Source organism: Kitasatospora sp. NPDC053057, from assembly GCF_044546945.1.
Lineage (GTDB): Bacteria > Actinomycetota > Actinomycetes > Streptomycetales > Streptomycetaceae > Kitasatospora.
Genome location: NZ_JBITZP010000005.1, coordinates 112,235 through 206,889 on the forward strand (window position 1 = coordinate 112,235; position 94,655 = coordinate 206,889).

The 94,655-nt window shown below is 73.1% G+C and carries 80 protein-coding genes; 51 read left to right on the forward strand and 29 right to left on the reverse strand.

Annotated features, from left to right (window positions below; translation table 11 throughout):
• Positions 1-42 precede the first annotated feature (42 nt).
• The 13 genes from ACIG5E_RS08355 to ACIG5E_RS08415 all read left to right on the forward strand — a co-directional run bounded on the left by ACIG5E_RS08355 (position 43) and on the right by ACIG5E_RS08415 (position 17,393).
• On the forward strand, positions 43-1,878 hold the full coding sequence (locus tag ACIG5E_RS08355) for an ABC transporter family substrate-binding protein (protein WP_396532403.1): 1,836 nt from the start codon (positions 43-45) through the stop codon (positions 1,876-1,878).
• 245 nt (positions 1,879-2,123) lie between these two features.
• Positions 2,124-4,028 carry a translational GTPase TypA gene (gene typA, locus ACIG5E_RS08360; protein WP_396532404.1) on the forward strand — a complete coding sequence of 635 codons (1,905 nt, stop codon included), beginning with the start codon at positions 2,124-2,126 and terminating at the stop codon, positions 4,026-4,028.
• A 432-nt stretch (positions 4,029-4,460) separates the two neighbouring features.
• Positions 4,461-6,107, forward strand: coding sequence for an ABC transporter substrate-binding protein (locus ACIG5E_RS08365; protein ID WP_396532405.1), 1,647 nt, complete (start codon positions 4,461-4,463; stop codon positions 6,105-6,107).
• A 141-nt stretch (positions 6,108-6,248) separates the two neighbouring features.
• Complete coding sequence (locus tag ACIG5E_RS08370) at positions 6,249-7,175, forward strand: ABC transporter permease (protein WP_396532406.1); 927 nt, start codon at positions 6,249-6,251, stop codon at positions 7,173-7,175.
• A complete protein-coding gene (locus tag ACIG5E_RS08375) occupies positions 7,168-8,103 on the forward strand; it encodes an ABC transporter permease (RefSeq protein WP_396532408.1) in 936 nt (311 codons plus the stop codon). The genes ACIG5E_RS08370 and ACIG5E_RS08375 overlap by 8 nt, the downstream gene beginning before the upstream one ends.
• A 19-nt stretch (positions 8,104-8,122) precedes the next feature.
• Positions 8,123-9,172 carry an ABC transporter ATP-binding protein gene (locus ACIG5E_RS08380; RefSeq protein WP_396532409.1) on the forward strand — a complete coding sequence of 350 codons (1,050 nt, stop codon included), beginning with the start codon at positions 8,123-8,125 and terminating at the stop codon, positions 9,170-9,172.
• Entirely contained in the window at positions 9,165-10,181 is a 1,017-nt protein-coding gene (locus ACIG5E_RS08385; protein WP_396532411.1) for an ABC transporter ATP-binding protein, read from the forward strand. Before ACIG5E_RS08380 ends, ACIG5E_RS08385 begins: the two co-directional genes overlap by 8 nt.
• 203 nt (positions 10,182-10,384) lie before the next feature.
• Positions 10,385-12,007, forward strand: a complete 1,623-nt coding sequence (locus ACIG5E_RS08390; RefSeq protein ID WP_396532412.1) for an ABC transporter substrate-binding protein — start codon at positions 10,385-10,387, stop codon at positions 12,005-12,007.
• A gap of 98 nt (positions 12,008-12,105) precedes the next feature.
• Positions 12,106-13,032: an ABC transporter permease gene (locus tag ACIG5E_RS08395; RefSeq protein ID WP_396532413.1), complete on the forward strand. Its 927-nt coding sequence runs from the start codon at positions 12,106-12,108 to the stop codon at positions 13,030-13,032.
• A gap of 76 nt (positions 13,033-13,108) precedes the next feature.
• Positions 13,109-14,023 carry an ABC transporter permease gene (locus ACIG5E_RS08400; RefSeq protein WP_396532525.1) on the forward strand — a complete coding sequence of 305 codons (915 nt, stop codon included), beginning with the start codon at positions 13,109-13,111 and terminating at the stop codon, positions 14,021-14,023.
• Between the two features lie 16 nt (positions 14,024-14,039).
• The gene (locus tag ACIG5E_RS08405) at positions 14,040-15,092 is read left to right on the forward strand and encodes an ABC transporter ATP-binding protein (protein ID WP_396532414.1); all 1,053 of its coding nucleotides are present in this window, start codon (positions 14,040-14,042) and stop codon (positions 15,090-15,092) included.
• Positions 15,082-16,185, forward strand: a complete 1,104-nt coding sequence (locus ACIG5E_RS08410) for an ABC transporter ATP-binding protein (RefSeq protein ID WP_396532415.1) — start codon at positions 15,082-15,084, stop codon at positions 16,183-16,185. The genes ACIG5E_RS08405 and ACIG5E_RS08410 overlap by 11 nt, the downstream gene beginning before the upstream one ends.
• A 158-nt stretch (positions 16,186-16,343) precedes the next feature.
• Positions 16,344-17,393, forward strand: a complete 1,050-nt coding sequence (locus ACIG5E_RS08415) for an ABC transporter ATP-binding protein (protein ID WP_396532417.1) — start codon at positions 16,344-16,346, stop codon at positions 17,391-17,393.
• Positions 17,394-17,408: 15 nt separating this feature from the next.
• Here the strand turns inward: ACIG5E_RS08415 and ACIG5E_RS08420 are convergent, their stop codons facing one another.
• The 5 genes from ACIG5E_RS08420 to ACIG5E_RS08440 all read right to left on the reverse strand — a co-directional run bounded on the left by ACIG5E_RS08420 (position 17,409) and on the right by ACIG5E_RS08440 (position 23,526).
• A complete protein-coding gene (locus tag ACIG5E_RS08420) occupies positions 17,409-19,133 on the reverse strand; it encodes an ABC transporter family substrate-binding protein (protein ID WP_396532418.1) in 1,725 nt (574 codons plus the stop codon).
• A 173-nt stretch (positions 19,134-19,306) separates the two neighbouring features.
• Positions 19,307-21,694: a peptidoglycan binding domain-containing protein gene (locus ACIG5E_RS08425; protein ID WP_396532419.1), complete on the reverse strand. Its 2,388-nt coding sequence runs from the start codon at positions 21,692-21,694 to the stop codon at positions 19,307-19,309.
• A 239-nt stretch (positions 21,695-21,933) separates the two neighbouring features.
• On the reverse strand, positions 21,934-22,392 hold the full coding sequence (locus ACIG5E_RS08430; RefSeq protein WP_396532420.1) for a DUF6113 family protein: 459 nt from the start codon (positions 22,390-22,392) through the stop codon (positions 21,934-21,936).
• Positions 22,389-23,300 carry an N-acetyl-1-D-myo-inositol-2-amino-2-deoxy-alpha-D-glucopyranoside deacetylase gene (gene mshB / locus ACIG5E_RS08435; RefSeq protein WP_396532421.1) on the reverse strand — a complete coding sequence of 304 codons (912 nt, stop codon included), beginning with the start codon at positions 23,298-23,300 and terminating at the stop codon, positions 22,389-22,391. Before mshB ends, ACIG5E_RS08430 begins: the two co-directional genes overlap by 4 nt.
• A 31-nt stretch (positions 23,301-23,331) precedes the next feature.
• Positions 23,332-23,526, reverse strand: a complete 195-nt coding sequence (locus tag ACIG5E_RS08440) for a DUF2304 domain-containing protein (RefSeq protein ID WP_396532422.1) — start codon at positions 23,524-23,526, stop codon at positions 23,332-23,334.
• A 313-nt stretch (positions 23,527-23,839) separates the two neighbouring features.
• Here ACIG5E_RS08440 and ACIG5E_RS08445 point away from each other — a divergent pair, with 313 nt between their 5' ends.
• From ACIG5E_RS08445 to ACIG5E_RS08465, 5 genes are all read left to right on the forward strand, one after another.
• Positions 23,840-25,993: a prolyl oligopeptidase family serine peptidase gene (locus tag ACIG5E_RS08445; RefSeq protein WP_396532423.1), complete on the forward strand. Its 2,154-nt coding sequence runs from the start codon at positions 23,840-23,842 to the stop codon at positions 25,991-25,993.
• Between the two features lie 180 nt (positions 25,994-26,173).
• Positions 26,174-27,136 (forward strand): ABC transporter ATP-binding protein, encoded by a 963-nt coding sequence (locus tag ACIG5E_RS08450; RefSeq protein ID WP_396532424.1) that lies wholly within the window; start codon positions 26,174-26,176, stop codon positions 27,134-27,136.
• Positions 27,133-27,855, forward strand: coding sequence for an ABC transporter permease (locus ACIG5E_RS08455; RefSeq protein ID WP_396532425.1), 723 nt, complete (start codon positions 27,133-27,135; stop codon positions 27,853-27,855). Before ACIG5E_RS08450 ends, ACIG5E_RS08455 begins: the two co-directional genes overlap by 4 nt.
• A gap of 8 nt (positions 27,856-27,863) precedes the next feature.
• Complete coding sequence (locus ACIG5E_RS08460) at positions 27,864-29,120, forward strand: sensor histidine kinase (protein WP_396532426.1); 1,257 nt, start codon at positions 27,864-27,866, stop codon at positions 29,118-29,120.
• 81 nt (positions 29,121-29,201) lie between these two features.
• Positions 29,202-29,831: a response regulator transcription factor gene (locus tag ACIG5E_RS08465; protein ID WP_396532427.1), complete on the forward strand. Its 630-nt coding sequence runs from the start codon at positions 29,202-29,204 to the stop codon at positions 29,829-29,831.
• Positions 29,832-29,843: 12 nt separating this feature from the next.
• Here ACIG5E_RS08465 and ACIG5E_RS08470 read toward each other — a convergent pair whose 3' ends face one another.
• Complete coding sequence (locus tag ACIG5E_RS08470; protein WP_396532428.1) at positions 29,844-30,752, reverse strand: transglutaminase family protein; 909 nt, start codon at positions 30,750-30,752, stop codon at positions 29,844-29,846.
• 31 nt (positions 30,753-30,783) lie between these two features.
• Complete coding sequence (locus tag ACIG5E_RS08475; RefSeq protein ID WP_396532429.1) at positions 30,784-31,794, reverse strand: GNAT family N-acetyltransferase; 1,011 nt, start codon at positions 31,792-31,794, stop codon at positions 30,784-30,786.
• 133 nt (positions 31,795-31,927) lie between these two features.
• Between ACIG5E_RS08475 and fdxA the strand changes: the two genes are divergently transcribed.
• The gene (gene fdxA / locus ACIG5E_RS08480) at positions 31,928-32,254 is read left to right on the forward strand and encodes a ferredoxin (RefSeq protein ID WP_030287402.1); all 327 of its coding nucleotides are present in this window, start codon (positions 31,928-31,930) and stop codon (positions 32,252-32,254) included.
• Between the two features lie 20 nt (positions 32,255-32,274).
• Entirely contained in the window at positions 32,275-33,438 is a 1,164-nt protein-coding gene (gene dapC / locus ACIG5E_RS08485; RefSeq protein WP_396532430.1) for a succinyldiaminopimelate transaminase, read from the forward strand.
• Between the two features lie 57 nt (positions 33,439-33,495).
• On the opposite strand, the gene ACIG5E_RS08490 is transcribed toward dapC, so the two are convergent.
• On the reverse strand, positions 33,496-34,308 hold the full coding sequence (locus tag ACIG5E_RS08490) for a hypothetical protein (RefSeq protein WP_396532431.1): 813 nt from the start codon (positions 34,306-34,308) through the stop codon (positions 33,496-33,498).
• Between the two features lie 309 nt (positions 34,309-34,617).
• A complete protein-coding gene (locus tag ACIG5E_RS08495) occupies positions 34,618-35,685 on the reverse strand; it encodes a hypothetical protein (RefSeq protein ID WP_396532432.1) in 1,068 nt (355 codons plus the stop codon).
• A 145-nt stretch (positions 35,686-35,830) separates the two neighbouring features.
• Between ACIG5E_RS08495 and dapE the strand changes: the two genes are divergently transcribed.
• Positions 35,831-36,907 (forward strand): succinyl-diaminopimelate desuccinylase, encoded by a 1,077-nt coding sequence (gene dapE / locus ACIG5E_RS08500; RefSeq protein ID WP_396532433.1) that lies wholly within the window; start codon positions 35,831-35,833, stop codon positions 36,905-36,907.
• A 112-nt stretch (positions 36,908-37,019) separates the two neighbouring features.
• Positions 37,020-37,829, forward strand: a complete 810-nt coding sequence (locus ACIG5E_RS08505) for a TIGR00730 family Rossman fold protein (protein ID WP_396532434.1) — start codon at positions 37,020-37,022, stop codon at positions 37,827-37,829.
• A gap of 28 nt (positions 37,830-37,857) precedes the next feature.
• Here the strand turns inward: ACIG5E_RS08505 and folP are convergent, their stop codons facing one another.
• Positions 37,858-38,670 (reverse strand): dihydropteroate synthase, encoded by an 813-nt coding sequence (gene folP, locus ACIG5E_RS08510; protein ID WP_396532526.1) that lies wholly within the window; start codon positions 38,668-38,670, stop codon positions 37,858-37,860.
• Positions 38,671-38,852: 182 nt separating this feature from the next.
• On the opposite strand from folP, the gene ACIG5E_RS08515 reads away from it, so the two are divergent.
• Together ACIG5E_RS08515 and ACIG5E_RS08520 are read left to right on the forward strand one after the other, a co-directional pair.
• Positions 38,853-39,281, forward strand: coding sequence for a DivIVA domain-containing protein (locus ACIG5E_RS08515; protein ID WP_396532435.1), 429 nt, complete (start codon positions 38,853-38,855; stop codon positions 39,279-39,281).
• Positions 39,278-39,874 carry a DNA-3-methyladenine glycosylase I gene (locus ACIG5E_RS08520; RefSeq protein WP_396532436.1) on the forward strand — a complete coding sequence of 199 codons (597 nt, stop codon included), beginning with the start codon at positions 39,278-39,280 and terminating at the stop codon, positions 39,872-39,874. The genes ACIG5E_RS08515 and ACIG5E_RS08520 overlap by 4 nt, the downstream gene beginning before the upstream one ends.
• Positions 39,875-39,901: 27 nt before the next feature.
• Here the strand turns inward: ACIG5E_RS08520 and ACIG5E_RS08525 are convergent, their stop codons facing one another.
• Positions 39,902-40,702, reverse strand: a complete 801-nt coding sequence (locus ACIG5E_RS08525; RefSeq protein ID WP_396532437.1) for an enoyl-CoA hydratase-related protein — start codon at positions 40,700-40,702, stop codon at positions 39,902-39,904.
• Between the two features lie 295 nt (positions 40,703-40,997).
• Here ACIG5E_RS08525 and ACIG5E_RS08530 point away from each other — a divergent pair, with 295 nt between their 5' ends.
• Positions 40,998-41,165 carry a DUF3117 domain-containing protein gene (locus ACIG5E_RS08530; protein WP_070043274.1) on the forward strand — a complete coding sequence of 56 codons (168 nt, stop codon included), beginning with the start codon at positions 40,998-41,000 and terminating at the stop codon, positions 41,163-41,165.
• A gap of 105 nt (positions 41,166-41,270) precedes the next feature.
• Here the strand turns inward: ACIG5E_RS08530 and ACIG5E_RS08535 are convergent, their stop codons facing one another.
• Positions 41,271-41,903, reverse strand: a complete 633-nt coding sequence (locus ACIG5E_RS08535) for an O-methyltransferase (RefSeq protein WP_207809516.1) — start codon at positions 41,901-41,903, stop codon at positions 41,271-41,273.
• Between the two features lie 288 nt (positions 41,904-42,191).
• Between ACIG5E_RS08535 and sigE the strand changes: the two genes are divergently transcribed.
• The 4 genes from sigE to ACIG5E_RS08555 all read left to right on the forward strand — a co-directional run bounded on the left by sigE (position 42,192) and on the right by ACIG5E_RS08555 (position 45,382).
• On the forward strand, positions 42,192-42,923 hold the full coding sequence (gene sigE, locus ACIG5E_RS08540; RefSeq protein WP_396532527.1) for an RNA polymerase sigma factor SigE: 732 nt from the start codon (positions 42,192-42,194) through the stop codon (positions 42,921-42,923).
• Positions 42,920-43,933, forward strand: coding sequence for a zf-HC2 domain-containing protein (locus ACIG5E_RS08545; protein WP_396532438.1), 1,014 nt, complete (start codon positions 42,920-42,922; stop codon positions 43,931-43,933). Before sigE ends, ACIG5E_RS08545 begins: the two co-directional genes overlap by 4 nt.
• Positions 43,934-44,056: 123 nt before the next feature.
• Positions 44,057-44,494 carry a sec-independent translocase gene (locus ACIG5E_RS08550; RefSeq protein ID WP_396532439.1) on the forward strand — a complete coding sequence of 146 codons (438 nt, stop codon included), beginning with the start codon at positions 44,057-44,059 and terminating at the stop codon, positions 44,492-44,494.
• Positions 44,495-44,707: 213 nt separating this feature from the next.
• A complete protein-coding gene (locus ACIG5E_RS08555; protein WP_396532440.1) occupies positions 44,708-45,382 on the forward strand; it encodes a hypothetical protein in 675 nt (224 codons plus the stop codon).
• Between the two features lie 89 nt (positions 45,383-45,471).
• Here ACIG5E_RS08555 and ACIG5E_RS08560 read toward each other — a convergent pair whose 3' ends face one another.
• The 4 genes from ACIG5E_RS08560 to ACIG5E_RS08575 all read right to left on the reverse strand — a co-directional run bounded on the left by ACIG5E_RS08560 (position 45,472) and on the right by ACIG5E_RS08575 (position 49,270).
• Positions 45,472-46,632, reverse strand: a complete 1,161-nt coding sequence (locus ACIG5E_RS08560) for an Mrp/NBP35 family ATP-binding protein (protein WP_396532441.1) — start codon at positions 46,630-46,632, stop codon at positions 45,472-45,474.
• A gap of 56 nt (positions 46,633-46,688) precedes the next feature.
• Complete coding sequence (locus ACIG5E_RS08565) at positions 46,689-47,237, reverse strand: DUF1003 domain-containing protein (RefSeq protein WP_396532528.1); 549 nt, start codon at positions 47,235-47,237, stop codon at positions 46,689-46,691.
• Between the two features lie 76 nt (positions 47,238-47,313).
• Positions 47,314-48,600 (reverse strand): magnesium transporter MgtE N-terminal domain-containing protein, encoded by a 1,287-nt coding sequence (locus tag ACIG5E_RS08570; RefSeq protein WP_396532442.1) that lies wholly within the window; start codon positions 48,598-48,600, stop codon positions 47,314-47,316.
• Between the two features lie 130 nt (positions 48,601-48,730).
• Entirely contained in the window at positions 48,731-49,270 is a 540-nt protein-coding gene (locus tag ACIG5E_RS08575) for a hypothetical protein (protein ID WP_396532443.1), read from the reverse strand.
• Between the two features lie 175 nt (positions 49,271-49,445).
• Here ACIG5E_RS08575 and ACIG5E_RS08580 point away from each other — a divergent pair, with 175 nt between their 5' ends.
• Complete coding sequence (locus ACIG5E_RS08580; protein ID WP_396532444.1) at positions 49,446-50,375, forward strand: DMT family transporter; 930 nt, start codon at positions 49,446-49,448, stop codon at positions 50,373-50,375.
• Between the two features lie 3 nt (positions 50,376-50,378).
• On the opposite strand, the gene corA is transcribed toward ACIG5E_RS08580, so the two are convergent.
• Positions 50,379-51,500 carry a magnesium/cobalt transporter CorA gene (gene corA, locus ACIG5E_RS08585; protein ID WP_396532445.1) on the reverse strand — a complete coding sequence of 374 codons (1,122 nt, stop codon included), beginning with the start codon at positions 51,498-51,500 and terminating at the stop codon, positions 50,379-50,381.
• Positions 51,501-51,903: 403 nt separating this feature from the next.
• Here corA and ACIG5E_RS08590 point away from each other — a divergent pair, with 403 nt between their 5' ends.
• Complete coding sequence (locus ACIG5E_RS08590) at positions 51,904-52,545, forward strand: suppressor of fused domain protein (protein ID WP_396532446.1); 642 nt, start codon at positions 51,904-51,906, stop codon at positions 52,543-52,545.
• A gap of 110 nt (positions 52,546-52,655) precedes the next feature.
• Here the strand turns inward: ACIG5E_RS08590 and ACIG5E_RS08595 are convergent, their stop codons facing one another.
• The 5 genes from ACIG5E_RS08595 to ACIG5E_RS08615 all read right to left on the reverse strand — a co-directional run bounded on the left by ACIG5E_RS08595 (position 52,656) and on the right by ACIG5E_RS08615 (position 58,146).
• Positions 52,656-53,516 carry a PHP domain-containing protein gene (locus ACIG5E_RS08595; RefSeq protein WP_396532447.1) on the reverse strand — a complete coding sequence of 287 codons (861 nt, stop codon included), beginning with the start codon at positions 53,514-53,516 and terminating at the stop codon, positions 52,656-52,658.
• Between the two features lie 59 nt (positions 53,517-53,575).
• Positions 53,576-54,214: a DUF6758 family protein gene (locus ACIG5E_RS08600; RefSeq protein WP_396532448.1), complete on the reverse strand. Its 639-nt coding sequence runs from the start codon at positions 54,212-54,214 to the stop codon at positions 53,576-53,578.
• Between the two features lie 321 nt (positions 54,215-54,535).
• The gene (locus ACIG5E_RS08605) at positions 54,536-54,694 is read right to left on the reverse strand and encodes a hypothetical protein (RefSeq protein WP_188305309.1); all 159 of its coding nucleotides are present in this window, start codon (positions 54,692-54,694) and stop codon (positions 54,536-54,538) included.
• 381 nt (positions 54,695-55,075) lie between these two features.
• Positions 55,076-55,951: an alpha/beta fold hydrolase gene (locus ACIG5E_RS08610; protein WP_396532449.1), complete on the reverse strand. Its 876-nt coding sequence runs from the start codon at positions 55,949-55,951 to the stop codon at positions 55,076-55,078.
• 215 nt (positions 55,952-56,166) lie between these two features.
• Positions 56,167-58,146: a DEAD/DEAH box helicase gene (locus tag ACIG5E_RS08615; RefSeq protein WP_396532450.1), complete on the reverse strand. Its 1,980-nt coding sequence runs from the start codon at positions 58,144-58,146 to the stop codon at positions 56,167-56,169.
• 696 nt (positions 58,147-58,842) lie between these two features.
• Between ACIG5E_RS08615 and ACIG5E_RS08620 the strand changes: the two genes are divergently transcribed.
• The gene (locus ACIG5E_RS08620) at positions 58,843-59,568 is read left to right on the forward strand and encodes a ferritin-like fold-containing protein (protein WP_396243541.1); all 726 of its coding nucleotides are present in this window, start codon (positions 58,843-58,845) and stop codon (positions 59,566-59,568) included.
• A gap of 29 nt (positions 59,569-59,597) precedes the next feature.
• On the opposite strand, the gene ACIG5E_RS08625 is transcribed toward ACIG5E_RS08620, so the two are convergent.
• The 3 genes from ACIG5E_RS08625 to ACIG5E_RS08635 all read right to left on the reverse strand — a co-directional run bounded on the left by ACIG5E_RS08625 (position 59,598) and on the right by ACIG5E_RS08635 (position 61,084).
• Entirely contained in the window at positions 59,598-59,924 is a 327-nt protein-coding gene (locus tag ACIG5E_RS08625; protein ID WP_396532451.1) for a hypothetical protein, read from the reverse strand.
• A 138-nt stretch (positions 59,925-60,062) separates the two neighbouring features.
• Positions 60,063-60,290: a DUF3107 domain-containing protein gene (locus tag ACIG5E_RS08630; RefSeq protein WP_270144341.1), complete on the reverse strand. Its 228-nt coding sequence runs from the start codon at positions 60,288-60,290 to the stop codon at positions 60,063-60,065.
• A 134-nt stretch (positions 60,291-60,424) separates the two neighbouring features.
• Positions 60,425-61,084, reverse strand: a complete 660-nt coding sequence (locus tag ACIG5E_RS08635) for a TetR/AcrR family transcriptional regulator (protein WP_396532452.1) — start codon at positions 61,082-61,084, stop codon at positions 60,425-60,427.
• A gap of 223 nt (positions 61,085-61,307) precedes the next feature.
• On the opposite strand from ACIG5E_RS08635, the gene ACIG5E_RS08640 reads away from it, so the two are divergent.
• From ACIG5E_RS08640 to moeZ, 5 genes are all read left to right on the forward strand, one after another.
• Complete coding sequence (locus ACIG5E_RS08640) at positions 61,308-62,033, forward strand: alpha/beta fold hydrolase (RefSeq protein ID WP_396532454.1); 726 nt, start codon at positions 61,308-61,310, stop codon at positions 62,031-62,033.
• Between the two features lie 235 nt (positions 62,034-62,268).
• The gene (locus tag ACIG5E_RS08645) at positions 62,269-64,086 is read left to right on the forward strand and encodes a DUF3492 domain-containing protein (RefSeq protein WP_396532455.1); all 1,818 of its coding nucleotides are present in this window, start codon (positions 62,269-62,271) and stop codon (positions 64,084-64,086) included.
• Entirely contained in the window at positions 64,086-65,174 is a 1,089-nt protein-coding gene (locus ACIG5E_RS08650; RefSeq protein WP_396532456.1) for a hypothetical protein, read from the forward strand. Before ACIG5E_RS08645 ends, ACIG5E_RS08650 begins: the two co-directional genes overlap by 1 nt.
• A gap of 77 nt (positions 65,175-65,251) precedes the next feature.
• Positions 65,252-66,241, forward strand: a complete 990-nt coding sequence (locus tag ACIG5E_RS08655; RefSeq protein WP_380412130.1) for an NAD-dependent epimerase/dehydratase family protein — start codon at positions 65,252-65,254, stop codon at positions 66,239-66,241.
• Positions 66,242-66,486: 245 nt separating this feature from the next.
• Positions 66,487-67,665, forward strand: a complete 1,179-nt coding sequence (gene moeZ, locus ACIG5E_RS08660; protein ID WP_396532457.1) for an adenylyltransferase/sulfurtransferase MoeZ — start codon at positions 66,487-66,489, stop codon at positions 67,663-67,665.
• A 60-nt stretch (positions 67,666-67,725) separates the two neighbouring features.
• Here the strand turns inward: moeZ and ACIG5E_RS08665 are convergent, their stop codons facing one another.
• Positions 67,726-70,443 (reverse strand): flippase-like domain-containing protein, encoded by a 2,718-nt coding sequence (locus tag ACIG5E_RS08665; protein WP_396532459.1) that lies wholly within the window; start codon positions 70,441-70,443, stop codon positions 67,726-67,728.
• Between the two features lie 134 nt (positions 70,444-70,577).
• Between ACIG5E_RS08665 and ACIG5E_RS08670 the strand changes: the two genes are divergently transcribed.
• The 4 genes from ACIG5E_RS08670 (at position 70,578) to ACIG5E_RS08685 (ending at position 79,131) form a co-directional block, all read left to right on the forward strand.
• Positions 70,578-70,955: an MGMT family protein gene (locus ACIG5E_RS08670; protein ID WP_396532460.1), complete on the forward strand. Its 378-nt coding sequence runs from the start codon at positions 70,578-70,580 to the stop codon at positions 70,953-70,955.
• Positions 70,956-71,114: 159 nt separating this feature from the next.
• A complete protein-coding gene (locus ACIG5E_RS08675; RefSeq protein WP_396532461.1) occupies positions 71,115-74,483 on the forward strand; it encodes an ATP-dependent helicase in 3,369 nt (1,122 codons plus the stop codon).
• 57 nt (positions 74,484-74,540) lie between these two features.
• Positions 74,541-77,753, forward strand: coding sequence for a UvrD-helicase domain-containing protein (locus tag ACIG5E_RS08680; RefSeq protein ID WP_396532462.1), 3,213 nt, complete (start codon positions 74,541-74,543; stop codon positions 77,751-77,753).
• A 193-nt stretch (positions 77,754-77,946) separates the two neighbouring features.
• On the forward strand, positions 77,947-79,131 hold the full coding sequence (locus ACIG5E_RS08685; protein ID WP_396532463.1) for a PP2C family protein-serine/threonine phosphatase: 1,185 nt from the start codon (positions 77,947-77,949) through the stop codon (positions 79,129-79,131).
• 16 nt (positions 79,132-79,147) lie between these two features.
• On the opposite strand, the gene ACIG5E_RS08690 is transcribed toward ACIG5E_RS08685, so the two are convergent.
• Positions 79,148-80,119, reverse strand: coding sequence for an endonuclease/exonuclease/phosphatase family protein (locus tag ACIG5E_RS08690; protein ID WP_396532464.1), 972 nt, complete (start codon positions 80,117-80,119; stop codon positions 79,148-79,150).
• 67 nt (positions 80,120-80,186) lie between these two features.
• On the opposite strand from ACIG5E_RS08690, the gene ACIG5E_RS08695 reads away from it, so the two are divergent.
• The 6 genes from ACIG5E_RS08695 to ACIG5E_RS08720 all read left to right on the forward strand — a co-directional run bounded on the left by ACIG5E_RS08695 (position 80,187) and on the right by ACIG5E_RS08720 (position 88,289).
• Complete coding sequence (locus ACIG5E_RS08695) at positions 80,187-80,819, forward strand: PadR family transcriptional regulator (protein WP_396532465.1); 633 nt, start codon at positions 80,187-80,189, stop codon at positions 80,817-80,819.
• 116 nt (positions 80,820-80,935) lie between these two features.
• Positions 80,936-81,700, forward strand: coding sequence for an ABC transporter ATP-binding protein (locus ACIG5E_RS08700; protein WP_396532466.1), 765 nt, complete (start codon positions 80,936-80,938; stop codon positions 81,698-81,700).
• Complete coding sequence (locus ACIG5E_RS08705; RefSeq protein ID WP_396532467.1) at positions 81,697-84,552, forward strand: FtsX-like permease family protein; 2,856 nt, start codon at positions 81,697-81,699, stop codon at positions 84,550-84,552. Before ACIG5E_RS08700 ends, ACIG5E_RS08705 begins: the two co-directional genes overlap by 4 nt.
• Positions 84,553-84,755: 203 nt before the next feature.
• On the forward strand, positions 84,756-86,159 hold the full coding sequence (locus ACIG5E_RS08710; protein WP_396532468.1) for a dipeptidase: 1,404 nt from the start codon (positions 84,756-84,758) through the stop codon (positions 86,157-86,159).
• Between the two features lie 97 nt (positions 86,160-86,256).
• Positions 86,257-87,198 carry an NAD(+) diphosphatase gene (nudC, locus tag ACIG5E_RS08715; RefSeq protein WP_396532469.1) on the forward strand — a complete coding sequence of 314 codons (942 nt, stop codon included), beginning with the start codon at positions 86,257-86,259 and terminating at the stop codon, positions 87,196-87,198.
• A 251-nt stretch (positions 87,199-87,449) separates the two neighbouring features.
• Positions 87,450-88,289: a GntR family transcriptional regulator gene (locus tag ACIG5E_RS08720; RefSeq protein WP_396532471.1), complete on the forward strand. Its 840-nt coding sequence runs from the start codon at positions 87,450-87,452 to the stop codon at positions 88,287-88,289.
• A 37-nt stretch (positions 88,290-88,326) separates the two neighbouring features.
• On the opposite strand, the gene ACIG5E_RS08725 is transcribed toward ACIG5E_RS08720, so the two are convergent.
• Positions 88,327-88,584 carry a mycoredoxin gene (locus ACIG5E_RS08725; RefSeq protein WP_363610921.1) on the reverse strand — a complete coding sequence of 86 codons (258 nt, stop codon included), beginning with the start codon at positions 88,582-88,584 and terminating at the stop codon, positions 88,327-88,329.
• Positions 88,585-88,848: 264 nt separating this feature from the next.
• Between ACIG5E_RS08725 and ACIG5E_RS08730 the strand changes: the two genes are divergently transcribed.
• From ACIG5E_RS08730 to ACIG5E_RS08745, 4 genes are all read left to right on the forward strand, one after another.
• The gene (locus ACIG5E_RS08730) at positions 88,849-91,017 is read left to right on the forward strand and encodes an ATP-dependent DNA helicase UvrD2 (protein ID WP_396532529.1); all 2,169 of its coding nucleotides are present in this window, start codon (positions 88,849-88,851) and stop codon (positions 91,015-91,017) included.
• A gap of 305 nt (positions 91,018-91,322) precedes the next feature.
• Positions 91,323-91,781: a hypothetical protein gene (locus ACIG5E_RS08735; protein ID WP_396532472.1), complete on the forward strand. Its 459-nt coding sequence runs from the start codon at positions 91,323-91,325 to the stop codon at positions 91,779-91,781.
• Positions 91,782-91,948: 167 nt separating this feature from the next.
• Positions 91,949-92,314, forward strand: coding sequence for a WhiB family transcriptional regulator (locus ACIG5E_RS08740; protein ID WP_396532474.1), 366 nt, complete (start codon positions 91,949-91,951; stop codon positions 92,312-92,314).
• 152 nt (positions 92,315-92,466) lie between these two features.
• Positions 92,467-92,712 carry a hypothetical protein gene (locus tag ACIG5E_RS08745; RefSeq protein WP_094742988.1) on the forward strand — a complete coding sequence of 82 codons (246 nt, stop codon included), beginning with the start codon at positions 92,467-92,469 and terminating at the stop codon, positions 92,710-92,712.
• A 100-nt stretch (positions 92,713-92,812) separates the two neighbouring features.
• Here the strand turns inward: ACIG5E_RS08745 and ACIG5E_RS08750 are convergent, their stop codons facing one another.
• Positions 92,813-94,327: an ABC1 kinase family protein gene (locus ACIG5E_RS08750; RefSeq protein ID WP_396532475.1), complete on the reverse strand. Its 1,515-nt coding sequence runs from the start codon at positions 94,325-94,327 to the stop codon at positions 92,813-92,815.
• Between the last annotated feature and the right edge of the window lie 328 nt (positions 94,328-94,655).

Below are 94,655 nucleotides of genomic sequence, written 5' to 3' on the forward strand. Positions count from 1 at the left end.
TCGGCGCGGCCCGAGCCGGGCGGGCGGCGTTCCATGGCCGCCATGCGCGTTCGCCAGCTCACCGCCGCAGCCGCCGCGCTGCTGCTCGCCGCCGGTCTCGGCGGCTGCTCCGACGGCCCGGAGCCGGTCCGCGGCCCTGAGCCGGCACCGGCCCCGGCCCCGGCCGACCCCACCGCCACCACCGGGGACGTCCGGCCCGTCGACCGCACCGGCGTCGAGAACGGCGGCATGCTGCGCTGGGCGGTGGACGGCGTGCCGGCCACGCTGAACGTCTACCAGAGCGGCGCGAACGCCGACTCGGCGCTGCTCGCCCACGCGCTGTACCCCTCGCTGTTCCGGCCCGATGAGCACGGGCGTCTCGTCCCCGACCCGGACTACCTGGTCGGTGCCGAGTCCACCCCGCCCGGGCAGCAGCCGCAGGTGGTCACCTACCGGCTCAACCCGTACGCCGTCTGGAGCGACGGCACCCCGCTGTCGGCCGCCGACCTCACCGCCCAGCGGGCCGCACTGTCCGGGCTGGACCCGGCCTACCGGGGCGGACACCCAGCCGGGTACGACACCATCGAGTCGATCACCCAGGGTGCCGACCCGCACGAGGTCAAGGTGACCTTCCGGCGGCCGTACGCCGAGTGGCGCGCGCTGTTCGGGCCGCTCTACCCGGCCGCCGAGACCGCCACGGCGGAAGCCTTCAACCGGGCGCTCACCGGCGGCGGCCACCTGAGCGCCGGGCCGTACACCGTCTCCCGGTACGACGCGAAGGGCGGACGGGTCACCGTGGTGAGCAACCCGCGCTGGTGGGGCGACCTGCCGAAGTCCGACCGGATCGACTTCCTGGCGACCCCGCCCGAGCAGCGGTTGGACGCGCTGGCCCAGGACCGGGTGGACGTCGCCCCGCTCACCGCGGCGGTGGACCGGGCGGTGCCGGCCGCCCCCACGGCAAGCCCCTCGGCGGGCCCCACCCCGGCCGCGGTCCCGCCCGCTCCATCCGCCTCCCCGGCGGCCCCGCCCGCCGCCGCGCCCGAGGCGGCCGTGCTGGCACTTCGGCGGGCCGAGTCGTTGCCCGGGATCACCGTGCACCGGGCGGCCGCCGCCTCGCTCACCCAGCTCACCCTCAATGCCGCCCGCGGTCCGCTCACCGATCCGGCGGTCCGGCGGGCGGTGGGCCGGGCGGTCGACCGGCGGCGGATCGCCGAGGCCGCGCTCGGACCGCTCGGGCTGCCCGGCGCCCCGCTCGGCAGCCACCTGCTCGCCGCCGATCAGGAGGGCTACCGGGACGACAGCGCCGCGGCCGGACCGGCCGACGCCGCGCAGTTGCTGGACGGGGCCGGCTGGAAGCGGCCGAACGGCGGCACCCGGACCAAGGGCGGCAAGGAACTCGCCCTCACCCTGCTCGTCCCGGCCGGCTCGGCGACCGCCAAGCGCACCGCCGACGCGCTCGCCGCCGACCTCGCCGAGTCCGGCATCGCGGTGAAGCAGCGGACCGCGCCCGCCGAGACCTTCGTCCAGGACCACCTGGCCGTCGGGGACTACGACCTCGCGCTGTTCTCCTGGCCGGCCGGCCCCAGCCCGGCCGCCGAGCAGCGCGCCGCGTACGCCAAGCCCCGGCCGGACGCCGACGGCGCGCTCGCCTCCGGCGGCAACTACGGCCGCAGCGGCACCGAGGAGATCGACCGGCTGTTCGACCGGGCGGCCGCCGAACTCGACCCGGCGGCCCGGCTGGACCTGCTGCAGGAGGCGGACGTACGGATCTGGCAGCTCGGGCACTCGGTGCCGCTGTACCAGCGGCCGGAACTGGTCGCGGTGCGGACCGGGCTGGCCGGGGCCGGGGTGTGGGGCTTCGGGTGGCCGCGCTTCCAGGACCTGGGCTGGACGCGCTAGCTCAGCGGGCGGGCGCAGGCCCCGGCAGGTGTGACCCAGCTGTGATCTTGGTCCCGCCCGACCTGCTCGTTTCTGCCCCCTTGGGCGCTTCCCCGTACCATAGGGAAAAGCCGAGGCATGTCCAGATGCCCGGCGGGTGGACCGGTAGTAGCAGGCGGAACGGGTGACGGCGGCCGAGGGGCCGCAAGTGCGCGTCTCGCGGCCGGGCCCGCCGTAACCCACGATTCCGGGAGAATCCGCTAGGCATGCCCACGCGCAACGACATCCGTAACGTCGCCATCGTCGCCCACGTCGACCACGGCAAGACCACGCTGGTCGACGCCATGCTGAAGCAGGCTGGCGCCTTCGCCGCCCACCAGCAGCTCGACGACCGCATGATGGACTCGAACGACCTGGAGCGCGAGAAGGGCATCACCATTCTCGCGAAGAACACCGCCGTCAAGTACCACCCGAAGGATGGTGGCGCGCCGATCACCATCAACATCATCGACACCCCGGGCCACGCCGACTTCGGTGGCGAGGTCGAGCGCGGTCTGTCGATGGTGGACGCGGTCGTCCTGCTGGTCGACGCCTCCGAGGGCCCGCTGCCGCAGACCCGCTTCGTGCTCCGCAAGGCGCTCTCGGCCCGCCTGCCCGTCATCCTGTGCATCAACAAGACCGACCGTCCGGACTCCCGGATCGACGAGGTCATCAACGAGACCTACGACCTGTTCCTCGACCTGGACGCGGACGAGGACCAGATCGAGTTCCCGATCGTCTACGCCTGCGCCCGTGACGGCGTCGCCTCGCTGACCAAGCCGGAGAACGGCACCGTCCCGGCCGACAGCACCAGCCTGGAGCCGTTCTTCTCCACCCTGCTGGAGCACGTCCCGGCCCCCAGCTACGAGGAGGACGCGCCGCTCCAGGCCCACGTCACCAACCTGGACGCCGACAACTTCCTCGGCCGCATCGCGCTGCTGCGCGTCGAGCAGGGCGAGCTGCGCAAGGGCCAGACCGTGGCCTGGATCAAGCGCGACGGTTCGATCCAGAACGTCCGCATCTCCGAGCTGCTGATGACCGAGGCGCTCACCCGCAAGCCGGCCGAGGTCGCCGGCCCCGGTGACATCTGTGCCGTCGCCGGCATCTCCGACATCATGATCGGCGAGACCCTGGCCGACCCGGAGAACCCGATCGCCCTGCCGCTGATCACGGTGGACGAGCCGGCCATCTCGATGACCATCGGCACCAACACCTCCCCGCTGGTCGGCCGCGGCGGCAGCGGCAAGGGCGCGGACGCCAAGTCCGGCGCCAAGGTGGACCGCAAGGTCACCGCCCGCCAGGTGAAGGACCGCCTGGACCGCGAGCTGATCGGTAACGTCTCGCTGCGCGTCCTGGACACCGAGCGCCCGGACGCCTGGGAGGTGCAGGGCCGCGGTGAGCTGGCGCTGGCCATCCTGATCGAGACCATGCGCCGCGAGGGCTTCGAGCTGACCGTCGGCAAGCCGCAGGTGGTCACCAAGGAGGTCAACGGCAAGACCCACGAGCCGGTCGAGCGCCTCACCGTGGACGTGCCGGAGGAGCACATGGGTGCCGTCACCCAGCTCATGGGCATCCGCAAGGGCCGGATGGACAACATGTCCAACCATGGCTCGGGCTGGGTCCGGATGGAGTTCGTCGTGCCGTCCCGCGGCCTGATCGGCTTCCGCACCGAGTTCCTCACCAACACCCGCGGCACCGGCATCGCCCACTCGATCCACGAGGGCCACGAGCCGTGGTTCGGCACCCTGACCACCCGCAACAACGGTTCGCTGGTCGCCGACCGGGCCGGTGTGGTCACCGCCTTCGCGATGACCAACCTGCAGGAGCGCGGCGTGCTCTTCTGCGAGCCGGGCACCGAGGTGTACGAGGGCATGATCGTCGGCGAGAACTCGCGCTCCGACGACATGGACGTGAACATCACCAAGGAGAAGAAGCTCACCAACATGCGGTCCTCGACCGCCGATGTGGCCGAGTCGATCGTCCCGCCGCGCAAGCTCTCGCTGGAGCAGTCGCTGGAGTTCTGCCGCGAGGACGAGTGCATCGAGGTGACTCCGGAGACGGTTCGCATCCGTAAGGTCGTGCTGGACCAGAAGGACCGCGGACGCACCGCCTCGCGCGCCAAGAAGGCGTGATCCGGACGGCTTGATCGGCCTTTGGCCGGAATGCTTCGCCCCCCTTTCCGATGGAGAGGGGGGCGAACTTTTTCAACTACTCCAAGTTGTCGCGGCCGCTATTAACGGAATAGCGCTCATCACACCCAGGTGTCCGCTGAGCGAACGTGACAGTTCGTCATCCGTGACGACTGTCCGTTTGGTGCCTGTCTGGCTATGTCTCAAATGTCCGGTTTTCGAAACTTACCGACTGTTCATGTGACCTAATTGAGATCGTCACTGGTCACTTTCGTGTCCGTGCGTGACGGATAGTGGAGCCAGTCAGGCTCGGGTCAAGGGTGAACGCGCAGGGGTGCGCGCCGAAACCACGAGCGCGGACGGCATTGCGGGCTCGGTGATCACCGTTCCGCGGTGCCTTCCTCGTCGCAAACGTCGAATTCAGGAGGCACACCGATGCGTGGTGTGAGCCAGGCCAAGTGGGTTGTCGCAGCTGTTGCTGTCGCGCTCGCCGCGACTGCTTGTAGCAGCAGCGGCAGCAGCGACTCCTCCGGCGGGAGCTCGAACAGCGCCGCGGTCGACCCCTCGGGCACGTTCAGCTTCCAGAGCGCGGAGCCGCAGCGTCCGCTGCAGCCGGCCAACGCCATGGAGAACCAGGGCGGCCGCATCGTCAAGCAGCTCTTCACGGGCCTCGTCGACTACGACCCCGCGACCGGTGCGCTGCGCAACCAGGTGGCCGACAAGATCGAGACCACCGACGCCAAGAACTACACCGTCACGCTGAAGTCCGGCTGGACCTTCCACGACGGCACCCCGGTCACCTCCAAGTCCTTCGTGGACTCCTGGAACTGGTCCGCGAACCCGGCCAACAACCAGATCAACTCCGACTGGTTCTCGGACATCGCCGGCTACGACGCCGTCCACCCGGACAAGGGCGACCCGACCGCCAAGGAGATGACCGGCCTCAAGGTCGTCGACGACACCCACTTCACCATCGAACTGACGCAGCCCGTCTCGTACTTCACGTACAAGCTCGGCTACTCGGCCTTCTTCCCGCTCCCCACCGGGTTCTTCGCGGACCCGAAGGGCTACGGCGAGAAGCCGGTCGGCAACGGCCCCTACCAGTTCGTCTCGTGGGAGCACAACAAGGCCGTCACCCTGAAGGCCTACGACAAGTACCAGGGCAGCAACAAGGCGAAGAACGGCGGAATCGTCTTCCGCAGCTACACCTCGCCCGAGGCCGCTTACAAGGACCTGATGTCCGACACCCTGGACGTCCTGGACCAGGTCGACTCGACCGACCTGCCGAAGTACAAGGACGACCTGGGCAACCGCGCGATCGACCAGGCCCAGGGCGCCATCCAGAACATCTCGTTCGCGATGTACCAGCCCGAGTGGCAGAGTGCGGACAAGGCCAAGGTCCGCCAGGGCCTGTCGATGGCGATCGACCGCGACACCATCACCAAGACCGTGCTGAACAACAGCCGTCAGCCCGCTGACTCGTTCGTGGCGCCGGGCGTCATGGGCTACAAGGCCGGCACCTGCGGCGACGCGTGCAAGTACGACCCGGCCAAGGCCAAGCAGCTCATCCAGGAGGGTGGCGGCGTTCCGGGCAACAAGATCACCATCCTCTACAACTCCGACGGTGGCCACAAGGAGTGGGTGGACGCGGTCTGCAACTCGATCCGCCAGGCGACCGGCGTCGAGTGCCTCGGTGACCCGAAGCCGGACTTCAAGACCTCGCGTGACATCGTCACCAAGAAGCAGGTCCCGAGCATGATGCGTACCGGCTGGGTGCAGGACTACCCGCTGAACGCCAACTTCCTGCGCGACGTCTACGGCACCGGTGCCTCCGCGAACGACGCCGGCTACTCGAGCCCCGAGTTCGACAAGCTGGCGCACGAGGCCGACGCCGCCACCACGGTCGAGAAGACCGCGGAGCTGTACCAGCAGGCCGAGGCCGTTCTGGCCAAGGACATGCCGCAGATCCCGCTCTGGTACTACAAGACCAACTCGGGCTACTCCAACAACGTCCAGAACGTGAAGTTCAACTCCTTCGGCGACCCGGTCTACACCGACGTCGAGGTCAAGAAGAAGAAGTAATCGGTCGGCACCGCCTGACCCGGTGACAACGGCCGGTGCCCGTCCCATCCCCACAAGGGCGGGGACTGGCACCGGCCGTTGGCACGCCGACTTATCTCTTGCCGGGTTGACGGGCCCGGCAGAGCCATACATGGAGGCACGATGGGGCGCTTTGTCGCGAGGCGACTGCTCCAGATGATCCCGGTGTTCCTCGGAACGACCGCACTCATCTTTTTCATGGTGCACTTGCTGCCCGGTGACCCGCTGGCAGCGCTGTGGGGCGACAAGGCGCCGGACCCGGTGCAGCTCGCCGCGCTGAAGCACCAGCAGCACTTTGACGAGCCGCTGATCCAGCAGTACCTCGACTACATGGGGGGCCTGTTCACCGGCGACTTCGGCAAGGCCCTGGACGGACGTCCGGTGCTCGACAAGATCACCGAGGCGCTGCCGGTCACGGTCCAGCTGGCACTGTTCGCGTTCAGCATCGAGATCGTGCTGGGCATCGGCATCGGCCTGTTCGCCGGCCTGCGTCGCGGCAAGGTGTTCGACAAGGGCGCCCTGATCTTCACCCTGCTGCTGATCTCGATCCCGGTCCCGGTGCTGGGCTTCCTGTTCCAGACGATCTTCGGCATCAACCTCAAGTGGGTTAAGCCGACCGTCCAGGACAGCACCGACATCACCCAGCTGGTGCTGCCGGCCATCGTGCTCGGCTCGCTGTCGCTGGCCTACGTCGCGCGCCTCACCCGTACCTCCATCGCCGAGAACATCAAGGCCGACTACGTGCGCACCGCGGTGGCCAAGGGCCTGCCGCGCCGCAAGGTCATCGGCACCCACCTGCTTCGCAACTCGCTGATCCCGGTGGTCACCTTCCTCGGCACCGACCTCGGCGCCCTGATGGGCGGCGCGATCGTCACCGAGGGCATCTTCAACGTCCAGGGTGTCGGTCACGCGCTCTACCAAGCGATCAACATGAAGGAGGGCGCGACCGTCTCCGGTTTCGTGGCCTTCCTCGTGATCGTCTACCTGGCCGCCGGCCTGATCGTCGACCTGCTTTACGCGGTCCTGGACCCGAGGATCCGTTATGCCTGACCTGACCAAGACGGCCGAGGAGACCCCGGCCCAGCCCGCCGTCGTGGCGGCCGCCAAGCCCGAGAAGGCCCGCAGCCTCGGCTCCGACGCCTGGCACGACCTGCGCCGCAAGCCGATCTTCGTGATCTCCGCGCTGCTCATCCTGCTGCTGATCGTCATCGCGATCGCGCCGGGCCTGTTCACCTCGGTGGACCCGCGGGCCGGCGACCTGCGCGACCACTTCCACACGCCGCCGAACTACAGCCACTTCTTCGAGGGGGACTGGTTCGGCTACGACGGTCAGGGCCGCAGCATCTACGCCCGCGTCCTCTACGGCGCCCGCGCCTCGGTCGTGGTCGGCATCTGCGTCACCCTCGGTACGACCATCCTCGGTGGCATCTTCGGCATGCTCGCCGGCTACTTCGGCGGCTGGGTCGACACGATCATCTCCCGCCTCACCGACATCTTCTTCGGCATCCCGCTGCTGCTCGGCTCGCTGGTGATCCTCAACGCCTTCGCCACGCGCACGATCTGGAGCGTGGTCTTCGCGCTGGTCACCCTGGGCTGGACCCAGATGACCCGTGTCATGCGCGGTTCGGTGATCACGGTCAAGCAGGCCGACTTCGTCACCGCCGCCAGGGCGCTCGGTGCCAGCACCAGCCGGATCATGTTCAAGCACATCCTGCCGAACGCGATCGCCCCGGTGATCGTGGTCGCCACCATCTCCCTCGGCGGCTACATCGCCCTGGAGGCGACGCTGAGCTTCCTGGGCATCGGTCTGCAGGACCCGACCATCTCCTGGGGCATCGACATCGAGTCGGCCCAGAAGCTGATCCGTACGGCGCCGTTCGCGCTGTTCTTCCCGGCAGGCATGCTGAGCATCACCGTGCTGGCCTTCATCATGCTCGGCGACGCGGTGCGCGACGCCCTCGACCCGAAGCTCCGCTGAGAGAAGAGGTGACGACCCGATGACCACCGTGATCGAGAACAGCCAGAAGAGCGACCGTCTCGAAGTCGGAACCCCGCTCCTGGAGGTCAAGGACCTCCACGTGGAGTTCCACACCCGGGACGGGATCGCCAAGGCCGTGAACGGCGTCAACTACTCCGTCGCGGCCGGCGAGACCCTCGCCGTGCTCGGCGAGTCCGGCTCCGGCAAGTCCGTGACGGCGCAGACCATCATGGGCATCCTGGACATGCCCCCGGGCAAGGTGACCCAGGGCCAGATCCTGTACCGCGGCCAGGACATGCTCAAGATGAGCAACGAGGAGCGGCGCAAGATCCGCGGCCGGAAGATCGCGATGATCTTCCAGGACGCGCTCTCGGCGCTCAACCCCGTTCTCAGCGTGGGCTACCAGCTCGGCGAGATGTTCCGGGTGCACCAGGGTGCCTCCAAGGCCGAGGCCAAGGCCAAGGCCATCGAGCTGATGGACCGGGTGCGCATCCCGGCCGCCAAGGAGCGGGTGAACGACTACCCGCACCAGTTCTCCGGCGGCATGCGCCAGCGCATCATGATCGCCATGGCGCTGTCGCTGCAGCCCGACCTGATCATCGCCGACGAGCCCACCACCGCGCTGGACGTGACCGTCCAGGCCCAGGTGATGGACCTGCTGGCGGAGCTCCAGGCCGAGTACAACATGGGCCTGATCCTGATCACCCACGACCTCGGCGTGGTCGCCGACGTCGCGGACAAGATCGCCGTGATGTACGCGGGCCGGATCGTCGAGACCGCCCCGGTGCACGAGCTGTACGCGAACCCCGCGCACCCGTACACCAAGGGCCTGCTCCGCTCGATCCCGCGCCTGGACCAGAAGGGCCAGGAGCTGTACGCGATCAAGGGCCTGCCCCCGAACCTGCTGAAGGTTCCGGCCGGCTGCGCGTTCAACCCCCGCTGCGACGTCGCCACGGACCTCTGCCGTACGGAGATCCCGGCACTGCACCACGTGACCGACGAGGACGGCACGGAGCTCACCGGCCGCCGCAGCGCGTGCCACCTCTGGAAGGAGACCCTCCGTGGCTGAGAACATCCTGGAGGTCAAGGACCTGGTCAAGCACTACCCGCTGACCCAGGGCGTCCTGTTCAAGAAGCACGTCGGCGCGGTCAAGGCCGTCGACGGCATCAGCTTCGACCTGAAGAAGGGCGAGACGCTCGGCATCGTCGGCGAGTCCGGCTGTGGCAAGTCCACGCTGGCCAAGGTGCTGATGAACCTGGAGCGGGCCACCTCCGGCCAGGTGCTGTTCAAGGGCGAGGACATCTCCCAGCTGTCGGGTGCGGCCCTCAAGGCCGTCCGCCGCAACATCCAGATGGTGTTCCAGGACCCGTACACCTCGCTGAACCCGCGCATGACGGTCGGCGACATCATCGGGGAGCCCTTCGAGATCCACCCCGAGGTGGCGCCCAAGGGCGACCGCCGCAAGGCCGTCCAGGACCTGCTGGACGTCGTGGGTCTGAACCCGGAGTACATCAACCGGTACCCGCACCAGTTCTCCGGCGGTCAGCGCCAGCGCATCGGCATCGCCCGCGGTCTCGCGCTCAAGCCCGAGATCATCATCTGCGACGAGCCGGTCTCGGCGCTGGACGTGTCCGTCCAGGCGCAGGTGATCAACCTGCTGGAGCAGCTGCAGGGCGAGTTCGGCCTGTCGTACATGTTCATCGCGCACGACCTCTCCATCGTCCGGCACATCTCCGACCGCGTCGGCGTGATGTACCTGGGCAAGATGGTTGAGATCGGCTCCGACGAGCAGATCTACGAGAACGCCACCCACCCGTACACCCAGGCGCTGCTGTCCGCCGTGCCGGTGCCGGACCCGACGGCGCGCGAGTCCCGCGAGCGGATCATCCTCAGCGGGGACATCCCCTCGCCGGCCAACCCGCCGTCCGGCTGCCGCTTCCGCACCCGCTGCTGGAAGGCGGAGGACCGCTGCGCGGAGGAGATCCCGCTGCTGGCGATCCCGACCACGCTGGAGGGCCCGGCCGCGCACGAGTCGGCCTGCCACTTCGCCGAGGTCCGGGAGTCGGCTGCGGCCTGACGTCCCCGTACGCACCCGGAAGGGCCCGTGGCATTCCGCCCCGGGCCCTTCCGGCGTTCTGGCGTTCTGGCGTTCTGGCGTCCGGCGCCGCGTCAACTCGGCGGCGGGTTACGGCACCCGTCCGGGTGCACCCGACTCGCGCCGTCGCCGGGGCACGCTTCTCATGGGGTGTGATGCGACACACACCCTGAGGAGGGACCTCCATGCCCGTAGCCGCCCGTGCTCGCCTGGTCCTCGCCGCTGCGACGTCCGTGGTCCTGGTGGCCACCGGGTGCAGCAGCGGCGGAGGAGGCGGCAGTAGCTCGTCGGACGCCAGCAAGACCTTCAGCTACCAGAGCAGTGAGCCGCAGAACCCGCTGCAGCCCGCCAACGCGAACGAGGTCGGCGGCGGTCGCATCATCCAGAACCTCTTCAAGGGGCTGGTGGACTACGACCCTGGCACCGCCAAGATCCGGATGCAGGTCGCGGACAAGATCGACACCAGCGACTCGCAGACCTTCAACATCACGCTGAAGAACGGCTGGAAGTTCCACGACGGCACCCCGGTGCACGCCAAGAACTTCGTGGACGCCTGGAACTGGGGCGCCAACCCGGCCAACGGCCAGATCAACAGCTCCTGGTTCTCCGACATCGAGGGCTACCAGGACGTCCACCCGACCACTGGGAAGCCCACCACGGACAAGATGTCCGGGCTGACCGTCACCGACGACCTGCACTTCACCGTCAAGCTGAGCCACAAGGTCTCGTACTTCGAGTACAAGCTCGGCTACATCGCCTTCTCGCCGCTGCCGGACGGCTTCTTCAAGGACCCGGCCGGGTACGGGCAGAAGCCGGTGGGCAACGGCCCGTACCAGTTCGTCAGCTGGTCGCACAACACCGAGGTGGTCACCAAGTCCTTCCCGGACTACCAGGGCGTGGACAAGCCGAAGAACGGCGGCATCGTCTTCAAGATGTACACCACCTCCGAGGCCGCCTACGCGGACCTGCAGTCCAGCAACCTGGACGTGATGGACCAGGTGCCGCCGTCCGCGCTCGCGACGTACAAGAACGACCTCGGCGACCGGGCGATCGACGCCCCGCAGGGCGCGATCCAGAACATCGGCTTCACGCTCTACCAGGGCGACTGGTCCTCGCCGGACAAGGCCAAGGTGCGCCAGGGCCTGTCGATGGCGATCGACCGCGACATCATCACCAAGACCGTGCTGCAGGGCTCCCGCAAGCCGGCCACCGCCTGGGTCGCCGAGGGCGTCGAGGGCTACAAGGACGGCGCCTGCGGCGACTTCTGCAAGTTCGACCCGGGCAAGGCCAAGCAGCTGATCCAGGACGGCGGCGGCGTCCCCGGTAACAAGCTGCTGATCACCTACAACGCGGACGGCGGCCACAAGGAGTGGGTCGACGCGGTCTGCAACTCGATCCGGCAGAACACCGGCGTCGACTGCCTGGGCGACCCGAAGCCCGACTTCAAGACCGCCCGCGCGGCGATCACCACGCACCAGCTCAACGGCGCCTTCCGCACCGGCTGGGTGCAGGACTACCCGCTGAACGCCAACTTTCTGTCCGACGTGTACCGCACCGGCGCGGCCTCCAACGACTTCGGCTACAGCAACCCGCAGTTCGACGACGCGGCCACCAAGGCCGACGAGGCCGCCAGCGTCGCCGACACGGTGACCGGCTACCAGCAGGCCGAGGCGGTGCTGCCGAGCGGCATGCCGGCCATCCCGCTCTGGTACTACCGCACCAACTCGGGCTACTCGACCAAGGTGCAGAACGTGAAGTTCGACTCCTTCGGCAACCCGGCCTGGACCCAGGTCGAGGTCAAGGGCTGATCCGCCCCCACGCCGACCCCGCCCTCCCCGCACGGAGGGCGGGGCCCGGTCCGCTCGGCCGACCGGCCCGGTCGGTCACGCCCTGGAAGGAGGCTCGGATGGGCAGTTACGTGCTGCGGCGGGTGCTGCAGATGATCCCGGTGTTCTTCGGTACCACGCTGCTGATCTTCGTGATGGTCTACACGCTGCCGGGCGACCCGGTGACGGCGCTGTTCGGCGAGAAGGCGGCCGACCCGGCGGTGGTGGCCAGCATCAAGCACAAGTACTTCCTGGACCAGCCGCTCTGGAAGCAGTACCTGCACTACATGGGGAACCTGTTCCAGGGCGACTTCGGCACCAGCTTCACCGGCCGGCCGGTCTCGGACATCATGGCCGGCGCCTTCCCGGTCACCATCCGGCTCGCACTGCTGGCCTTCGTGTTCGAGATGATCCTCGGCCTCGCCCTCGGCATGCTCTCCGGACTGCGGCGCGGCAGCCTCCAGGACACCCTGGTGCTCGTACTGACCCTGATGGTGATCTCGATCCCGGTCTTCGTGCTGGCGTACATCGCGCAGACCGTCTTCGCCACCAATCTCGGCTGGGTCACCCCGACCGTGCAGGACAGCTACGACCTCTCCCAACTCGTCCTTCCCGCAGTGGTGCTGGGATCGCTCTCGCTCGCGTACGTGGCCCGGCTGACCCGCACCTCGATCGGCGAGAACCTGCGGGCCGACTACATGCGCACGGCCGTCGCCAAGGGTCTGCCCCGGCGCACCGTCGTCCTGCGGCACCTGCTGCGCAACTCGCTGATCCCGGTGGTCACCTTCCTCGGCACCGACCTCGGCGCGCTGATGGGCGGCGCGATCGTCACCGAGGGCATCTTCAACGTGCAGGGCATCGGCAACGTCCTGTACCGGGCGATCAACACGAAGGAAGGCCCGACCGTGGTCGGCATCGTGACCGTCCTGGTGATCGTCTACCTGGTCGCCAGCCTGCTCGTCGACCTGCTCTACGCGGTCCTGGACCCGAGGATCCGCTATGCCTGACATCCACGACGAGGACTCGTACGAACCGCACCCCAAGCCCGGCGTCTCGCGCCTGGACTACGCCGGCGAGCAGGGCATGGCGGTCGAGCAGGAGACGTTGGTCGAACGCGACGTGGAGAAGCGGGAGGAGGCCCGCAGCCTCTGGGGCGACGCCTGGCGGGACCTGCGCCGGCGGCCGATCTTCCTGCTCTCGGCGGTGCTGATCCTGCTGCTGGTGGTGATGGCGATCTTCCCGTACGCCTTCACCGACGCCGACCCGCGCAAGGCCGACCTGGTGAACGACTACCTGCGCCGGCCGAGCTGGGGCGACGTGTTCGGGGCCGGCTGGTTCGGCTACGACGCCCAGGGCCGCTCCATCTTCGCCCGGGTCGTCTACGGCGCCCGCGCGTCGATCACCGTCGGCATCTTCGTGACCGCCGCGGTCACCGTGCTCGGCGGGATGACCGGCATGGTCGCCGGGTACTTCGGCGGCGGCGTGGACGCGGTGATCTCCCGGATCATCGACATCTTCTTCGGCATCCCGCTGCTGCTCGGCGCCCTGGTGCTGCTGAACGCCTTCAGCACCCGCACGGTGTGGAGCGTGGTCATCGCGCTGGGCGTGCTCGGCTGGACCCAGATCGCCCGGGTCATGCGCGGCGCGGTGCTGACCGTCAAGCAGGCTGACTACGTGATGGCCGGACGGGCGCTCGGCGCCGGGACGGGGCGGCTGATGTTCCGGCACATCCTGCCGAACGCGGTCGCCCCGGTGATCGTCGTCGCCACCATCGCCCTCGGCGGCTACATCGCCACCGAGGCGACGCTGAGCTTCCTTGGCATCGGCCTGCAGGACCCGACCATCTCCTGGGGCATCGACATCTCCTCCGCCCAGAAGGTGATCCGGACGGCGCCGTACGTGCTGTTCTTCCCGGCCGCGGCGCTCTCCGTCACCGTGCTGGCCTTCATCATGCTGGGCGACGCGGTGCGCGACGCCCTCGACCCGAAGCTTCGCTGAGCGAGGGGAGCGCATCGTGAGTACCGCTGTGGACAGCACCAAGCGCGAGGTGGAGGCGCCGTACCAGGGGCCGCTGCTCGACGTACGGGACCTGCACGTCGAGTTCGTCACCCGGGACGGCGTCGCCCGGGCCGTCAACGGGGTCAACTACAGCGTCCGGGCGGGCGAGACCCTGGCGGTGCTGGGCGAGTCCGGCTCCGGCAAGTCGGTGACCGCGCAGGCGATCATGGGCATCCTGGACATGCCGCCGGCCCGGATCCCGCGCGGGGAGATCCGCTTCCGCGGCCGGGACATGCTGAAGATGGGCAAGGACGAGCGGCGGAAGATCCGAGGCCGGAAGATCGCGATGATCTTCCAGGACGCCCTGTCCGCCCTCAACCCAGTGCTCAGCGTCGGCTTCCAGCTCGGCGAGATGTTCCGCGCCCACCAGGGCACCTCCCGGGCGGAGGCCAAGCAGCGGGCCGTGGACCTGATGGACCGGGTGCGCATCCCCGCTGCCAAGGAGCGGGTGAACGACTTCCCGCACCAGTTCTCCGGCGGCATGCGCCAGCGCATCATGATCGCCATGGCGCTGGCCCTGGAGCCGGACCTGATCATCGCCGACGAGCCCACCACCGCGCTGGACGTGACCGTCCAGGCCCAGGTGATGGACCTGCTGGCGGAGCTCCAGGCCGAGTTCAACATGGGGCTCATCCTGATCACCCACGACCTGGGCGTGGTCGCCGACGTCGCGGACAAGATCGCGGTGATGTACGCGGGCCGGATCGTCGAGACCGCGCCGGTGCACGAGCTGTACGCGCGCCCGGCCCACCCGTACACCCGCGGTCTGCTGGACTCCATCCCGCGGCTGGACCAGAAGGGCCAGGAGCTCTACGCCATCAAGGGCCTGCCGCCCAACCTGCTGCGGATCCCCAAGGGCTGCGCGTTCAACCCGCGCTGCCCCCGGGCGCAGGACATCTGCCGGGCCGAGGTGCCGGAGCTGTTCCCGGTCGCCGAGGACGACGGCACGCCGCTGGAGGGGCGCGGCAGCGCCTGCTTCTTCTGGAAGGAGACCCTCCATGACCGCTGACGGGGCCAGCGCGACGGGCGCGGCGGTACCGGAGGAGGTCGCCTTCGACCAGGAGGTGCCGCGCGGTGAGCCGATCCTGGAGGTCCGGGACCTGGTCAAGCACTTCCCGCTGACCCAGGGCATCCTGTTCAAGAAGCAGGTCGGCGCGGTCAAGGCGGTGGACGGGGTCAGCTTCGACCTGATGCAGGGCGAGACGCTCGGCATCGTCGGCGAGTCCGGCTGCGGCAAATCCACGCTGGCCAAGGTGCTGATGAACCTGGAACCGGCCACCGGAGGGTCCGTCCGGTACAAGGGGGAGGAGATCTCCCGGCTGTCCGGGGCCGCGCTGAAGGCCGTCCGGCGCAATATCCAGATGGTGTTCCAGGACCCGTACACCTCGCTGAATCCGCGCATGACGGTCGGCGACATCATCGGGGAGCCGTTCGAGATCCACCCCGAGGTGGCGCCCAGGGGCGACCGCCGCAAGGCTGTCCAGGACCTGCTGGACGTGGTCGGGCTCAACCCGGAGTACATCAACCGGTACCCGCACCAGTTCTCCGGCGGTCAGCGCCAACGCATCGGCATCGCACGGGGGTTGGCGCTCAAGCCGGAGATCATCATCTGCGACGAGCCGGTCTCGGCGCTGGACGTGTCGGTGCAGGCGCAGGTGATCAACCTGCTGGAGCAACTGCAGGGCGAGTTCAACCTGTCGTACATGTTCATCGCCCACGACCTCTCCATCGTCCGGCACATCTCCGACCGGGTGGGGGTGATGTACCTGGGGAAGGTGGTCGAGATCGGCAGCGACACGAAGATCTACGACCACGCGACCCACCCGTACACCCAGGCGCTGCTGTCCGCCGTGCCGGTGCCGGACCCGACGGCGCGCGAGTCCCGGGACCGGATCGTGCTCACCGGGGACGTGCCCTCGCCGGCCAACCCGCCCTCGGGGTGCCGCTTCCGCACCCGGTGCTGGAAGGCGCAGGAGCGGTGCGTGGTGGAGGTGCCGCTGCTGGCCTCGCCGCGCTGGCTGAGCGGGGAGGCGTTCCACGATTCGGCGTGCCACTTCGCGGCCGAGCGGGAGAACGGGCAGGGCGTCAGCAGTCGGTCGTAGCGGCCGGTGCCGCATCCAGGGCGCGTCCTCGCAGCGAGGGCGCGCCCTTCGCCGTGATGGAACCGAGATCTCCCGCAGGCTCCCCAAGTGCACGTCGTTGCTTGATAGTTGCACTGCGCCTATCGATGCTCGCCGCTGCGCTGAGGAGGGCTGTCCGGATGGACACGGTGGAGGTGACCGGCGGCGGTCGGGAGAACCTGGTGCCCGGGACCCCGCTGCTGGAAGTCGACGACCTGCACATCGAGTTCCACACCCAGGACGGCGTCGCCAAGGCCGTCAACGGGGTGAGCTACTCGGTGGCCGCGGGGGAGACGCTGGCGGTGCTGGGCGAGTCCGGCTCCGGCAAGTCGGTGACCGCGCAGGCGGTCATGGGCATCCTGGACATGCCGCCCGGGAAGATCACCGCCGGGCGGATCCTGTTCCGGGGCGAGGACCTGCTGACCATGAGCTCCAAGCTCCGGCGGACGGTCCGGGGCCGGAAGATCGCGATGATCTTCCAGGACGCGCTGTCCGCCCTCAACCCGGTGCTCAGCGTGGGCTACCAGCTCGGCGAGATGTTCCGGGTGCACCAGGGGCTCTCCCGCACCGAGGCCCGGGCGAAGGCCGTCGAGCTGATGGACCGGGTGCGCATCCCGGCGGCCAAGCAGCGCGTCGGCGACTTCCCGCACCAGTTCTCCGGCGGCATGCGCCAGCGCATCATGATCGCCATGGCGCTGGCCCTGGAGCCGGACCTGATCATCGCCGACGAGCCCACCACGGCGCTGGACGTGACCGTCCAGGCCCAGGTGATGGACCTGCTGGCGGAGCTCCAGGCCGAGTTCAACATGGGCCTGATCCTGATCACCCACGACCTGGGCGTGGTCGCCGACGTCGCCGACAAGATCGCGGTGATGTACGCGGGCCGGATCGTCGAGACCGCGCCGGTGCACGAGCTGTACGCGCGCCCGGCCCACCCGTACACCCGCGGTCTGCTGGACTCCATCCCGCGGCTGGACCAGAAGGGCCAGAACCTCCACGCCATCAAGGGCCTGCCGCCCAGCCTGCTGCGCATCCCCCAGGGCTGCGCCTTCAACCCCCGCTGCGACCGGGTGCAGGACGTCTGCCTGACCGACCTCCCGCCGCTGGTGCCGGTGGCGGACGAGGACGGGGCCGAGCTGCCGGGCCGCCGCAGCGCCTGCCACTACTGGCGGGAGACCCTGCACGGCTAGCGCCCGTCGCCGGACCTACTTGGTGAAGCCGACGTTCTCCCAGACGATGTCGGACAGGCCCTGGGCGCCGATGTTGGCGAGGTCGGCGCGCGCGCCGTACAGCTGGGGGCGCTGGTAGAGCGGCAGCACGCCGGCCACCTTCCAGAGTTCGCCGTCGGCCTGGTTGATCGCCTCGGAGGCGGTGTTGGCGTCGGTCGCGGCGCCCGCCCGGTCGAGTGCGGCGTCCACGGCCGCGCTGCCCGCGCCGGCGCGGTTGGTGGTGCTGTTCTGGGCGTAGGTGGCGCGGCTGCCGCTGGCCGGGAAGGGGGTGCCGAGCAGGGCGTAGACGGCGATGTCGAAGTCGTTGCGGTTGACGTACTTGTCGAAGAACTCGTTGGGGGCGGCGGTCACCGGGGTGACCTTGATGCCGACGTCCTTGAGCATCTTGGTCACGGACGCCGTCTCGCCCTGGGCCACGGTGACCCCGGCCGGGACGACCATCCGCAGGTTCAGCTCGTGATCGTCCTTCTTCCGCACGTCGCCGTCGAGCTTCCAGCCGGCCGAGTCCAGCTTGCGGGCGGCCTCGGCCGGGTCGAAGCGGGACAGGCCGAGGGAGTTGTCGCGGTAGCCGTTCTGGTTGGCGACCAGCAGGTGGTTGTTGAGCGGGACGGCGGGCCAGTCCAGGCCGTTGAGGTCGGCGCGGATCAGGGTGTCCCGGTTGATCGCCTGGAACACGGCCTGGCGGACGGTCGCGTCGGCGAGCAGTGGGCTGCGGGCGTTCAGGGTGAGCTGCCGGAAGTCCGGTCCACCGGCCCGGCGGACGGCCGCGCCCTTGGTGTTCTTGATGACCTGGTAGCCGGCCAGGTCCGGTCCGTTGTTGAAGAGGTCGATCTGGCCCTTGGCGAAGGCGGCGCCCATCGCGTCGGGCAGCATCGCGTGGAAGACGATCCGGTCCAGCATCGGCTTGTCGCCCCACCAGGTCGGGTCGGCGACCAGGGTGACGGTCTGCGCGGCCGGGTCCAGCCGCTCGACCTTGAACGGGCCGGCGGTGAGCGGGATCGCGTCCAGGTAGGCGGAGTTGAACAGTTCCGGGGTGGAGACCTTGCTCGCGGGCAGCAGCGGGGCGTTGGCGGCGCCGTTGAACATCGACTGCCACTCGGAGAACGGCCGGTCGAAGGTCATCACGGCCTGGAAGTCGTCCTTGCCCCGCTCGACCGAGGTGACCTGCTCGAAACCGGAGGTGCTGGAGGGCCGGTAGGCCGGGTCCTTGCCGTTCAGGGCGCGCCAGTTGGCCTCGATGTCGCGCCAGGTGATCGGGGTGCCGTCGGACCAGTGGGCCTTCGGGTTGAGCGTCCAGGTGACCACCTGGTGGCCGTCCCTGACCTCGGCGTGGGCCTCCTGGAGGTAGGCCGGGTTGACGGTCTGGGTGCCGGCCGCGTCCGAGCGGAAGAAGGTCGGCAGCAGCGGCTTGCTGACCGCGACGGTCGAGGACTCGGTGCCGTCGGTGTGGATCGGCGACCACTGGTGGGAGAACTGGGCGATCGCCAGGTTCAGGGTGCCGCCCTGGCGCAGCTGGCCGCGGTCGTGGGCGTTGATGTCGACCGAGGTCAGCTTGGGCACCCCGGCGGCGGCGCTCGGCAGCGCGTCCGCGGCGGCGCCGTCCTGCCCGGAGGAGCAGGAGCAGAGCGCGAGGGAGAGCGTCAGGACGGTGAGACCGGCGAGCAGCGCCGTCCGGTGGTGCTGGAGGCGGCGGCGGCCCATCGGCGTGGCTCCCGGGGTGACTGTGACGGATGGTGTGGCGTCACATCTTGCTGACCGAGAGGGGGAGTTGTCGAGGGGCGGGACCGTCGCATCCGTTCGATGCGGGGGTCCCGCCCCTCGTTCGTGCCCGGTTCGTCAGACGACGCGGTCGGGAGGCGCGGTCAGGAGAGCGGTCAGGCGACGGTGAACTTGTAGGTGCGATCCTTGTCACCGGTCTTGTCGAACAGCGAGGTGACGGCGTCCGCGACGTCCTGCGGGGTGATCGCGGCGGTCTGGCCGTTCTTCTTGACCTTCACCTTGTCGAACAGGCCGTTCAGCTGGGAGCTCAGCACGTCGAGGTCCCACTTGGGCGCGATCTTGCCGGAGACGTCCGGGGCCAGCGTGAGCGCCTTGGCGGCGGTCTTCGGGCCGAAGTCCCAGGACTTGGCGCCGGCCACGATGTGGATCTTCCCGCTGGTCACCTGCTTGCCGAGGCTGTCCGCGGCGGCCTGCAGGGCCTGGGTGGAGACCTTGGGCTGGGCGGCCGTGACGGCGAGCGCGATCGGCTGGTCGGGCTTGCCGGCGGCGCGGTCGCGGTAGGCCTGCTCGACGACGTCCAGGGCGGCGTTGGAGTCCACGGCCTGGCCGGCCTTGCCGGGGACGACGACCGGGTCGCCGTTGTCGGCGAACTTGACGTAGCCCTCCTGGAGGCCCTGGCCCGAGCCGGCCGCCAGCGAGTCCAGCGCCGCCTTGAGCTTGGCGCGGTCGACACGGACCTCCGGGGCGACGGCCTTGGTGCCGCCCTGGATCGACTTGATCACGTCGACCGGGTTGTAGTCGTGCGCGGCGAGGCCGTCCACGGTGGCCGTGGTGTCGAAGGTCAGCCCGGCGACCGTCGGGTCGAGGTCGACCGTCTGGTCGCCGATCTTCAGCTTCAGCGGCTGCTGCCCGGCCTTGCCGACCGACGCGTCCAGCGCGTGGATCGCCTGGTCACGGCTGTTGCCGCCGATGTCCGTGCCGAGCACCACGGTGCCCTTGGGGACGTCGGACTGGTTGAGCATCAGGCCGGTGCCGTACGCGGCGGCGCCGAGGAAGAGCACACCGCCGAAGGCGTAGACGCCGAGCTTGACGAGCTTCTTCGCGCCGCCGCGCTTGGCCTTGGCGGGGGCGGCCGGCTCGGCCTTGGCCTTCGCGGGGGCCGGACCGGGCCCGGGGGCGGATCCGGGGACGGGCTGGGCGGCGGGACCACCGGGGATGCCCGGAGTGCCCGGGGCACCCGGCACGCCGGGAGCGGCCTGGGAACCGGATCCCGGGGCCGGCATCGGCAGCGGGGTGACCTCGGTGACCTCGGGGTCGCGGCCGGCCTGCCGGGGGCCGCCGGCGGCGGGCCGCGGGGCGGGCTGGGGCGCGCCCGGGAAGAGCCCGCCGGGGGCCGCCGGAGTGGCGAAGGGGTCCTGGCCGGGGGCGGCCGGGCGCTGGGTGGCGAACGGGTCGGCACCGGTCGGGGCCGAGGCGAACAGGCCCGGCTGCGGACGGTCGTCGGCGCCGCGCTGGGCGCCGTTCCGGGGCAGGCCGGGTATGGCGGCCGGCGGCGGGGTGTTCTCGCGGATCGGCGCGAAGCCGTCCACCGAGGTGTCCTCCGGGCTCGGCCCGGTCAGCCGGTCGGCCTGCGGCAGGCCGCCCTGCTGCGGGCCGTTCGGGCGGGCACCGTTCGCCCGGGGCGCGCCCTGCTGCGGCGCCTGCCGCTGCGGACGGTTGCCGCGCGGGCCGCGGGCACCGGCGTCGGGGCCGGCCGAGGCGAACGGGTCGGCGGCCGGTGCGAACGGGTCGGAGACCGGTGCGAACGGGTCGAAGACCTCGTACACCCCGGGCTCCTCGCCCGGGGTCCCGGCGCCGTACGGCGAGGCGGGGGCGCCCGGGTTGGGCGCCTTGCCCTGAGCGGGCACCGGACGGCCGTTCGGACGGGCCGCGCCGGCGGCGGGGGCCGGGCGGGCGCCGTTCGGGGCTGTCTGCGGACGGGCCTCGGCGGCGCTGCCGGGCGCGGCCGGGTCCTCCGGTGCGCTCGGGGCGCCGGCCGGCACCGCGGCCGGGGCGGGCTCCGCGGCCGGGGCCTTCTTCTGCCGCGGCCGGAACCAGGCGCCGGTGGACTCGGACTCCGAGGTGGCCGGCGGGATCTGCCACTCCGGGGGCAGGTCCGGCGGGGTGGCCGAGCGGCCGCTCTCCATCACGCCGAGGACGGGCGAGGCGGGCGCGGAGCGGTGCCGGGGGCCGCCGGGCTCGGCGGCGGGCGGCTGCTCGGCCGGGCCCTCGTCGTTCCTGGCGGTCTCGTTCTTGACGGTGCTGCGGACGACGACCGGCGGGATCGGGCGCGAGCCGGGGATGTTGATCCGGACCCGGGTGGTCAGGGTGGTCTCGGTCTTCGGACCGTCGTCCTCGCCGCCCGACCCGGCGTCGGTGCCGGCCGCGGCCCGGTCGCCACCGGGGAGGCCCGGGGTGCCGTAGGGCGGCGTGCCCGACGGGTAGGCGTCCGGACCCGTGCGCCGGGGCGTCGGGTTGGCGTTGTCAGATTCGCGGCTGCTCAATGCTGCTCTGCTCCGGGTTCGCGGGCGGGCCGTGCGGCGCGACCGCGGTTCGTGGTCGCCGGGCCTGGGGCAAACGGCGGTCGGGTGCGACGTACTGCGGGACCACCATACTGGGAAGAACTGAGCGGTGAACGGCTTCGGACAGATCCTGATACGTCCGGTTCCTCCGGTATGAGAGTACGGCGGAGTGGTCCTGACTGCGCGTTGTGTGCGCTACCGTACGCGGCTGCCCACCGGGGTCAGCGAGGGGGGTTGGGTACCCCGGGGAACCAGCTGGTGCGGGTGGGCAGGGTGGCGCAGATCACGCCCAGGATCGAGCCGACGAACAGCCAGGCCAGCGAGGTGGCGTTGGACCACAGTACGTTGTCGCCCTCGGGCCGGGGCACCATCATCAGCAGCATCGCCAGGAACCAGCCGGCCGCGGGCATCGCGGCGCCCAGCCGTGTGCCGGTGACCCGCAGGCCCGCGTAGAAGGTCGCGGCGGTGGCGGCGAGCGCCAGCAGAACTCCCACGGGCGGCCACAGGGCCTGCACAAAGGATCCGCAGACGGACACCACGATGCCCAGCAGGAAGAACAGGACATACGCCGCGATCCGGGCGACGCGCGGGGGTTGGGGCTCGGCCAGCCGCTGCTCGCGGGTGCCGAGGGCGGCCACCGCGATCGAACGGCGCTTCGGCTTGGCGGCGGGCGCGGTCATCGGGCGTTCCCCTCGCTGGGAGTCGGGTCGGTGGTGCCGAGGCCCGCGAACAGGTCCCGTTCCGGCTGCTCCGGTCCGGCCTGGCCGTGCACCAGTTGGTAGTACTCGGTGGCGAACAGCGGCTGGCCGAGGTGGTTGGAGAGCGCGAAGGAGGAGCCGTCCACGGTGATCTGGGTGGCGTGCGCGGCCATCGCGGCGGCCTTGCGCCCGGCGTGCGCGGTGCCGTCCAGCACGGTGGTGACCACCTCGTCGGCCACCACCCCGGGCACGTCGGCGGGTTGGGCGGTGCCCGGGAAGGCCGCCTCGGCGGCGGTCGCGGCGAGCCCGGCATCGAGCACCGAGCGCGGCATCCGGTTCCAGTACACCTTGGCGATCCGCCAGGGGGCGCCCAGCTCCGGGCGGTGCGCCGGATCGGCGGCCAGCTCGTACGCGCGCATCGCGACCCGGTGCGCCTGGATGTGGTCCGGGTGCCCGTAGCCGCCGTTGTCGTCGTACGTGACCAGCACCTGCGGCCGCACCTCGCGGACCACCGCGACCAGGTGGTCCGCCGCCTCGTCCACGTCGGCCCGCCAGAAGCAGCCGGGGACGTCGTTGTCGGGCACGCCCATCATCCCGGAGTCGCGGTAGCGCCCCGGCCCGCCGAGGAAGCGGAAGTCGGTGACCCCGAGGGCGCGCATGGCCTCGGTCAGCTCGCCGATCCGGTGCGCGCCGAGGGTGTCGTCCCGATCGGCCGTCAGGTGGGCCAGCTCCGGCGGGATCACCTCGCCGCCCTCGCCGAGGGTGCAGGTCACCAGCGTCACCCGGGCGCCCTCCGCGGCGTACCGGGCCATGGTGGCGCCGTTGCCGATCGACTCGTCGTCGGGATGGGCGTGCACCAGGAGGAGGCGGCGGCCGGTAGTCGGGGTCATGGGAAGAAGCCTAACCACCGGCCCGCAGGGGTCAGAGCTTCAGGCCGTTGATCATCCCGGCGAGGTTGGTGGTGACCTGGCTGATCGACGGGGCGATCGAGCTGGAGGCCAGGTAGAAGCCGAGCAGCGCGCAGACGATGGCGTGCGCCGGCTTCAGGTCGGAGCGGCGGACCAGCACCACCACGATCGTCAGCGTCAGCACGACTGCGGAGATGTTCATGGCCATGTCGGCTCATACCCCTTCTCGGGCGCCGACCCCTGGGGAGGGCGGCGATGGGACCGTACGGGAATCGGGGCCGGGTGACCGGGGGCCCGGGACGGGGCCCGACGATCACTCGCCCGACCAGTCATACCCGATGAGTAAGGGGAGTGTTACATTCAGTGAGTCCGCGCGCGCCGGGGCACCGGGGCGCCAGAGGGGCGCATGGGCCGGTCGGAGGGGGTTTAGGTCCCTTTAGGGCGTACCTGGGGGCGATGCTCCGAACGAGTGATCGTCAGTCACCAGGCAGTCGGAGTCAGCCGTCATAGGGTCTGGTGCCATGACCCTCCACACCCCTGCGGACACCTTCCCCCGGCAGTACGCGCGGACCCTGCGCTACACCGTCGGCGCCCCCCGCTCCTTCTCCGTCGCACCGGACGGCTCGCGGGTCGTCTTCCTCCGCTCACGCTCCGGCAGCGACCGGGCCAACCTGCTCTGGACCCTCGACACCGCGACCGGCGAGGAGCGGATCGCCGCCGACCCGGCCGTCCTGCTCGGCGGCGGCGAGGAGGACCTCTCGCCCGCCGAGAAGGCCCGCCGCGAGCGCAGCCGGGAGGGCTCGGCCGGCATCGTCGGCTACGCCCTGGACGCGGAGGGCGGGCTGGCCGCCTTCGCGCTGTCCGGCCGGCTGTTCACCGCCGACCTGATCGCCGGCGTCACCCACGAACTGCCCGCCCAGGGCCCGCTGCTGGACCCGCGGCTCTCCCCGGACGGCGCCCACGTCGCCTACGCCAACACCACCGGCGAACTGCGGCTCACCCGCACCGACGGCACCGGCGACCGGGCGCTCGCCGAGCCGGACGCCCCCAACGTCACCTGGGGGCAGGCCGAGTTCATCGCCCAGGAGGAGATCGACCGCGACCGCGGCTTCTGGTGGTCCCCGGACGGCGAGCGGCTGCTGGTCGAGCGCGCCGACGACAGCCCGGTGCGCCGCTGGTGGATCGCCGACCCGGCCAACCCGGACCGCGAGCCCGCCGAGGTTGCCTACCCGGCGGCCGGCACCGCCAACGCCGAGGTCGGCCTCTGGGTGCTCGACCTGCACGGCGGGCGCACCGAGGTGTCCTGGGACCACGAGGCCTTCCCGTACCTGGCCCGGGTGCACTGGTCCAAGGGCGGCGTGCCGCTGCTGCTGGTCCAGTCCCGCGACCAGCGCGCCCAGCAGGTGCTCGGCCTGGACGTGACCAACGGCGGCACCGAGGTGCTGTTCGAGGAGCGCGACGAGGCCTGGCTGGAGGCCTTCCCGGGCGTGCCGGCCTGGACCCCGGACGGCAAGCTGGTGCGGATCTCCGACGAGGGAGGAGTGCGGGCGCTGGTGGTCGGCGACCAGGCCGTCACCGGAGCCGACCTGCACGTCCGCTCGGTCGTCGCGGTCACCGAGCGGGAGGTGTTCTTCAGCGCCTCCGGCGGCGCCGGGGAGACCGACCCCGAGCCCGGCTGGATCGCCGTCGGCCGGATCAGCCACGACGGCAAGCAGCTGGCCTGGGAGTGCGCCAACGGCCGCCCGTTCACCTCCGTCACCAGCGTGGTGCACGCCGGCGGCATCACCGTCCGGGCCACCGCCGAGCCCGACCTGCCCGGCACCCTGGTGCAGGTCGCCCGCGACCTGCCGGAGGGCGTGGTGGTCGACGACGTCGCCACCATCGCGTCGTACGCCGAGACCCCGGTCATCACCGCCCGGCCGGTCTTTCGCTTCGCCGGCGAGCGCCGCATCCCCGCCGCCGTCTTCCTGCCCACCGGCTACGACCGCGAGCGCGACGGCCTGCTGCCCGTCCTGATGGACCCGTACGGTGGCCCGCACGGCCAGCGCGTCGTCCAGGCGCACAACCCGCACCTCAACTCGCAGTGGTTCGCCGACCAGGGCTTCGCGGTGGTCGTCGCCGACGGTCGCGGCACCCCCGGGCGCGGGCCGGCCTGGGAGAAGTCCATCGCCTTCGACTTCGCCGGGGCCACCCTGGACGACCAGGTGGAGGCGCTGCGGGCGCTCGCCGGGGAGTTCCCGCTGGACCTCGACCGGGTCGCCATCCGCGGCTGGTCGTACGGCGGCTACCTCTCCGCGCTCGCCGTGCTGCGCCGCCCCGACGTGTTCCACGCGGCGGTGGCCGGGGCGCCGGTGACCGACTGGGAGCTGTACGACACCCACTACACCGAGCGCTACCTGGGCCACCCGGCCGAGCGGCCCGAGGTGTACGAGACCAACTCGCTGACCGGGTACGCGGCCGGGCTGGAGCGCCCGCTGATGATCATCCACGGCCTCGCGGACGACAACGTGGTGGCCGCCCACACCCTGCGGCTCTCCTCGGCCCTGCTGGCCGCCGGGCGCCCGCACACCGTGCTCCCGCTGTCCGGCGTCACCCACATGACCCCGCAGGAGGAGGTCGCGGAGAACCTGCTGCTGCTCCAGGTCGACTTCGTGAAGCGCTCGCTGGGGGTGTAGATCCCTCCTGACCAGCCTCTTTCGCGGCCGGTACCCCTGATGGGGTACCGGCCGCCGGCATGACATCCGTCATACCGAAGGCACGACGGCCGGCACTGCCGCCGGCCCCCGCCCCCGCGGGACTCTGAGGTGGTGCGGACAGGACCGCACGCGACACCAACAGGCGAGAGGAGCCGGGCGATGGTTACCGAGGTGGCCGCCTTCCGCAGCGTTGGCAAGAGCTACGGGCGGGTGCGCGCCGTGGACGGGCTGGACCTGGTGCTGCGGCCGGGCGAGACCGTCGCCCTGCTCGGCCCGAACGGCGCCGGGAAGTCCACCAGCCTGGACCTGCTGCTCGGCCTGCGCGAGCCCGACCAGGGCAGCGTCACGCTGTTCGGCGGCACCCCACGGGCGGCGATCGCGGACGGGAGGGTCGGCGCGATGCTGCAGAGCGGCGGGCTGATGACCGACGTCAAGGTCCGCGAGCTGGTCGAACTCGCCTGCAAGGTGCACCCGCGCGGTCGGTCGGTCACGGGGGTGCTGACCGACGCCGGGATCACCGAGATCGCCGAACGCCGGGTGGACAAGCTGTCCGGCGGCCAGGAGCAGCGGGTGCGCTTCGCCCTGGCGATCGCCGGTGACAGCGACCTGATCGTGCTGGACGAGCCCACCACCGGCATGGACGTCAGCGTCCGGCAGGCGTTCTGGGCGAGCATGCGCGCGCAGGCCGACGCCGGTCGCACGGTCCTGTTCGCCACCCACTACCTGGAGGAGGCCGACTCGATCGCCGACCGCGTCCTGGTGCTGCACCGGGGCCGGCTGATCGCCGACGGCAGCTCCGCGGAGATCAAGGCGCGGGCCGGGGCCCGCCGGATCGCCTTCGAACTCCACGACGTCGACTTCGCCGTGGACGCCGCCCGCTTCGACGAGGCCGTGCTGCGCGCCCTGCCGGGCGTGCAGTCGCTGGACGTCACCGCCCGCGTCCCGGGGGTGCGGACGGTGCGGATCCGGACCACGGACGCCGACGCGGGCGTGGCCGGGATCTACCGGGCGGGCCTGTACCCGCGCGGCCTGGAGGTCACCGGGGTCGGCCTGGAGCAGGCCTTCCTGACCATCACGGGCGAGCTGGACAACCAGGACCTGGCAGAGGAGAGCGCGCGATGACCACCCTGATCAAGCTGGAGATCCTGCGGACCCTGCGCAACCGGCGCTACCTGTTCTTCACCGTCGTCTACCCGGCGCTGATGTACGTCTTCTTCATCAACGCCTACGGCTCCGGCAACCAGGCCGGCGGCCTGCCCGTGAAGACCTACTTCATGGTCTCGATGGCCACCTTCGGCGCGGTCGGCGCGGTGCTCTCCGGCAGCGCCCAGCGGATCTCGCTGGAACGCAAGAGCGGCTGGACGCGCCAGCTGCGGCTGACCGCGCTGCCGGGCCGGGCGTACACCGTCGGCAAGATCGCGGCGACCGCGGTGACCACGCTGCCGGCGATCCTGGTGGTCTTCGTGGTCGGTGCCACCCAGGGCGTCTCGCTGAGCGTCGCGCAGTGGATCGGGCTGGCGGCCGCGCTCTGGCTGGGCAGCTTCGTCTTCGCCGCGCTCGGGGTGGCGCTGGGCTACGCGGCGGCGCCGGACGCGGTGCAGCCGATCGTGATGATCACCTACATGGCGATGGCGCTGCTCGGCGGCACCTGGTTCCCGGTGAGCGGCTCGCTGGAGAAGTTCGCCCGGTTCAACCCGGTGTTCCTGTACAACAAGCTGGCCACCTTCACCCAGCCCGGGCACTCGCTGGACCTGGTCGCGGTCGCCGGGCTGGCCGCCTTCTTCGCGGTCTTCGTGGTCGCGGCGGCCGCGCTGTACCGGCGTGACACCCGCCAGGCATGATGATCCACATGAGTGACGCGCGCCAGACCCACCGTACCGACGAGCAGCCGGAGGCGGGTGTGGCGCGCGTGTCGTTCATGAACGTGCCGGGCGCCCCGGTGGAGACCAGGCGGCAGATGCTGGTCAAGGTCGCCTGGATGCTGCTGTGGATGCTCTACCTGGCCTACCCGGCGGGCAACCTGCTGAACGGGCACCACAGCCTGGTCGGCCAGGCGTTCGGCTGGTGCTGCCTGGTGGGGTTCGTCGCCGTGTACGTCCTGCTGGTGATCTTCCGCTCGCAGGCGGGGATGAAGCCGCGGGCCTGCCAGGTGATCGTCGTGACGATGATCGTGCTCGCGGTCGCCGCCTCCTGCGTCCTCGGCGAAGCCTTCCTGACGCTGTTCATCTACGCCTCGGTGTGCCTCGCGATCATCACGCCGCCGAACTACGCGCTGCGCGCGCTGGTCGGCATGGCTGCGCTCACCGCCGCGATCGGTCTGATGATCCACGCCGGGAGCGACAACATCACCACCTTCGCCCTCAGCGCCCTCCTCTCCGGCGTCGCGATGACCGGCCTCCAGCGGCTGGTCGCCACCATGAAGGAACTGCGCGAGGCCCGGGCCGCCGTGGCCCACCTGGCCGCCTCCGAGGAGCGGCTGCGACTTGCCCGCGACCTGCACGACCTGCTCGGGCACTCGCTCTCGCTGATCACCCTGAAGAGCGAGCTGGCCGGGCGGTTCATGGACGCAGGCAAGGACGAGGCGGCGCGGGCGCAGGTCGCCGACATCGAGCAGGTCGCCCGGCAGTCGCTGACCGACGTGCGGGAGGCCGTGACCGGCTTCCGTCGTCCCACCCTGCCGGTCGAGCTCGCCGCCGCCCGGACCGCCCTGTCCGCCGCGCAGGTCCGGCTGGAGGCCGCGCCGGAGCTGGTGGACGCCTGGCCGTCGCTGGCCAACGAGGAGGCCGGCGCGCTGGCCTGGGCGCTGCGCGAGGCCGTCACCAACATCGTCCGGCACGGCGAGGGAGCCACCGTCTGCACGGTGACGGCGGACGAGAGCTGGGAGGCCAGCGGCGAGCGCTACGCCGTCCTGGAGATCACCGACAACGGGCGCGGACCGGGCAAGTCCCAGCCGGGCAACGGGCTCTCCGGGCTCGATGAGCGCCTCGCGCTGGTCGGCGGACGGCTGGAGACCGGCCCCGGCGAGCGCGGCAAGGGCTTCCGCCTGCGGGCCTCGGTGCCGCTGCGGACGGTGTCGGCACCGTCCGAGCCGTCCAAGGCCTCCTAGGTCTCCACCCGAATTGCTCGCGAGGGCCGGTCGGCATCCCCTGTCGGAGGGTCAGGCACGCTCCCCTCTAAGGTCGTGACCATGGGTAACACAGAGAACAGCCCCTCGATCCGCGTGCTGCTCGCCGAGGACCAGGGGATGGTCCGGGAGGCGCTGGCGGCGCTGCTCGGGCTGGAGGGGGACATCGACGTCGTCGCGCAGGTGGGTCGCGGGGACGAGGTGGTGGCGGCGGTGCTGGCGAACGAGGTGCAGGTCGCCGTGCTGGACATCGAGATGCCGGGCATGACGGGCATCGAGGCGGCCGCCGAGCTGCGCCGGCAGGCGCCCGGGACGCGGGTGGTCATCGCGACGACCTTCGGGCGTCCCGGCTACCTGCGCCGGGCGATGGAGTCCGGGGCGGACGCCTTCCTGGTGAAGGACGCGCCCGCCTCCGAGCTGGCCGAGGCGATCCGCCGGGTGCTGCGCGGGGAGCGGGTGATCGATCCGGCGCTGGCGGCGGCCGCGCTGGCCGAGGGCGCCAATCCGCTGACCGCGCGCGAGCGGGACGTGCTGGGCGCGGCCGCGGACGGCGCGGTGAACGCGGACATCGCCAAGCGGCTGCACCTGTCGGAGGGGACGGTCCGCAACTACCTCTCGATGGCGATCCAGAAGACCGAGGCGCGCAACCGCACCGAGGCGGTCCGGATCGCCCGCGAGAAGGGCTGGCTGTAGCCCCGCGGACGATCAGTTGAGCCGGTGGCGGGCCGCCCGGGCCTCCTGGCGGACCTTCGCGGCGGTGTCCGGGTCGAAGGCGTCCAGGATCTGGGCGTAGGAGTCCATCTCCGCCGAGCCGCCGAGGAAGTCGCCCATCCGCACCAGGAGTTCGGCCCGTTCCAGCCGGAGCTGGGCCGGGTGGCGGGGGAGCAGCAGGGCGAGTTCGGTGGCCCACAGCTGAGTGCGGGCGTGCTCGGGCCGGTCGGAGGCCCAGACCCGGATGTTGCCGAGCACCCGCAGCACGATGTCCAGCGGCTGGGCCGGGGTGAGCAGGGCGGGGGTGAAGTCGTGCCCGGCGGCGGCGACCAGGTGTTCGACGTCGGCCGGGTCGAGCAGCCGTCCGCCGTGGAAGGGATCGGCGAGGACGTACTCCTCGCCGCCGGCCGGGCCGCCGACCGCGACGATGAAGTGACCAGGCAGCGCGATGCCGTGGACGGTGAGCCCGGCGCGCCGCCCGACCTCCATCCACACCAGCGAGAGCATGATCGGCAGTCCGCGCCGCCGGCGCAGCACGTCGGGCAGCAGCGAGGACTCCAGCCGCCGGTAGTCGGACTGGCGTCCGTGGAACCGCTCCCGCCCGCCCAGCACGGCGGCGAGCAGGGCGGCGGTCTCCTCCGGCCCGGACGGCGAGCGTTCGGCGACGGCGAGCCGGACGGCCGCCGCGTGCCGGTCGAAGGCGGCCGCGCAGGCGGCCAGCAGGGTGTCCGCCCCGGGCGGTTCGCCCGGATCACCCGGGTCGAGTACGGGCTCGTGCTCGGCGGCGGCGAGTAGGCAGAGCAGCACCGGGTCGGGCTGCTCGGCGCGGGCGGCGGTCCGGAAGCGGTCTCTGCTCTGCTCGGTCACGGTGACGGCGGCGGCCTTCGTACGACGGACGGACAAGCGGACATACCAGGGCGGAACGGTCGGGCGGCTACTCCTGGGGAAGGAGCGCGTAGTGGTAAGTGTGACTGGTCGTGAAGCCGAGTCCGTCATAGAGCGCGATCGCACCGTCGTTCTCCGCCTCGACCTGCAGGTAGACGCCGCTCGCCCCCTCCTCCGCCGCGCGGGCGGCGAGCACCGCCATGACCGTCGTCGCCAGTCCGGCCCGCCGGGCGTACGGCTGCACCTCGATCGCGCCGAAGCAGGCCCACGGCCCGTCGATGACGCAGCGCCCGATCGCCAGCGGGGGCTGCCCGGGGGCGCCGGGCACGGTGGCGAACCAGACCGAGGGGCCGCCGTGCAGCACCTGCCGGGCCGCCGCCTCCACCGCCGGGTCCGCGCTCACCCGGCGGTACAGCGACATCCAGTCGGCGTCCGCCGTGCGGGAGAGCCGTACCCGCTCGTGCCCGGAGCCCAGCCGGGCGACCGCGGCCAGCGGCGCGGTGCGCACCAGGGTGGGCGCGTACCCGGCGCCCAGCCGGTCGAGTTCGACGCGCAGGTCCTCGGGCGATCCGGGGGTGATCACCTCGACGTACGCGGGCAGTCCGCGCGCCGCGTACCAGGCCCGCAGGGCGGCCAGCGCCCGCGGCAGCGGCAGTCCCGGGTCGCCGAGCGCCTGGGCGGAGTTGGCCCGCCGGGTGAAGCCGGACGCGGCGCGCAGCGTCCACTCGCCGAGCGCCTCCTGTTCGACGGCCGGCCAGCCGCGCCCGGCGATCCGCTGCAGCTCGACCGGAGTGGCGGCGGGCAGCGGCGCCCGCCGGGCCGGGAACGGCGGCACGACCTTGCCCGCGACCAGCAGCTTCTCCGGGAAGGCGACCGGCCCGCCCGAGCGCGGCTCGACCACCAGCCCTTGATCGTTCCATGATGTGAGAACGCCGATCACATCGCGGAACACGGGGCGGTCGTCCACGAACTCCGAGAGGCGTCGCACGGACACGCGAAGTCCCACGTCAGAGCGATCTATCCGGACTTCTGGACGGCTCTCCAGCGGGTCTCGGGTCATGATCCGGCCACCTCCTGTGCATTTGCGGTCTCCGACCCGCGATACTAGAGGCGGGCATCGACGACGCCGCGCTCACCGCGCACGCGAGCAGAACAGAACGGGCCGCCAGGCCCTTCCGAGGAGGAACGACAGCGTGACCTACGTCATCGCGCAGCCTTGTGTCGACGTGAAGGACAAGGCGTGCATCGAAGAGTGCCCGGTTGACTGCATCTACGAGGGCCAGCGTTCCCTCTACATCCACCCGGATGAGTGTGTCGACTGTGGCGCTTGCGAGCCGGTCTGCCCGGTCGAGGCGATCTTCTACGAGGACGACACTCCGGAGGAGTGGAAGGACTACTACAAGGCGAACGTCGAGTTCTTCGACGACCTGGGTTCGCCCGGTGGTGCCTCGAAGCTCGGCCTGATCGAGCGGGACCACCCGTTCATCGCGGCCCTGCCGCCGCAGAACGCCGACCACTGACGATCGGTGGCTACTGAGCTGTGAGCACGAACAGCACGCGCGCGCCGTTCCCGGGCCACCCGGGGGCGGCGCGCCGCGTTTCCGACCGGCTGCCAGTCTTCCCCTGGGACAAGCTGGAGCCCTACAAGGCCACCGCCCTCGCCCACCCCGGTGGCCTCTGCGACTTCTCCGTCGGCACCCCCGTCGACCCGGTCCCCGAGGTGATCCAGAAGGCGCTGGCCGCCCACACGGACACCCCCGGCTACCCGACCGTCTGGGGCCCGCTGGAGCTGCGCGAGGCGATCGCCGGCTGGCTGCACCGCCGCTGCGGCGCCGAGATCGGCCCGCGGGCCGTCCTGCCGACCGTCGGCTCCAAGGAGCTGGTGGCCTCGCTGCCGACCCAGCTCGGCCTCGGCCCGGGCGACCAGGTCGCCTACCCGCGGCTGGCCTACCCGACCTACGAGGTGGGCGCACGGCTGTGCGGCGCCGAGCCGGTCGAGTACGACTCGGTGGACGAGCTGGACGGCTCCCGGGTGCGCCTGCTCTGGGTGAACTCGCCGTCCAACCCGACCGGCCGGGTGCTCGGCAAGGACGAGCTGCGCCGCGCCGTCGAGTGGGCCCGGGAGCACCGGGTGCTGCTGGTCAGCGACGAGTGCTACTTCGAGCTGGGCTGGGAGGCCGAGCCGGTCTCCGTCCTGCACCCGGACGTCTGCGGTGCCCCCGACGACGGAACGCGGCACGAGGGCCTGCTGGCCGTCCACTCGCTCTCCAAGCGCTCCAACCTGGCCGGCTACCGCGCCTCCTTCGTGGCGGGCGACCCGGTGGTGGTCGGGGAGCTGCTGGGGCTGCGCAAGCACGGCGGCATGATCGTGCCGGCGCCCGTCCAGGCGGCGACGATCGCGGCGCTGACGGACGACGCCCACGTGGCCGAGCAGCGGGAGCGGTACGCGGCCCGGCGCTCGGCGCTGCGGGCGGCGCTGGAGGCGTACGGCTTCCGGGTCGAGCACTCCGAGGCGAGCCTGTACCTGTGGGCGACCCAGGACCGCCCGTGCTGGGAGACCGTGGCCGAACTGGCCGCGCTGGGCATCCTGGTGGCGCCCGGTGACTTCTACGGGCCGTCCGGCGACCGCTTCGTCCGGGTCGCGTTCACCGCGACCGACGAGCGGGTCGCCGCGGCCGTGGAGCGGTTGACCGCGGCGCGCTGACGACACGTCGAAGGGGCCGGCGCTTCGAGCGCCGGCCCCTTCGACGTTCCCGGAGGGTTACAGCGGCAGGCCGCTGACGCTGCCGCCGCCCACGCCGTTCAGCAGGCCGCCGACCGGGCCGAGCGCGCCGGTCAGGCCGGACAGGCCGGAGAGCGGGCTGTTCGGGCCGAGGTCGGCGCCGCCGAGCCGGTTGGCCGAGCCGTGCTCCGCGAGGCCCAGGACGTCGGTGGCGGGCACTCCGCCGGGCAGCGCGTGCTCCACCGGGCCGAGCGGCAGGGCGCGCTCCACCGCGCTGGTCGGCAGCGCGTCGGTGACGGCGTTGGTGCCGGGGACGGCGCTGGAGAGCCGGTCGGCGCCGGGCAGGGCCTGGGTGAGCGCGCCGGTCTGGGGGAGCGCGCCGACCGGGCCGGTGCCGGCGGTGGCGCTGCGGGTGCCCATGCCCTTGCCGGTGACGGCCTCGCCGAGCTTGCCGGCCAGGGTCGAGGCGACCTTCGGGGTGACGCCGGAGAGCTGGCCGGTGGTGGCGGCGGTCTGGTCGACCGGCGCGGTCAGCGAGCTGGCCTTCTCGTTCGCCTCGGGGAGCTGGTGGGCGACGATGTTGCCCGCGGCGTCGGCGGAGGCCGGCACGCCCGCGGCGACGGTGGCCGCACCGGTGGTGCCGGCCGCCTGGCCGAGCTGGTGGGTGGTGTGCTGCAGGGTGGAACCGGTGTCGGTGTTGGTCAGCTGGCCCAGCGGCGCCGCGAGGTCGCTCTTGGGAAGCAGGGCGTCCCCGCCCAGGGCGGACGCGGAGCCGGCCGCGACCAGCGGGGTCGCTCCGGCGGCCACGACGAGCGCGGCCTGGGCGATCCGGCGCGTGAGGGGGTGAGACATGAGGCTCCTCGAAGGGGTCTGGGTCCGTCCCGTCCGCCGGGTGGACGATCCGAGCGTGGACGGGACCTGGCGGACGACGTTGTTACCGCTTGAGAAGCCAGAAGGTTTCGGCCTGGGCCGGAAAGTGCCTGACCGATCATCGGATCGTACGACCGCAGCAAGGACGCTCGCCGGACCCTCCGGAGCACCGTCGGACCGGCCCCGGCCAAGGGAAGTGACGGTTCGGCACCGGGGTTCGCCGGAACGGGCGGTCGGTCCACCGGAGTTGACCGGAATCACCCGTCCGGCGGCAACCCGAACGACTGTGCGTCAGCCCTTTGCGGACGGCGCCAGGGTGACCTGGACGAGCTTGGTCGACGTCCCCGAGGTCTGGGTCTGCCAGCCGTCCTCGGACTCCGTCTTGCGCCAGATCTTCCCGTCGTAGGCGACCGTCGCGATGCCCAGCTGCTGCGCCTGGGCGACCGCCCAGTGGGCGACCTCCCAGCCGCTGGTCCGCTCGGCGCTCGCCCCGGCGTCGGCCCCGGCGTCCGCCGAGGAGGTCAGCGCGGCGGTGGCCGGGTCCGGGGTCAGCGATACGGCGTTCTCGGCACCCTTGATCGTCGAGGTGTAGCCGGTGGCCGGGGTAACGCTCCGGCCGAACTCCCGGCGCACCCGGTCCGACAGCACCTGGGTGCGGTCCGGCAGCGCGACCGGGGTCGCCGAGGCGCCCGCGGTCGGCGACGGCGAGTCGGCCGGGTCCGGCTTGGCGTAGTCGTGCACCACGCAGCTGAACGAGGCGGGCTCACGGCCGGCCAGCGCCGAGGTGAGCAGCGCCGCCTTGGTCTCGTGCTTGGCGTACGCCTGCGGGTAGCCGCTCTTCTGCACCGCCTGGGCCGCGTCGGTCAGCGGCATCCGGGTGTACCCCGGGACCTTGACCAGACCGTCCAGGAACTTGTTGGTCGCGTACACCGGGTCCGCGATCTGCTCCGGGGTGCCCCAGCCCATCGAGGGCCGCTGCTGGAACAGGCCGATCGAGTCCCGGTCGCCGCCCGCGAGGTTGCGCAGCTTGGACTCCTGCATCGCGGTCGCCAGCGAGATCGCCGTCGCTCGGTCCGGCAGCCCGCGCGAGCGCGCCACCGCGGCGATCGTCGCGGCGTTGGCGGCCTGCGGCAGCTCCAGCGTGCCGCTGCCGGCCGCGGTCTTCACCGTGCACTCCTCCGTGGCGCCCTGCCGGAACCCGAACCACCAGATCCCGACCACGGCCAGGCCCGCGACCATCGCCAGGCCGAGCAGTCCGACCAGCACGAGCAGCAGCGCGCGCACCGGACCGCGGCGGCGGGGCGCCACATCGTCGCCCTGCTCCTCGCCCAGCTCCTCGCTGTGCCTTCTCCTGGCCACCCTCGCCCCTCTCGCGCCCGCCTTCTTGATCCGACACCGTACCCACTCGGACGGGTGTACGGCGCACTCCGGTTGCCGATCCGGAGGCGTTCCGGGTCACAACACGACCACACAGGGCACACGGCCACGCGGCTAGGCTGGCGCCATGAGCAGCCCGAACCCGACGCCTCTGGACCTGACCCTCGACGGTGGCGCGCTGACCGCCCGCCTCGTCGACTTCCCCTCGGTGAGCGGCGACGAGCAGGCGCTCGCCGACGCCGTCGAGGCCGCCCTGCGCGGCTACCCGCACCTGACCGTGGACCGCTACGGCAACAACGTGGTGGCCCGGACGAACCTGGGCCGCGCCGAGCGCGTCGTGCTGGCCGGCCACCTGGACACCGTACCGATCGCCGACAACCTGCCCTCGTACGTCGAGGGCGACCTGCTCTACGGCTGCGGGACCTCGGACATGAAGTCCGGCGTGGCCGTCGCGCTGCGCCTCGCCGCCACCCTGACCGAGCCCAACCGCGACCTCACCTACGTGTTCTACGACTGCGAGGAGGTGGAGGCCCACCGCAACGGGCTCGGCCACCTCGCCAAGGACCGCCCGGAGTGGCTGGCCGCCGACTTCGCGGTGCTGATGGAGCCCAGCGAAGCCATGGTCGAGGGCGGCTGCCAGGGCACCCTGCGGGCGCAGGTCCGGCTCACCGGCGTGCGCGCCCACGCGGCCCGCAGCTGGCTCGGCGACAACGCCATCCACCACGCCGCCGAGGTGCTCACCCGGCTCGCGGACTACCAGCCGCGCCGGGTGGAGATCGACGGCCTGGAGTACCGCGAGGGCCTCAACGCGGTGCGGATCGACGGCGGCGTGGCCGGCAACGTGATCCCGGACGAGTGCGTGATCACGATCAACTTCCGCTACGCGCCCGACCGCAGCGAGGCCGAGGCGGAGAAGCACGTCCGCGAGGTCTTCGACGGCTTCGAGCTGACCGTCACCGACTTCGCCCCCGGCGCCCTCCCCGGTCTCGCCCAGCCCGCCGCCAGGGCCTTCCTCGCGGCGACCGGCGGCCAGGCCCGCGCCAAGTTCGGCTGGACCGACGTCGCCCGGTTCAGCGCGCTCGGCATCCCGGCGGTCAACTACGGCCCCGGTGACCCGAACTACGCCCACAAGCGGGACGAGCACTGCTCGCTGACCGCCATCGCCGAGACCGAGGACCGGCTGCGCGCCTGGCTGACCAGCTGAACCGAAGGCGTTCGGGGTCGATCGAACCGACGGTCGAACTCCACCTTCCGGTTGCCCAACCGACCTTCCCCCGTTGCCTGAAAACGGGGGAAGGCGGGCGTAGGGTTTCGTCATGACAGGCACAGGAGACGACAAGTACTACGGACACGGCCCCGAGCAGGTCGGCGTGCCGCGGAAGAAGAAGGCCTGGCCCGAGAAGCAGAAGGGCCCGGTGCTGGTGCGCCGGGACCAGGTCGGCACCAGCACCACGGACCAGCGCCTGCTGGACACCACGGGGCCCACCGACTGGCTGCACACCGACCCCTGGCGGGTGCTGCGGATCACCTCCGAGTTCGTCGAGGGCTTCGGCGCCCTCGCCGAACTCCCGCCCGCGATCAGCGTCTTCGGCTCGGCCCGGACCCCGGCCGACTCACCCGAGTACGAGGCCGGGACGGCCATCGGCCGGGCCCTCGCCGAGGCCGGCTACGCGGTGATCACCGGCGGCGGCCCCGGCGCGATGGAGGCCGCCAACCGCGGCGCCTCGGAGGCCGGCGGCCTCAGCGTCGGGCTCGGCATCGAGCTGCCCTTCGAGCAGGGCCTCAACGAGTTCGTCGACCTCGGGCTGAACTTCCGTTACTTCTTCGTCCGCAAGACGATGTTCGTCAAGTACGCGCAGGGCTTCGTGGTCCTGCCCGGCGGACTCGGCACGCTGGACGAGCTGTTCGAGGCGCTCACCCTGGTGCAGACGAAGAAGGTCACCCGCTTCCCGGTGATCCTCTACGGCAGCGCCTACTGGGGCGGCCTCTACGAGTGGCTGAAGAACACCCTGGTCGCGCAGGGCAAGGCGGCCCCGCACGACCTGGAGCTGTTCCACATCACCGACGAGATCGACGAGGTCCTGAAGATCCTCGCCGAGGCCCGTCGGCCCGTGAACGAGATCTAGCGCGAGCCGAGCGCCACCGGGAGGGGCCCTACGCCAGCCCCCGGCGGGCGACCGCCGGAGGGCGGGTGCCCCGGATCGAGGCGACCATGTCCAGCACCTGGCGGGTCTCCTCTACCTGGTGCACCCGGTAGACCCGGGCGCCCAGCCAGGCCGAGACCGCGGTGGTGGCCAGGGTGCCGAGCAGCCGCTCGTTCACCGGCCGGTCCAGGGTCTCGCCGACGAAGTCCTTGTTGGAGAGCGAGACCAGCACCGGGAAGCCGGTCGCGGTCATCTCCGGCAGCCGCCGGGTGGCCTCCAGCGAGTGCCGGGTGTTCTTGCCGAAGTCGTGCCCCGGGTCGATGATCACCGCGTCCCGGCGGACGCCCAGCTCGACCGCCCGCTCGGCGAGGCCCAGGGTGACCCGCAGGATGTCCGCCATCACGTCCTCGTATCCGGCCCGGTGCGGCCGGGTGCGCGGCTCGGCGCCGCCCGCGTGGGTGCAGACCAGCCCGGCGTCGTACCGGGCGGCCACCTCGGCGAGCTCGGGGTCCACCCCGCCCCAGGCGTCGTTCAGCAGGTCCGCGCCCACCTCGCAGACCGCCTCGCCGACCTCGTGCCGCCAGGTGTCCACGCTGATCACCGCGTCGGGGTGGCGCTTGCGCAGCTCGGCCACGAAGGGCACGGTGCGCCGCAGCTCCTCCTCGACCGTGACCTCGTCGCCCGGACCGGCCTTCACCCCGCCGATGTCCAGGATCGCCGCGCCCTCGGCCATCGCGCGGTCGGCGGCGGCGAACGCGGCCTCGTCGGCGAAGGTCGAGCCCTTGTCGAAGAACGAGTCCGGAGTCCGGTTCACGATCGCCATGATCACCAGCTCGTCGTCACCGAATTCGCGCGGTCCCAGGCGCAGTGCCACCGATGTCTCCTCCACAGCTCCTACGGGTGCGATGATGGCCCCCCCGGCCTCACCAGGGACCATGCTGTCATGATCAGCCCGGTTCCCTGGCACCTCGGAGGAGGCCGACCGGGAGTTCGGGAGGACAGCTCGTGTTCTGGGTGATCGTGGTCGCCATGGCCGTGGTGGTCGGCGGCGCCGCGCTGGTGGCGCTCGGCGGGGGCGGCTCGATGCCGGAGGCGGTGCCGGACCGCATCGCCGCGCGGCTGCCGCAGGACCGCCCGCTGAACAAGACGGACGTCGACGACCTGCGCCTGCCGATGGCCGTGCGCGGCTACCGGATGGACGAGGTGGACGACGTCCTGGACCGCCTCGGCGCCGAACTCGCCTACCGCGACTCGCGGATCGCCGAACTGGAGGCCGCCGCCCACCTGCGCGGCGCGGTCGAGGCCACCACCGCCCCCGACCCGGCCGCCGAACCGCTGCCCGGCCTGGAGTCCTTCGCCCAGGTGGTCAAGCCGGCCGTCGCGCTCGCCAAGGAGCCGGCCCCCGAGGACGCGAAGCCGGTGAAGGACCAGTGACCGCCACGTCCGACGGTGCCGTCCTCGGCGCGGACGGCCTTCGCCGCTGCGGCTGGGGCGACTCCACCGACGACTACCGCGTCTACCACGACACCGAGTGGGGCCGCCCGGTGCACGGCGACGACGCGCTGTTCGAGCGGGTCTGCCTGGAGGCCTTCCAGTCCGGCCTGTCCTGGCTGACCATCCTGCGCCGTCGGGAGGGCTTCCGGGCCGCGTTCGCCGGCTTCGAGATCGGCAAGGTCGCCGAGTTCGGCGAGGCCGACAGGGAGCGGCTGCTCGCCGACACCGGCATCATCCGCAACCGGGCCAAGATCGAGGCGGCGATCGCCAACGCCCGGGTCGCCCGCGACCTGGACGGCGGACTGGACGCGCTGATCTGGCAGTTCGCCGCCGACCCGGACCGGCCGGCCCCCAGCACACTGGGCGAGGTGCCGGCCGTCACCCCCGAGTCGACGGCGCTGGCGAAGGCGCTGAAGAAGGCGGGCTTCCGCTTCGTCGGCCCGACCACCGCCTACGCCCTGATGCAGGCCTGCGGCCTGGTCGACGACCACCTGGCGGACTGCCACGTCCGCGCCGGCGGCCACGAGCGGTAGGCGTCGAGCGATCGGAAGCGCCGGGCGTCAGCGCCCGATGTACTTCGGCTTCTCCTTGGCGATGAAGGCGCGCACCGCGATCCGGTGGTCCTCGCTCTCCCCGGCCAGGGTCTGCAACTCGTCCTCCTTGTCGAGCAGTTCGTCCAGCGAGTGCGAGGCGCCGTACGCCAGCGACTCCTTGACGGCGCCGTAGGCCACCGTCGGGCCCTCGGCCAGCTCGCGGGCGAAGACCCGTGCGGTGGCGGCGAGTTCGTCGGCCGGCACGACCTTGGTGGCCAGGCCCAGCTCCATCGCCTCGGCGGCCTTGACCGTCCGGGGCAGCATCAGCAGCTCGGTGGCCTTGGCGTGCCCGACCAGCCGGGGCAGCGTCCAGGACGCGCCGGAGTCGGCGGTCAGGCCGATCCCGGTGAAGGCGGTGTTGAACCCGGCCCGGTCGGAGAGGATCCGGAAGTCGCAGGCGAAGGCGAGCGAGGCGCCCGCCCCGGCCGCCACCCCGCCGACCGCGGCGACGGTCGGCTTGCGCATCCCGGCCAGCGCGCGGGTCAGCGGGTTGTAGTGCTCGGCGACGGTCCGCAGCGCGCCCTCGCCGGTCTCCTCGGCCCGCTTCAGCAGCGCCAGGTGCTCGTTCAGGTCCTGCCCGACGCAGAAGGCCCGCTCGCCCGCGCCGGTCAGCAGCACCGCGCGCACCGCCGGGTCCCCGGCCGCCTCGATCACGGTGTCGCGCAGCGCCACCTTGGTGGCGACGTCCAGGGCGTTCATCGCCTCCGGGCGGTTGATGGTGATGACGGCCAGGCCGCCGTCCAGCTCGTACAGCACGGAATCCGCCATGGGCGAGGCTCCCTCAGTGATCGTCGCGTGGGTGGTGGTGTCAGGATGCCGGAGCACGGGGCGGACTGGGGAGTGTGAGGTATCGCACCTTCCGGCTGTTCCGGTATCGCCGCCACGCCGGGGCTTATGACGCCAATTGCGGTGGTTGCGGCCGGTCCGGCCGTGGTTGCACCGAGAGTGATGTTGGTCATCAGGCCGTGGCATGCGGGATAATGGCTTCCGATCAATGCGTTCGATACCGGCGGTGGACGGACTGCCGGTGCGTAGCTGAGCGGTTGCAGGAAGGGGAACGAGCATGGCGGCCATGAAGCCGCGGACGGGTGACGGCCCGCTCGAAGTCACCAAAGAGGGGCGGGGCATCATCATGCGCGTTCCGCTCGAAGGCGGCGGACGCCTCGTGGTGGAGCTCACGCCTGACGAGGCCAAAGCCCTGGGCGATGCCCTGATGGAGGTCACCGGCTGACCGCAGCGGGTGCTCGTCTCCTGGAGACGTACCGCCGGGCCCGGGTACGACGTCATGTCGGCCCGGGCCCGCGCGTTCCACGGGGCGGGCCCGTGACTGCTCGGGCTAGCGCTTGACGGCGCAGAGCAGCCCGTCCGAGACCGGCAGCAGCGCGGGCAGCAGTGCCTCGCTCTCCCGCACGTCCCGGACCAGGTCCCGCACGGCGCCGGTCTGCGGGTCCTGCAGCTCCGGCTCGGCGAGACGGCCCTCCTGGAAGACCCCCTCGAAGCAGACCATCCCGCCCGGCCGCAGCAGCCGCAGCGACTCCAGCAGGTACTCGCGCGACTCGGCCGGATCCCCGTCGCAGAACACCAGGTCGTACTGGCCGTCGGCGAGCCGGGGGAGCACCTCCAGGGCCCGGCCCGGTATGAACCGCGAGCGGTTGGCCGCGAACCCGGCCGCCTGGTAGGCCTCGCGGGCCAGCTGCTGGCGCACCGGCTCGGAGTCGACCGTGGTGAGCACGCCGTCCGGCCGCATCCCGCGCAGCAGGTAGACCCCGGACACCCCGGTGCCGGTGCCGATCTCGGCCACCGCCTTGGCGTCCAGAGCCGCGGCCAGCAGCCGCAGGCACGCCCCGCCGCTCGGCCCGATGGCCCGTATGCCGGTGCGCGCGGACTGCGCCCGGGCGTAGGTCAGCACCGCGTCCTCGCCCACGTAGGTGTCGGCGAGGGCCGCGCGCGCGGGCCCGAACTCGCTGATGGCTGCCTCTTTCGGAGCCCCGGGCGGAGGCCCGGCGCGGAGGGATGTCGATATTTCCTGCCACAGATTACTGGCCGGGCGGGAACCGCGTACGGCGGCGGGCCGTTGTCACTGAGGACCGGGTGCGCAAGACCTCCCGGGCACTTTTATCCGGGCTTGACGGGTGAGGTGGATATGGTGGTGGCCCTGCTGGGCAGAAGAGCCGACCGAGGAGGTGTGGCCGAGGGCGACGTCCCTGTGCGGCGGCACTTCCGCGGCACCGCGTCGGCCCGTACGCCGAAGCCCGTGATGAACCAGCCTGCGCACTCCGACCTGGACCAGCCCGCCGCCGCCGAGACGACGGCCGCCGGCACCACCGAGGCTCCTGTCCTCGCGACCTTCGCCGAGGGTCCCGACGCGCAGACCTGGACTCCGCCCACGTGGGAGGAGATCGTCGAGGCCCACAGCGCCCGCGTCTACCGCCTCGCCTACCGTCTGACGGGCAACCAGCACGACGCCGAGGACCTCACCCAGGAGGTCTTCGTCCGGGTGTTCCGTTCGCTGTCCACCTACACCCCCGGCACGTTCGAGGGCTGGCTGCACCGGATCACCACCAACCTGTTCCTGGACATGGTCCGCCGCCGCCAGCGCATCCGCTTCGACGCGCTCGGCGAGGACGCGGCCGAGCGGCTCGCCTCCCGCGAGCCCAGTCCGGCCCAGCACTTCAGCGACACCCACTTCGACGCCGACGTGCAGCAGGCCCTGGACACCCTCGCCCCGGAGTTCCGCGCCGCCGTGGTGCTCTGCGACATCGAGGGCCTGTCCTACGAGGAGATCGCCGCCACGCTGGGCGTCAAGCTCGGTACCGTCCGCAGCCGCATCCACCGCGGCCGCTCCCACCTGCGCGCCGCGCTCAAGCACCGTGCCCCCGGCTCGGCGCCGGGCCGCGAGCGCCGCGGCGGCTCGGAGGAGCCGGTGCCGGTCGGCGCCGTCGCCGAGGTCGCGGCCGCACCGGGCGGGCGCGGACGGAGGCGATCGTGAGCGGAACCAGCCGGTCCGGTCCGGACCGTTCGGATGCGTCCGAGCGGTCCTCGACCTGGCGGGGCTGGGCCCTGCCGGGCCGCCGCGGCGCCGGGGACCCGGCGGGTGGCGAACCCGGTGACCCCCTGCTGCCCGCCGTCCCGCTGCCCGCCGACACGGCGCTGCGCGCGGTGCCCGTACGGCCCGCCGAACCCGCGGCCGAGGAGCACCACCTCGGTGACCGGCTGTCCTCCTTCCTGGACGGCGAACTCGGGCACGACTCCCGCGAGCGGGTCCTGGCCCACCTGGCGACCTGCCCGCAGTGCAAGGCCGAGGCCGACGAGGGCCGGTCCGTCAAGCACCTGCTGACCCGCACCGACACCCCCGGCCCCTCCTCCGCGCTGATGGCCCGGCTGATGGCCGTCGGCAGCCTGCCGGAGGACGCCCCGGCGGACGCCGGCTGGCCGCGCGGGCGCGGCCGCGACGACGACGACCTGCCCGGCGGCGGGGTCCCCGCCGCCGGTACCTTCGGCGGCAGCCGGCTCACCGGCGGCTCCTTCGGCCGCGGCGCCGGCGCCTCCTTCGGCGCGGGCGCGCTCGGCGCCGACACCCCGGTGCCCGGGGTCGACCCGCGCGCCTTCGGCCGCGGCTCGGTGCTGCGGCCGCTGATGGGGCGGCGCACCGCCCGTCCCGAGCCCGCACCCAGGCCGCAGCCCGCCGCGGCCGCCGTCCGCCCCTCGGCGGCCCGCGGACGCCGGCTGGTGTTCGCCGCCGCGGGCGCCTTCTCGGTCGCCGCGGTGACCCTCGGCGGCGTCGGCGGGCTCACCCAGGGCGAGGAGCAGCACGGCACCACCGTCAGCCCGGCCGGCAGCGGTGGCACCACCGGCCGCACCGGCCTGGTCCCGATGACCGCGCAGGTTCCGGTGGACTTCCCGGGCCGCCCGGTGGCCGCCGACCGCGACGCGAAGCCGGCCTCGTCCCCGGAGCGATTCCCGGGCAACATCGCCGCCCTGCGCCAGCAGATCCGCTAGCGAACCACCCTTGCCCCGGGCCACCGGCTGGTCTTTACCACGGCTTCATCCCGCTGTGGAACAGGGACCCGCCGGTGGCCATTACCCTGTAGGAACCGTCGTCCGACGAACTAGGGAGCAAAGGTGTTCAGCGGCGCAGGTGGTGGGCTGGAGTTCCTTACCCTGATCGTGATGGCGATCATCATCTTCGGCCCGGACAAGCTGCCGAAGCTGATCCAGGACACCATGGGCTTCATCCGGAAGGTCCGTGCCTTCGCCGACACCGCGAAGGAGGACATCCGCAGCGAGCTCGGGCCCGAGTTCAAGGACTTCGAGTTCGAGGACCTCAACCCCAAGACCTTCGTCCGCAAGCAGCTGATGGGTGACACGCAGGACCCGCTGGGCCTGAAGGACATGAAGGAGTCGCTCGACATCCGCTCCGTCCTGGACGACAAGCCCGCGGCGCCGGTGAACGGCCGTGCGGGCAGCGTGAGTTTCGAGAAGGCCACCCCGGCGCCCGCCTCCGCCGGCGCCCCCCTGCAGCCCGGCGAGCGGCCCCCGTTCGACCCCGACGCCACCTGAGCCCACCGGGTGCGGGCCCGACGCCACCGCCCCGTCCTGCCGCCCGGCTGAGCGGGGCGGCGGCGTGTGCGCCGCTATTGTGCTGATTGTTCCCGCTGAGCCGTCCGTCACATCCGCGTCCACGCGGACCGGTAACGGCCCCCGGGAACGCCGAGGTACGCCACCATGGGAGCGCGCCACGGCAGGCACACGTGCGTTTGAGGAGGCCCGGGGATGGACGCGACGAGTCAGGCGGGAGGGGCGACGGCCACGGCCGGCAGCCCGGTGGTCGGCGGGCAGGCAGGCCCGGCGGACCCGCTGCTGCCCTACCTGTCCGCCGACTTCCCGTGGTACGGCCTGGACGACGGCTGGACCGGCCGCCGCTTCCTGATGCAGGCCGGCGCCGGCGGCACCCGCGCCGGGGCGGCCGGCGTCGACTACGGCACCCTCGGCCACGGCGACGAGCCGGCCAAGCAGTACGAGCCCCGCGACGTGCGGAAGTTCGCCGTCGTGGTCACCGTCGCCCGCCGGGACAGCCGCCGCAGCGCCGACAACACCGGCACGCTGGAGGCGACCTCCCCCTCCTCCGCGGCCTGGCTGGCCGGCTCCGGCCTGCTCGCCGCGACCTGGCCCGGCCAGCTGGACCGGATGCTGCGCCAGGACTGGCTGGACCAGCAGAGCACCCTCGCGTGGGACCTCGCCGACGACCTGGCCGGCCCCGGCTGGTCCACCCTGAGCCTGCCGGTCAACGGCCTGCCGCAGGCCTTCCGGTACCGCGAGTCCGAGTACGGCTGGGTGCTCGCGGGCGAGGCTCCCGGCGTGCTGCTCGGTGCCTTCGGCCGGGGCGTCAGCGCCTACGGCATCGGCTTCTCCACCGTCCCGGACCTGGGCTGCTACGCCCGGCCGTAACGGACGCGGATACGCCGAGGGCCCGGGTGGTGAGTCCACCCGGGCCCCGTTGCTCGCCCGCCCCCTCCGAGGAGGGACGGGTCAAGGCCTCAGAACTTGTTCTTGGGCGTCAGCCCGAGCGACATCCCCGACAGCCCGCGCTGGCGGCCGCCGAGCTTGCCGGCCACGGCGCGCAGGGCGGCGCCGGCCGGGGAGTCGGGGGCGGCGAGCACGACCGGACGGCCGTCGTCGCCGCCCTCGCGCAGCCGGACGTCGATCGGGATCGAGCCGAGCACCGGCACGGTCGCGCCGACGGTGCGGGTGAGCGCGTCCGCGACGGTCTGGCCGCCGCCGGTGCCGAACACGTCGATCATCTCGTCGCAGTGCGGGCACGGCATGCCGGACATGTTCTCGATCACGCCGACGATCTTCTGGTGGGTCTGCACCGCGATGGTGCCGGCCCGCTCGGCCACCTCGGCGGCGGCCATCTGCGGGGTGGTGACGATCAGGATCTCCGCGTTGGGGACCAGCTGCGCCACCGAGATCGCGATGTCGCCGGTGCCGGGCGGCAGGTCCAGCAGCAGCACGTCCAGGTCGCCCCACCACACGTCGGCGAGGAACTGCTGGAGCGCGCGGTGCAGCATCGGGCCGCGCCAGACCACCGGGGCGTTGCCCGGGGTGAACATGCCGATCGAGATGACCTTCACGCCGTTCGCCTGCGGCGGCATGATCATGTCCTGGACCTGGGTCGGCCGGCCCTCGACACCCAGCATGCGGGGCACGCTGTGGCCGTAGATGTCGGCGTCCACGACGGCGACCTTCAGCCCGTCCGCGGCCATCGCGGCGGCCAGGTTGACCGTCACCGAGGACTTGCCGACACCGCCCTTGCCGGAGGCGACGGCGTAGACGCGGGTCAGCGTGCCCGGCTTGGCGAACGGGATCTCCCGCTCGGGGGCGCCGCCGCGCAGCAGCTGGGAGAGCTCCTTGCGCTGCTCGTCGCTCATCACGTCGAGTTCGACCTCGACGCCGGTCACGCCGGCGACCTTGCCGACCGCCTCGCGGACCCGGGTGACGATGGTGTCGCGCATCGGACAGCCGGAGACGGTCAGGTACACCGCGACGCGCACCGCGCCGCCCTCGGCGATCTCGACCGATTTCACCATGCCGATCTCGGTGATCGGACGGTTGATCTCCGGGTCGTTGACGGTCGCCAGCGCCTGGCGTACGGAGTCCTCCGTGACGCCGGCCGCGACCTCTGTCTCGTTGGCCATGCCTTGATGGTACGGCGCCGGGCGAACTGCTTAACCGGCCGGTAGCGTGCCGCCGGTCACAAGGGCTCGGCGGCGTCCCGTCGTTCGTCGATCTCCTTGAGCAGCGACTGCAGCTCGGAGCGGATGAAATCGCGGGTGGCCACCTCGCCGAGCCCGTGCCGCAGGGCCGCGACCTCGCGGGCCAGGTACTCGGTGTCGGCGATGTTGCGGTCGCTGCGGGCCCGGTCCTGCTCCATGTTGACCCGGTCCCGGTTGTCCTGCCGGTTCTGCGCCAGCAGGATCAGCGGCGCCGCGTACGAGGCCTGCAGCGACAGTGCCAGGGTGAGGAAGATGAACGGGTACTCGTCGAAGCGGACACCGGCCGGCAGCAGGGTGTTCCACCCGATCCAGACCACGACGAACACCGTCATCCAGACGATGAACCGCCCGGTGCCGAGGAAGCGGGCGATCCGCTCCGACAGCACGCCGAAGGCCTCGGGGTCGTAGGACGGCAGGGTGATCAGGCCGGGGCGGGCGGTGCGCGGCTGGTCGAGCCGGGTGCGGTTGGAGCCGGTGATGGGGGAGGTCTCCAGGCGGTCCCGGCCGCCGCCCTCGCGGGCGCGCAGTTCGCGCAGCTGGCGCAGCTCCCGCAGCTCGCCCTGCAGGCGCCGGCGCGCGGAGTCGCTCGGCCGTCCGTTGCGGTCACCGTCCACCGTGCATCTCCTCTCTGTCGTCGTCCCCGGCGTGCAGCGCGGCGTCGCGCCAGTCGTCGGGCAGCAGGTGGTCGAGTACGTCGTCGACGGTCACCGCGCCGAGCAGGTGGTCGGCCTCGTCCACGACCGGCGCGGCCACCAGGTTGTACGTCGCCAGGTAGCTGGTGACCAGCGACAGCGGGGTGTCCGGCGGCAGCGCGTCCAGGTCGTCGTCCACCAGCTCGCCGACCAGGACGTACGGGGGCTCGCGCAGCAGCCGCTGGAAGTGCACCGCGCCCAGGTACTTGCCGGTGGGGGTCTCGTTCGGCGGCCGGCAGACGTACACCTGGGCGGCCAGCGCGGGCTTGTGGTCGCGGATCCGGATCCGGGCCAGCGCCTCGGCGACCGTCGCGTCCGGCTCCAGGACGATCGGCTCGGTGGTCATCAGACCGCCGGCGGTGTCCTCCTCGTAGGACAGCAGGCGGCGGACCGGCGCGGCCTCCTCGGGCTCCATCAGCCCGAGCAGCCGCTCGGCCTCGTCGCCGGGCAGCTCGGAGAGCAGGTCGGCGGCGTCGTCCGGGTCCATCGCCTCCAGGACGTCGGCCGCCCGCTCCTCCTGGAGCTTGCCGATGATCTCGACCTGGTCGTCCTCGGGCAGTTCCTCCAGGACGTCCGCGAGCCGCTCGTCGGGCAGCGCGGCGGCCACCTCGGCGCGGCGCTTGGCGGACAGGTGGTGCATCACGCTGGCGAGGTCGGCCGGGCGCAGCTGTTCGAAGGTGGCGAGCAGGTTGGCCGCGCCCTGGTCCTGCTCGGGCAGCGCGAAGCCGGTGACGTCCTGCCAGTCCAGGGTCAGCCGCTCGCCCTTGCCCTTGCGCAGCCGGGTGGCCCGGCCGACCTGGACGAAGACCTTGCTGATCTCCCACTCGCGCAGCCTGGTCTGCACCATGCCGACGTCCAGCACGGTGACGTCCTCACCGGTCTTGGACCAGGTGAGGGTGCGGTCCAGCAGCTCGCCGAGCACCAGGGTCTCGGACGGGCGCTGCTCGAAGCGGCGCAGGTTGATCAGTCCGGTGGTGAGCACCTGGCCGGACTCCAGGCTGGTCACCCTGGTCATCGGCAGGAAGATCCGGCGCCGGCCGACGACCTCGACCACCAGGCCGAGCACCCGCGGCGGGTGGCCGCCCAGGCGCAGCGAGACGACCACGTCGCGGACCCGCCCGACGTGGTCGCCGTTCGGGTCGAAGACCGCGATGGCGGAGAGATGGGAGATGAAGACCCGGGTGCCTGGCCCTGCCATGAACTCCCTCGACTCGCTCGACTCCGTCCGGCATGCGCACAGGGCGCACGTTCGGCCAAGGCTACCCGTGCGGCGTACGCCCGGCCCGGTGGGGCACATTAGCGACCGCAGGCGTACTGGGCGTGAACCTTCAGCGGCGCTTGAAGAGCAGTCTGGGCAGCCCGGCCGGGATCGGGCGGCGGGTGGTGGCCGGGGTGGGCATCGGCTGAGCGGCGTGCGAGCCGTCCGGCATCGCGCCAGGACGCTCGGTCAGCGCGCCGGCCGGCTGCAGCCGCAGCACCCGGCACTCGCGCGCCCAGCGCTCGGCGATCGCGTCGGTGTCGGGCGCGTTCAGCCGCTTGCCCTTGAGTTCCTCGACGGCGCCCAGCCAGGCCTCGCCGTTCGGCGCCAGCTCGACGACCTCGGCGTTCCAGCCGGTGAGCCGGCCGCCCTTGTCCTTGCTGCGCACGGTGATCACGGCCCCGGCGCCCGCGGTCAGGCCGTGCAGCGGCTGCTCGGCGCCCCCGCCGACCACCACCACCGCGCCGTCGTGCCAGGCGTGCCAGAGCGGGCGGGCCTGGGACTCGCCGTCCGCGCGCACCCACAGCAGCCCGGACTTCTTCGCGGCCTCCTCCAGCAGGGCCTGGTCGAGGAAGTCGTCGGCGGTCGTGGCGGCGGAGTTGCGGTCCATGGCGGACAGCGTACGGGCTTCCGGCCCCCGCCCGTCGGCCGGATGTCCACGGACGCCCCGCCGGATGTCCACGGACGCCCCGCCGGATGTCTCAGCCTCCGGGCGACAGTTCCATTAGCGGGCCACGGGCCTTACCGTATGACCGCCCCACCCCCGCGACCAGCGAAGGAGCGCCGTGCCCGCCGCCCGGCCCGCGACCGCCCCTGCCCCTGCCACCGCCGCCGACCCGCGGCCCGCGCAGCCGCTCCCCACCCTCGACCTGCTGCTGCTCGCCGTCTCGATCGGCGGCATCTCCTTCTCCGGCCCGCTGATCTCCGCCACCGCCGCACCCGCACTGGCCATCGCCTTCTGGCGCAACGTCATGTCGGTCGGCGTCCTCGGCCCGTACGCGCTGCTGCGCCACCGCGCCGAACTGCGCGGGATCGGCCGGCGGGCGCTGCTGCTCGCGATCGCCGCCGGGGCGCTGCTCGCGGTGCACTTCGCGCTCTGGATGCCCAGCCTGCGGATGACCTCGGTCGCCTCCGCCACCGCCCTGGTCACCACCACGCCGCTGTGGACGATCCTGCTGATGCGGCTGTTCGGCGTCCGCGCGCCGCGGATGGTCTGGCTCGGCACCGTCGTCGCCTTCGCCGGTGTGCTGGTCCTGACCGGCGTGGACCTCTCGATGTCCCCGCGCGCGCTGCTCGGCGACGCGCTCGCCCTCGCCGCGGGCCTGGCCGCGGCCGGATACATGCTGCTGGGCGCCGAGGTCCGCAAGACCGTCAGCACCACCGCGTACACCCTGGTCTGCTACACCACCACGGCGGTCGGCCTGCTGGCGATCTGCCTGGTCACCGGGACGCGGCTGTCCGGCTGGTCGGCCGGGGCCTGGTGGCAGATCGTGCTGCTGATGGTCACCGCGCAGCTGCTCGGGCACTCGCTGAGCAACCGGGTGGTGCTGGGCCTCGGCCCGTCGATCACCTCCACCGCGATCCTGCTGGAGACCCCGGGCGCGGCCCTGATCGCCGCCCTGTGGCTCGGCCAGTGGCCCCCGGCGGCCGCCTACCCGGCGGTGGTGCTGATCCTGCTCGGCCTGGTCCTGGTCGCCCGCGGCGGGCGCAGGTAGCGGCTACAGCCAGCCGTTGCGGCGGAAGCCCCGGTACATCCCCACGCAGATCAGCGCGATCGCGCCGAGCACCATCGGATAGCCGTACTCGAACTTCAGCTCCGGCATGACCTCGAAGTTCATGCCGTACACGCCGGTGATCATGGTGGGCACGGCGAAGATCGCCGCCCAGGCGGTGATCTTCCGCATGTCCTCGTTCTGCGCCACCGACACCTGCGCCAGGTTCGCCTGCAGCAGCGAGTTCAGCAGCTCGTCGAAGCCGTGCACCTGCTCGGCGACCCGGGCCAGGTGGTCGGCGACGTCCCGGAAGTACTTCTGCATGTCCGGGTCCACCAGCCGCTGCAGCGGCTCGGACAGCTGCTGCACCGGGCGCAGCAGCGGCACCACCGCGCGCTTGAACTCCAGCACCTCGCGCTTGAGTTGGTACACCCGGCCGACGTCCGCGCTGCGCGCGCCCTTGGCCGAGAAGACGCCGTACTCGATCTCGTCCACGTCGTTCTGCAGCCGCTCGGCGACCAGCAGGTAGTTGTCCACCACGTGGTCGGCGATCGCGTGCAGCACCGCGGCCGGGCCCTTGGCGAGCAGCCCGGCCTCGTCCGCGTCCGCCTCCAGCCGGTGCCGCAGCTCCTGCAGCGAACCGTGGCCGCCGTGCCGCACCGTGATCACGAAGTCCCGCCCGGCGAAGACCATCAGCTCGCCGGTCTCCACCACCTCGCTGGTGGGCGTGAGTTGGTCGTGCTCGACGTAGCGGATCGTCTTGAAGACGGCGAACAGGACGTCGTCGTAGCGCTCCACCTTGGGCCGCTGGTGCGCGTGCACCGCGTCCTCCACCGCGAGCGGGTGCAGGCCGAAGCGCTGGGCGATGCCCTCGAACTCGTCCTCGGTCGGCTCGTGCAGCCCGATCCAGCTGAACGACCCCGAACTGTCCGGGAGTTGGTGCGCCGCCTTGACCCGGTGGGCGGCCTCGCGCGGGCTGCAGGTCTCGCCGCTGCGCCGGCCGTGCTGGTAGACCGCGCAGTCCACGACCGCCGAGCCGCTGCCCTCCGGCACGGCGTCGTACGCGCCGGTGGCGCCCCGGCGGCGGTTGGTGCGGACGGCGGCACGCAGGCTGTTGATCATCGACATGACAGGCTCCCTGGGACAGGAGCCGTCGCACGGCGGCGCGGAAGGGCCGCGGGCAGGGCCGTGGTGCGACGGCGCGGAACACCGGTGAAGGGGGTGAGGGTGCTCTCCCGGCCGGTCCGTCCGCCACCGATCCGCGCCCGGGCCACTACGGCTGGATCAGCCGCCGTGGCCTGCGGGGCGAGGGGTGCGGGGAAGTCGGGGCCGGGCAGAGCTGCCGGTACTGCATGGTCGGCCGGTATCCACCGCAACCACCTCCTTCGCGCCGCCGCCCCGGGACGAAAGATCCCGGTGGCCAGTCGCTCACCCTAACAGCTGACCGAGCATCGGCGCCCGGCGGTTTCCGGGGCGTTCGCCCCTACGCCCCCGCGCGGACGCGACAACCGCGCGGGTTACGCTCACCGGCATGGCGCACGACTTCCCGTCCTTCGGCGACCCCCACGGCGGCAGCTCCCCGGAACTCTCCCGGGAGGCGGTGCTGGCCGCCGTCGAGGCCCGGCTGATCACCACCTTCGGCGAGCCGAGCGGACGCGCCGCCGTCACCTTCCTCGGCACCGACCGGATCGAGGTGCTGCGCTTCGGCCCGGACGCCGAGGGCCTGGTCCGCTACGCGACGCTGGGGATGTCCGCCGCCCCGATGGCCGACCCGACCGCGCTGGTCGCCGACCAGGTGCGCGGACCGCGCGCCGAACTGGTGCTGACGGTGCGCGGCGGCCGCGACGGCGTGTTGCGCAGCCTCGCCACCTTCGCCGCGACCCCGCAGGTCGAGGGCCTGGTGGTGGCCCCGGGCGGTTCGCTGGACCTCGGCGCCCCGCTCTGGGACGGCGCCCCGTTCACCTCGGTGCTGGCCGCCGAGCCGGGCGGCCTGGTCGAGGACCTGGAACTGGCCGAGCCCGCCGAGCCGGTGCGCTTCCTGCCGCTGCTGCCGATGACGCCCAACGAGGCGGGCTGGAAGCGGGTGCACGGCGCGGCCGCGCTCCAGGAGCGCTGGCTGAACCAGGGCACCGACCTGCGCGACCCGCAGCGGCGGGGCGTCAAGCTCGACTGACCTTCGGGCGCCGGCCGGGCCCCGGGGAGCCGTCCTCCGGGAGGGGCGTATGGCCCTGCAGGCGCGCCCTCGCCGCGCTCCGGTACGCCGGAGCGCGGCCCCACACGCCGTCAGCGCGCGATCGGCTTCGCCCCGGTCGCCTGGGCGAGCAGCGCCTCGTACACCTCCGGGTCGGTGGTGTGCTCGCCGAGCCGGACGGTCTTGCGGCCGCCGTGGTAGTCGCTGGAGCCGGTGACCAGCAGGCCGAGCTCGCCCGCCAGGCCGCGCAGCCGCTGCCTGGTCTCCTCGTCGTGGTCGGTGTGGTCGACCTCCAGCGCGGCCAGTCCGGCCGCCGCGAGGTCGGCGATCACCTGGTCGGAGACCGTCCGGCCGCGCTTGACCGCGCCGGGGTGGGCGAACACCGGCACCCCGCCGGCGGCCCGCACCAGCCGGACCGCCTCCACCGGGTCGGTCTCGTGCTTGCGGACGTCCGCCCGGCCGCCGTTGGCCAGCCAGTCCGGGGTGAAGGCGTCCGAGACGGTGGTCACCACGCCCGCCTCGACCAGCGCGCTGGCGATGTGCGGCCGCCCGACCGAGCCGGTCCCGGCGATCCGCCGCACCTGCTCCCAGCTGATGTCCGCCCCGAGCTCCCGGCAGCGCTCGACGATCGCCCGTCCGCGCCGGAACCGGTCGGTGCGCACCAGCTCCCGCTCGCGCGCGAACCCCGGCTCCTCCGGGTCGAACAGGTACGCCAGCAGGTGCATGCTGACGTCGTCCACCACGCAGGACAGCTCGGCGCCCGGGACGACGGTCAGCCGGGTGCCGTCCGGCAGCGCGTGCACCGCGTCGGCGGCCTCGGCGTGGCCGGCGACGGTGTCGTGGTCGGTCAGCGCGACCACGTCGAGGCCGGCGGCGACCGCCGCCGCGACCAGCTCGGCCGGGCTGTCGGTGCCGTCGGAGGCGTTGCTGTGGGCGTGCAGGTCGATGCGCACGGGGCGGACTCCTGGAAGTTGGCTGCCGCCCAGGATAGGCCGTCCGGCTGTCCGGGGGGTCAGCCCAGCAGTCGGGGGGAGAGCGCCCCGCAGGGCAGCAGGTCCAGTTCGGCCCCGGCCTCGCGCAGATCGGTGAGCACCAGTTCGTCGTACATCACCAGGGCGGACTGCTCGGGCCAGGCGACCGCCCAGAGCCAGAGCCCGCGGGCCTCGCCGGCGAACACCGCGCGGTCGGCCGGGGCGTCCGGGACGTGGAACATCGGGGTGGGCCGCCCGGCGGCCATCAGCTTGGCGTCGGCCGGCTTGTACAGGCCGACCGAGTCGCCCGGGTCCGGCCCCGGGAGTCCGGCGTAGCGGGCGCCGAGCCCGACCCCGAGCTCCTCGGCGACCAGCACCAGTTCGCCGAAGCCGCCGAGCGGGGCGGGCCCGGAGCAGGCGACGGCGGTGGCCCGGGCGCCCGAGACGTCGTCGCCGACGTGGGCGATGCCGGTGTAGAGCCAGCCGACCGGGAGCGGCCAGGGCAGCCAGACGGGGACCTGCGAGCGGGCGACGGCGACACCCAGGGCTTCCACGCTCGGGGGCAGCACGGGCTGCATCGGGTGCACGGCTCCGTGCCGGTCGCATTGCCAGGTGTCCGAAAAAAGACCGGGGGCGCGGACCCGACCGGCGCACCTCGGGCAGCTTGGCTCGCCCCTCATAGCCGACAACGCTCCTCCCTCCGGACCGCCGCGTCAAGGACGATCACCCGTACGGACGGCTCGGCGGCACCTGTCGGTGCTGGACGCCCGGCCGGCGCGGGTGGGGTGCGGCGCGGGCGGCGGCTCCCGTTGGGGGATGTCCCGTGGCGGGTGGCGGCAAACGTCCCGGGGTGCGGGGCGGGTCCGGGGCCGGACGCACTGACGCCCCGTCATCGGCGGTCGCGGTGACGGGGCGTCAGTCGGGTATCGGTACGTCCGGATCGGACGCTCCCGGCTCGTCGGCGGCGGGTGAGGCCTCCCGGTCGGAGGCGCCGCGCTGGGTCAGACGGTCGGGCACGGGCGGATGAGCAGGCGTTCGCCGGTGCGGGCGGCGTCCTGGACGAGCTCGCGGACGGTCTCGGCGTCGGCGATCACGCGGTCGGTCGCGGAGCCGTTGGCGTCGTCCAGTCGGAGGATCTCGAAGCGCATGGGCTTGGTCATGGGCGTCTCCTTTCCGGGCCCCGACGTGCGGGGCGATTGCGGCTGAGTGGGTATCAGCCCTTTCGGGGTCTTCCGGATCCGGCGCTGAAGCCGGACCGGGCGGGTCGTGCGTGCGGCGGTCTGCTGCGGCAAGGGCTCCCCCTGCTTGCCTGGTGCGTCCAATGCCTCGTGAACCACGGTGTCGTGGCGGTGCTACTGGGCCGTTGCCCGTCCGTAACGTCCAGGTTTCGGCTGATCGGTACCCGGGTGCGGGCCGGCGATGATTCCCGGACAGAATCAAAGATTACCGTAACTAACGAATTTTGTCCTGCGCTGAGACCGGTCGAACTTCCGGAAGTGGTAGAGACCACTTCGATGGGATCGGGGTGCGGGGGGCGCCGCTCAGGCCCAGAACGCGGCCAGTGCCCCGGCCGTGGCGGCCGGCTGCTCGGCGTTGGGGGAGTGGCCCGCGCCCGCGACGACCACCCGGTGGGCGCCCAGCCGCTCCGCCATGCCGCTCTGCTCCGGCACCGGCCAGGCGTAGTCCCGCTCCCCGGACAGCACCAGCACCGGCAGCGCCCCGGCGGTCACCGCGGCCAGCTCGTCCACCCGGTCCGGCGCGGCCACCAGGTGTCCGCCGGTGACGGCCAGCGCCCGCGGCACATTGGCCACCCAGCGGCGGTGCAGGAACTCCGCGACGGCCGGCTCCAGGACGGGCTTCGGCTCCCCGCTGCTCTCGTCCATCTGCCGCATCACCTGCCAGATCTCCTCCAGGCTCAGCACCGGAAGGACGTCCAGCAGCAGCTTGGTCCGGGCCGCCTCGGCCGGGTCGATCGCCCCCGGGCCGGTGGCCATCAGAGTCAGCGAACGCCACGGCAGGGGGCCCTCGGCGGCCGCCGCGAGCACCGCCTCCCGGACCACCTGGCCGCCGAAGGAGTGCCCCAGCAGGTGCACCGGGCCGTCCTGCGCCAGCGCCTCGGTCAGCGCCCGGACGTCGGCGCCCAGCGCGTCGACGGCGTACGCCGCGGCGTCGTCCGGCCCGCCGGTCTCGTACTGGCCCCGCTGGTCCACGGCCGTCACCCGGTACCCGGCGGCCGCCAGCGGTTCGAGCAGCGCGATGAAGTCCTCCTTGCTGCCCGTGAACCCCGGCACCAGCAGCGCCGACCCGCGCACCGGCCCGGCCGGCTCCGCCCGCAACGCCGCGAACTCCCCGCGCGCGGTCACCACACGCTCCGCCCGGGCACAGCCGGGCAGGGTCAGGAACGGCGGAGTACTCATGAACGGATTCCCTCCCGCGACAGGCGACGACCCGAGCCTATGCCGTCCCGGCACCCCGCCCCGCCAGCCGGGATGCCCGTGGCGTGGCTGGTGGGGGCAGCCGGGGCACCTCCGGGAGGCGGTGCCGCCGCCCTGCGCAGCGGCCGGCGGCGGAAACGCCGAGGGGGCGGCCCGGCCTGGTGTGGCCCGGGCCGCCCCCTCGGGGGTGGGGTGCGTCAGCCCTCCGGAGTGGTCTCCGGGGTGGCCGCGGTCTTGCGGGTGCGGGTGCGCTTGCGCGGCGCGGGCACCTCGGCGGCCGGGGCCTCGGTGGCCGGGGCCTCCGGGGCGGTCTCGGCGACGGCCTTGGGCTTGCGGGTGCGGGTCCGGGTGGCCGGCTTCTCCTCGGCCGGGGCCTCGGTCGCCGGAGCGGCCTCGACGGTCTCGGCCTCGGCCTTGGGCTTGCGGGTCCGGGTGCGCGTCGCGGGCTTCTTCTCGGCCGGGGCCTCGGCGGGAGCCTCGGTCACGGCGGTGGCCTCGACGGCCTCCGCCTCGGCCTTGGGCTTGCGGGTGCGGGTCCGGGTGGCCGGCTTCTCCTCGACGGGAGCCTCGGCCACGGCGGCGGCCTCGACGGCCTCCGCCTTCGGCTTGCGGGCGCGGGTCCGGCGCGGCTTCTCCTCGGCCACCGGCTCCGCCGCGACCACGGCCGCCTCGACGACCGCGGCAGCCTCGGCCACGACCTCGGCCGCCGCCGCGGCGCTCTCGCCCGCCGCGGCGCCACCGCGCGAGCGGCGGCGACGGCGGCGCGGAGCGGTGTCGCCCTCGGCGCCCTCGACGGCCGGGGCCGCCTCGGTCACCGCGGTGGCGACAGCGGCCTCGCCCTCGGCGACCTCCGAGCCACGGCGGGTGCGGCGGCGCTCACGGGTGCGGCGCGGCTTCTCCTCCGCCGCCGGGGTCTCGACGGCCGGGCGGCCCGAGCCGCTGCGCCCGCCGCGGGCACCGCGGCCGGAGCGGGCGCCCCGTCCGCCGGTCTCGCCGAGGTCCTCGACCTCCTCCGCGCCGAGGCCGGCACGGGTGCGCTCCGAGCGGGGCAGGACGCCCTTGGTGCCCGGCGCGATCTTCAGGAGCTCGTAGAGGTGCGGCGAGGTGGAGTAGGTCTCCTCCGGCTCGTTGAACGGCAGGTCCAGCGCCTTGTTGATCAGCTGCCAGCGCGGGATGTCGTCCCAGTCGACCAGGGTGACGGCGGTGCCGGAGGCGCCGGCCCGGCCGGTGCGGCCGATCCGGTGCAGGTAGGTCTTCTCGTCCTCGGGGCACTGGTAGTTGATGACGTGGGTGACGCCCTCGACGTCGATGCCGCGGGCGGCCACGTCGGTGCAGACCAGCACGTCGACCTTGCCGTTGCGGAAGGCGCGCAGCGCCTGCTCGCGGGCGCCCTGACCGAGGTCGCCGTGGACGGCGCCGGCCGCGAAGCCGCGCTGGGTCAGCTGGTCCGACACGTCGGCGGCGGTGCGCTTGGTGCGGCAGAAGATCATCGCGAGCCCGCGGCCGTCGGCCTGCAGGATGCGCGAGACCATCTCGACCTTGTCCAGCGAGTGGGCGCGGAAGATGTGCTGCTCGATGTTGGCGACGGTCGCGCCGGTGTCGTCCGGGGCGGCGGCCCGGATGTGCGTCGGCTGGCTCATGTACCGGCGGGCGAGGTTGATGACCTGGCCCGGCATGGTGGCCGAGAACAGCAGGGTCTGCCGCTTGGCCGGCAGCATGGTGATGATCTTCTCGACGTCGGGCAGGAAGCCCAGGTCGAGCATCTCGTCGGCCTCGTCCAGGACCAGCGCGCGGACCTTGGAGAGGTTGAGCTTCTTCTGCCCGGCCAGGTCGAGCAGGCGGCCCGGGGTGCCGACGACGATGTCGACGCCCTTGGTGAGCGCCTCGACCTGCGGCTCGTACGCCCGGCCGCCGTAGACGGCGAGGACGCGCACGTTGCGGACCTTGCCGGCGGTCTGCAGGTCGTTGGTGACCTGGGTGCACAGCTCGCGGGTCGGGACGACGATCAGCGCCTGCGGGAAGTCGGAGAGCTGCTCCTCGGAGGCCCGGCCGGCGTCCACGTCGGCGCGCACGACGGCTCGCTCGATCAGCGGGAGGCCGAAGCCGAGGGTCTTGCCGGTGCCGGTCTTGGCCTGGCCGATGACGTCGTGGCCGGTCAGCGCGACCGGCAGGGTCATCTCCTGGATGGGGAACGGGTGGACGATGCCGACGGCCTCCAGGGCCTCGGCGGTCTCCGGGAGGATTCCCAGCTCTCGGAACGTCGTCTTGATGGGTTCAGCGGTGGTGGACAGGGTGCTGCCTCTTCCGTGTGGAGGGGCCGAGAGCGAGCGGCGGGCGGGCGGGCGCGCGGCTGCGTACGGACCTGGACGGTCCTGAAACAGCTGCGCGGACGCACAACCGCGCCGGTCCCTGCGGCCGGCCGGTGCGCGCGGCCCGATGGCGGGGCGCGTCGCCGGCGGCGTCGGGGAGGATTCCCGTGAGGGACCTGCGCGGGACCTCCGCCAGGTGGGCGTGGTCTCGGCGGCCCTCGCTCGGCCACTGATGCGGTGCCAAGGCTTGAAGTCCAAGCCATGGTCGGAGCCGATCGGCTCTCCGACCGGGCATCCGCGTACGTGAGTACCCGTGCCTCCGATGCGGACACGTCCGAGGGGACGGCGCCGCTGGGGAGCGGGCTTGCGCGGGACACCGAGACGGCGGTGACACCGTGCGAGCACGACGGGGCTCCGTACCACCATACAGTCAGGCGACGACTCGAACACGTGACGCGTGTGACATTGCCCCCCGGCGACCGGCCCGCGACCGGCCGATCCGGCAGGTCACCCGGCGTCGCCCCGCGGGCGGGAGTACGAGGACAGGCCTTAGGGTGGCGGGTCATGGAGACCCATGGTGAGACGCAGGACGGCGCCGGCTCGATCGGCGACTGGGCCACGTGCTCGGCCGAGCCGGGCTACCGCGCGGCGGTGCTGGACCTGCTCGGCGCGCTCGCGTACGGCGAACTGAGCGCCTTCGAGCGGCTCGCCGAGGATGCCAAGCTGGCGCCCGACCTCGCCGACAAGGCGGCCCTGGCCCGGATGGCCTCCGCCGAGTTCCAGCACTACCAGCGGCTGCACGACCGGCTCGCCGAGATCGGCGCCGACCCGCAGGAGGCGATGCGCCCCTTCGTCGAGCCGCTGGAGCTGTTCCACCGGATGACGGCGCCCTCGGACTGGCTGGAGGGCCTGGTCAAGGCCTACGTCGGCGACGCCATCGCGACCGACTTCTACCGCGAGGTCGCCGTCCGGCTGGACGACGACACCCGCGAGCTGGTCCTCGGCGTCATGTCCGACACCGGCCACGGCCAGTTCGCCGTCGACAAGGTCCGCCAGGCCATCGAGGCCGACCCGCGGGCCGGCGGACGCCTCGCCCTGTGGGGCCGGCGGCTGATGGGCGAGGCGCTCAGCCAGGCCCAGCGGGTCGTCGCCGAGCGGGACGCGCTGTCCAACCTGCTGGTCGGCGGTGTCCACGTGAAGGGCTTCGACCTGGTCGAGGTCGGCAAGATGTTCAACCGGATCACCGAGGCGCACACCAAGCGGATGGCCGCCCTCGGCCTGGCCTCCTAGGACCCGAAGACCGGCGCCGGGCCCCGCCCTCAGGCCGGCCGGTGCCGCCGCGGAGCGCGGTGGGCGCCGGCCCGGTGCGGGTGGTGCCGGTGCGCCGGGGCCCGCCCGGCGGCCAGGTCCGGCCGGGCCAGCAGCGAGGTGAGCACACCCGCGGCCAGTGCCGAGAACGCCACCGCGACCACCGGGTGGCGCCCGTCCAGGCAGAAGTGCGCGACCACCCCGCCGAGCAGTGCCGCCGCCAGCGCCGTCCCCACCACCGTCAGGCGGGAGGCCCGGAAGTACGCCGGCAGGCCCAGCAGCGCGGTCGCGGCCGCGACCAGGCCGACCAGCGCGAAGACGAGTGATTCGACCAGCAAGGCGGCCTCCCGGGGGGACGGGCGTACGGCACCGGAGCCGTCCCTGTCGCCGTACCCCCGCCGATCCGTCCGTACACACGACGGTGCCCCGCTCCCTGGGGGAACGGGGCACCGGACAGACCGTGCTCGGGCGGCGCCTCAGAGGGTGCCGAAACCGACCTTGCGGGCGGCCTGCTCGCCGATCTCCACGTACGCCAGGCGCTCGGCCGGGACGATGACGCGGCGGCCGTGCTCGTCGGTGAGCGAGAAGAGCTTGGTGGAGCCCTCCAGCGCCTTCGCGACCGCGCTCTCGACCTCATCGGCAGTCTGCGAGCTCTCGATCACGATCTCGCGCGGCGCGTTCTGCACGCCGATCTTGACCTCCACGGATTCCGTCCCTCCGGGGTTGCAGCCTCCACGCGCGGGCACCGGACCGCCTGGAACAAGCGTTCGCGACGACCGCGCCGTACGGCTTCACCATAGAGCACCCGATCACCGCCCCGGCGAAGGTCAGCGGATCGTCAGCGCTGAGCGGAACCCTCCGCCCCGAGGTCGCCCGGGTGCATCGGGAAGCCCTTCAGGCCCCGCCACGCCAGACTGGCGACCAGTCGCACCGCCTCGTCGCGCGGGATCTCCAGGCCCTGGGACAGCCAGTACCGGGCGGTGATCTGGGCCAGGCCGCAGACCCCGGCGGCCAGCAGCTTGGACTCCGCCTCCGGCAGGTCGGTGTCCTCCTGGATCACCTTGCTGACCAGCGTCGCGCTCGCCTCGGACGCCCGCTCCACCCGCTCGCGCACGGCCGGCTCGTTCGTCAGGTCCGACTCGAACACCAGCCGGAAGGCGCCCGACTCACTGGAGACGTAGTTGAAGTACGCCTCCATCGTCGCGGCCACCCGCAGCTTGTTGTCGGTGGTCGTGCCCAGCGCCTCGCGGGTCGACTCGACCAGCGCGTCGCAGTGCTTGTCCAGCAGCGCCAGGTAGAGCTCCAGCTTCCCGGGGAAGTGCTGGTACAGCACCGGCTTGCTCACCCCGGCGCGGTCGGCGATGTCGTCCATGGCGGCCGCGTGGTACCCCTGCGCGACGAACACCTCCTGGGCGGCACCGAGCAGTTGTTCACGGCGGGCGCTTCGCGGCAGGCGGGCACCGCGCGGGCGCTCCTGCGCCTCCTGGATGGCCGTCACGGCGCTCCTCACTTCGGGGTTTCTCGGGGGCTGGCAAGAGGGTCGATTCTACTTTTCGGTAACCGTGCCCGCGTTCGGCGAAGGCGAGAAAAGCTGCCCGGTCCCCTTGTCAGGAGCCCACAATACGGCGCTGACCTCGGCCTCGGCAGTGGTGTGACAAGGGACGGGAAAGCCGCACCACCCCCCGCCGCCCCCGACCTGGGGCTCACTACCATCGTCCACCATGAGCAGCGCTGAGCAGCAGGTACGTACGGTCGAGGTCCCCGGCGCGGTGCTCGCGGTGCACCGGCCCGCAGAGGAAGCCGGCGCCGACGGGCGCGAGCCCGGGCTCTTCGTGCACGGACTCGGCGGCTCGGCCGCCAACTGGACCGCCCTGATGGACCGGCTCGCCGGCGTCGTCGACGGCGAGGCCGTCGACCTGCCCGGCTTCGGCCACTCCGACCCGCCCACCGACGGCAACCTCAGCCTCTCCGGCCACGTCCGCGCCGTCATCGGCTACCTGGAGGCCTCCGGCCGCGGCCCCGTCCACCTGTTCGGCAACTCGCTCGGCGGCGCCGTCGCCGTCCGCCTCGCCGCGCTGCGCCCCGACCTCGTCCGCACCCTCACCCTGGTCTCGCCCGCCCTGCCCGAACTGCCCCCGCAGCGCTCCGCCTGGTCCACCGGCCTGCTCGCCCTGCCCGGCCTGCCCGCGCTGCTGCGCCGGCTGCCGGCCGGCCGGCCGGTCGCCCGGGCCGCTGGTGTACGGGCTGCGCGACAAGCTGGTCGCCTACCGCTCCGCCCGCCGGGCCTGCGCGGCCTTCGCCGACGCCCGGCTGCTGGTGCTGCCGGAGTCCGGGCACGTGGCGATGATGGAGCACCCCGACGCGGTCGCCCGGGCCGTGCGCGAGCTGATCGCGGCCCCCGCCCGCTGAGGCGGACGGGGAGACCCGCGCCGTATAGCGCCCGCTAACGGCCCGGTTCGGGGCGAGGTCACGGCGGTTCACTCGTTCAGGTGGCACGCAGGCATGTGAGCGATGGGTGACCGGAGGCCGGTCCTACCGTTCTGCTGCCGGACCGAACAGGTGTGGGGGAGAGCCGCAGACACCGGAACACCCGGTGGGTGGCGGGCAACAGCATGGGTCCCGGCGTACGGCCCCGCGGCTCCGGTAGCCCCTCGGAGGGGTAGCAACCAGAGGAGGTCTCCCGTGCGCGTCGCCCTGCTCACCGAGGGTGCCCGTCCGCATCCCGACCGTGGCACCGGAGCCTGGTGCGACCGGCTGGCCGAGGGCCTGCCGGAGCACGAGTTCGAGCTGTACCTGCTGACCGGCCCGGCCGGCCTCGGCGCCGTCGCCCGGCTCTCGCCCGCCTGGCAGGGCGCCCGCGACCTGGCACTGTGGGGCCGCCGCCCGCGCGGCCGGGCCCCCGGGTCGCTGCGCAGACGCCAGTACGCCGGGGCGTACGAGGAACTGGTGCGGGCCCTGGTGCTGCCGGGGGAGCGGGCCGGCTTCGGGGCCGGGCTGTACCGGCTGGCCGCGCTGGCCCGGGAGGACGACGGCACCCTGCCCGTCTTCCTCGCCTCCGCCCACGCCCGGCGGGTCCTGGAACGGACCTGGCGGCTGCCCGGCGCGGACACCTCGGCCGGACAGCCGCTGGTCTGCGACGTCCTGGTCGCCGCCGACCTGCTGGAGCAGTGCCTGCGCCCGCTGTCCGCGCCCTGGTACGGCACCGGGCCCGGCGGCCTCGGCGGCGCCGACCTGTGCCACGTGGTCGGCGGTGGCCCGGCCGCACTGCCCGCCCTGGTCGCCCGGCACCTGCACGGGGTGCCGTTCGTGGCCACCGAGCACGGGCTGCGCCTGCGCGAGCAGTACCTCGGCTGCCCGCCCCGAGCCGAAGGGCGCGCCGGTGCCGAAAGCGAGGAGCGACAAGCGAGGGACGAGCGCCGGAGCGACGACCGTCGGCATCGGGTTCGAGCGCCCGGAGGCGAGCGGGCGAGTCACGAGGCGCCGTACCGATGGCCGGTCCGGGCGCTGCTGCTGTCCTTCTTCCGGGCGCTCACCGAGGAGACCTACCGGCAGGCCGCGATACTCACCCCGGGCAGCGCCCACGACCAGCAGTGGCAGCGCCACTGCGGGGCCGACCCGGCGCGCACCCGGGTGGTGTACGAGGGCACCCCGGCCGTGGACCGCCCGGCGGCCGGACCGGAGCCCGAGCGGCCGACCCTGGTCTGGGCGGGCGCGCTGGAGCCCGGGCGCGACACCGAACTGATGCTGCACGCCTTCGCCCGGGTCCGCGCCGAACTGCCCGCGGCGCGCCTGGTGGTGCACGGCGAGGAGACGGCCCCCGGATACCTGGCGCACTGTGCGGCGGTCGCCGAGCGGCTGAGGGTGGCCGGGGCGGTGGACTTCGCCGGGCGGCCCGGCTCGCTCGCCGAGGTCTGGGAGGGCGGCACCGTCGCCGTGTTCTCCGCGCTCTCCCAGCGCAGCCCCCGGCTGCTCGCCGACGCCATGCTCAGCGGCCGCGCGGTGGTCTCCACCGACGTCGGGGTGGCCCGCGAGGTGGTCGGCCCGACCGGACTGCTGGTGCCCGCCCGCGACCCGCGCGCCCTGGCCGGGGCCTGCCTGGCCCTGCTGCGCGACGAGGAGCGGCGCTCCCGGCTCGGCCTGGCGGGACGGCTGCGGGCGCAGGAACGCTTCGCCGTCGAGCCGGTGATCGGCGCCTTCCGGGAGATCTACCTGGAGCTGGTCTCGCAGTACCCCGCCTTCCCCGAGGGCGGCACCGGCGAGGGCGGCCGGGCACCGCGCCCGTTCGCCCGCCCCGCCGAGTACTGGCTCGCCGACAGTCCGCGCGAGCGGGACGGCCGGGAGGCCCCTGAGGCCGGGGGCGAGGACCCGGGCGCGCGGCCGCCCGCCGAGGACAGGCACGGGCAGCTCGCCGCCCTTCCGGCCGCCGTCGAAGCCCGGCCAGGACCGTTCCGGCCCGAGCCGACGAGACCCGCCGGGCCGGCCTTCGCGGAGGCCGTCTGATGTCCGGCTCGGCGGTCGGCAGCCCCAGCGCCGATCCGGTGCGCGAGGTGATGGCCGAGCACCGGGAGCTGTGCGAGCGCGCCGTCGACCCGCTGGAGATCGCCGCCGGACTGGAGGAGGCCGGGTTCGGTCCGGAGGCCGCCGCGCGCTGCCGGCACGCCGATCTGTTCTCGCTGGCCGAGGAGTTGTACGCGCGGGTGCCCCGCCGGCCACCGGTGCCGGAGCCGTCCGCGGAGCGGCGGGGCGGGGCCGCCGGTCGGGCGGCGCTGACCGCCGCCGCGCTGGCCGTGCTGCCCTGCGCCGGGGTGGTGGCGCTCGGTGCCCGCTGGCCGGTGCTGCTGCCCGCGGCCGTACCGCTGGTGCTGCTGCCCGCGCTGACCTCGCCGCCCCCGGCCGAGCCGGGTCCGGCGCCGTGCGGCCCGGCCTGCCCGGGGGAGCTCGGCCCGGTGCGCGCGCCGGTCGGGCCGGCCGGTTCCCGGTGGCGCCCCGCCGCGCTCGGGTACGGGCTGGGCCTGGCAGCGCTGCTGCTGCTCCCGCTGGCGGCGCCGGGCGCGGACCGGCCGCTGGCCGCCGCGCTGGTGCTGGCCGCCGCGGTGTCGGCGGGCGCGGCCGAGCGGGCGGCCCGCTGGTACCGGCGGGTCGGCCGGGGGCATCTGGGGGCGGCCCGCACGCTGGCCGAGTTCCGGGCCCGGATGCGGCCGGTGCTGCCGGTCGCGGTCGCGCTGCACCTGGCGGTGCTGGCGGTGCTGACCTACGCCGCGCTGGCCGTGCTCGCGGTCGTCGCACCGCGCCCCGGGCCCGGCCACGGCGGCGGCCTGCTGCACCTGGCCGCCGAGCGGGCCGGCGCCACGGCGTGGGCGGCGCAGGGCGTGCTGGGCCTGCTGCTGGTGCTGCCCGCGCTGCTGGCGCGCTGCGGCCGGTCGGCGACCGCCGCGCTGGGCGCCGTGGCCGGGCCCGCCGCGACGGCGGTGCCGCTGGCCCTGGGCCGCCCCTGGCAGTCGGCCGTCCTGCTGGGCGGCGGAGCGGTCGCGGCGGTGCTGCTGGCCCACGGCTGGGCGGTGCTCGGCCGGGCCGGCTCGCACCGTTGACCCCAAGTCAGATCTCGTTCGCTGTTTTTCAGTCCGCCAGGTCGTCCCCGACCTCGCTTCGTGGAAGGACGCCCCCGATGAGGGTGCTGCTGCTGGGCGCCGACGGCTTCATCGGCCGCCGGGTGACCGATCGTCTGCTGATGGACCAGGAGTTGCAGGTGACGGTGCTCGGCCGGCGCGACTCGGCCGACATCCGCTTCGACCTGACCACGGGGAGCCCGGGCGCGCTGGCCCGCTTCCTGGACGCGGTCGCGCCGCAGGTGGTGATCAACTGCGCGGGCGCCACCTACGGCAGCTCGCGCACCCTGATCCGGTCGAACACGCTGGCCGTCGCGACGGTCTGCGAGGCGATCCGGCGCAGCCGGGAGCCGGCCCGGCTGGTGCACGTCGGCTCGGCCGCCGAGTACGGGCCGGTGCCCGGCGGGGTGCCGGTGTCCGAGCAGGCCGAGCCGCGGCCGGTCGGCCCGTACGGGGTGTCCAAGCTGGCCGGGACGGAGCTGGTGCTGGCCTCCGGGCTGGACGCGGCGGTGCTGCGGGTGTTCGACGTGGTGGGGCCGGGGGCGCCGACCGCCTCGCTGTTCGGGCGGCTCGCGGAGGGCCTGCGGCGGGCGCTGGAGCGGGACGAGAACCAGGTGCGGATGCCGGACCTGTCCGGATACCGGGATTTCGTGGACGTGCGGGACGTCGCGCGGGCGATCCAGGCGGCGGCGGTCTCGGCCGCCACCGGGGTGATCAACGTGGGCAGCGGGCACGCGGTGCGGGCCCGGGACGCGGCCCAGCTGCTGGTCCGGGCGTCGGGCTTCGAGGGGGCGATCGTGGAGGAGAACCGGCAGGTCCTGCTGCCCGCGCAGGTCGGCGGGCAGGGTGGTGACCACCTGCCGGGCCACCACCTGCCGGGCCACCGGGCGGAGGAGCGTCGGCCGGAGGGCCGGCCCGCCCCGGGCGAGCCGGTGCCGTGGCGGCAGGCGGACGTGCGCACCGCCCGGGACCGTCTCGGCTGGCGGACACAGGTGCCGCTGGAGGAGTCGCTCGGCGACGTCTGGCTGGAGACGGCCTGCCGGGTCTGAGGTCGTCCCGGTGGCGCCCCGGGCCCGCGGAACGACGGGCCTGGGGCACGGGCCCGGGGCGCCCTGACCGGCCCGGCGGCCGGTTCCACGATCCGGCGCGGCCCGTCTCGCCCATCGGACGAGCTGTCTCGGAATACCGGAGGGGCGTGACACTGTTGGCCTAGAGAGCCATCCGAGTGGCGGAGCGACAACCCCGTCCGAGGCTGGCCCTTGGCCACCTGAACAAGACACCCATCGGAGTCCCCGTGTCGTTGCCACCCCTGGTCGAGCCGGCCGACGAGCTCACCGTTGACGAGGTCCGCAGGTACTCCCGCCACCTGATCATCCCGGACGTCGGGATGGCCGGGCAGAAGCGGCTGAAGAACGCCAAGGTGCTGTGCGTCGGCGCCGGTGGCCTCGGCTCGCCCGCGCTGCTGTACCTGGCCGCCGCCGGTGTCGGCACGCTGGGCATCGTCGAGTTCGACGTGGTCGACGAGTCGAACCTGCAGCGCCAGGTCATCCACGGCCAGTCGGACGTCGGCCGCTCCAAGGCGGAGTCGGCCCGCGACTCGGTCAAGGAGATCAACCCCTACGTCGACGTGGTGCTGCACGAGGAGCGCCTCGACAACTCCAACGTGATGGAGATCTTCTCCGGCTACGACCTGATCGTGGACGGCACCGACAACTTCGCCACCCGCTACCTGGTGAACGACGCCGCGGTGCTGCTCGGCAAGCCGTACGTGTGGGGCTCGATCTACCGCTTCGACGGCCAGGCCAGCGTGTTCTGGGCCGAGCACGGCCCCTGCTACCGCTGCCTCTACCCGGAGGCCCCGCCGCCGGGCATGGTCCCTTCCTGCGCCGAGGGCGGCGTGCTGGGCGTGCTGTGCGCGTCCATCGGGTCGATCCAGGTGAACGAGGCGATCAAGCTGCTGGCCGGCATCGGCGACCCGCTGGTCGGCCGGCTGATGATCTACGACGCCCTGGAGATGAACTACCGCCAGGTGAAGGTCCGCAAGGACCCGAACTGCGCCGTCTGCGGTGAGAACCCGACGGTCACCGAGCTGATCGACTACGAGGCCTTCTGCGGCGTCGTGTCGGAGGAGGCGCAGGCCGCCGCCGCCGGTTCGACCATCACCTCGAAGCAGCTCAAGCAGTGGCAGGACGACGAGGAGGACATCTACCTCATCGACGTCCGCGAGCCCGGCGAGTACGAGATCGTCAACATCCCCGGCGCGGTGCTGATCCCGAAGAACGAGTTCCTCATGGGCGACGCCCTGGAGAAGCTGCCGCAGGACCGGAAGATCGTGCTGCACTGCAAGTCGGGCGTGCGCTCGGCCGAGGTGCTGGCCGTGGTCAAGGCCGCGGGCTTCGCCAACGCCGTCCACCTGGGTGGCGGCGTGCTCGGCTGGGTGAACCAGATCGAGCCGCACAAGCCGGTCTACTAGGCAGCCGGTACGTGAAGGAGGGCCCCACCGCCCCGGCGGTGGGGCCCTCCTTCGCGCGTCTCAGAGCGCGTGCCTGCGCTGCAGCACGTTGTAGGAGATCCAGCCCGGCAGCACCGGCAGCCAGAAGGTCAGCGCCCGGTAGAGGAACACCGCCGGGGTGGCGACCGCTGGAGGCACGTCCGCGGCGATCAGCGCGCCGATCAGCGCGACCTCGACCGGTCCGATGCCACCCGGGGTGGGGATCGCCGAGCCGGCCGCGTTGGCGGTCAGGAAGACCACCGCGACGGCCGAGAAGCTGACTTCGCCGCCGAAGGCCTGCACCGAGAAGTCCAGGCAGGCGGTGAAGGAGAGGGTCAGCAGCAGGATGCCGCCGAAGCCGGTGACCAGCTTGCTGGGCGTCTGCATCAGGTCGAGCATCCGCGGCACCACGCCGAAGAACAGCGAGCGCAGCCGGCCCAGGACGAAGCGGCGCAGCGGCGCGACCGCGGCCACCACCAGGGCGAGCACCGCGGCGGTCAGCACCCCGATGATCACCGCCCGGGAGGCGGAGAGGTCGCCGTTGGTCTGGCTGCCGGTGATCAGACCGAAGCTGAACAGCAGCAGCAGGTGCCCGGCCAGGCCGGCCAGCTGGGAGGCGCCGACCGAGGCGACCGCCTGGCCGGGGCGGATGCCGGCCTTCTGCAGGTAGCGGGTGTTGAGCGCGATGCCACCGATCGCGGCCGGGGCGACCAGCTTCACGAAGGAGCCGGCCAGCTGGGCCGCGACGGTGCGCCGGAACGGCAGCCGCTCGGGGACGAAGCCGGTCAGGCTCATCGCGGCGGCGACGTAGCTGAACGCGGCCGCCAGCAGGGCCGCCGCCGCCCACGCCCAGTTCATCTGGGAGAGCTTGAGCTGCGCCGGCTTGATGGTGGTCAGCGCCAGGTAGGCGGCGAAGGTGAGCGCGATCACCATGATCAGGCTCTTCGGCTTCAGCCGCTCCAGCTTGGCCGGCTCCATCGGCGCCTCGGGGGCGATCTGCAGGATCTGGCCGCGGATGCGGCTGAGCAGGTCCTCGCCGGCCGCCGCGATGTCCTCCTCGGCCTGCTGCTGGGTGCGCTCGCCCGCCGCGACCTGCTCCAGCGCCTTGGCCCGGGCGGCGGCCTTGCGCTCCTTGGTGAGCTTGGCGAGGTCGATCCGGGTGGAGCGGCTCATCCCGACCGGCTGGAGCAGCGGCAGCGCCTGGGCGACCCGGTCCGCGCCGAGCACCGCGTTGGCGGTGGCGACGGCCCGCTCGGGGCCGATCCGCAGGGCGAAGGTGGTCAGCAGCTGGGCGACGTCGATGCGCAGCGTCAGGTCGGTGGCGGCGATGTCGCCGCCGGAGAGGTTGACCAGGCAGGCCGCCTTGTCGTCCACCACGAGCAGCGACTCGCCGGTCAGCCGGCGGTGGGCGATCCGGCGCTCGTGCAGGGCGGCCACCGAGCGCCACAGCGAGGCCATCACCAGGTCGGTGACCTCCTCGTCGGCGAGCTCGTCGAGGGTCCGGCCCTCGACGTTCTCGTACACCAGGATCGCGGCGTCCGGGCCCAGCTCGGAGGTGGCCACCAGCTGCGGCGCGCGGGCGCCCGAGGCGGCCGCCGCGTACGCGATCAGGGCCTCCTGCTCCAGCGCCTGGCGCAGCGACTGGGGGCTGCGGCGCACCGCGACCGAGCGCAGCCGCAGCCGCCGCCAGGCCCGGTAGAAGAAGCCGGAGGCCTGCTGCTCGCGGTCGATGATGTGGACGTCCAGCGGCGGGCCGTCCTGCTGGGTGACGTAGTAGCGCCGGGTGCCGCCGGGGGCGTCCGGGGCGCGGTGGGCGCCGTCCGGGGTGAAGCCGACCTTGCGCAGGCCGATCATCAGGTGCTGGCCGGTGGGCCGGATGTTGGGGGAGCCGATCGCGTACAGCGTGCCGTACGCGACGGACCAGCCGATCAGCACGGTGAGCATCAGCGACAGCGGGGTGGTGTAGCCGCCGAGCAGCTCGGTGACCCCGCTGAAGACCACCACCACCCACAGGGCCACCCGCCAGCGCGGTCTGCTCGACATGCCGACGGCGGTCATGTAGGCGATCACCGGGGCGAGGTAGCCGTGCACCGGGTCGGTGAGGGTGCTGTTGCTGTCGAGCGGCAGCCGGGTCAGTGCCTCGCGGAGGTGCTCGGAGGCGCCCTCGGCCACCCACCAGTCGATGCCCAGCGAGACGCCGTACGCGAGCACCGAGGCGAGCACGCCGTCGGCGACCCGCAGGCCGTCGCGTTTGATCAGCCGCTCGACGGCGAAGGCCAGCGGCACGGCGAGCACCGCGACGCTGGAGACCAGGCCGGTGATGGTGGACAGCACCGCGGAGAAGTGCGGCGCGTTGGTGGCGATGTCCTGCTCGATGCCGCTGGTGGTCGAGGTGGCGATGCCGGCCAGGACGAAGACCGCGACTATCCCGAAGACCCCGGTCAGGAAGCGGATCAGGTCGGACGGGCGGTGCGCGCGGGCGGCGAGCAGCGGCTCGTCGACGTCCAGGTGCGGGGCGTCGTCCAGCGGGTCCTGGTACTCGGTCCGCGGGGCGGGCGGCGCCGGAGCGGGTGGCTGCGGCGGCGACTCGGGGGCCTTCTCGGGCGTGGGGGTCTTGATCGTCGGGTCCTTGATCAGGGAGACTTCCGGCGTCGGCCCGTTCTCGGGCCGCCCTTCGGACTCGTCACCGGGAGCCGGGGGTACGGCGGAGCCGGACTCGTCGGAGTCCCTGTCCACGCCCACGTCAGCCATCCCGGTCATCTGGTCTTGTCCTCGTATCACCACTCACCGCCCCGAAGATGGTGGCATGCCCCGACCCCCGGTGCTGGACAGGGGCCGGATCGGGCGCGGCGGGTCGTTCGCACGGGGCCGCGCACGCGTCCCTATAAGGAAGAATGCCGCAGGTGACGGACGTAACAGACGACGGCGTCCCGGACGCCCTACCGCCGTTCGCCGAACTGGTGCTCGATCTGACCGAGCGGATTCCACCCGGCCGGGTGATGACCTACGGCGACGTCGCCGAGTACCTCGGCCAGGGCGGGCCCCGGCAGGTCGGGCGGGTGATGGCCCTGTACGGCGGCTCGGTGCCCTGGTGGCGGGTGATCCGCGCGGACGGCCGCTTCCTGCCCGGTCACGAACACCGCGCCCTCGCCCACTACAGCGAGGAGGGCACCCCGCTGCGCGAACTCGTCGACCCGCCCCGGGTCGACCTCCGGCGGGCCCGCTGGGACGGCGAGGAGATTTCACCGAACGCTCCGCACGGGCGGGATTGACGGGGCAGGATCGTAGGCTCGATACGGGCGGGCCCGACGGGCCCGCCCCGGCCATGCCCCTCTGCACAACCCCAGGAAGTCCGTGAGCGAGCGAAGCGAGCGAGCCATCGAACGGCGCGTGTGGGCGAACGCCCCTGCCGAGCGCGGCGAGGCGGCCGCGTGAGCTCCCCCTACCGGCTCGTGCGCAGCCCGCTCGTCCAGCCCGACCCGCCCGTGCTGGACGCCTATCAGCGCGCCGTGGTCGAGCACACCGGCGGCCCGCTGCTCGTCCTCGCCGGCCCGGGCACGGGCAAGACCACCACCCTGGTCGAGGCGGTCGCCCGGCGGATCCAGGACGGCACCGACCCCGAGCAGATCCTCGTCCTCACCTTCAGCCGCAAGGCCGCCATGGAACTGCGCGACCGGATGTCCGGCCGGCTCGGCGGCTCCGCCGCCGCCCCGCAGGCCACCACCTTCCACTCCTTCTGCTACGCCCTGCTGCGCGCCCACCAGGACCCGGAGGACTACGCCGAACCGCTGCGGCTGCTCTCCGGCCCCGAACAGGACGTCATGGTCCGCGAACTGCTCGCCGGCGGCGCCGAGGACGCCAAGCGCACGGAGTCGACCAGCGGCTCCGCCGCGGGCACCCGCATCCACTGGCCGCTCGACCTGCGCGCCTGCCTGACCACCCGCGGCTTCGCCGACGAAGTCCGCGCCGTCCTCGCCCGCAGCCGCGAACTCGGCCTCGGCGAGGCCGAACTCGAACGCTTCGCCCAGGGCGTCCAGCGCCCCGACTGGGCCGCCGCCGCGCACTTCCTCGCCGACTACCTCGACGTGCTCGACCTGCGCGGCGTCCTCGACTACGCCGAACTCGTCCACCGCGCCGTCCTGCTCGCCGAACGCCCCGACGTCGGCGAACAACTCCGCAAGCGCTACCGGGTCGTCTTCGTCGACGAGTACCAGGACACCGACCCCTCCCAGGTCCGGCTGCTGCGCCAGCTCGCCGGCGGCGGACGCGACCTGGTCGCCGTCGGCGACCCCGACCAGTCGATCTACGCCTTCCGCGGCGCCGACATCAACGGCATCCTCGACTTCCCCCAGGCCTTCCGGCAGACCGACGGCAGCCCCGCCGACGTCAAGGTGCTGCGGGTCTCCCGCCGCTCCGGCGCCGTCCTGCTCGCCGCCTCCCGCGAACTCGCCCGCCGGATGCCGATGGGCCGGCTGCCCGCCGACAAACTCGCCCAGCACCGCGCCCTGCTGCCCTCCCGCGAGGGCGGCCGGGTCGAGGTCTACACCTACCCCACCCCCGGCGCCGAACTCGACTCGATCGCCGACCTGCTGCGCCGCGCCCACCTTGAGGACGGCGTGCCCTGGGGCGAGATGGCCGTCCTCGTCCGGGCCGGCGCCCGCTCCATCCCCGGCGTGCGCCGGGCCCTCGGCGCCGCCGGCGTCCCGCTGGAGATCGACGGCGACGACCTGCCGCTGCGCGAGGAACCCGCCGTCGCCCAACTGCTGCTCGCCCTGCGGGTCTGCGCCGAGCAGGCCGCCCGCGACAAGCAGGGCGACCCGGACGCCCCCGACCCGCTCACCACCGACCTGGCGCACACCCTGCTGACCGGCCCGCTCGGCGGCCTCGACGGCTCCGACCTGCGCCGCCTCGGCCGCGCCCTGCGCGAGGAGGAACGCGCCGCCCTGCGCGAGGAGGAACGCGCCGCCCTGCGCGCCGACGGCCGCCCCGCCGCCGCCCCGCGCCCGGCCGGCGAGCTGATCCGCGAGGCCCTCGCCGAACCCGAGCGCCTGATCGCCCTCGACCCGGCGACCGCCCGCCGCGCCCGCGACCTCGGCACCCTGCTGCGCAAGGTCCGCGAACTGCTGGCCGGCGGCTGCACCGCCGAGGAGGCCCTCTGGGAACTGTGGGACGGCAGCCGCCGCTGGCGCGAACGCCTGGAGCGGGCCGCCCTGCGCGGCGGCGCCGCCGGCCGCAACGCCGACCGCGACCTGGACGCGCTGTGCGCCCTGTTCGAGACCGCCGCCCGCGCCGAGGAACAGGTCACCGGCCACCGCAGCGCCCTCGACCTGCTCGCCGAACTCGAAGCCCAGGACATCGCCGCCGACACCCTCACCGTCCGCACCGTCCGCCCCGAGGCGGTACGGCTGATGACCGCCCACCGCTCCAAGGGCCTGGAATGGCGCCTGGTCGTCGTCGCCGGCGTCCAGGACGGCCTCTGGCCCGACCTGCGCCGCCGCGGCTCCCTGCTGGAGGCCGACCGGATCGGCCGCGACGGCCTCGCCGAACCGCTCTCCCCGGCCGCCCTGCTCGGCGAGGAACGCCGGCTCTTCTACGTCGCCACGACCCGAGCCAAGGAACGGCTGATCGTCACCGCCGTCAAGGCCCCCGCCGACGACGGCGACGAACCCTCCCGCTTCCTGCGCGAGCTCTACCGCGAGGACGTCGACCCGCGCACCGGCAAGGCCGTGCGCCGCACCCCGCCGGTCACCGTCGAGGACGTCACCCACCGCCCGCGCCGCCCGCTGTCGGTGGCCGCCCTGGTCGCCGAACTGCGCGCCGTCACCGTCGACCCCGCCCGCTCGCCCGAACTGCGCCGCGCCGCCGCCGAACGCCTCGCCGTCCTCGCCACCGCCACCGACGAGGACGGGCTGCCGCTGGTGCCCGCCGCCCACCCCGACCGCTGGTGGGGCCTGGACGACCCCACCGCCGCCCCCGAGCCGCTGCGCAGCGCCGACGCGCCCGTACGGCTGTCCGGCAGCGGCCTGGAACAGCTGGAGAACTGCTCGCTGCAGTGGTTCCTGGACAAGGAGGTCAAGGCCCGCGGCGTCGGCACCGCCGCCCAGGGCTTCGGCAACGTGGTGCACGCCCTCGCCGACGAGGTCGGCTCCGGCCGCACCCCCGCCGACCTCGCCGTCCTCATGGCCCGCCTGGACACCGTCTGGGACGCCCTCGCCTTCGACGCCCCCTGGAAGTCCCACCAGGAGAAGACCGAGGCCCGCACCGCCCTGGAGCGCTTCCTCAACTGGCACGTCCTGGAACGCGGCCGCGACGTCGTCGCCACCGAGCACGGCTTCGACGTCACCCTCGACGTCGGCGGCGTCTCGGTGCGCATCCGCGGCTCCATGGACCGGGTCGAGAAGGACCACGCCGGACGCGCCTACGTGGTCGACTTCAAGACCGGCAAGCAGATCCCCACCGACAAGTCGCTGCCCGAGCACAAGCAGCTCGCCGTCTACCAGCTCGCCGTCCGGGCCGGCGCCCTCAACGAACTGCCCGGCTTCGCCGAACGGCCCCCGGCCACCGGCGGCGCCGAACTCGTCCACCTGCGCGAGGCCGCCGCCAAGGGCGCCCCGGACGCCCCCAAGGTGCAGCGGCAGGAGCCGCCCGAGGGCGAACCGTGGATCGAGAACCTGCTCGCCGAGGCCGCCGGCAAGGTCCTCGCCGAACGCTTCGTCCCGCAGACCGGCGGCGGCTGCGACCGCTGCACCTTCCGCCGCAGCTGCTCCGCCCAGCGCGACGGCGCCCAGCTGGTGGAGTAGCCAGGGTCACGGCGGCCGGGCGCCCGGAGTGTCGGCTGCGCCCGTTAACGTTGCGGGGTGACCGCCGTGCTCAGCCATCCCGACCAGCTCAAGGAGCTGCTGGGCATCCCGTTCAACCGGGAACAGATGGCGGCCATCGGCGCCCCCCTCGCCCCCGCCGTGATCGTGGCCGGCGCCGGCTCCGGCAAGACCACCGTGATGGCCGCCCGGGTCGTCTGGCTGGTCGGCTCCGGCGCCGTACGCCCCGAGGAGGTGCTCGGCCTCACCTTCACCAACAAGGCCGCCGGCGAACTCGCCGAACGCGTCCGCACCGCCCTGGTGCGCGCCCGCGTGGCCGACCGGGACGACACCGAACCGCTCGGCGAACCCGAGATCTCCACCTACCACGCCTTCGCCGGCCGTCTGCTCAAGGAACACGGCCTGCGCATCGGCATAGAGCCGGACGTCCGGCTGCTCGCCGACGCCACCCGCTTCCAGCTCGCCGCCAAGGTGCTGCGCACCGCCCGCGGCCCCTTCCCCGCCCTCACCGGCACCTTCGCCAACCTGGTCGCCGACCTGACCGCCCTGGACGGCGAACTCGCCGAACACCTGGTCGAGCCCGCTGCGCTGCGCGCGTACGACGAGGAACTGCTCGACACCCTCGCCACCGTCAAACTGAGCAACGACGACCTGCGGGCCGTCCCCGCCACCGCCCGCGCCCGGCTGGAACTGCTGCGCCTGGTCGAGGACTACCGCCGCCGCAAGCAGGCCGCCGGACTGATGGACTTCGGCGACCAGATAGCCGCCGCCGCCCGCCTCGCCCAGCAGCGCCCCGAGGTCGGCGCCCTGCTGCGCGGCCAGTTCAAGGTCGTCCTGCTGGACGAGTACCAGGACACCTCCGTCGCCCAGCGCCTCATGCTCGCCGGCCTCTTCGGCGCCGGGGCGGGCCACCCGGTGACCGCCGTCGGCGACCCCTGCCAGGCCATCTACGGCTGGCGCGGCGCCTCCGTCGCCAACCTCGACGACTTCCCCCGCCACTTCCCCCGGGCCGACGGCCGCCCCGCCGACCGCTACGCGCTCAGCGAGAACCGCCGCAGCGGCGGGCGCCTGCTCGCCTTCGCCAACGAGCTCGCCGCCCCGCTGCGCGCCATGCACGAGGGCGTCGAGGCGCTGCGCCCGGCCCCCGGCGCCGAACAGGACGGCTACGTGCGGGCCGCGCTGCTGCCCACCCACGCCGAGGAGGTCGACTGGCTCGCCGACTCGATCGCCCACCTGGTGCGCACCGGCACCGCGCCCGGCCGGATCGCCGTGCTGTGCCGGGGCGGCGCGGCCTTCCCGGACATCCACGCCGCGCTCGTCGCCCGCGAGGTGCCGGTCGAGGTGGTGGGCCTCGGCGGGCTGCTACAACTGCCCGAGGTGGCCGACCTGGTGGCGGTCTGCGAGGTGCTGCAGGACCCGACGGCCAACGCCGCCCTGGTGCGCCTGCTGGTCGGCCCGCGCTGGCGGATCGGCCCGCGCGACCTCGCCCTGCTCGGCCGCCGGGCCGCCGCCCTGGTGCGCACCGAGCGGCCCGACGGGGTGGAGGCGCTGGCCGCGGCCGTCGCCGAGGCCGACCCGACCGAGGTGGTGTCGCTGGCCGACGCGGTGGAGACCTTCCTCACCGCCTCAACCGGCGAGGAGGGGGACCAGACCGACGACCTGCCGTTCTCCGCCGAGGCCAGGGTGCGCTTCGCCCGGCTCGCCACCGAACTGCGCGAACTGCGCCGCTCGCTCGCCGACCCGCTGATGGACGTGCTGCACCGGGTGCTGACCGTCACCGGCCTGGAGGTCGAACTCGCCGCCTCCCCGCAGGCGCTGGCCGCCCGGCGGCGGGAGACCCTGCACGCCTTCCTGGACGTCGCCGCCTCCTTCGCCGACCTGGACGGCGACCCGGGCCTGGCCGCCTTCCTCGGCTTCCTGCGCGCCGCCCAGGAGTACGAGCGCGGCCTCGACAGCAGCTTGCCCGGCGGCGAGGACACCGTGAAGGTGCTCACCGCGCACAAGTCCAAGGGCCTGGAGTGGGACGTGGTCGCCGTCCCCGGCCTGGTGAAGGGCGCGTTCCCGTCCGGCAGCGCGCGCGAACGCTGGACCAGCACCAAGCGGGTGCTCCCGCACGCCCTGCGCGGCGACGCCGCCACCCTGCCCGACGTGCGCGGCGGCTGGACGAGCAAGTCGATGGCCGCGTTCAAGAAGGAGCTGGCCGAGCACTCCGGCACCGAGGAACTGCGCCTGGGCTACGTCGCGTTCACCCGCCCCCGCTCGCTGCTGCTGGCCTCCGGGCACTGGTGGGGGCCGAGCCAGAAGACCGTCCGCGGCCCGTCCGCCTTCCTGGAGCAGCTGCGCGAGCACTGCGAGCAGCCCGGCGCCGGCGAGGTCGAGCACTGGGCCGAGCAGCCGGAGAAGGGCGCCGCGAACCCGGCGCTGGCCGCCGCCGTCGAGCGCCCCTGGCCGCTGCCGCTGGACCCGGCCGCCCAGCACGCCCGCCGCCGGGTCGCCGAGGTGGTGCGGGGCAGGATCGCGGGAGTGCCCGCCCCCGAACCGGAGCCGATGGCGGTCGAGGACCAGCGCCAGGTCGCCTCCTGGGACCGCGATCTGACCGCGCTGCTGGGCGAGTTGGAGCGCTCCCGGCGCACCGCCCGGGAGGTGCCGCTGCCGCCCGCACTGTCCGCCACCCAGCTGCTGCGGCTGGCCGCCGACCCGGACGGCTTCGCCCGCGACCTGGCCCGTCCGATGCCGCGCCCCCCGCAGCCCGCGGCCCGGCGCGGCACCCGCTTCCACGCCTGGGTGCAGTCCCGGATCGAGCCGCTGCTGCTGATCGAGCCCGGCGCGCTGCCCGGCGCCGACGACGACGGCATCGAGGACGAGCAGGACCTGGAGCGGCTCAAGGAGGCGTTCCTGCGCACCCCGTACGCCCAGCGCAGGCCCCACCGGGTCGAGGCGCCGTTCCAACTGGTGCTGGCGGGGCGGGTGGTGCGCGGCCGGATCGACGCGGTCTACCGGGACGGTGACGGGGTGACGGAATCCGGTGGTGCGTCACGCTACGAAGTGGTGGACTGGAAGACCCACCGCGAGGAGACGGCCGACCCGCTGCAGCTCGCGGTCTACCGGCTCGCCTGGGCAGAGCAGGCGGGCGTCGATCCCGAGCTGGTCACGGCTTCGTTCCTGTACGTCCGCAGCGGACGGATCGTGCGTCCGGAAGGACTTCCCGATCGAAAAGAGTTGGAACGGCTCCTGATCGGGAACAGTGACTAATGAGTCACGCAGAGCATCCAAGTCATCGCGCCGACGCCCGAAACCTGTGCGTCGTGCACGTTTCGCGCCTATTGTGGGGTCGGTAACCGGTCAACCCCCGTGCTCCGGCCGCCAGCGAGGCCCGTATTCCCTGACCCTCAGTCATCACCGCAGGTGCCCCAGGCATCGGCGTCGTCTGCTGGAGAGACCGAAGTTGAGCGCGACCGGATGGATCAGAGAGCGGTTCACCGGGCCGACCCCGGGACCCGCTCCGGGCACGACCGGCACCTGGCCGAGGACGGCGCTCGCGCTGCCCTTCATCGGCATGGCGCTGATCGTCGCCCTCGACTACCTCAGCGGCACCGAGGTGACGGTCGAACCCGCCCTCACCGCCGTACCCGCGCTGGCCGCCGTGGTCAGCCGCCGCACCTGGTACCCGCTCGCCATCGGCCTGTGCACCGAGGCGGCGGCGTTCCTGATGGCCTTCCGCAGCGACGCGCTCGGCGAGTCCGTGCACGCCGCCAGCGTCATCGCGATCCTGCTGGTCGCCACGATCGGCTGGGTCAGCGCCACCCTGAGACTGCGCCAGGAACGCGCCCTGGCCGACGCCCAGCTGGTCGCCTCGATCGCCCGCCGGGTGCTGCTGCGGCCCGTCCCCGAACGGGTCGGCAGCGTGCGCGCCGCCGTCCACTACGAGGCCGCCGCCGCCCACGCCCGGATCGGCGGCGACCTGTACGAGGTCGTCAACACCCGGCACGGCGTCCGGGCCGTGGTCGGCGACGTGCGCGGCAAGGGCCTCGGCGCGGTCGAGACCGCCGCCGCCGTCCTCGGCGCCTTCCGCGAGGCCGCCCACCAGGAGCCCGCCCTCGACCGGGTGGCCGGCTGGCTGGCCGTCAGCCTCGACCGCGCCCTGCACGAGAACGACCACCCCGGCGTGGAGGAGGAGTTCGTCACCCTCGTCCTGATCGGGGTGCGGCCCGACGGCACCGCCGAACTCGTCAACTGCGGCCACCCCTCGCCGCTGCTGTTGCGCGGCGGACTGGTCCACCCGCTCGAACTCGTCGAGACCGTACCGCCGCTGGGCGTCCTCGACCCGGCCGACGTCCACCCCCCGGTGCACCGGGTCCCGCTGCACGGCGGCGACCGGGTGCTGCTGTTCACCGACGGGGTGATCGAGGCCCGCGACCGCTCCGGCGCCTTCTACCCGCTCGCCGAACGCTTCCCGCGCTGCGCCGACGGCCGCCCGGCCGACGTCCTCCAGCGCCTGCACGAGGACGTGGTGCGCCACGTCGGCCGCCAACTCGGCGACGACGCGGCCATGCTGCTCCTGCAGTACGACCCGACCCCGCCCGCCATCGCCCACCTGCCGCAGCAGGCTGGCATCCTGACGAACCATTAGAGAGCCGGGTGGCGCCTCACAGCGAAACCCGTACCAGCAGCGGCCGGTGGTCCGACACCGCGGCGCGCGGCGCCGCCGCCGGACCCACCGCCGCGCGCGGCACCCCCACCGCCAGCACGTGGTCGAACTGTACCGCCGGCCGGTGCGAGGGGTAGGTCGGCGTGCGCGCCAGGTCGTACCAGCCCTGCAGTCGCGCCCGCGGCTCGCGCACCCGCCGCCGGCGCGGCTCGGCCACCGCCGGCCGGGCCCGCCGGGCCGCCCGCAGCTCCCGCACCCGCACCCGCGGCGCGGTGCGCTCCAGCGCCGTCGCTCCGCCGAGCACCGTGCGCGGCACCGCGCCGACCAGGTTGAAGTCCCCGAGCACCAGGTGCGGCCGCGGCAGGTCGGCGATCCAGCGCCGGATCCCGGTCAGCTGCGCCATGTTCCAGCCCGGCACGAAGGACAGGTGCGCGGCCACCACGGTGAACGGCCCGTGCTCGCCCTCCAGCACCGCCGCCAGCGCCGCCCGCGGCTCGTCCGGCACCGGGGTCAGCCCGCGCCGCCCGGCCACCCGCAGCGGCAGCCCGAACGGCGCCGGGGCGAAGCGCCGGGCCCGCCAGTGCCGCACCGGCAGCCGGGTCAGCAGCGCCGTCCCGTACGAGGGCGGGGCGCCGTCGCCGACCTCGCCCGGCCCGTACACCCGCAGGCCGTTCGGCCCGGACGGCTCCGGCACCCAGCCCGCCACCGGTGCCGGTCGCCCGTGCAGTGCGGCCGCGAAGCGCCAGTCGCCCGCGCCCATCGCCTCGGCCGCCACCGCCGCCTGGTCGGTGCCGCCCGAGCGCTCCTGGTGCCGGTCCACCTCCTGCAGGGCCAGTACGTCGGCGTCCAGCGCGGCGATCGCCTCGGCCAGCGGGGCTCCCGCGTCGGCCGGGTAGGGCCGCGGCGCGCCGTCCGGGGCGAGCGGCTGACCGTGCAACAGGTTGAAGGTGGCGATGCGCAACTGGCTCACACCGCACGACGGTACCCGAGGGGGCGCGGCTTGAGGCCGGAGGGCATACCGGGTATACATACCGAGTATGTCCATCCGTCACGGTCTGCTCGCCCTGCTCGACCAGGGCCCCCGCTACGGCTACCAGCTGCGCACCGAGTTCGAGGCGCGCACCGGCGCCACCTGGCCGCTCAACGTCGGACAGGTCTACACCACACTGTCCCGGCTGGAGCGCGACGGCCTGGTCGAGGCCGCCGGCGAGGACGAGGAGGGCCACCAGTTCTACGCCGTCACCGACGCCGGCCGCGCCGAACTGCGGGCCTGGTTCGACACCCCGGTGCCCCGGACCAACCCCCCGCGCGACGAACTGGCGATCAAGCTCGCCATGGCCGTGACCGTCCCCGGAGTGGACGTCTCCGCCGTCGTCCAGGGCCAGCGCCGGCACAGCATCAAGGCACTGCAGGACTACACCCGGCTCAAGGGTCGCGCCCTCGCCGGTGAGGCGAGACCCGGCGCCGTGCCCTCCGAGAGCAACGACCTCGCCTGGCTGCTCGTCCTCGACCAGCTGATCTTCCAGACCGAGGCCGAGATCCGCTGGCTCGACCACTGCGAGACCCGGCTCGCCCAGCAGGCCGAACTCCAGCAGGCCCGCGCCGCCGAGGCCGCCCGCGACGGCGCCGCCAAGAAGCCCGGCCGACTCGGCCGCCGCACCCGCGCCTAGGGCCCGCCGGGAAGCCCGGCCGACCCGGCCGCCGCACCCGCGCCCAGGCGCTGCCACTCGATTCACAGGGCCGACGCCCCGAACGTCGAGCCCGTATCCAGCACAAGGGGGGAACCGTGTCCCACACCGACCAGTCCCGGCAGGCGCCGGTACTGCACTTGGAGAACGTCACCCGCGTCCACGGCCAGGGCGCCGCCGAGGTCCAGGCCCTGCGCGGCGTCGACCTCAAGGTCCACCCCGGCGAGTTCGTCGCCGTCATGGGCCCGTCCGGCTCCGGCAAGTCCACCCTGCTCACCCTCGCCGGCGGCCTCGACACCCCGACCACCGGCCAGGTCCTGGTCGAAGGCGTCGCCCTCGGCGCCCTCGCCCGCAAGAAGCTCGCCCAGGTCCGCCGCCGCTCCGTCGGCTACGTCTTCCAGGACTACAACCTGATACCGGCCCTCACCGCCGCCGAGAACATCTCGCTGCCGCGCGAACTCGACGGCCTGTCCGCCCGCGCCGCCCGCCGCGAGGCCCTCGCGGCCCTGGAGGAACTCGGCATCCCCGAACTCGCCGACCGCTTCCCCGACGACATGTCCGGCGGGCAGCAGCAGCGCGTCGCCATCGCCCGCGCCCTGATCGGCGACCGCCGCCTCGTCCTCGCCGACGAACCCACCGGCGCCCTCGACTCCACCACCGGCGAAGCCGTCCTCGCCGTCCTGCGCGCCCGCTGCGACGCCGGCGCCGCCGCCATGATGGTCACCCACGAAGCCCGGCACGCCGCCTGGGCCGACCGGGTCGTCTTCCTGCGCGACGGCCGCATGGTCGACGAGTCCGTCAGTCAGGACGCCGCCACCCTGCTCGTCAGCGCCGCCGCCAACAGCAAGCAGGTGGACGAGTGAAGCCCGGCGCCTGGCGGCTCGCCCTGCGCATCGCCCGCCGCGACGCCCTGCGCGCCAAGGGCCGCAGCGCCCTGGTGATCGCGATGGTCGCGCTGCCCGTCCTCGGCGTCACCGGCGCCGACGTGATCTTCCGCAGCGCCACCCTCGAACCCGCCGAAAGCGTCGCCCGGACCATGGGCCGGGCCGACGGCCAGCTGGAGATGGCCGAGCGCGGCGCCTCCGTCAAGCAGGCCCCCGACCCGGGCGACCACTCCTACATGGTCTTCAACCCCAAGTACGAGGCCAAGGACGGCGCCGCCCCGCAGTACACCCCCGCCCAGCAGCGCTCCCGCGACACCGAACCCGCCCAGCTCGCCCAGCAGTTGCTGCCGCCCGGCAGCACCCTGGTGCCCGAATCCCAGGGCCCGGACACCGCAGCCAGCAGCGCCGAGGGCCTGCTCTCCACCCGTACCAGCGAAGCCGACCTGACCGACCCGGTCTGGCACGGCCGGCTCGACGTGGTCGAGGGCAGCGCCCCCGCCAACGACCAACAGGCCGCCGTCACCCGCGAGTTCCTCAACCGCTCCGGCCTGAGGATCGGCGACCGCACCACCGTCCGCGGCCTGGAATCCAGCCCCTTCACCATCACCGCCGTCGTCGAGTACCCCGGCGACCTCAAGGGCACCGAACTCATCACCCGCCCCGGCACCCTGATCGGAAAGCTCCCCGAGACCTCCGGCCGCGACAGCGCCTCCGCCACCCGCTGGCTGGTCAAGCTCCCCGCCGGCGCCACCCTCGACTGGGCCAAGGTCACCGAACTCAACGGCTACGGCTTCGTCCTGGCCTCCCGCAGCGTCATCCTCGACCCGCCGGCCCGCGCCGACGTGCCCTACTACGTCGAGATGGACCGGGTCCGCGGCGACAGCGGCACCGCCCTCCTCGACCGCACCTACGTCGTCATCCTCGCCACCGTCGTCGGCATGGCCCTGCTGGAGATCGTCCTCCTCGCGGGCCCCGCCTTCGCCGTCGGGGCCCGACGCTCACGGCGGCAGCTCGGCCTGCTCGCCGCCGCGGGCGGTGACCGCGCCAACGTCCGCGCGGTCGTCCTCGGCGGCGGAGGCGTGCTCGGCCTCACCGGCGCCGCCATCGGCCTCGGCCTCGGCGTCGCCCTGGTCGCCCTGCTGCGCACCCGGGCCGAGGAGTACTCCGGCGCCCGCTTCGGCCACTTCAACCTCCAGCCGCTCGACCTGCTCGGCGTGCTCCTGGTCGGCCTGGTCACCGGACTGCTCGCCGCCATCGTGCCCGCCGTCCAGGCCTCCCGCCAGGACGTCGTCTCCGCCCTCACCGGCCGGGACTCGCTCAAGCCGCCGAGCCGCAAACTCGCCCTGCTCGGCCTGCTGATGCTCGTCGCCGGCGCCGCCTTGGCCCTGGTCGGCGCGACCAGCGGCTTCTCCAGCCGCACCCTCGCCGTCCTCGGCGGCTCGCTCATCGCCGAACTCGGCATGGTCGCCCTCACTCCCTACCTGGTCGGCCTGTTCGGCAGGCTCGGCCGCTGGCTCTCGCTCGGCCCCCGGCTCGCCCTGCGCGACTCCGTCCGCCACCGCGGCCGTACCGCGCCCGCCGTCGCCGCCGTGATGGCCGCCGTCGCCGGCTCCGTCGCCGTCAACGTCTACATCGCCAGCTACGACGACGAGTACCGCCGCGAGTACGTCGCCGCCGGCCCGCCCGGCGCCGTCATCCTCGGCACCGGCTACGGCACCAGCGCCGAGGCCAAGCTGCTGCCACAGATGCGCGACACCGTGGAACGCAGCATCTCCGCCCTCGGCCCGCGGGCCGACGTCTCCCACGTCGACTACAAGGGCGACTGCCAGGACGGCGGCTCCTGCGGCTACATCCAGGTCATGCCGCCCAAGGAACGGCGCTGCCCGGTCTTCGACCGCGACACCCCGGCCGACCCCGGTGAGATCAAGCGCGTGATGAGCACCGACCCGCGCTGCCAGGTCCACGAACGCGGCGACAGCCGGTACGGCGACCTCACCGCCGGCGACGCCACCCTGCTGCGCAACCTGTACGGCGTCACCGACCCGGCGGCCGGCCAGGCCCTCACCGCCGGCAAGGCCGTGGTCTTCGACCCGCGCTACTTCAAGGACGGCAAGGTCGTCCTGCGGTACAGCGAACCGACCACCACGGGCGCCGGCGGCATCCCCGCCAAGCCCAAGAACATCGAGACCGCCATCGACGCCGTCCTCGCCCCTTCCGCGATGCCGGCCCCCGGCCAGGTCATGATGACCCCGGACACCGCCACCCGGCTCGGCTTCACCACCCGGCCGGCCGGCTCGGTCTGGCTCCCCGGGGCCGCGCCCTCCGACGGCGACCAGCAGAAGGCCGACGGCGCCCTCGCCAAGCTCACCGACCGCACCGTCCTCAGCGTCGAACGCGGCTACCATTCCAAGGCCGGAATCATCGGCCTCGGCCTGGCCGGCTTCGCCGGACTCGTCGCCCTCGGCGCGGCCGGCATCGCCACCGGACTGGCCGCCGCCGACTCCCAGCGCGACCTGACCACCCTCGCCGCCGTCGGCGCCGAACCGCGCATCCGACGCTCGCTGTCCGGCTTCCAGTGCGGGGTCATCGCCGCCATGGGCACCCTGCTCGGCGCCGTCTGCGGCCTCCTGCCGGCCGTCGCCCTGCGCAAGGTCCAGGGCGTCGCGGCCGACTACCCCGGCATCAGCCCGGAGGAACTCGCCGACAAGTCGTCCGTGGTCCTCCCCTGGCCCACCATCGCCGCCACCATCGTGGTGCTGCCGCTGCTCGCGGCGGGCCTGGCCGCGCTGCTCACCCGCTCGCGGATCTCGCTGCTGCGCCGCACCGGCTGAGCTGGGCGCCCGCTTCCCGTCACCTCCGTGCGCGCGGCCGTCGCGACGGGGGTGGCGGAGCTTGCGCGGCGACTCGGCTCGCGCGGTGACGGGGGCCGCGCGGTGGCGGAGGTTGCGGGGGTGACGGAGGTTACAGCCCCGACGGGGTCCGGCACCCGGAGGGCCGGGGCAGGCACCCACACGGGCGAACTACAGTCGTCGGTATGACGAGAACCCCGGACAGCGCCGTCCGCTCCTTCATCGACCAGCACCAGGCCGCCTTCCTCGCCGACCTCTCCGAGTGGCTGGCCATCCCCTCGGTCTCGGCCGACCCCGAGCGGGCCGGCGACGTGCGCCGTTCCGCCGAGTGGCTGGCCGCCAAGCTGCGCGCGACCGGCTTCCCGGTCGCCGAGGTGTGGGAGACCGACGGGCTGCCGGCGGTGTTCGCCGAGTGGCCGTCCGGGGACTCGTCCGCGCCGACCGTCCTGGTCTACGGGCACCACGACGTGCAGCCCGCCGCCAAGGAGGACGGCTGGGACACCGAGCCCTTCACCCCGACCGTGGTCGGCAAGCGGCTGTACGCGCGCGGCGCGGCCGACGACAAGGGCCAGGTGTTCTTCCACACCCTGGGCGTGCGCGCCCACCTGGCCGCCACCGGTCGCACCGCGCCGGCCGTCAACCTCAAGCTGCTGATCGAGGGCGAGGAGGAGTCCGGCTCGCCGCACTTCGCCGACCTGGTCCGGCGCGAGGCCGAGCGGCTGGCCGCCGACGTGGTGGTCATCTCCGACACCGGCATGTGGTCCGAGACCACCCCGACCGTGTGCACCGGCATGCGCGGCCTCGCGGACGCCCAGCTCGACCTGTACGGGCCGGACACCGACATCCACTCGGGCTCCTTCGGCGGCGCCGTCCCCAACCCGGCCCAGGTCGCGGCCGAACTGGCCGCCGCCCTGCACGACGCCGACCGCAAGGTCGCGGTCCCGGGCTTCTACGACGGGATCGTGGAGCTGACCGAGCGCGAGCGCGAGCTGTTCGCCGAACTGCCCTTCGACGAGGCGCAGTGGTTGCGCGTCGCCAAGTCGTACGGCACCCGCGGCGAGGCCGGGTACTCCACCCTGGAGCGGGTCTGGGCCCGTCCGACCGCCGAGGTCAACGGCATCTGGGGCGGCTACACCGGCCCCGGCGGCAAGACCATCGTGCCGTCCTCGGCCCACCTCAAGCTGTCCTTCCGGCTGGTCGCCGGGCAGGAGGTGGAGAAGGTCCGCGAGGCCGTCCGGGCCTGGGTCGCCGAGCGGGTGCCCGAGGGCATCCGGTACGAGCTGGTCTTCCCGGGCGCGACCCGGCCCTGCCTGACCCCGCTCGACCACCCGGCGCTGCAGTCCACCGTCCGCGCGATGGGCCGCGCCTTCGGGCAGAAGATCCTCTTCACCCGCGAGGGCGGCTCCGGCCCCGCGGCCGATCTGCAGGACGTGCTGGGCGCGCCGGTGCTGTTCCTCGGCATCTCGGTGCCCTCGGACGGCTGGCACTCGGTCAACGAGAAGGTCGAGCTGGACCTGCTGGCCAAGGGCGTCGAGACCGCCGCCTACCTGTGGGGCGACCTGGCCGAGAACTTCCGGCCCGGCGCGTGAGCCCTTTCGCTGCGAGCTCGTTTGCCGTGAGCCCGTTCGCGCACCATCGCAGTCAGATCACTCATCCGGATGATTCACCACGTGGGGATGGAACGAAGTGAGCACCGTGCCTGACACCGAGCGCCCGCAGGCCCTGGCCCTGGCCAGGGCGGGGGTGGACCGGGCCGCCGAGCACCGGTTCGACGAGCCCTGGCTGGCCGCGGCCTGGAGCCACCCCACCACCCGGGTGCTGCCGATCGCCGGCGGCGAGGCCTTCGTCGTCGACACCGCGCAGGGCACCGAACTCGTCCTGCTGCCCTCCTTCGAGGCACCGCAGACCGGGGACCGCTACTTCCTCGGCACCGACGAGGACGGCGTCTCCTACTTCGCGCTGGCCGGCGAGAGCCTGCCCGGCCGGCTGGACGGCGACGCCCGCCCGGCCGGACTGCGCGAGGTCGGCGCGCTGCTGTCCGACCGCGACGCCGGCCTGCTGGTGCACGCCGTCGCCCTGGAGCACTGGCACCGGCTGCACAGCTTCTGCTCGCGCTGCGGCCACCCGACCGAGAAGGCCGGCGCCGGGCACGTGCGGCGCTGCACCTCCTGCGCGGCCGAGCACTACCCGCGCACCGACCCGGCGGTGATCATGGTGATCACCGACGAGCAGGACCGCTGCCTGCTCGGCCGCCAGGCGCTGTGGCCGGAGGGCCGCTGGTCCACGCTGGCCGGCTTCGTCGAGCCGGGGGAGTCGATCGAGCAGGCGGTGGCCCGCGAGGTCCACGAGGAGGCGGGGGTTCAGGTCGGCGAGGTCCGCTACGTCGCCAGCCAGCCCTGGCCGTTCCCGTCCAGCCTGATGCTCGGCTTCATGGGCAAGGCCCTGCCCGGCGGCACCGAGATCACCGTGGACGGCGAGGAACTGGCCGAGGCGCGCTGGTTCTCCCGCGAGGAGCTGCGCGCCGGGATGGAGGCCGGCGAGATCCTGCCGCCCTCCGGCATCTCGATCGCCCGCCACCTGGTCGAACTCTGGTTCGGCGAACCACTGCCGTCGGCGGCGCGCTGGTAATCCTGTACGAATTCCCGGGTACCTCCGGGCAGTTCCGTGCAGTTCCGTGCCCATGGGGGCGCGCGGCTTATGCCGCGCGCCCCCGATTTTCTTTCCCAGCCCTTCCCGAACCCGCCACGACCAGCTGTTCGTGGCCGGACGGGCCAGTTCTGCTACCGCCCGAAGCTCCAGGACCCCCACCGTCAACCCGCGCGGACGACATTGCCGGAAACGGCTGAAACAGCGTCACCGCGCTCGCTACATTCACTCGGGTGACAATCCCCCGGGGCACCGCCCAATCCCCCAAATACCAGCGCCTCGCCGCCGACCTGCGCCGCCGGATCGCCGAAGGCGAGTTCACCACCGACGCCGCCCTCCCGGTCGAGAGCGAGCTGGAACGCCAGTACGGCGTCGCCCGCAACACCGTCCGGCTCGCCGTCGACGTCCTGGTCAACGAAGGCCGCCTCGTCCGCCTCCAGGGCAAGGGCACCTACCTGCGCGAACACCCCGTCCTCGACCACCACGCCTACGGCCCCACCCTGCCCCCGGCGCCCCGCGACTGCCTCGCCGCACCCTCCACCGTCTACCTCGGCGAAGCCGCCGAAGCCGGGCGCGAACTCAGCACCGACTTCGAGATGATGATCGTCCGGGCCCGCGTCGACATCGCCGAACGCCTCGGACTGCGCCCCGGCGAGGCCATCGTCGTCCGCCGCCAGCTGCGCCTGCTCGACCGCGAGCCGTACTCCATCGAGGAGAGCCACTACCGGGCCGGCCTCGCCGCCGGCACCCCGCTGATGGAACCCGACCCCGTGGAGGGTGGTGACGAAGCCGTCCTCGCGGCCCTCGGCCGCACCGAGATCGGCGCCGTCGACCACCTCGTCGCCCGGATGCCCGGCCCCGAGGAGGCCCAGTGGTTCCAGGGCGGCCCCGGCGTGCCGCTCATGGTCCAGACCCGGGTCACCTACGACCGGCGCGGCCCCGTCCGGGTCATCGAGACCCGCTACTCGGCCGACCGCAGCCGGCTCGTCTACGGCATCGGCGACCTCGGCGCGCGCACCACGCTGCCCGCCCCCGCCAACCCCGTCGACCCCGCCCGGGCCGACGCGCCGTGAGGCGCGCCGATCCCGGGGGATCTTCCCTGACGCCCGGTCAGGCGGCCAGGGCCTTCTTGACCTGAATCAGGCTCGGGTTCGTCATCACGACCCGCTCGCCGCCGCCCACCGGCTGGACCAGGACCGTCGGCACCGTCTGGTTGCCGTTGTTCACCGACTCCACGAAGGACGCCGACGCCGGGTCCTCCTCGATGTTGATCTCGGTGTAGCCGATGCCTTCACGGTCCAGCTGGCTCTTGAGTCGGTTGCAGTACCCACACCAGGTCGTGCTGTACATCGTCACGCTGCCGGACATCGAGGGGGCTCCTTCGAAAGAGGGGTTCGTACGGTCTCACAGCCGCAACGCCCACCGGGCGGCCGGCATTCCGGCGCCCGTACCGAGGAAATGCGGAGCGATCATCCTGCGATCACACCGGGCCTGTGGACAACCCCGCCCCCGTTGTCCCAGCGGGCTGAGAGGATGGAACGCATGCAGGAAGACCTCTTGAGCGGCAGCCCCTACGACGGCCCCCACGGCTCCCCCTGGGCCGACCCCGGCGCCGCCACGGGCCCCGACGCCGTGCTCGCCGGGCTCGACCCCGAACAGCGCGCCGTCGCCACCGCCCTGCACGGCCCCGTCTGCGTCCTCGCCGGCGCCGGAACCGGCAAGACCCGCGCCATCACCCACCGCATCGCCTACGGCGTGCGCAGCGGCGTCTACCAGCCCGCGCAGGTCCTCGCCGTCACCTTCACCGCCCGCGCCGCCGGCGAGATGCGCGGCCGACTGCGCCAGCTCGGCGCCGACGGCGTCCAGGCCCGCACCTTCCACGCCGCCGCCCTGCGCCAGCTCCAGTACTTCTGGCCCCGCGCCGTCGGCGGCCCGGTGCCCCAGCTGCTCGAACGCAAGGTCCAGCTCGTCGCCGAAGCCGCCGGCCGCTGCGGACTGCGCGTCCAGCGCACCGAACTGCGCGACCTCACCGCCGAGATCGAGTGGGCCAAGGTCACCCAGACCGCCCCCGAGGACTACCCCGCCGCCGTCGCCAAGTCCGGCCGCGAAGCCCCCCGCGACCCCGCCGAGACCGCCCAGGTCTACCGCGTCTACGAGGAGACCAAGACCCGCCGCGGCAACATCGACTTCGAGGACGTCCTGCTCCTCACCGCCGCCATCCTCGAGGACCGCCCCGACATCGCCGACCAGGTCCGCAGCCAGTACCGGCACTTCACCGTCGACGAGTACCAGGACGTCTCCCCGCTCCAGCAGCGCCTGCTCGACCAGTGGACCGGCCCCGGCGGCGGGGCCAGCCTCTGCGTCGTCGGCGACGCCAGCCAGACCATCTACTCCTTCACCGGCGCCACCCCCGACTACCTGCTGAACTTCCGCGGCCGCCACCCCGAGGCCACCGTCGTCAAACTCGTCCGGGACTACCGCTCCACCCCCCAGGTCGTCCACCTCGCCAACGGACTGCTCGCCCAGGCCCGCGGCGAGGCCGCCCGCCACCGCCTCGAACTCGTCTCCCAGCGCGAGTCCGGCCCCGAACCCGTCTACACCGAGTACGAGGACGAACCCACCGAGGCCGAGACCACCGCCCGCCGGATCAAGGACCTCCTCGCCACCGGCGTGCGCGCCAGCGAGATCGCCGTCCTGTTCCGCACCAACGGCCAGTCCGAGGTCTACGAACAGGCCCTCGCCGACCTCGGCGTCCCCTACCAGCTCAAGGGCGCCGAGCGGTTCTTCGAACGCCCCGAGGTCCGTGACGCCGGCGTCCTGCTGCGCGGCGCCGCCCGCGCCGCCGCCGACCCGCTCACCGCCGGCGCCCCCGACCTCGCCGGCCAGGTCCGCGCCGTCCTCGCCAGCCGTGGCTTCACCCCCGAACCGCCCGCCGGCTCCGGCGCCGTCCGCGACCGCTGGGAATCCCTCGCCGCCCTCGTCCGCCTCGCCGAGGAGTTCGAGCGCACCCGCACCGCCGAGGGCCTGGGCACCGACCTCGCCGCCTACGTCGCCGAACTCGACGCCCGCGCCGCCGCCCAGCACGCCCCCGCCGTCGAAGGCGTCACCCTCGCCTCCCTGCACGCCGCCAAGGGCCTCGAATGGGACGCCGTCTTCCTCGTCGGCCTCACCGAGGGCACCCTGCCGATCATCTACGCCAAGACCGACGAACAGATCGAGGAGGAACGCCGCCTCCTCTACGTCGGCGTCACCCGCGCCCGCAAACACCTCAGCCTCTCCTGGGCCCTCTCCCGCTCCCCGGGCGGCCGCGCCTCCCGCAAGCCCAGCCGCTTCATGGACGGGCTGCGCCCCGGCTCCTCCGCCCCGGGCGCACGCACCGGCGCGCGGGGCGGGCGGGGGAGCGTCGAGCCCGGCGAGCGCTCGGCCGCCCGACGGATCCGCGGCCCGGTCAAGTGCCGGGTCTGCGACAAGCCGCTCACCGACGCCGTCGAACGCAAGCTGCGCCGCTGCGAGGACTGCCCGTCCACGATGGACGAGGCGCTGTACGAGCGGCTGCGCGAGTGGCGGGCCCGGCAGGCCAGGAAGCAGGGCGCCCCGGCGTACGTGGTGTTCACCGACGCGACACTGATGGCGATCGCCGAGGACGTGCCCGCCAGCCGCCAGGAACTGGCCCTGATCTCGGGGGTCGGAGCCATGAAGCTGGACAAGTACGGGGCCGCCGTGCTCTCGTTGTGCGCGGGGGAGGAGCCCGAGGAGGATCCGGACGGCGTCGAGGACGACGGTCCGGTCGATCCGGCGTGAGCCGGCACGGGCGCGGTCCAGGGGACTGCTCGGGGGACTTCGCAACCGCTGCGGAACGTCGTGGCGAGCGCTGCGGAACGTCGCGCGGATCGTGCCGTCGACGGCGTCGCGTGAACTCGCGTGAAAAATAGTTTGCGCGGCATACCGGGAGCGCAATAGCCTGCCGGAGCGGTCAAGGGGACGCGGTCGCACGGGGTGACACCTGTGCCGATCCCCCTCGCCCCACAGCTTTACCGAGACAGACATCCGAACATTCGGAGCCAGGGGAACCAGGCTCCGCGAGACGCCGAGAGGAGGCGAAGACAGTGGGAAACATCATGATCACCAAAATGACTGGCCAGACCGTTGTCGCTGCCTCCCTGCGTGCCACCCGTCTGCGGGCGCTCGCCGAGCTCGGTGGAACCGGTCTGGGTCTCGACACCACCGGTGTCTCCGTCGCCTCCGTTGTCAGTGGTCTTGGACACACTGATCTCTGCCTCACGGGCGGCAGGAGTGTCGAAGGCACCGTTGTCGAGACCGGTCTGTCCCGTGACTGGGCGTCGGTCGGCATGTCGCGTCCCGAGCGCGATGAGCGACCGACCCAGGCACCGAAGGCGGCCGTAGCCGCCGCCATGCATGGCGGCTATGCGCAGGTCATCGGTGCCGGAAACGCCCAGAAGCAGAACGAGCAGCAGATCAACCAGGCCACGGCCGCCTTTATCGGCGCCAAGGCCATCCGGATGCGGGCCTTCCGCGGGCCTGAACCCTGGAGAGAGCGAACCTGAGTCAGCCTCAGGTCGGCACCTCCAGGGCCGCGGAACCCGTCACACCGGGATCCGCGGCCCTTCTGTTTTGTCCGGTACGCAAGACCACCCAGGCCCTCCGGGGCCTCCGGCCCAGCACCACCAGTCCACTGGGCCGGAACCACTGAGAAGACGAGGAAGACGCAACAGTGTCCACGGTCATCACGCCCATCCCGTCCGTACCGCCGACAAGCCAGATCACCAAGGCCGACCAGGCCGACCCTCCGGAGGTTCCGTTCATGCAGCTCAACTCGATCGAGCAGGCCGAGGCGCTCGGTCTCCCCATCCCCTGCCGCGCCTTCGACCCCGAGGTCTTCTTCGCCGAGACGCCCGCCGACGTCGAGTACGCGAAGTCCCTCTGCGGCACCTGCCCGGTGAAGGAGGCCTGCCTGGCCGGCGCCCTCGAGCGTCGCGAGCCGTGGGGCGTCTGGGGCGGCGAGCTGTTCGTCCAGGGTGTCGTCGTGGCCCGCAAGCGGCCGCGTGGCCGTCCGCGCAAGACCGAGGTCATGGCGTGAACCCCGCCGACCACGTCAGGGCCGTCCGTCGGGGAGAGCAGCCCCCACTGGACACCGCCCTCCGCCGGTCCGTACGGATCGCCGCCGCCAAGGCCGACTCAGCGGCCAGCACCCGCCCATTCCCGAGCACGCACCACGAGCAGGACCACCACATGACCCCCGCCGCCATCGATCCCACCGTCCGCGCTGAGCAGACCACCGAACTTCAGATCCAGAACAGGACCCTCGAAATGCAACTTCTGCATGAATCCCTGGCCCGTGCCCATATGCAAGACAGGCTCCACGAGGCCGAGGAGCAACGCCTCGTCAGCCGGGTCGTCCGGGCGCGCAAGCTCCGGCAGCGGGCCGAGCGTGCCTCCATGCGGGCGCGCAAGGCGCTCGCCGTCGCGCTGATGTAGGCGCACCGCCGCTGATCCGACTGACCCCCGTCGTGCCGCAGGCCGCCCCCCGTTCGCGGGGAGCGGCCTGCGGCCGTTGTGGTCGGCTGTTGCTGTCGTCTCAGGGGCGGGCGGGCTTGGGGTTCTTCCTGGCCGCTGCCGGGGTGCGCTTCGCGGGCTTGGTGGCCTCGGCCGGCTCGGCCGCCTCGGCCGGCTCGGCCGCCTCGGCCGGCTCGGCCGCCTCGGCCGGCTCGGCCGCCTTGACCGGCTTGGCTGGCTTGACGGGCTTGACGGGCTTCGCGGGCGGTTCGGCGGAGAACTCGGGTAGCCACTCCAGCATCTCGGCGCGGAACGGCGCCTTGGCGCCCAGCTGGCACAGCACCCCGATGGTGCTCAGCGTCACCCGGTGGATCAGCAGGTACGCGGGCGGCAGGTTCAGCTGCTTGCCCAGGTTGTAGGCGGGCGAGCGCGGATCGGCGATCCGGGCCGCCTGGGCGCGCATCCAAGCCCGGGTGAAGTGGAAGCTGTCCACCGCGGCCGGCTCGATGATCGGCAGCAGGTAGTCCAGCACCGCATCCGGGTCCAGCTGGATCGAGGGCTTCACGAAGCCCTCCTCGCGGAGCATCTTCAGCACGCCCGCCGCGTCCCCGGCCAGCGCCATCCGCAGCGAGGCCCCGATCGGCGCGGGCAGCCCGCCAGGCAGCCGGTCCACCGTGCCGAAGTCCAGCACCCCCAGCCGCCAGCCCTCGGCCGGGCCGTCGTCCTTCAGCAGCCGGAAGTTGCCCGGGTGCGGGTCCGCGTGCAGCAGACCGGTCCGGGACGGGCCGGCGAACAGGAACCGGGCCAGCAGCTGCCCGGCCCGGTCACGCTCCTCCTGGGTACCGTTCGTGATCACCTCGGCCAGCGGGGTGCCGCCCATCCACTCGGTGACCAGCACCTGGTCGGCCTGCGCCACCACGACCGGCACCACGATGTCCGGGTCGCCCGCGAACTCCTCGGCGTGCCGCCGCTGGGCCTGGGCCTCCAGCCCGTAGTCCAGCTCTTCCGAGACGCGCTCGCGCAGCTCGGTGATCAGCGGCTTGATGTCCAGCCCGGGGATCAGCGGGCCGAGCAGCCAGGCCACCCGGCTCAGCTGGGAGAGGTCGGCGAGCAGAGCGTCACCCGCGCCCGGGTACTGCACCTTGACCGCGACCTGTCTGCCGTCGTGCCAGACCGCCCGGTGCACCTGGCCGATCGAGGCGGCCGCCGCCGGGCGGTCGTCGAACTCCAGGAACAGCTCGCGCCAGTTGTCCCCGAGCCGCTGGGCGAGCGCGGTGTGCACCTTGGCGGCGGGCATCGGGGGAGCGGCGTCCTGCAGCTTGGTGAGTGCGGCCCGGTACGGCCCGGCGATCTCTTCGGGCAGCGCGGCCTCGAAGACGGACAGCACCTGCCCGAACTTCATGGCCCCGCCCTTGAGTTCACCCAGGACCTTGAACAGCTGGTCGGCGGTGGCCTGCTGGAGCTCGGCCGTCACGACCTCGGCGGAGCGACCGCCGATGCGCCTGCCCAGCCCGAGTGTGGCGCGGCCGGCTATCCCCAGCGGCAGGGCGGCGAGCCGTGCCGTGCGGGTCACTGCCTTGCGCGGAAGATCGCTCACCCGGGCCTCCAATCCCCTGGCCCCCCGACACCGGACGGCCCACCATCACTAGGCCATTGTGCCCGCTTCCCGGACTGCGTCCGCCGGTATTTCACGGGGGCCTGCGGGCGGCGCCTTCCCTTTGCGGGGAGTTGGGCGGCTTGGTCCGGCGGGCTGCTGTCGGCGGGGGTGTTGCCTCGGTGGTCGGGTGCGGTCCGGGGACGGTGCTGTCTTGGTGGCCGGGGGCGGGGGTGGGGGGGGGGCGCCTAAAACAGCCGGCCGGGGGGTGTAGAAGGGGTGCGGGGTGGGGGCGGAGGGTTGGAGGGGGGTACCCCGCAGAGGGAGCGTG

Bases quoted from the DNA above. Each gene is read 5' to 3' on its own strand.
- ACIG5E_RS08355 (WP_396532403.1), top strand. From the start codon at position 43: ATGCGCGTTCGCCAGCTCACCGCCGCAGCCGCCGCGCTGCTGCTCGCC.
- typA (WP_396532404.1), top strand. From the start codon at position 2,124: ATGCCCACGCGCAACGACATCCGTAACGTCGCCATCGTCGCCCACGTC.
- ACIG5E_RS08365 (WP_396532405.1), top strand. From the start codon at position 4,461: ATGCGTGGTGTGAGCCAGGCCAAGTGGGTTGTCGCAGCTGTTGCTGTC.
- ACIG5E_RS08370 (WP_396532406.1), top strand. From the start codon at position 6,249: ATGGGGCGCTTTGTCGCGAGGCGACTGCTCCAGATGATCCCGGTGTTC.
- ACIG5E_RS08375 (WP_396532408.1), top strand. From the start codon at position 7,168: ATGCCTGACCTGACCAAGACGGCCGAGGAGACCCCGGCCCAGCCCGCC.
- ACIG5E_RS08380 (WP_396532409.1), top strand. From the start codon at position 8,123: ATGACCACCGTGATCGAGAACAGCCAGAAGAGCGACCGTCTCGAAGTC.
- ACIG5E_RS08390 (WP_396532412.1), top strand. From the start codon at position 10,385: ATGCCCGTAGCCGCCCGTGCTCGCCTGGTCCTCGCCGCTGCGACGTCC.
- ACIG5E_RS08395 (WP_396532413.1), top strand. From the start codon at position 12,106: ATGGGCAGTTACGTGCTGCGGCGGGTGCTGCAGATGATCCCGGTGTTC.
- ACIG5E_RS08400 (WP_396532525.1), top strand. From the start codon at position 13,109: ATGGCGGTCGAGCAGGAGACGTTGGTCGAACGCGACGTGGAGAAGCGG.
- ACIG5E_RS08410 (WP_396532415.1), top strand. From the start codon at position 15,082: ATGACCGCTGACGGGGCCAGCGCGACGGGCGCGGCGGTACCGGAGGAG.
- ACIG5E_RS08415 (WP_396532417.1), top strand. From the start codon at position 16,344: ATGGACACGGTGGAGGTGACCGGCGGCGGTCGGGAGAACCTGGTGCCC.
- ACIG5E_RS08420 (WP_396532418.1), bottom strand. From the start codon at position 19,133: ATGGGCCGCCGCCGCCTCCAGCACCACCGGACGGCGCTGCTCGCCGGT.
- ACIG5E_RS08430 (WP_396532420.1), bottom strand. From the start codon at position 22,392: ATGACCGCGCCCGCCGCCAAGCCGAAGCGCCGTTCGATCGCGGTGGCC.
- mshB (WP_396532421.1), bottom strand. From the start codon at position 23,300: ATGACCCCGACTACCGGCCGCCGCCTCCTCCTGGTGCACGCCCATCCC.
- ACIG5E_RS08440 (WP_396532422.1), bottom strand. From the start codon at position 23,526: ATGGCCATGAACATCTCCGCAGTCGTGCTGACGCTGACGATCGTGGTG.
- ACIG5E_RS08445 (WP_396532423.1), top strand. From the start codon at position 23,840: ATGACCCTCCACACCCCTGCGGACACCTTCCCCCGGCAGTACGCGCGG.
- ACIG5E_RS08450 (WP_396532424.1), top strand. From the start codon at position 26,174: ATGGTTACCGAGGTGGCCGCCTTCCGCAGCGTTGGCAAGAGCTACGGG.
- ACIG5E_RS08455 (WP_396532425.1), top strand. From the start codon at position 27,133: ATGACCACCCTGATCAAGCTGGAGATCCTGCGGACCCTGCGCAACCGG.
- ACIG5E_RS08460 (WP_396532426.1), top strand. From the start codon at position 27,864: ATGAGTGACGCGCGCCAGACCCACCGTACCGACGAGCAGCCGGAGGCG.
- ACIG5E_RS08465 (WP_396532427.1), top strand. From the start codon at position 29,202: ATGGGTAACACAGAGAACAGCCCCTCGATCCGCGTGCTGCTCGCCGAG.
- ACIG5E_RS08475 (WP_396532429.1), bottom strand. From the start codon at position 31,794: ATGACCCGAGACCCGCTGGAGAGCCGTCCAGAAGTCCGGATAGATCGC.
- ACIG5E_RS08490 (WP_396532431.1), bottom strand. From the start codon at position 34,308: ATGTCTCACCCCCTCACGCGCCGGATCGCCCAGGCCGCGCTCGTCGTG.
- dapE (WP_396532433.1), top strand. From the start codon at position 35,831: ATGAGCAGCCCGAACCCGACGCCTCTGGACCTGACCCTCGACGGTGGC.
- ACIG5E_RS08505 (WP_396532434.1), top strand. From the start codon at position 37,020: ATGACAGGCACAGGAGACGACAAGTACTACGGACACGGCCCCGAGCAG.
- folP (WP_396532526.1), bottom strand. From the start codon at position 38,670: ATGGCGATCGTGAACCGGACTCCGGACTCGTTCTTCGACAAGGGCTCG.
- ACIG5E_RS08525 (WP_396532437.1), bottom strand. From the start codon at position 40,702: ATGGCGGATTCCGTGCTGTACGAGCTGGACGGCGGCCTGGCCGTCATC.
- ACIG5E_RS08530 (WP_070043274.1), top strand. From the start codon at position 40,998: ATGGCGGCCATGAAGCCGCGGACGGGTGACGGCCCGCTCGAAGTCACC.
- sigE (WP_396532527.1), top strand. From the start codon at position 42,192: ATGAACCAGCCTGCGCACTCCGACCTGGACCAGCCCGCCGCCGCCGAG.
- ACIG5E_RS08555 (WP_396532440.1), top strand. From the start codon at position 44,708: ATGGACGCGACGAGTCAGGCGGGAGGGGCGACGGCCACGGCCGGCAGC.
- ACIG5E_RS08560 (WP_396532441.1), bottom strand. From the start codon at position 46,632: ATGGCCAACGAGACAGAGGTCGCGGCCGGCGTCACGGAGGACTCCGTA.
- ACIG5E_RS08570 (WP_396532442.1), bottom strand. From the start codon at position 48,600: ATGGCAGGGCCAGGCACCCGGGTCTTCATCTCCCATCTCTCCGCCATC.
- ACIG5E_RS08575 (WP_396532443.1), bottom strand. From the start codon at position 49,270: ATGGACCGCAACTCCGCCGCCACGACCGCCGACGACTTCCTCGACCAG.
- corA (WP_396532445.1), bottom strand. From the start codon at position 51,500: ATGTCGATGATCAACAGCCTGCGTGCCGCCGTCCGCACCAACCGCCGC.
- ACIG5E_RS08590 (WP_396532446.1), top strand. From the start codon at position 51,904: ATGGCGCACGACTTCCCGTCCTTCGGCGACCCCCACGGCGGCAGCTCC.
- ACIG5E_RS08600 (WP_396532448.1), bottom strand. From the start codon at position 54,214: ATGAGGGGCGAGCCAAGCTGCCCGAGGTGCGCCGGTCGGGTCCGCGCC.
- ACIG5E_RS08605 (WP_188305309.1), bottom strand. From the start codon at position 54,694: ATGACCAAGCCCATGCGCTTCGAGATCCTCCGACTGGACGACGCCAAC.
- ACIG5E_RS08610 (WP_396532449.1), bottom strand. From the start codon at position 55,951: ATGAGTACTCCGCCGTTCCTGACCCTGCCCGGCTGTGCCCGGGCGGAG.
- ACIG5E_RS08615 (WP_396532450.1), bottom strand. From the start codon at position 58,146: ATGACCCTGCCGGTCGCGCTGACCGGCCACGACGTCATCGGCCAGGCC.
- ACIG5E_RS08620 (WP_396243541.1), top strand. From the start codon at position 58,843: ATGGAGACCCATGGTGAGACGCAGGACGGCGCCGGCTCGATCGGCGAC.
- ACIG5E_RS08640 (WP_396532454.1), top strand. From the start codon at position 61,308: ATGAGCAGCGCTGAGCAGCAGGTACGTACGGTCGAGGTCCCCGGCGCG.
- ACIG5E_RS08650 (WP_396532456.1), top strand. From the start codon at position 64,086: ATGTCCGGCTCGGCGGTCGGCAGCCCCAGCGCCGATCCGGTGCGCGAG.
- ACIG5E_RS08655 (WP_380412130.1), top strand. From the start codon at position 65,252: ATGAGGGTGCTGCTGCTGGGCGCCGACGGCTTCATCGGCCGCCGGGTG.
- ACIG5E_RS08665 (WP_396532459.1), bottom strand. From the start codon at position 70,443: ATGACCGGGATGGCTGACGTGGGCGTGGACAGGGACTCCGACGAGTCC.
- ACIG5E_RS08670 (WP_396532460.1), top strand. From the start codon at position 70,578: ATGCCGCAGGTGACGGACGTAACAGACGACGGCGTCCCGGACGCCCTA.
- ACIG5E_RS08695 (WP_396532465.1), top strand. From the start codon at position 80,187: ATGTCCATCCGTCACGGTCTGCTCGCCCTGCTCGACCAGGGCCCCCGC.
- ACIG5E_RS08710 (WP_396532468.1), top strand. From the start codon at position 84,756: ATGACGAGAACCCCGGACAGCGCCGTCCGCTCCTTCATCGACCAGCAC.
- ACIG5E_RS08725 (WP_363610921.1), bottom strand. From the start codon at position 88,584: ATGTCCGGCAGCGTGACGATGTACAGCACGACCTGGTGTGGGTACTGC.
- ACIG5E_RS08745 (WP_094742988.1), top strand. From the start codon at position 92,467: ATGACCCCCGCCGCCATCGATCCCACCGTCCGCGCTGAGCAGACCACC.